108 protein-coding genes, 4 pseudogenes and 1 riboswitch (2 of these 113 cut by a window edge) are annotated in these 112,259 nt (G+C 70.4%); of the genes and pseudogenes, 58 read left to right on the top strand and 54 right to left on the bottom strand.

What is annotated here, in order from left to right; translation table 11 throughout:
* The 3 genes and pseudogenes from ssuE to ACW4TU_RS42625 form a co-directional block, all read right to left on the bottom strand.
* Positions 1-479: the 5' portion of an NADPH-dependent FMN reductase gene (ssuE, locus tag ACW4TU_RS42635; RefSeq protein WP_457422506.1), read on the bottom strand. Its footprint begins 76 nt before the window's first position; the window shows 479 of its 555 coding nt (coding positions 1-479); its start codon is at positions 477-479; its stop codon lies off the left edge, out of view.
* Between the two features lie 162 nt (positions 480-641).
* A pseudogene (locus tag ACW4TU_RS42630) lies at positions 642-809 on the bottom strand (dimethylsulfone monooxygenase SfnG); the annotation flags it as partial.
* A gap of 116 nt (positions 810-925) precedes the next feature.
* Positions 926-1,003, bottom strand: a complete 78-nt coding sequence (locus ACW4TU_RS42625; protein WP_368861482.1) for a putative leader peptide — start codon at positions 1,001-1,003, stop codon at positions 926-928.
* 143 nt (positions 1,004-1,146) lie between these two features.
* Between ACW4TU_RS42625 and ACW4TU_RS42620 the strand changes: the two genes are divergently transcribed.
* From ACW4TU_RS42620 to ACW4TU_RS42605, 4 genes are all read left to right on the top strand, one after another.
* Entirely contained in the window at positions 1,147-2,109 is a 963-nt protein-coding gene (locus tag ACW4TU_RS42620) for a LysR family transcriptional regulator (protein ID WP_457422504.1), read from the top strand.
* A gap of 79 nt (positions 2,110-2,188) precedes the next feature.
* Complete coding sequence (locus ACW4TU_RS42615) at positions 2,189-2,629, top strand: SPW repeat protein (RefSeq protein WP_457422502.1); 441 nt, start codon at positions 2,189-2,191, stop codon at positions 2,627-2,629.
* Positions 2,630-2,742: 113 nt separating this feature from the next.
* Complete coding sequence (locus ACW4TU_RS42610; RefSeq protein ID WP_457422500.1) at positions 2,743-3,027, top strand: GlsB/YeaQ/YmgE family stress response membrane protein; 285 nt, start codon at positions 2,743-2,745, stop codon at positions 3,025-3,027.
* Between the two features lie 186 nt (positions 3,028-3,213).
* The gene (locus tag ACW4TU_RS42605; protein WP_457422498.1) at positions 3,214-4,095 is read left to right on the top strand and encodes a GNAT family N-acetyltransferase; all 882 of its coding nucleotides are present in this window, start codon (positions 3,214-3,216) and stop codon (positions 4,093-4,095) included.
* A gap of 34 nt (positions 4,096-4,129) precedes the next feature.
* Here ACW4TU_RS42605 and ACW4TU_RS42600 read toward each other — a convergent pair whose 3' ends face one another.
* Complete coding sequence (locus tag ACW4TU_RS42600; RefSeq protein ID WP_457422496.1) at positions 4,130-4,906, bottom strand: GNAT family N-acetyltransferase; 777 nt, start codon at positions 4,904-4,906, stop codon at positions 4,130-4,132.
* Between the two features lie 132 nt (positions 4,907-5,038).
* Positions 5,039-5,932, bottom strand: coding sequence for a GNAT family N-acetyltransferase (locus tag ACW4TU_RS42595; RefSeq protein WP_457422494.1), 894 nt, complete (start codon positions 5,930-5,932; stop codon positions 5,039-5,041).
* 190 nt (positions 5,933-6,122) lie between these two features.
* Here ACW4TU_RS42595 and ACW4TU_RS42590 point away from each other — a divergent pair, with 190 nt between their 5' ends.
* Together ACW4TU_RS42590 and ACW4TU_RS42585 are read left to right on the top strand one after the other, a co-directional pair.
* Positions 6,123-7,739 carry an alpha/beta hydrolase gene (locus ACW4TU_RS42590; protein ID WP_457422492.1) on the top strand — a complete coding sequence of 539 codons (1,617 nt, stop codon included), beginning with the start codon at positions 6,123-6,125 and terminating at the stop codon, positions 7,737-7,739.
* Between the two features lie 110 nt (positions 7,740-7,849).
* A complete protein-coding gene (locus tag ACW4TU_RS42585) occupies positions 7,850-8,947 on the top strand; it encodes a baeRF3 domain-containing protein (RefSeq protein ID WP_457422490.1) in 1,098 nt (365 codons plus the stop codon).
* Positions 8,948-8,993: 46 nt separating this feature from the next.
* Here the strand turns inward: ACW4TU_RS42585 and ACW4TU_RS42580 are convergent, their stop codons facing one another.
* A complete protein-coding gene (locus tag ACW4TU_RS42580; RefSeq protein ID WP_457422488.1) occupies positions 8,994-9,434 on the bottom strand; it encodes an SsgA family sporulation/cell division regulator in 441 nt (146 codons plus the stop codon).
* A gap of 485 nt (positions 9,435-9,919) precedes the next feature.
* Here ACW4TU_RS42580 and ACW4TU_RS42575 point away from each other — a divergent pair, with 485 nt between their 5' ends.
* Positions 9,920-11,359, top strand: a complete 1,440-nt coding sequence (locus tag ACW4TU_RS42575; protein WP_457422486.1) for a PP2C family protein-serine/threonine phosphatase — start codon at positions 9,920-9,922, stop codon at positions 11,357-11,359.
* A gap of 53 nt (positions 11,360-11,412) precedes the next feature.
* Here ACW4TU_RS42575 and ACW4TU_RS42570 read toward each other — a convergent pair whose 3' ends face one another.
* Entirely contained in the window at positions 11,413-12,909 is a 1,497-nt protein-coding gene (locus tag ACW4TU_RS42570) for a DNA-binding protein NsdB (RefSeq protein WP_457422484.1), read from the bottom strand.
* Positions 12,910-13,142: 233 nt separating this feature from the next.
* Here ACW4TU_RS42570 and ACW4TU_RS42565 point away from each other — a divergent pair, with 233 nt between their 5' ends.
* Together ACW4TU_RS42565 and ACW4TU_RS42560 are read left to right on the top strand one after the other, a co-directional pair.
* Positions 13,143-14,288: an aminoglycoside phosphotransferase family protein gene (locus ACW4TU_RS42565; RefSeq protein ID WP_457422482.1), complete on the top strand. Its 1,146-nt coding sequence runs from the start codon at positions 13,143-13,145 to the stop codon at positions 14,286-14,288.
* A gap of 223 nt (positions 14,289-14,511) precedes the next feature.
* Entirely contained in the window at positions 14,512-16,494 is a 1,983-nt protein-coding gene (locus tag ACW4TU_RS42560) for an N-acetylmuramoyl-L-alanine amidase (protein WP_457422480.1), read from the top strand.
* A gap of 30 nt (positions 16,495-16,524) precedes the next feature.
* Here ACW4TU_RS42560 and ACW4TU_RS42555 read toward each other — a convergent pair whose 3' ends face one another.
* From ACW4TU_RS42555 to ACW4TU_RS42525, 7 genes are all read right to left on the bottom strand, one after another.
* Positions 16,525-17,025, bottom strand: a complete 501-nt coding sequence (locus ACW4TU_RS42555) for a hypothetical protein (protein ID WP_457422478.1) — start codon at positions 17,023-17,025, stop codon at positions 16,525-16,527.
* A 65-nt stretch (positions 17,026-17,090) separates the two neighbouring features.
* A complete protein-coding gene (locus tag ACW4TU_RS42550) occupies positions 17,091-17,702 on the bottom strand; it encodes a CGNR zinc finger domain-containing protein (RefSeq protein ID WP_457422476.1) in 612 nt (203 codons plus the stop codon).
* A 121-nt stretch (positions 17,703-17,823) separates the two neighbouring features.
* Positions 17,824-18,066, bottom strand: coding sequence for a DUF397 domain-containing protein (locus tag ACW4TU_RS42545; protein WP_055523791.1), 243 nt, complete (start codon positions 18,064-18,066; stop codon positions 17,824-17,826).
* 83 nt (positions 18,067-18,149) lie between these two features.
* Positions 18,150-19,316, bottom strand: coding sequence for a thiolase domain-containing protein (locus ACW4TU_RS42540; protein WP_457422474.1), 1,167 nt, complete (start codon positions 19,314-19,316; stop codon positions 18,150-18,152).
* Positions 19,306-20,364 (bottom strand): thiolase domain-containing protein, encoded by a 1,059-nt coding sequence (locus ACW4TU_RS42535; RefSeq protein ID WP_457422472.1) that lies wholly within the window; start codon positions 20,362-20,364, stop codon positions 19,306-19,308. Before ACW4TU_RS42535 ends, ACW4TU_RS42540 begins: the two co-directional genes overlap by 11 nt.
* Entirely contained in the window at positions 20,361-21,308 is a 948-nt protein-coding gene (locus tag ACW4TU_RS42530; RefSeq protein ID WP_457422470.1) for a Zn-ribbon domain-containing OB-fold protein, read from the bottom strand. Before ACW4TU_RS42530 ends, ACW4TU_RS42535 begins: the two co-directional genes overlap by 4 nt.
* A 244-nt stretch (positions 21,309-21,552) precedes the next feature.
* Positions 21,553-22,353 (bottom strand): crotonase/enoyl-CoA hydratase family protein, encoded by an 801-nt coding sequence (locus ACW4TU_RS42525; RefSeq protein ID WP_457422468.1) that lies wholly within the window; start codon positions 22,351-22,353, stop codon positions 21,553-21,555.
* A 194-nt stretch (positions 22,354-22,547) separates the two neighbouring features.
* Here ACW4TU_RS42525 and ACW4TU_RS42520 point away from each other — a divergent pair, with 194 nt between their 5' ends.
* From ACW4TU_RS42520 to ACW4TU_RS42505, 4 genes are all read left to right on the top strand, one after another.
* Positions 22,548-24,167 (top strand): acyl-CoA synthetase, encoded by a 1,620-nt coding sequence (locus ACW4TU_RS42520; protein WP_457422466.1) that lies wholly within the window; start codon positions 22,548-22,550, stop codon positions 24,165-24,167.
* Positions 24,168-24,340: 173 nt separating this feature from the next.
* Positions 24,341-26,365 carry an alkaline phosphatase family protein gene (locus ACW4TU_RS42515; protein WP_457422464.1) on the top strand — a complete coding sequence of 675 codons (2,025 nt, stop codon included), beginning with the start codon at positions 24,341-24,343 and terminating at the stop codon, positions 26,363-26,365.
* 28 nt (positions 26,366-26,393) lie between these two features.
* Positions 26,394-26,555, top strand: a complete 162-nt coding sequence (locus tag ACW4TU_RS42510; protein WP_457422462.1) for an acyl-CoA synthetase family protein — start codon at positions 26,394-26,396, stop codon at positions 26,553-26,555.
* Positions 26,556-26,661: 106 nt separating this feature from the next.
* Positions 26,662-27,234, top strand: coding sequence for a cysteine hydrolase family protein (locus ACW4TU_RS42505; protein ID WP_457422460.1), 573 nt, complete (start codon positions 26,662-26,664; stop codon positions 27,232-27,234).
* 3 nt (positions 27,235-27,237) lie between these two features.
* Here the strand turns inward: ACW4TU_RS42505 and ACW4TU_RS42500 are convergent, their stop codons facing one another.
* Entirely contained in the window at positions 27,238-28,737 is a 1,500-nt protein-coding gene (locus tag ACW4TU_RS42500) for an acyl-CoA synthetase (RefSeq protein ID WP_457422458.1), read from the bottom strand.
* 112 nt (positions 28,738-28,849) lie between these two features.
* Between ACW4TU_RS42500 and ACW4TU_RS42495 the strand changes: the two genes are divergently transcribed.
* Positions 28,850-31,276 carry a penicillin acylase family protein gene (locus ACW4TU_RS42495; RefSeq protein ID WP_457422456.1) on the top strand — a complete coding sequence of 809 codons (2,427 nt, stop codon included), beginning with the start codon at positions 28,850-28,852 and terminating at the stop codon, positions 31,274-31,276.
* 78 nt (positions 31,277-31,354) lie between these two features.
* Here the strand turns inward: ACW4TU_RS42495 and ACW4TU_RS42490 are convergent, their stop codons facing one another.
* On the bottom strand, positions 31,355-32,851 hold the full coding sequence (locus ACW4TU_RS42490; protein ID WP_457430590.1) for an acyl-CoA synthetase: 1,497 nt from the start codon (positions 32,849-32,851) through the stop codon (positions 31,355-31,357).
* Between the two features lie 62 nt (positions 32,852-32,913).
* Positions 32,914-34,056: an NAD(P)H-dependent flavin oxidoreductase gene (locus tag ACW4TU_RS42485; RefSeq protein WP_457422454.1), complete on the bottom strand. Its 1,143-nt coding sequence runs from the start codon at positions 34,054-34,056 to the stop codon at positions 32,914-32,916.
* A 182-nt stretch (positions 34,057-34,238) separates the two neighbouring features.
* Between ACW4TU_RS42485 and ACW4TU_RS42480 the strand changes: the two genes are divergently transcribed.
* Positions 34,239-36,017, top strand: a complete 1,779-nt coding sequence (locus ACW4TU_RS42480; protein ID WP_457422452.1) for a serine hydrolase domain-containing protein — start codon at positions 34,239-34,241, stop codon at positions 36,015-36,017.
* 27 nt (positions 36,018-36,044) lie between these two features.
* Here the strand turns inward: ACW4TU_RS42480 and ACW4TU_RS42475 are convergent, their stop codons facing one another.
* The gene (locus ACW4TU_RS42475) at positions 36,045-36,899 is read right to left on the bottom strand and encodes a helix-turn-helix transcriptional regulator (protein WP_457422450.1); all 855 of its coding nucleotides are present in this window, start codon (positions 36,897-36,899) and stop codon (positions 36,045-36,047) included.
* A gap of 87 nt (positions 36,900-36,986) precedes the next feature.
* On the opposite strand from ACW4TU_RS42475, the gene ACW4TU_RS42470 reads away from it, so the two are divergent.
* Positions 36,987-37,796 (top strand): SDR family NAD(P)-dependent oxidoreductase, encoded by an 810-nt coding sequence (locus tag ACW4TU_RS42470; protein ID WP_457422448.1) that lies wholly within the window; start codon positions 36,987-36,989, stop codon positions 37,794-37,796.
* 15 nt (positions 37,797-37,811) lie between these two features.
* Here the strand turns inward: ACW4TU_RS42470 and ACW4TU_RS42465 are convergent, their stop codons facing one another.
* From ACW4TU_RS42465 to ACW4TU_RS42455, 3 genes are all read right to left on the bottom strand, one after another.
* A complete protein-coding gene (locus tag ACW4TU_RS42465) occupies positions 37,812-39,407 on the bottom strand; it encodes a phytoene desaturase family protein (RefSeq protein ID WP_457422446.1) in 1,596 nt (531 codons plus the stop codon).
* A gap of 65 nt (positions 39,408-39,472) precedes the next feature.
* On the bottom strand, positions 39,473-41,707 hold the full coding sequence (locus ACW4TU_RS42460) for a serine/threonine-protein kinase (protein ID WP_457422444.1): 2,235 nt from the start codon (positions 41,705-41,707) through the stop codon (positions 39,473-39,475).
* A 57-nt stretch (positions 41,708-41,764) separates the two neighbouring features.
* Positions 41,765-42,547 (bottom strand): oxygenase MpaB family protein, encoded by a 783-nt coding sequence (locus ACW4TU_RS42455; protein ID WP_457430588.1) that lies wholly within the window; start codon positions 42,545-42,547, stop codon positions 41,765-41,767.
* A gap of 291 nt (positions 42,548-42,838) precedes the next feature.
* On the opposite strand from ACW4TU_RS42455, the gene ACW4TU_RS42450 reads away from it, so the two are divergent.
* The 4 genes from ACW4TU_RS42450 (at position 42,839) to ACW4TU_RS42435 (ending at position 48,993) form a co-directional block, all read left to right on the top strand.
* Positions 42,839-43,051 carry a hypothetical protein gene (locus ACW4TU_RS42450; protein ID WP_457422442.1) on the top strand — a complete coding sequence of 71 codons (213 nt, stop codon included), beginning with the start codon at positions 42,839-42,841 and terminating at the stop codon, positions 43,049-43,051.
* 298 nt (positions 43,052-43,349) lie between these two features.
* A complete protein-coding gene (locus tag ACW4TU_RS42445) occupies positions 43,350-45,800 on the top strand; it encodes an MMPL family transporter (protein WP_457422440.1) in 2,451 nt (816 codons plus the stop codon).
* Positions 45,801-46,941: 1,141 nt separating this feature from the next.
* The gene (locus tag ACW4TU_RS42440) at positions 46,942-48,264 is read left to right on the top strand and encodes a sensor histidine kinase (RefSeq protein WP_457422438.1); all 1,323 of its coding nucleotides are present in this window, start codon (positions 46,942-46,944) and stop codon (positions 48,262-48,264) included.
* 72 nt (positions 48,265-48,336) lie between these two features.
* Complete coding sequence (locus ACW4TU_RS42435; protein ID WP_457422436.1) at positions 48,337-48,993, top strand: response regulator; 657 nt, start codon at positions 48,337-48,339, stop codon at positions 48,991-48,993.
* Between the two features lie 26 nt (positions 48,994-49,019).
* On the opposite strand, the gene ACW4TU_RS42430 is transcribed toward ACW4TU_RS42435, so the two are convergent.
* Both ACW4TU_RS42430 and ACW4TU_RS42425 read right to left on the bottom strand, forming a co-directional pair.
* On the bottom strand, positions 49,020-49,643 hold the full coding sequence (locus ACW4TU_RS42430) for a DedA family protein (RefSeq protein WP_457422434.1): 624 nt from the start codon (positions 49,641-49,643) through the stop codon (positions 49,020-49,022).
* Complete coding sequence (locus ACW4TU_RS42425; RefSeq protein ID WP_457422432.1) at positions 49,640-50,371, bottom strand: class I SAM-dependent methyltransferase; 732 nt, start codon at positions 50,369-50,371, stop codon at positions 49,640-49,642. The genes ACW4TU_RS42430 and ACW4TU_RS42425 overlap by 4 nt, the downstream gene beginning before the upstream one ends.
* A gap of 132 nt (positions 50,372-50,503) precedes the next feature.
* Here ACW4TU_RS42425 and ACW4TU_RS42420 point away from each other — a divergent pair, with 132 nt between their 5' ends.
* From ACW4TU_RS42420 to ACW4TU_RS42405, 4 genes are all read left to right on the top strand, one after another.
* Entirely contained in the window at positions 50,504-51,649 is a 1,146-nt protein-coding gene (locus ACW4TU_RS42420) for a sensor histidine kinase (RefSeq protein ID WP_457422430.1), read from the top strand.
* Positions 51,646-52,296 carry a response regulator gene (locus ACW4TU_RS42415; protein WP_457422428.1) on the top strand — a complete coding sequence of 217 codons (651 nt, stop codon included), beginning with the start codon at positions 51,646-51,648 and terminating at the stop codon, positions 52,294-52,296. Before ACW4TU_RS42420 ends, ACW4TU_RS42415 begins: the two co-directional genes overlap by 4 nt.
* A 593-nt stretch (positions 52,297-52,889) precedes the next feature.
* Entirely contained in the window at positions 52,890-55,238 is a 2,349-nt protein-coding gene (locus tag ACW4TU_RS42410) for an alpha-L-fucosidase (RefSeq protein ID WP_457422426.1), read from the top strand.
* 307 nt (positions 55,239-55,545) lie between these two features.
* The gene (locus tag ACW4TU_RS42405; RefSeq protein ID WP_457422424.1) at positions 55,546-55,713 is read left to right on the top strand and encodes an MDR/zinc-dependent alcohol dehydrogenase-like family protein; all 168 of its coding nucleotides are present in this window, start codon (positions 55,546-55,548) and stop codon (positions 55,711-55,713) included.
* A gap of 355 nt (positions 55,714-56,068) precedes the next feature.
* Here ACW4TU_RS42405 and ACW4TU_RS42400 read toward each other — a convergent pair whose 3' ends face one another.
* Complete coding sequence (locus ACW4TU_RS42400) at positions 56,069-56,548, bottom strand: MarR family winged helix-turn-helix transcriptional regulator (RefSeq protein ID WP_457430586.1); 480 nt, start codon at positions 56,546-56,548, stop codon at positions 56,069-56,071.
* Positions 56,549-56,709: 161 nt separating this feature from the next.
* On the opposite strand from ACW4TU_RS42400, the gene ACW4TU_RS42395 reads away from it, so the two are divergent.
* The gene (locus ACW4TU_RS42395) at positions 56,710-57,669 is read left to right on the top strand and encodes an alpha/beta hydrolase (protein ID WP_457422422.1); all 960 of its coding nucleotides are present in this window, start codon (positions 56,710-56,712) and stop codon (positions 57,667-57,669) included.
* A gap of 147 nt (positions 57,670-57,816) precedes the next feature.
* Here ACW4TU_RS42395 and ACW4TU_RS42390 read toward each other — a convergent pair whose 3' ends face one another.
* Entirely contained in the window at positions 57,817-58,506 is a 690-nt protein-coding gene (locus ACW4TU_RS42390) for an MmyB family transcriptional regulator (protein ID WP_457422420.1), read from the bottom strand.
* Between the two features lie 19 nt (positions 58,507-58,525).
* Between ACW4TU_RS42390 and ACW4TU_RS42385 the strand changes: the two genes are divergently transcribed.
* From ACW4TU_RS42385 to ACW4TU_RS42365, 5 genes are all read left to right on the top strand, one after another.
* A complete protein-coding gene (locus ACW4TU_RS42385) occupies positions 58,526-58,882 on the top strand; it encodes an SDR family NAD(P)-dependent oxidoreductase (RefSeq protein ID WP_457422418.1) in 357 nt (118 codons plus the stop codon).
* A gap of 190 nt (positions 58,883-59,072) precedes the next feature.
* Complete coding sequence (locus tag ACW4TU_RS45685; protein ID WP_473965362.1) at positions 59,073-59,291, top strand: glutamate-cysteine ligase family protein; 219 nt, start codon at positions 59,073-59,075, stop codon at positions 59,289-59,291.
* Positions 59,288-59,584, top strand: a complete 297-nt coding sequence (locus ACW4TU_RS42375) for a glutamate-cysteine ligase family protein (RefSeq protein WP_457422414.1) — start codon at positions 59,288-59,290, stop codon at positions 59,582-59,584. Before ACW4TU_RS45685 ends, ACW4TU_RS42375 begins: the two co-directional genes overlap by 4 nt.
* A 723-nt stretch (positions 59,585-60,307) precedes the next feature.
* A complete protein-coding gene (locus tag ACW4TU_RS42370) occupies positions 60,308-60,460 on the top strand; it encodes a hypothetical protein (RefSeq protein WP_457422412.1) in 153 nt (50 codons plus the stop codon).
* 166 nt (positions 60,461-60,626) lie between these two features.
* Positions 60,627-61,247, top strand: coding sequence for a TetR family transcriptional regulator (locus tag ACW4TU_RS42365; protein ID WP_457422410.1), 621 nt, complete (start codon positions 60,627-60,629; stop codon positions 61,245-61,247).
* 48 nt (positions 61,248-61,295) lie between these two features.
* On the opposite strand, the gene ACW4TU_RS42360 is transcribed toward ACW4TU_RS42365, so the two are convergent.
* Complete coding sequence (locus ACW4TU_RS42360) at positions 61,296-61,439, bottom strand: hypothetical protein (RefSeq protein WP_457422408.1); 144 nt, start codon at positions 61,437-61,439, stop codon at positions 61,296-61,298.
* Between the two features lie 80 nt (positions 61,440-61,519).
* Positions 61,520-61,939 (bottom strand): SbtR family transcriptional regulator, encoded by a 420-nt coding sequence (locus ACW4TU_RS42355; RefSeq protein WP_457422406.1) that lies wholly within the window; start codon positions 61,937-61,939, stop codon positions 61,520-61,522.
* A gap of 129 nt (positions 61,940-62,068) precedes the next feature.
* Here ACW4TU_RS42355 and ACW4TU_RS42350 point away from each other — a divergent pair, with 129 nt between their 5' ends.
* Positions 62,069-63,052, top strand: a complete 984-nt coding sequence (locus ACW4TU_RS42350) for an aldo/keto reductase (protein ID WP_457422404.1) — start codon at positions 62,069-62,071, stop codon at positions 63,050-63,052.
* Between the two features lie 69 nt (positions 63,053-63,121).
* On the opposite strand, the pseudogene ACW4TU_RS42345 reads toward ACW4TU_RS42350, so the two are convergent.
* Positions 63,122-63,424, bottom strand: a pseudogene (locus tag ACW4TU_RS42345) (helix-turn-helix domain-containing protein); the annotation flags it as partial.
* A 271-nt stretch (positions 63,425-63,695) separates the two neighbouring features.
* Here ACW4TU_RS42345 and ACW4TU_RS42340 point away from each other — a divergent pair.
* Positions 63,696-63,971: a hypothetical protein gene (locus ACW4TU_RS42340; RefSeq protein WP_457422402.1), complete on the top strand. Its 276-nt coding sequence runs from the start codon at positions 63,696-63,698 to the stop codon at positions 63,969-63,971.
* A gap of 151 nt (positions 63,972-64,122) precedes the next feature.
* On the opposite strand, the gene ACW4TU_RS42335 is transcribed toward ACW4TU_RS42340, so the two are convergent.
* The 3 genes from ACW4TU_RS42335 to ACW4TU_RS42325 form a co-directional block, all read right to left on the bottom strand.
* The gene (locus ACW4TU_RS42335; protein ID WP_457422400.1) at positions 64,123-65,301 is read right to left on the bottom strand and encodes an acyl-CoA dehydrogenase family protein; all 1,179 of its coding nucleotides are present in this window, start codon (positions 65,299-65,301) and stop codon (positions 64,123-64,125) included.
* 153 nt (positions 65,302-65,454) lie between these two features.
* Complete coding sequence (locus ACW4TU_RS42330) at positions 65,455-66,231, bottom strand: CbtA family protein (RefSeq protein ID WP_457422398.1); 777 nt, start codon at positions 66,229-66,231, stop codon at positions 65,455-65,457.
* Positions 66,232-66,256: 25 nt separating this feature from the next.
* On the bottom strand, positions 66,257-66,478 hold the full coding sequence (locus ACW4TU_RS42325; RefSeq protein ID WP_164312959.1) for a CbtB domain-containing protein: 222 nt from the start codon (positions 66,476-66,478) through the stop codon (positions 66,257-66,259).
* A gap of 37 nt (positions 66,479-66,515) precedes the next feature.
* Positions 66,516-66,647, bottom strand: a riboswitch (cobalamin riboswitch).
* A 131-nt stretch (positions 66,648-66,778) separates the two neighbouring features.
* On the opposite strand from ACW4TU_RS42325, the gene ACW4TU_RS42320 reads away from it, so the two are divergent.
* On the top strand, positions 66,779-67,387 hold the full coding sequence (locus ACW4TU_RS42320; RefSeq protein ID WP_457422396.1) for a histidine phosphatase family protein: 609 nt from the start codon (positions 66,779-66,781) through the stop codon (positions 67,385-67,387).
* A 45-nt stretch (positions 67,388-67,432) separates the two neighbouring features.
* On the opposite strand, the gene ACW4TU_RS42315 is transcribed toward ACW4TU_RS42320, so the two are convergent.
* The 7 genes and pseudogenes from ACW4TU_RS42315 to ACW4TU_RS42285 form a co-directional block, all read right to left on the bottom strand.
* Positions 67,433-67,834 (bottom strand): four-helix bundle copper-binding protein, encoded by a 402-nt coding sequence (locus ACW4TU_RS42315; protein WP_457422394.1) that lies wholly within the window; start codon positions 67,832-67,834, stop codon positions 67,433-67,435.
* A 43-nt stretch (positions 67,835-67,877) separates the two neighbouring features.
* Positions 67,878-68,978 (bottom strand): 1,2-phenylacetyl-CoA epoxidase subunit PaaE, encoded by a 1,101-nt coding sequence (gene paaE / locus ACW4TU_RS42310; protein WP_457422392.1) that lies wholly within the window; start codon positions 68,976-68,978, stop codon positions 67,878-67,880.
* Positions 68,978-69,490, bottom strand: coding sequence for a 1,2-phenylacetyl-CoA epoxidase subunit PaaD (gene paaD, locus ACW4TU_RS42305; protein ID WP_457422390.1), 513 nt, complete (start codon positions 69,488-69,490; stop codon positions 68,978-68,980). The genes paaE and paaD overlap by 1 nt, the downstream gene beginning before the upstream one ends.
* The gene (gene paaC, locus ACW4TU_RS42300) at positions 69,484-70,338 is read right to left on the bottom strand and encodes a 1,2-phenylacetyl-CoA epoxidase subunit PaaC (RefSeq protein WP_457422388.1); all 855 of its coding nucleotides are present in this window, start codon (positions 70,336-70,338) and stop codon (positions 69,484-69,486) included. Before paaC ends, paaD begins: the two co-directional genes overlap by 7 nt.
* Before the next feature lie 31 nt (positions 70,339-70,369).
* Positions 70,370-70,666: a 1,2-phenylacetyl-CoA epoxidase subunit PaaB gene (paaB, locus tag ACW4TU_RS42295; protein ID WP_164312965.1), complete on the bottom strand. Its 297-nt coding sequence runs from the start codon at positions 70,664-70,666 to the stop codon at positions 70,370-70,372.
* Entirely contained in the window at positions 70,663-71,667 is a 1,005-nt protein-coding gene (gene paaA, locus ACW4TU_RS42290; RefSeq protein WP_457422386.1) for a 1,2-phenylacetyl-CoA epoxidase subunit PaaA, read from the bottom strand. The genes paaB and paaA overlap by 4 nt, the downstream gene beginning before the upstream one ends.
* Positions 71,668-71,749: 82 nt before the next feature.
* A pseudogene (locus ACW4TU_RS42285) lies at positions 71,750-72,091 on the bottom strand (SDR family oxidoreductase); the annotation flags it as partial.
* Positions 72,092-72,155: 64 nt separating this feature from the next.
* Here ACW4TU_RS42285 and ACW4TU_RS42280 point away from each other — a divergent pair.
* Positions 72,156-72,317, top strand: coding sequence for a hypothetical protein (locus ACW4TU_RS42280; RefSeq protein ID WP_457422384.1), 162 nt, complete (start codon positions 72,156-72,158; stop codon positions 72,315-72,317).
* Positions 72,318-72,352: 35 nt separating this feature from the next.
* Here the strand turns inward: ACW4TU_RS42280 and ACW4TU_RS42275 are convergent, their stop codons facing one another.
* Complete coding sequence (locus ACW4TU_RS42275) at positions 72,353-74,065, bottom strand: IlvD/Edd family dehydratase (RefSeq protein ID WP_457422382.1); 1,713 nt, start codon at positions 74,063-74,065, stop codon at positions 72,353-72,355.
* 49 nt (positions 74,066-74,114) lie between these two features.
* Between ACW4TU_RS42275 and ACW4TU_RS42270 the strand changes: the two genes are divergently transcribed.
* The 3 genes from ACW4TU_RS42270 to ACW4TU_RS42260 all read left to right on the top strand — a co-directional run bounded on the left by ACW4TU_RS42270 (position 74,115) and on the right by ACW4TU_RS42260 (position 76,931).
* On the top strand, positions 74,115-74,945 hold the full coding sequence (locus tag ACW4TU_RS42270; RefSeq protein WP_457422380.1) for an IclR family transcriptional regulator: 831 nt from the start codon (positions 74,115-74,117) through the stop codon (positions 74,943-74,945).
* A gap of 94 nt (positions 74,946-75,039) precedes the next feature.
* Positions 75,040-75,900: a fumarylacetoacetate hydrolase family protein gene (locus ACW4TU_RS42265; RefSeq protein WP_457422378.1), complete on the top strand. Its 861-nt coding sequence runs from the start codon at positions 75,040-75,042 to the stop codon at positions 75,898-75,900.
* A 14-nt stretch (positions 75,901-75,914) separates the two neighbouring features.
* Positions 75,915-76,931, top strand: a complete 1,017-nt coding sequence (locus ACW4TU_RS42260; RefSeq protein WP_457430585.1) for a zinc-dependent alcohol dehydrogenase — start codon at positions 75,915-75,917, stop codon at positions 76,929-76,931.
* Positions 76,932-77,192: 261 nt separating this feature from the next.
* Here ACW4TU_RS42260 and ACW4TU_RS42255 read toward each other — a convergent pair whose 3' ends face one another.
* Complete coding sequence (locus ACW4TU_RS42255; RefSeq protein WP_457422376.1) at positions 77,193-80,000, bottom strand: family 78 glycoside hydrolase catalytic domain; 2,808 nt, start codon at positions 79,998-80,000, stop codon at positions 77,193-77,195.
* A 113-nt stretch (positions 80,001-80,113) separates the two neighbouring features.
* Complete coding sequence (locus ACW4TU_RS42250; protein ID WP_457422374.1) at positions 80,114-81,154, bottom strand: LacI family DNA-binding transcriptional regulator; 1,041 nt, start codon at positions 81,152-81,154, stop codon at positions 80,114-80,116.
* 312 nt (positions 81,155-81,466) lie between these two features.
* Between ACW4TU_RS42250 and ACW4TU_RS42245 the strand changes: the two genes are divergently transcribed.
* From ACW4TU_RS42245 to ACW4TU_RS42215, 7 genes are all read left to right on the top strand, one after another.
* Positions 81,467-82,792, top strand: coding sequence for an ABC transporter substrate-binding protein (locus ACW4TU_RS42245; protein WP_457422372.1), 1,326 nt, complete (start codon positions 81,467-81,469; stop codon positions 82,790-82,792).
* A 67-nt stretch (positions 82,793-82,859) separates the two neighbouring features.
* Entirely contained in the window at positions 82,860-83,792 is a 933-nt protein-coding gene (locus ACW4TU_RS42240) for a carbohydrate ABC transporter permease (protein ID WP_457422370.1), read from the top strand.
* On the top strand, positions 83,789-84,616 hold the full coding sequence (locus ACW4TU_RS42235; RefSeq protein ID WP_457422368.1) for a carbohydrate ABC transporter permease: 828 nt from the start codon (positions 83,789-83,791) through the stop codon (positions 84,614-84,616). Before ACW4TU_RS42240 ends, ACW4TU_RS42235 begins: the two co-directional genes overlap by 4 nt.
* A gap of 61 nt (positions 84,617-84,677) precedes the next feature.
* Positions 84,678-86,108: an RICIN domain-containing protein gene (locus tag ACW4TU_RS42230; RefSeq protein ID WP_457422366.1), complete on the top strand. Its 1,431-nt coding sequence runs from the start codon at positions 84,678-84,680 to the stop codon at positions 86,106-86,108.
* A 207-nt stretch (positions 86,109-86,315) separates the two neighbouring features.
* Complete coding sequence (locus ACW4TU_RS42225; protein ID WP_457422364.1) at positions 86,316-87,152, top strand: IS1634 family transposase; 837 nt, start codon at positions 86,316-86,318, stop codon at positions 87,150-87,152.
* A gap of 32 nt (positions 87,153-87,184) precedes the next feature.
* The gene (locus ACW4TU_RS42220) at positions 87,185-87,910 is read left to right on the top strand and encodes a hypothetical protein (protein ID WP_457422362.1); all 726 of its coding nucleotides are present in this window, start codon (positions 87,185-87,187) and stop codon (positions 87,908-87,910) included.
* A 244-nt stretch (positions 87,911-88,154) separates the two neighbouring features.
* Positions 88,155-88,970, top strand: coding sequence for a hypothetical protein (locus ACW4TU_RS42215; RefSeq protein WP_457422360.1), 816 nt, complete (start codon positions 88,155-88,157; stop codon positions 88,968-88,970).
* A gap of 185 nt (positions 88,971-89,155) precedes the next feature.
* Here the strand turns inward: ACW4TU_RS42215 and ACW4TU_RS42210 are convergent, their stop codons facing one another.
* Positions 89,156-89,668, bottom strand: coding sequence for an alpha-L-rhamnosidase C-terminal domain-containing protein (locus tag ACW4TU_RS42210; protein ID WP_457422358.1), 513 nt, complete (start codon positions 89,666-89,668; stop codon positions 89,156-89,158).
* Positions 89,669-89,999: 331 nt separating this feature from the next.
* Between ACW4TU_RS42210 and ACW4TU_RS42205 the strand changes: the two genes are divergently transcribed.
* Both ACW4TU_RS42205 and ACW4TU_RS42200 read left to right on the top strand, forming a co-directional pair.
* Positions 90,000-91,037 (top strand): LacI family DNA-binding transcriptional regulator, encoded by a 1,038-nt coding sequence (locus tag ACW4TU_RS42205; RefSeq protein WP_457422356.1) that lies wholly within the window; start codon positions 90,000-90,002, stop codon positions 91,035-91,037.
* 181 nt (positions 91,038-91,218) lie between these two features.
* The gene (locus ACW4TU_RS42200) at positions 91,219-92,358 is read left to right on the top strand and encodes an ABC transporter substrate-binding protein (RefSeq protein WP_457422354.1); all 1,140 of its coding nucleotides are present in this window, start codon (positions 91,219-91,221) and stop codon (positions 92,356-92,358) included.
* 128 nt (positions 92,359-92,486) lie between these two features.
* On the opposite strand, the gene ACW4TU_RS42195 is transcribed toward ACW4TU_RS42200, so the two are convergent.
* The 3 genes from ACW4TU_RS42195 to ACW4TU_RS42185 form a co-directional block, all read right to left on the bottom strand.
* Positions 92,487-93,605: a sensor histidine kinase gene (locus ACW4TU_RS42195; RefSeq protein ID WP_457422351.1), complete on the bottom strand. Its 1,119-nt coding sequence runs from the start codon at positions 93,603-93,605 to the stop codon at positions 92,487-92,489.
* Entirely contained in the window at positions 93,602-94,291 is a 690-nt protein-coding gene (locus ACW4TU_RS42190; protein ID WP_457422349.1) for a response regulator transcription factor, read from the bottom strand. The genes ACW4TU_RS42195 and ACW4TU_RS42190 overlap by 4 nt, the downstream gene beginning before the upstream one ends.
* A 184-nt stretch (positions 94,292-94,475) precedes the next feature.
* Positions 94,476-95,828, bottom strand: a complete 1,353-nt coding sequence (locus tag ACW4TU_RS42185) for a hypothetical protein (RefSeq protein WP_457422347.1) — start codon at positions 95,826-95,828, stop codon at positions 94,476-94,478.
* Positions 95,829-95,941: 113 nt separating this feature from the next.
* Between ACW4TU_RS42185 and ACW4TU_RS42180 the strand changes: the two genes are divergently transcribed.
* Both ACW4TU_RS42180 and ACW4TU_RS42175 read left to right on the top strand, forming a co-directional pair.
* Positions 95,942-97,174, top strand: coding sequence for a molybdopterin-dependent oxidoreductase (locus ACW4TU_RS42180; protein WP_457422345.1), 1,233 nt, complete (start codon positions 95,942-95,944; stop codon positions 97,172-97,174).
* Positions 97,174-97,680, top strand: a complete 507-nt coding sequence (locus ACW4TU_RS42175) for a hypothetical protein (RefSeq protein ID WP_457422343.1) — start codon at positions 97,174-97,176, stop codon at positions 97,678-97,680. The genes ACW4TU_RS42180 and ACW4TU_RS42175 overlap by 1 nt, the downstream gene beginning before the upstream one ends.
* Positions 97,681-97,871: 191 nt before the next feature.
* On the opposite strand, the pseudogene ACW4TU_RS42170 reads toward ACW4TU_RS42175, so the two are convergent.
* From ACW4TU_RS42170 to ACW4TU_RS42150, 5 genes and pseudogenes are all read right to left on the bottom strand, one after another.
* Positions 97,872-98,147: pseudogene (locus ACW4TU_RS42170) on the bottom strand (class I SAM-dependent methyltransferase); the annotation flags it as partial.
* 209 nt (positions 98,148-98,356) lie between these two features.
* Positions 98,357-98,974 (bottom strand): TIGR04282 family arsenosugar biosynthesis glycosyltransferase, encoded by a 618-nt coding sequence (locus ACW4TU_RS42165; RefSeq protein WP_457422341.1) that lies wholly within the window; start codon positions 98,972-98,974, stop codon positions 98,357-98,359.
* A complete protein-coding gene (locus ACW4TU_RS42160) occupies positions 98,971-99,765 on the bottom strand; it encodes a glycosyltransferase family 2 protein (protein WP_457430583.1) in 795 nt (264 codons plus the stop codon). The genes ACW4TU_RS42165 and ACW4TU_RS42160 overlap by 4 nt, the downstream gene beginning before the upstream one ends.
* 97 nt (positions 99,766-99,862) lie before the next feature.
* Positions 99,863-100,858, bottom strand: coding sequence for an NAD-dependent epimerase/dehydratase family protein (locus ACW4TU_RS42155; protein ID WP_457422339.1), 996 nt, complete (start codon positions 100,856-100,858; stop codon positions 99,863-99,865).
* 132 nt (positions 100,859-100,990) lie between these two features.
* On the bottom strand, positions 100,991-101,818 hold the full coding sequence (locus ACW4TU_RS42150; protein ID WP_457422337.1) for an SDR family oxidoreductase: 828 nt from the start codon (positions 101,816-101,818) through the stop codon (positions 100,991-100,993).
* A 240-nt stretch (positions 101,819-102,058) separates the two neighbouring features.
* On the opposite strand from ACW4TU_RS42150, the gene ACW4TU_RS42145 reads away from it, so the two are divergent.
* The 3 genes from ACW4TU_RS42145 to ACW4TU_RS42135 all read left to right on the top strand — a co-directional run bounded on the left by ACW4TU_RS42145 (position 102,059) and on the right by ACW4TU_RS42135 (position 103,700).
* A complete protein-coding gene (locus ACW4TU_RS42145; RefSeq protein WP_457422335.1) occupies positions 102,059-102,454 on the top strand; it encodes a luciferase domain-containing protein in 396 nt (131 codons plus the stop codon).
* A gap of 27 nt (positions 102,455-102,481) precedes the next feature.
* A complete protein-coding gene (locus ACW4TU_RS42140; RefSeq protein WP_457422333.1) occupies positions 102,482-102,697 on the top strand; it encodes a three-helix bundle dimerization domain-containing protein in 216 nt (71 codons plus the stop codon).
* A gap of 394 nt (positions 102,698-103,091) precedes the next feature.
* On the top strand, positions 103,092-103,700 hold the full coding sequence (locus ACW4TU_RS42135; protein WP_457422331.1) for a DJ-1/PfpI family protein: 609 nt from the start codon (positions 103,092-103,094) through the stop codon (positions 103,698-103,700).
* A 167-nt stretch (positions 103,701-103,867) separates the two neighbouring features.
* On the opposite strand, the gene ACW4TU_RS42130 is transcribed toward ACW4TU_RS42135, so the two are convergent.
* On the bottom strand, positions 103,868-104,284 hold the full coding sequence (locus tag ACW4TU_RS42130; RefSeq protein WP_457422329.1) for a hypothetical protein: 417 nt from the start codon (positions 104,282-104,284) through the stop codon (positions 103,868-103,870).
* A 447-nt stretch (positions 104,285-104,731) separates the two neighbouring features.
* Positions 104,732-105,358 carry a class I SAM-dependent methyltransferase gene (locus tag ACW4TU_RS42125; protein ID WP_457422327.1) on the bottom strand — a complete coding sequence of 209 codons (627 nt, stop codon included), beginning with the start codon at positions 105,356-105,358 and terminating at the stop codon, positions 104,732-104,734.
* A 209-nt stretch (positions 105,359-105,567) separates the two neighbouring features.
* Here ACW4TU_RS42125 and ACW4TU_RS42120 point away from each other — a divergent pair, with 209 nt between their 5' ends.
* From ACW4TU_RS42120 to ACW4TU_RS42105, 4 genes are all read left to right on the top strand, one after another.
* Positions 105,568-105,783, top strand: coding sequence for a hypothetical protein (locus tag ACW4TU_RS42120; protein WP_457422325.1), 216 nt, complete (start codon positions 105,568-105,570; stop codon positions 105,781-105,783).
* A gap of 434 nt (positions 105,784-106,217) precedes the next feature.
* On the top strand, positions 106,218-107,276 hold the full coding sequence (locus tag ACW4TU_RS42115; RefSeq protein WP_457422323.1) for a hypothetical protein: 1,059 nt from the start codon (positions 106,218-106,220) through the stop codon (positions 107,274-107,276).
* A 51-nt stretch (positions 107,277-107,327) separates the two neighbouring features.
* A complete protein-coding gene (locus ACW4TU_RS42110) occupies positions 107,328-107,714 on the top strand; it encodes a peptidase inhibitor family I36 protein (protein WP_457422321.1) in 387 nt (128 codons plus the stop codon).
* Positions 107,715-107,799: 85 nt separating this feature from the next.
* Positions 107,800-108,183 carry a peptidase inhibitor family I36 protein gene (locus ACW4TU_RS42105; RefSeq protein ID WP_457422319.1) on the top strand — a complete coding sequence of 128 codons (384 nt, stop codon included), beginning with the start codon at positions 107,800-107,802 and terminating at the stop codon, positions 108,181-108,183.
* A 244-nt stretch (positions 108,184-108,427) separates the two neighbouring features.
* Here ACW4TU_RS42105 and ACW4TU_RS42100 read toward each other — a convergent pair whose 3' ends face one another.
* Complete coding sequence (locus ACW4TU_RS42100; RefSeq protein ID WP_457422317.1) at positions 108,428-108,931, bottom strand: hypothetical protein; 504 nt, start codon at positions 108,929-108,931, stop codon at positions 108,428-108,430.
* 874 nt (positions 108,932-109,805) lie between these two features.
* Here ACW4TU_RS42100 and dhaK point away from each other — a divergent pair.
* The 3 genes from dhaK to ACW4TU_RS42085 all read left to right on the top strand — a co-directional run bounded on the left by dhaK (position 109,806) and on the right by ACW4TU_RS42085 (position 111,923).
* A complete protein-coding gene (gene dhaK, locus ACW4TU_RS42095) occupies positions 109,806-110,798 on the top strand; it encodes a dihydroxyacetone kinase subunit DhaK (RefSeq protein ID WP_457422315.1) in 993 nt (330 codons plus the stop codon).
* A gap of 95 nt (positions 110,799-110,893) precedes the next feature.
* Positions 110,894-111,493 carry a dihydroxyacetone kinase subunit DhaL gene (gene dhaL / locus ACW4TU_RS42090; RefSeq protein ID WP_457422313.1) on the top strand — a complete coding sequence of 200 codons (600 nt, stop codon included), beginning with the start codon at positions 110,894-110,896 and terminating at the stop codon, positions 111,491-111,493.
* A complete protein-coding gene (locus ACW4TU_RS42085) occupies positions 111,486-111,923 on the top strand; it encodes a PTS-dependent dihydroxyacetone kinase phosphotransferase subunit DhaM (protein ID WP_457422311.1) in 438 nt (145 codons plus the stop codon). Before dhaL ends, ACW4TU_RS42085 begins: the two co-directional genes overlap by 8 nt.
* Positions 111,924-111,997: 74 nt before the next feature.
* Here ACW4TU_RS42085 and ACW4TU_RS42080 read toward each other — a convergent pair whose 3' ends face one another.
* Positions 111,998-112,259: the final stretch of a glycoside hydrolase family 75 protein gene (locus tag ACW4TU_RS42080; RefSeq protein ID WP_457422309.1), read on the bottom strand. Its footprint extends 464 nt past the window's final position; 262 of the gene's 726 nt are visible here — the last part of the coding sequence; its start codon lies beyond the right edge, outside the window; the stop codon is at positions 111,998-112,000.

Here is a 112,259-nt window from a genome sequence, read left to right as displayed (position 1 = left end):
GCGGTGCCCGGGGCGACCGCGATGGAGCCGTCCTCGTGTGCGGTGATGTCCTTGTCGAGGGTGAACCAGCCCTGGACGATGTGGGCGGCGCCCATGGAGTTGAGGACCGGCCGCAGGGCGTAGTCGATGGCCAGGACGTGGGCGGTGGTGCCACCGGTGGCCAGCGGCAGCACGGTCTTGCCGGTGAGGGCGTACTGCGGGAGCAGATCGAGGAGCGCCTTGAGGACACCGGAGTAGGACGCCTTGTAGACCGGGGTGGCGACGACGACGCCGTCGGCGCGTGCGAACAGCTCGGTGGCCTCGACGATCGCCGGGTGCCGGAAGTCGGCCCCGAGCAGGGCCTCGGCGGGGATGGTGCGTACGTCGAGCGGGATCACCTCGTGTCCCTGGGCGACCAGCCTGGCGTCCAGGTGGCGCAGGAGCTTTCCGGTGCGGGAGGAGACGGAGGGGCTGCCGGAGACGGACAGGACGGTGGCCATGGGTCCTCTTTCGGGAGGCTTGCCGGGATCCGGGGCGCCTGTGCGTGGCAGGCGTCCCGGTCGAGCGGGCGGTCAGGGCTGTCGGGCGGCGGGCGGCGGGCGAGACGGTGCTCAGAGTGAGTCTCTGCCGCGGCGGCGGTGTGAACGGGACGGGCGTCAGGCGTGGCGGACCTGGCTGAGCGCGTACTCGAAGCCGTTGTTCTCGGCGAGGACGGCGAGTTCGCGGTTGTAGTCGTAGCCCCAGTCGGTGCGCTGCTCGATCCGGCTGGTGACGAGTCCGCCACTGACGTTGGGGACCCAGTAGGCGAATTTCACGGGCTCTGCTGACATACGGAACTCCTGTTGCGGAATACGTTTTCGGGCACGCCAATTCCGGCCGGAGTGACATCCGGCAAAATCTCAGGCGGTTGCGGAAACGGAACGGGCGCGGCGGATCGGGACGGGGATCAGGCCGCGAGGCAACAGGAGGCACTGGAGACGCGCGCGAGGTCGACGTGCCGTCGCCGCGTGAGGTCCAGTCGCATCTTCATGTCATCGATCGTGACAGTCGCCGAAGAAGGCAGTCAAGGAAAACCCGACCGGTCTCGTATCCCGGACCACCTGATTTCACGAAGGCGTGACAGGGAAACCCTTGAACCGGTCGCTCGGACGCCCGCATTCTGCTGCGGTGCGTATTGAACAGCTGGAATACATCGCGGCGGTCACCCGGCTCGGTTCGCTGCGCCGCGCGGCCGACGAACTCCGCCTGTCGCAGCCCGCGTTGAGCGAGACCGTGCGCAATCTGGAGCGGGAACTCGGGGTCGACCTGCTGGAGCGGAAACGGTCCGGCGCGACGATGAGCGCGGAGGGCCGGGAACTGCTGCCGCACATCATCGACGTCCTCGACGCGGTGGACCGGCTGCGGGGCGCCGCGGGCGAACAGCACCGCATCAGCCGCATGGTGCGCGTCGGCACGGTGAACGCGGCGACCGTGCCGCTGCTCATCCCCGCCGTACGGGAGTTCCGCGCGACGCACGAGCTGACGCAGGTGGAGGTGGTGGACGTACAGCAGGCGGAGATCCACCGAGGGCTCACAGAGGGCGGTTTCGACCTCGGGCTGGTTAACCAGCTGGAGGGCGACGACGTACCCGCCGGCTTCGAGAGCACCGAACTGCTGCGCGGACGGCCCGTGGTGTGCGTACGTCCGGACAGTCCCCTCGCGGGCCGGCCGGCGGTGTCGGTGGCCGACCTGCTCGCCGGGCCGCTGATCGCGATGCGCTCCGGTTACGTCATGCACCGCTATCTGCACCGGCTGCTGGAGGGGCTCGGCGCGGCCTTCGCGTACTCCACGGACGGTGCCGAGATGGGCAAGCTGATGGTCGCGGAGGGGCTCGGGGCGACGGTGCTGCCCGACTTCAGCGTGATCGGCGACCCGCTGGAACGGCGCGGCATCCTCACCTACCGGCCGATCGCGGAGGACGACACCACCCAGGTGCTGCTGACCCTCCAGCGCCGCCGCGCCGAGTCCGTACCCCTGGCCGCGCGGGATCTGCACGAGGTGTTCGTGCACCGGGCCAGGGAGCTGGGCGGGACACTCACTGTGCGGGGTGGGTCACCCAGCATCACCGGACTGCACATAAGGGATAAATAAGAGCACAATGTGCGTACGCGGCGTTCACCGCACACCGCATCTCAAGCGGTCAGGCCTGCACAGTCGAAGGAGACGAGTCATGGCCAATGTCTCGCACACCAGAGGTGACATCCACAGTCACCCTGATGTAACCGAAATGCGGGCACGCTACGCCCGTATGCTCGGCGGTCGCGATGTGGCGCTCGTGGACGGACCGGTGTTCCTCGTCGGTCTGTACTGCGCGGCATCCCCCTGGATCCTCCACTACACGACAAGCCAGCCCCCGCTCGTGACCCACAACCTGATCATGGGCATCGCGATCGGCCTGCTGGCCCTCGGGTTCACCAACACTCCGGAACGCATGTACGGCCTCAGCGGGGCCCTGTGCGCCATGGGCATCTGGATGATCGTCTCGCCGTGGATCGTCGGCGACAGTCCTGATGCGGGTGTCGTGCTGAACAACGTCATCATCGGCGTCCTGGCCCTGTTCCTGGGGCTGTTGAGCGCGGGCGCCACAGCGAGAAGTGCCCCCAGGGCATAGGTGGAAGCGGCCCGGCCCCTCTATGGACCGGGCCGCTCGCCGTTCAGCGGACTGTCCCGGGCCGCAGTGGGCAAATACAGAGAGGTAGCCAACACCGGCGAAGTGGGGCGGAAATGACGATCTCGAGCATCATCGGCGCCATCATCATCGGCACCGTCATCGGCATCCTGGGCCGGCTCGTCATCCCGGGGCGCCAGCGCATCGGAATCCTCTGGACGATCGTCGTCGGCATCGTGGCCGCGCTCGTCGGATCGGCGATCGCCGCCGGGTTGGACGTGGCCGACACGGACGGCATCGACTGGGTCGAGTGGCTCATCCAGATCGGGCTGGCAGCCGTCGGTGTGGCCGCACTGGACCGGGCGAAGGCGCCGCGACGCGCACGCAGCAGGCGGCGGTGACAGAGCGCGTGTGAGCATCGGAGGCCGGAGCCGCCCTGCGGGGCCAGGCACCCCGGCCACCGAATTCCCGTTGCGGGCGGTGGCCCGCCGAAGTTAGCTTCGGCGGGCCACCGCCCGCACGCATGTCCCGGCGCGGTGCGGCCGTCGTACTGCTCTGTACGGCCCGCTCAGCGTCACGGAGACCTCTTGCCCCCGCGCATCACCGCACTCACCGATCCCGAACCCGGCGCGTCGAGCCGACGGCTCGTCTGGCTGGCCGCCGACTCGGGCGGTGCACCGCTCGGTTCCGCCTTCCTGCGTCTGTTCACCAGGGAGGGCCAGGAGCATCTCGCCGAGCTGGAGATCTCGGTACATCGCGCCGAACGCCGGCAGGGGGTCGGCACCCGGCTCCTGGAAGCCGCCGTCGCCGCGGCCCGGAGTGACGGACGACGTTCGGTCGTGGCGCAGGCCGAGGAGGGCTCCCCCGGCGACCGTTTCCTTGCGGACCGGGGTTTTCGCCGGGTGCTGGCACTGACGTACGCCCGGCTGGTGCTCGCCGACGCGGACCTCGCGGAGGTCACCCGGCTCGCCGAACTCCCGCACCCCGGCTACCGGTTGACGGACTGGGAAGGCGCAGTCCCACCCGAACTGGCGCGGAGCTACGCCGACTCGCGCCGCGCCATGGACGACATGCCGATGGAGGACACCGACTACGGCACGGTCGTATGGGACGTCGACCGTGTCCTGGCGGCGGCCGAGGCGGTCGCGGGGCGCGGGGACCTGATGCACACCGTGGCCGTGCTGAACACGGCGGACGGTTCGGTCGTCGGCTTCTCCGAGCTGGTGGTGCCGGGCGACGGGCAGGGGGACGGACAGCACTACGGAACGGCGGTACTGCCCGAGCACCGCGGACGCGGCCTCGGCCGCTGGATGAAGGCCGAGTCGATCCGCCGGGCCCGCCGCCACCACCCCGGACTCACCGGACTGCTCACCGACACCGCGGCCGGCAACGCGCCGATGCTCGGCATCAACGACGAGCTGGGGTACGTACCCACGCACAGGGCGGTGGAGTACCAGCTCGGACTGTGAGACCGGCGCGGCCCGGCGACCCGGCCGCCACGGGTCAGGACTCGTACACGTACGGCGTCGTGGTGGTGAGCGGTTCGAAGCCGAGGCGTTCCAGGACGGGCCTGCTCTGGTGGGAGGCGTCGACCTGGAGGTAGCGGTAGCCGCGCTTCACGGCGTCGCGGGCGCGGTGGGCGACCAGGGCCCGGTAGATGCCCTTGCCGCGCCAGGCCTCGACGGTGCCGCCGCCCCACAGCCCGGCGAACCGGGTACCGGGTACGAGTTCCATACGGGCCGCGCTCACCGGCTCGTCGCCGGCCAGCGCCACGACGGCCGTGACCGTGTCCGGGTCGTCGGTGAGCCGGGCGAGCAGCTGGTGGCGCATCCGGGAGCTGTCGGTGCCGAACGCCTTCTCGTGCACGTCCGCCACGAGTTCGACACCGGCCCGGTCGGTCACCGGGACGAGGCGGATTCCCTCGGGCGGCTCGGTATCGAAGGTCAGGCGGGCGACCTCGCCGATCATCAGCGTCTCCTCGGGTTCGGGCGTGAACCCCGCCGTCCGCAGCCGTTGCCCCAGGTCGATGGGGAGGTCGTGGCCGTAGAGCTTCCACTCGAACGTCCGCCCGAGGTCGCCGTAGTAGCGGATCTGTTCGGCGATCGCCTCGTCGACCCGCTCGGCGTCGAGGTCGGACCAGACGACCCCGTTCCACCCCTGGGCGTCGGCGACCTGGCGCACCACCCCGCCCACCCGTTCGATCCGAGCGCCTGGCCCGTCGGGCTGCGCCCCTTCACGCATGTCCCGGTCGTAAAGGGCGAGCACTCCTACATGATCCATGCCGTTACTCCAGCATCCCCATGCGGCAAGCGCAACGGTATTGGCGCTCACAATACGTCACCCTTTGATCTATTCGCACATGTGAATTACTGTTCGGCGCCGCCACGGTGCCGTCCAGCCGGGCGTTCGCCGCTACCCGAGTTCGAGCGTGGTCACCCCGAAGATCCGCTCCCGCGCGAACTCCCGCACCGGGCCCGTGTACATGCGTGCCGTCTCGAAGGACGACGTGAAACCCGCCTCCGCCACCATCGCGACGGCAGCCGCGTTCGGCTCGGGGACGTCGATCGCGACCTCCGTCCCACCCGTGCCTGCCGTCAGCGCGACGAACAGCGCCCGGGCGTCGTCGGCGGTGTCGGCGAACAGCGGGCCGATACGGTGCGCGTCCCGGCCGGGGCGGACGACTCCGTAGCCGGTGACGGCACGGCTCGCGAGGCCACCCCCGGGGCCACTCTCGCGCACGAAAGCCCGATGGCCGGGGGCCGTCAGCCAGTACTCCAGGAAACGGGGCCGGTCGGCGGGGCCGCAGAGGGCGTCGTACGCCGTGATCGCCGCCAGATCTTCCTGCCGTACGGGACGCACCCGTGCCGGGGTGTCGGCAGCGAGGGCGGTTCCGGTGAACCGGACGGTGCGACAGTCGGGTTCGAAGCCCGAGCGACGGTAGTTGTGCTGCTGGGCGACCACTCCCTCGAGGCCGACGGTACGGGTGCCGGCGTGGGCCAGCGCGGTCTTCCAGGTGGTGATCCCGTAGCCGCGTCCGCGCAGATCGGGACGGACGAGATAGAAACCCAGAAAGGCGTACGCGTCCCCGTGGTTGACGACCGAGATCGCGGAGACCGGCTCCCCGCCGACCCTGCCGATGAAGAAGCCCTCGGGGTCCTGGGCGAAGAACCCCGCGGTGTCCGACAGCCCCGGGTTCCAGCCCTCGTCGGCCGCCCATCCGGTGACCACGAGCCAGTCCCCGGGCGTGGCCCGGGTGACGACGAGGTCTTCGGGAGCCGGGGAGAGGGGGCCGGCGGAGGAGGTCATGGAGGGGCTCCGTTCCGTTCAGTGGGGGGATGCGGCCCCATCCGACCATGGATCCGGAAGGGGCCGCGACCACCCGACGCCCCAGCCCGCACACGGGTCCGACCGCCGGGAGGCGAGGCCCGGTGGGCCCGCTTATCGTGTTCGAGGGCGCCGTCCCGGACCGCAGCCGGGCCCGCCCCTGGAGGCATTCATGCGGTCCGCGTACCGACGCCGGGCGCTCGCCTCGGCCGTGACCCTCGCCCTGCTGGGGACAGGTGCGCCGACGGTGGCCGCGGCGGACGACGAGCCCAGCCTGTCCCGGTTCTACCACCAGAAGATCAAGTGGTCGGCCTGCGCCGACGAGATGGCGATGGACGACGTGCCGACGGACGACCTCCAGTGCGGCAAGGTCACCGTCCCGCTCGACTACGCCAGACCCGGCGGCGGCACACTCGACCTGGCGATGGCCCGCTACCGGGCGACCGGGAGGTCCCGGGGTTCCGTGCTGCTGAACTTCGGCGGGCCCGGTGGCGCGGGAGTAAGTCAACTCGCCTACGACGGCGAGGACTTCATGGGCCTGACGAACGGCTACGACGTCGTCACCTTCGACCCGCGCGGCGTCGGCAGGTCCTCCCCCGTCAGCTGCGGCGAGGGCACGGACGCGGACGCCGAAGTGACCGGCGGCGAGGCCGCGGACGATCCGGGTGCCGTCCTCGAACAACTGCGCAGGGCGGCCCAGGCCTGTGTGCGGCACTCCGGGCCCGTCCTGCGGCACATCGGCACCGTCGACGCCTCCCGCGACCTCGACGTGATGCGCCAGGCCCTCGGCGACAAGAAGCTCAACTACCTCGGATTCTCGTACGGGACCCGGCTCGGCGCTGTCTACGCGGCCCAATTCCCCAAGAAGGTGGGCCGGTTCGTCCTCGACGGCGTCGACACCCTCACCGAGTCGCTCGCCGAGCAGGGGCTCGCGGGCGCGGCCGGGCAGCAGACCGCGCTGGAGGGCTTCATCGACTGGTGCGTGACCGACCTCGCCTGCCCGTTCGGGCAGGACGCGCGCATCGCCCGTCGGCAGGTCGTCGACCTGGTCGAGTCGCTCGACAGGGACCCGGTGCCGACCGGCTTCGGTGACCGCTTCTCCGGCCGGGACCTCGTGGGCGCCATCGGCCAGGGGCTCTACAGCAAGCGGATGTGGTCGCCCCTGGAGCGGGCCCTCGCCTCCTTGGTCGAGGACGGGGACGCGCGAGGGGTCATGGGGTTCGGCGGCGGAGGCGCCGCCGTCCCCGCCCTGCCGAGACAGAGCCCCGTGCGGCAGAGCGCCGTACGGCAGAGCCCCTCCCCGGACTCCGACGGCGGGCTCGTCGACGAGGTGGAGGTGCCCATCGACAACCTCCCCGCCGCGCTGATGGCGGTCAACTGCGCGGACGACCCCGACCGGCCCGGCGCGGCCCGCATCACCAAGGATTTCGCCGCCCTGCGCGCCGCGTACGAGAAGGCCTCCCCGGTGTTCGGCCGCTACCGTCTCACCGAGGTCCTGACGTGTTACGGCCGCCCCAGGGGCACCGACTTCATCCGCACGCGGGTACGAGACGTCGACACGCCGAAGATGCTCCTGGTGGGCACGCGCGGCGACCCGGCCACGCCGTACCGCTGGACCACGGAGACGGCCGAGCGGCTGGGCTCGTCGGCCGTCGTCCTCGACAACAAGGGCGAGGGGCACACCGGCTACGCCTCCTCGAAGTGCGTGCACCGGACGGTCGACGCTTTCCTGCTGTACGGCTCCCTCCCGGCCGACGGCAGCTCCTGCGGCGCGGACGACACCGACTGAGGGCCGCGTCCGGTGCCGGGCTTAACCTCCTGCGCTCCTCCGCACCCCGCTGTCCGCTTCCCCCGATTACTCCGAATGCCTGACGCCCGAATCCGGCCTATCGTGCACATATGGAGCAAGCCCTCAGTCCTGCCACGCTCACCGAACTGCGGCGCCCGCGTCCCTACCCCGCGGTCTCCGTACTGACGCCGACCCACCGCCGCGAACCCGACAACGCACAGGATCCGGTCCGGCTGCGCAACGCCGTGGCCGAGGCCAAGAAGCGGCTGGAGGCCGATCCGGCCGTCACCCGCGAGCGGCGCGTCGACGTCGCCGGCCAGCTCGACCGGGCCCTCGCCGAGGTGGACCTCGCCCACGCCGCGGACGGTCTGGTGATCTTCGCGGCGCCCGGGGAGCACCAGGTGTGGTCCCTGGACCGGCCGGTGCCCGAGCGTGTGATGCTCTCCGACACCTTCCTGACCCGGAACCTGGTCTCCGCACAGGCCGCCGAACAGGCGTTCTGGGTGCTGGCGGTCGCCGCCGACCGTGTCTCCCTGTGGAACGGCCGCACGGACCGCGTCGTCGAGGAGAACACCGGCGGCTTTCCGCTGAGCCGGAGCCTGGAGGACCCGGACGCCGAGCGTCAGGAGCGCGTCGGTGATCTGCCGAGCACCTTCCGGGACGAGCACACGCGCCGGTTCCTGCGGGATGCGGACCTCGCGCTGGGCGGCGTACTGCGCTCGCACCCGCGCCCGCTGTACGTGACCGGTGAAGCGGCGGCCCTGGCCGCTCTCGCCGAGGTCGGCACCGCCGCCAGGGACGCGACGCACGTCCCGCACGGCGGCCTCGGGCACGCCCGTGCCGAGACGGTGTGGCAGGCCGTCCGCCCCCTGGTCACGGACCGGCAGCGGGTACAGGCCGACGCGGTCCACAAGGACCTCGAAACCGCGCGTGGCCGACGGGAGTTCGCCGCCGGCGTGGACGAGGTGCGGCAGAGCGCCGCCGAGGGACGCATCCGGCTGCTCGTCGTCGAGGAGAACTACCGCGTGACGGTGCGGGACGACGGCGGCGACCATCTCGTGCCCGCCGGGAGCGGTGACCTCGACGCCCGCGAGGACATCGTGGACGAGATCGTGGAGCGGTGCCTGAGCACCGGGGCGGAGGTCCGCTTCGTACCGGACGGGACGCTGGCCGAGGCGACGGGGATCGCCGGCGTGCTGCGCTACTGACCGCCGCGCCACCGCCCCCCACACGCCCGGTTTCCACGCAGTACCCTCACTGCTCCCTGCCCTCGCTCCCCGCCGAAGGGGCGCCGAGGAGGTCGGCCAGGCCGCGGTCGACGGCGTCACCGAGGTCTTCCCTCCCGGCCGCCACGACGGCGAACGTACGGAGCAGGAACCGGCGCAGGGCCGGTGTCCCGAACTGGAGCAGGGCCAGGCCGTGCGGGGAGTGGAGTTCCAGGACCGTGTGTGCGGGGCCGCACGGCCAGATGTGGACGTCACCGCCCCCGGCGGGCCGCCGTACCCCTTCCTCCAGCAGGCTCCGGGCGAAGGTCCAGCTCACCCCCTCGCCGTCCAGGGCGACCTCGGCCGGGAAGTCGATGTGCACGGCCAGCGGATCCGTCGAGGCGTAGCGGAGCGTGGCGTGCACGGGGAGCTCCTGCTCCTCCGAGGCGATCAGGCGTGCACGCGCAGGCTGTTCGAGGGTGACATCCATGGCAGTCTCCGCTCCGGTTCGGGCCGACGATGGTGATGCCGACGCGTTGTGCCGACGTGGTGTTACGACCCCGAAATGGCCTCTCCGATTACGCGGAATCCGTAGCTTTTAATGTGAGCTGCATCACTAAGGCGCGCGGTTTTCCGTAAGGATCACGGGCCGCTGGGCGATTCGGGGGCAACCTGACGATGCGCCCCGGCAACACATCCCCACGCATCGCACAAATGGCCGTCGAACGCGCGCGTGAATGAGTTGCCACTCATCTCCATCGCTCCACCAAGTCGCGTACCCCGTCTACGACTTGACACACCGGACGCGTACCGTTCTCGCATCAGGAAATCCGCCCAAGAAGACTGTGGCATATGCCAGAAGCATCACCGTCTCGTGTGTTGCCAAATCCCTTACAGGGCGTCGCAGGCTGTGCAACAGTCGTAACCGGTCCTTCCGTAAGCCTTGGTCGAACCGTCCCTTCATCGGAGTGCGTCATGCCGCCCCATCTCTCCGCGGACCGCCCAGCCGCCCAGCCGCCCGCGCGCGGCTCGGTCGAGGCGCTCATCACGCAGACCCGACAGCTCAAGGGTGACGTGGACGCCGTACGACGGGACGCACCTGCCGACGGTTCGGACCCCGAGGGACGCTGGCAGCGCGCCCTGTACGAACTGGCGCTGCATCAGCTCAGTGACCTCGACGAACACCTGGCCCAGTTGCGGGACGGCCCGCAGCGCCTCCCCGAGGCTCCCGTCGCGGAGGCGGTCTCCGCCGCCCGAGCCGCGCCGAGCGCTCCCCGGCGCGGCTCGCTCCTCAGCCGGGTCGGCAGCGCGGAGTGGAATCTCCTTACCGACGAGGCCAGTTGGTCCGGCGAGCTGTTCCAGATCCTCGGCCGGGACCCTGCCGCGGACCCGCTCACCCTCGACGAGCTGCCCTCCCTGGTCCTCGACGAGGACCGGCCCAGGCTCACCAGGATGGTCACGGACTGCCTCATCGACGCCAAGCCCATCGACGGCGAGTTCCGCATCCTGCGTCCCGACGGCGGCGTACGCACCGTGCACATGATGGGTGAGCCCGTGCTCGACGCCGACGGCAGCACCGCCTCCATGTGGGCCGTGCTGCGGGACGTCAGTGAACTGCGCCGCAGCCAGCGGACGGTGAGCGAGACCCATGACTCGTTGCAGCGTCACCGGCACCACGCGCAGTCCGAGCGCCGGCTCGCGGTCGAGCTGCAGGAGGCTGTGCTGCCGCCGTGGCGCGGCTCCCTGCGGCTCCCGCGCCAGGGACCGCAGGCTCTGGATCTGGCCGCCCACTACCTCCCCTCCTCGACGAGCGCGCTGATCGGCGGCGACTGGTACGACGCGCTCGAACTGGCCGACGGCGACACGCTGTTGAGCGTCGGCGACCTCACCGGCCACGGGGTGACCGTGACCTCGGGCATGGCGATGCTGCTGGGCGCGCTGCGCGGCATGGCCGTCGCGGGCACCCAGCCGGGTCAACTCATGACCTGGCTCAACCAGTTGCTCGACGCGTCCGTCCAGCCGGCCCTGGGCAGCGCGGTCTGCTGCCGCTACCGGCCCGAGTCCCGCACCCTCACCTGGGCCCAGGCAGGACACCCCGCCCCGTTGCTGTTCCGCGACGGGACGGGACGCGTGCTGAACCCACCGGACGGCGTCCTGCTCGGCGCGACCTCGGGCGCCGTCTACGGACAGGCCGAGGAGACCCTCGAACCCGGCGACGTACTCCTCCTGCACACCGACGGACTGGTGCCCGGACGCCGGGAAGGCACCGCCGCCGCACAACGCCTGCTCGAACTGGCCCCGCGCTTCGGCGAGGCGCGGACCGCGCAGGAGTGTGTACGGGCGGTGGTGGAGGAGTTCGGCGAGGCCGAGCGCGAGGACGACGCCTGCGTACTGATCGCCAGGGTGGCCCCGTAACAGCCAGGGCCAAGGCCCCGTGACAGAGTCAGGACCAGGCCCCGCAGGGCGGCCTATACCCGTGTGTTGTTGCCGCTTCCGCCCCTCACCTGCTTCGGCAGCGACAGTTTGATCTCCTCGCGGAGTTCGTTGATCTTCGGAAAGCTGGAGTACTCGGCGGTGAGCCGGTACATCTCGCGCAGCCGGTCCCAGGTGCGGTGGGACGAGTTCGAGCCCATCGACACCAGGGCCAACCGCGCGTATCCGGCGGCCTGTTCGGGGTCGTCCGCGATGAAGCACGCGGAGGCCATGGACAGGAAGTCGAAGATCTTCGACCGCTGACGGCCGTCGACCCGCAGCTCCAGGGCCTTCTCCGCGTAGTACTGGGCCTGCACGGCCGCTGCCGGTTCGTGCTCGGCCAGGGTGCGGTAGGCCAGCGCCTGCATGCCGTACAGGTCCTCCGCCTTGAACATCTGCATCCAGCTCGGCGGCGGTACATCGCCCTTGTCGGAGACGAAGAGGTCCTCCGCCTGCCCGAGGGTTCGGCGCATGGCCTGACCGCGCCCCATCGACGCCTGTGCCCAGGCCTCGACGGTGTACAGCATGGCCTGGGTGCGGGGCAGGGTCTCCTCGCCCGAGCCGGAGTTGGCGAGCTTCATGAGGTCGAGCGCGTCGTCGGGCCGGCCCAGGTGCACCATCTGGCGAGCCGCCCGGGAGAGCGCCTCCCCGGCACGCGGCCGGTCGCCGCCCTCCCGGGCCGCGTGGGCGGCGATGACGAAGTACTTCTGGGCCGTGGGTTCCAGGCCGACGTCGTGCGACATCCAGCCGGCGAGGACGGCGAGGTTGGCGGCGACGCCCCACAGGCGCCGCTGAAGGGGTTCGGGATGTCGGTAGGCGAGCATGCCGCCCACCTCGTTGAGCTGACCCACCACTGCCTTGCGCTGGAGCCCGCCGCCGCGGGCGGCGTCCCAGGCCCTGAACACCTCGACGGCGCGTTCCAGTTCCTCGATCTCCTGCCACCCGATGGGCGCGGCCTCGTACCGGTCGAAACCGGCGGGGTCGGCGTGCAGGGGATCGTCGAGGTCGGGTGCGTCGGCGGAGAGAGTCGGGTCGGTGTGCAGCCAGTCGTACATGGCACTGCTGAGTGCGGAGCCTGCGGTGAGCGCGACGCCCGCACCCACCAAGCCGCGTCGGTTGAGCATGAGGTCCATTCCCGTGAATTCGGTGAGGACCGCGGCAGTCCGTTCGGGCGCCCACGGCACACCGTCGGGAGCTTCAGCACTCCCGGCGCCCGGCCGTTTCCCCACACGCCCGTGCCGGACCAGACCTAAGTCCTCTATGGTCACGACACGGCCGAGACGCTCGGTGAACAGGGCAGCCAGTACGCGTGGCACCGGATCTCGCGGGATCTCTCCCGTGTCGATCCACCGACGCACCCGCGAGGTGTCGGTCGCCAGCTGGGGGTGGCCCATGGCCGCCGCCTGCCGGTTGACCAGCCGCGCGAGTTCGCCCTTGGACCAGCCGGCCAGGCCGAACAGGTCCGTCAGACGAGTGTTGGGTTGTCCGCTCACGTCAAGCCCCCAGGTTCTCGGCTGAGTTGACAGTAACCGTCTGTCAGTTGCTGAGCGACTATTCGCCAGGGTTCGCCAGGGTTCGCCAGATGGTGTGCCACTGGTCGACGGGTGTCAGGTAGGAACGCGCCACCCCGACCCGGTCACCGAGGAACACTCCCCAGGGTGCACCTGGGAGGCCGGGCCGGGTAGCGCATGACCGTCGCCGGCACACGAAGGGATCTGTTTCTCCCATGTACGCAGCATCGTCCTCCGTGTCCGCCCCTCCACGGCTCCTGCACCCCCGCCCGGGTGGCAGCGGCCCCTATCTCGACCCCGCGCGTCCAGGGGCCCCCGTGCTCGGTGCCGGTGCCGGCCGGGCACGACGGCTCCCGGGGATCGGCACCCAGCCGCTCAGCGGCAGACTCGACCTGTCCGGACCCCAGGGCGCCCAACTGCGCACGGCCATCGCCTCGGTGCACCGGATCTGCCCGGAGTTCGCCCCGGTACAGGTGCTGCGCCGCAGCGGACGCTCCGTGCTCCTGGTCGGGACGACAGGGCGCAGCACGGCCGTCGCGAAGTGTTTACTGGACCAGTCGCCCGCGTGGGCCGAGCGCATCCGGCACGAAATAGCCGCGTACCGTTCGTTCGTGCGGCACCGTCCTCCGGTGCGGGTGCCCCGGCTGATCGCGGCGGACCCGGACAACTGCACGCTGGTCATCGAGCGGATGCCGGGCCGGGCCGCGGCCCTGCAGAGGCACCCGGCCGAGGCGCCGCCGCGAGCGGACATCAGGGCGGCCCTCAGCGCGATCTGCCGGCTCAACGCCTGGCGTCCGCCGGCCGGCACGTTCGACGCCCCGCTGGACTACGCGGCACGTATCGCCCGGTACCACGAGCTGGGGCTGCTCACCGACCGGGACATGGGCGACCTCCAGAAGCTGGTGCACGGCATCGCGCACTCGGCGGGCCGCCAGGGAATGGGCCAGTTCTGCCACGGCGACGCACTCCTGTCCAACATCCTCCTCTCACCGGCCGGTCCAGTGCTGGTGGACTGGGAGCACGCGGGCTGGTACCTGCCGGGGTACGACCTGGCGACGCTGTGGGCCGTGCTCGGTGACGCGCCGGTGGCCCGGCGACAGATCAGCCAGCTCGCACAGGCGGCGGGACCGATGGCACGGGACGCCTTCCTGGTGAACCTGATGCTGGTACTGACGCGCGAGATCCGTACGTACGAACTGGCTGTGCAGCGTTCGATGCACGAGCCGACCCCGGCGGCAGCGGGACCGGCTCAGCCGGGTGCCGTGCCGTCGGGCGAGGAACAGCGGCTGCTGCTGAGGCGGCTGCACGACGACTGCCAGCTGGCCCGACGGGCCGTGCGCGCGGCGGTCGGCACTCGCTGACGGGGGACGTGGGCCCGCGATGCGCCTGAACAGCGGCGCAGCGCGGGCCTTCGCCATGCCTGGGCACAGGTCGCCACGAAAGTTGCCGCACCGCTATTGACATGGGAAGTCTCCGTTCTCCGGGCATGATTGACGGACCGTCGGGCAGCCGAGCCACTAATGTGCTCGACGGCTCCGCACGTCCGCCGCTCCCCCCACGTTCCGCCCGACCACGGAGGCCGCATTGCGAGGACACGCCACCGCCACCGCCCGCCCCACCGATCCCGGACACAGACGCCTGCGCAGAACCGCCGGTGCGCTCGCCTCGGCGACCCTGCTGCTGCCGCTGCTCGGCGCGGCCCCTGCCGACAGCGGCGCCTCGGCCACCCGCCTGCAGCGCGCCTTCGCCTCGGCGTCGGACGAGTATCACGTGCCGCAGAGTCTCCTGCTCGCCGTCTCCTACCTCCAGTCCCGCTGGGACACACACGCCGGGGCGCCCAGCGTCACCGGTGGCTACGGCCCGATGCACCTCACGGACGCCCGTACCGCCCTCGCCGACGCCCCGCACCACAGCGAGGGCGCGGAGGACGCGCGCGGCGACAGCGCCCGGCCGGCCCTGCACCCCACCACCGAGGTGCCGACACAGGCCGAACTCCCCTCCCGTCTGCGGACGTTGACGAAAGCGGCCGAGCTGACCGGCCTGCCCGCGCAGCAGCTCCGCACCGACCCCGCCGCGAACGTGGCCGGCGGCGCGGCGCTGTTGGCCGCCGCCCAGCGGGACCTGGCCGAGCCGCTGAGCGCCGACCCGGCGGACTGGTACGGAGCGGTGGCCCGTTTCTCCGGCGCCGACGACACCGTGACGGCGGCGGCGTACGCCGCTGACGTGTACGACGTGCTGCGCACCGGCGAGGAGCGCACGACCGACGAGGGGCAACTGGTCGCCCTCGCCGCACGCCCCGAACTGGCTCCCGACACGGCCCAGTTGAAGCGGACCGGGCTGCGGAAGGGGTCCGCGGCGGGCACCGAGTGCCCGGTGACGGTGTCCTGCGAGTGGATTCCGGCGCCGTACGAGGAGTTCGGCGAGGGCGACTACGGCAACCACGACCTGGGCAACCGGCCGGCCGCCCAGAGCATCCGGTACATCGTCGTCCATGACACCGAGGGCGCCTGGGAAGGCGTACTGAACATGGTCCAGGACCCGACCTATGTGTCCTGGAACTACACGCTGCGCTCCACGGACGGGCACATCGCGCAGCATGTGAAGGCGAAGGACGTGGCCTGGCACGCGGGCAACTGGTACATCAACGCCAAGTCGATCGGGCTGGAGCACGAGGGGTTCCTGGCGAACCCGGACGCCTGGTACACGGAGGCTATGTACCGGACGTCGGCCCGCCTGGTGAAGTACCTGGCCGCCAAGTACGGCATTCCGCTGGACCGGCAGCACATCCTCGGCCACGACAACGTACCCGGTCCGACCACCTCGACGGTTTCCGGTATGCACACCGACCCGGGCCCCTACTGGGACTGGCAGCACTACTTCACGCTGCTGGGCCGCCCCTTCGCGCGCACGGCCCAGGTGCGGGGCGACAGCTCAGTGGTGACGATCCGGCCGGACTACGCGTCGAACCGGCCGACGTACACGGGCTGTGTCACGTCGGGTCAGGCGTGCGCGGCGCACGGGTCGAGCGAGGTGCGGCTGTACTCGCAGCCGGACACCGCGTCGGCGCTCGTCAAGGACATCGGGACGCATCCCTCGGGCGACGGCACCTCGTCGATCGGCGTCAACGACATCGGGTCGCGGGCGTCCACCGGCCAGCAGTACGCCGTCGCCGAGCGCCGGGGCGACTGGACGGCGATCTGGTACCTGGGCCAGAAGGCCTGGTTCCAGAACCCGGCCACCAACCCGACAGCGGTGAGTGCCGTCGGCGCGGTCGTGACACCGAAGGACGGTCTGACGGAGATCCCGGTGTACGGGAGGGCGTACCCGGAGGCCTCGGCCTATCCGGCGGGCGTGCCCGCCCAGGCGGTCTCGCCACTGCCGTACAAGCTGCCCGCGGGCCAGAAGTACGTGGCCGGGGAGAAGGTGCCGGGCGAGTACTACTACGCCGTCACGTTCGACACGGCCTCGCACCGGGTCGTGGTCGGCAAGGATCAGTACTACGAGATCCAGTTCGGCCACCGGGTGGCGTTCGTCCGGGCGGCGGACGTACGGCTCACGCTGTCCTGAGCCATCGCCGACAGCGGTGGGGGCGTCATTTCAGGTCGTCGTCTGGAAGAGCTCCGCGGGCAGCGGCTTCAGCAGGGCGTACAGGTCGTCGGTGATCGGACGGTCCCAGGCGGCGATGGTCACCAGGACGTTGTCGCTGCGGTCGAACTGCACGCAGGCGATCCGGCTCTCGGAGAGCTTGAGGCGGCGCACGATCAGGAGGTTGTCGCCCTGCATCACCGGCATGTCCTCGGTGCCGACGACGGTGACCTCCTCCTCGTTCTCCAGGGCCACCAACAGCTGGGCCACCTCGAACGGGACCTCGTCCTCGGCGACGTCGCGCGCCGGAGAGCCTTCGGGCAGGTTGCCGATGACCATCGCGGGGCCTCGGCCGCCGAACAGGTCGTAGCGCAGGAACACGCCCTGGCAGCTGCCATCGGGGGCGGGCAGCAGGCCCGCGCCGAGATTGCCGGGCCAGTCGCCCGGATCCATGGCCAGAACATCGAAGTCGGGGCCGGCGGGAGTGGCGCTGCGGCGGCGGAGGAACGACATAGGGCCATGGTACGGGCTCGGCCGAACCGCCGGTCCCGCGGGCGCCGCACAAGTACGCCGTACCGCTAACCCGCCTGCTTGTGCCGCTGGTGGTGGCGGGCGACGCGGGCCCGGTTGCCGCAGGCCGGTCTGCACCACTCCTGACGCGGATGTTCCTTGAGGAAGTAGCGCACACAGCGCGGCCCGTGGCAGGCCCGCAGCCGTTCCCGGTCCGCACCGGCGAGAAAGGCGACGACGGCCCGCGCGAGCACGGCCACGACCTCCCCCTCACCTCGTACGCCCTGGTGACGTACGACGGGTTCGGCGTCGTCGGCCCAGTCGAGCACGGGGACGGTGGGCGTACGGGCGGCAGCGTCGTTGAGCCGGCGCAGCGCCTCGGCCAGGGGCAGCAGCCGTGCCGCGTCCACCGGGCTCGGTTCCCCGGGCCGCACCGCGCGGGCGAAGAGGGTCCGCACGGCGGCACGCAGCTCTCGTACGGCGGTCAGCTCGGCCTCGTCGGCGACGAAGCCGTCCGTGCCGGGCAGGGTGTCGCGGTGGGCGCGTACCCAGGTGGTGAGGCCGGCGGTGTCGGTGAGGTCGTCGGCGATGCCGCCCTCCCCGTCGTGGCGGACGGTGAGAGCGAGGTCGAGGGCGAGCCGCGCGTCGCCGGTGATGTCGCTGGTGATCAGGTCCCGCATGAGGCTAATGCTAAGTGCCGGGGCATCCATTAGCACCGCAGGGGCAGCCCTGTCGTTCGCGGGGCAGCCCCTGTCGCGGCTTCGTCTCAAGGTCAACGCGGTCTCGGGTCGGAACGCGGTCTCAGGTCAGGTCGAACTCCCCTTCCCGTGCCCCCGACACGAACGCGCCCCATTCCGCGGGCGTGAAAATCAGGGAAGGGCTGTGCGGGCGGCCACTGTTGCGCATCGCGATGAACCCCTCGACAAAGGCGATCTGGACATCCCCCCGCCCACTGCTGCTGGACTGCCAGTCGGCGTTGCTGAGGTCCAGCTCCGGCTTGTCCCAGCCCGCGAGCGGGTGCTCCTGGATCGTGCTCTCGGCCACGTCCGTGCTCCTCCCGGTTACGTCGTCCGCCGTCAGCCTAGCCATCGGTTCCTGCTGCCGACAGGCCACGTGAGGGGGACGCTTCAGGAGGTGGGCGGTTCGCTGCCGACGAGCCACATGGAAAAGAACTGGGAGCCGCCTCCGTAAGCGTGCCCGAGAACCCTGCGGGCCCCGTCCACCTGGTGTTCTCCGGCCAGCCCGCGCACCTGAAGGGCTGCTTCCGCGAAGCGGATCATGCCCGAGGCGCCGATCGGATTGCTCGACAGAACGCCGCCCGACATGTTGACGGGCAGGTCGCCGTCGAGTTCGGTGACCCCGGCCTCGGTGAGTTTCCAGCCCTCGCCCTCGGCGGCGAAGCCGAGGTTCTCCAGCCACATGGGTTCGTACCAGGAGAAGGGGACGTACATCTCCACGGCGTCGATGTCCCGGCGCGGGTCGGCGATCCCGGCCTGCCGGTACACGTCGGCAGCGCAGTCCTGGCCCGCCTTCGGTGACACGGCGTCCTTGCCCGCGAAGAGCGTGGGTTCGCTGCGCATCGCGCCGCCGTGCAGCCAGGCGGGCGGGCGCGGTGAGCGGGCGGCTCCGGCGCGGTCGGTGAGGACCATCGCGACGGCGCCGTCGGAGGAGGGGCAGGTCTCGGAGTAGCGGATCGGGTCCCACAGCATGGGCGAGGCCTGGACCTTCTCCAGCGTGATGTCGTGCTCGTGCAGATGCGCGTACGGATTCTTGAGCGCGTTGCGCCGGTCCTTGTACGCGACCAGCGAGCCGACGGTGTCGGGGGCGCCGCTGCGTCGCATGTACGCGCGGACGTGCGGGGCGAAGAAGCCGCCGGCGCCGGCCAGCAGCGGCTGCTGGAAGGGGATCGGCAGGGACAGTCCCCACATGGCGTTCGACTCGGACTGTTTCTCGTAGGCCAGGGTGAGGACGGTGGCGTGGACGCGGGACCTGACGAGGTTGGTGGCGACGAGGGCCGTGGACCCGCCGACCGAGCCTGCCGTGTGGACGCGCAGCATCGGTTTGCCGACCGCGCCGAGTGCGTCGGCGAGATACAGCTCGGGCATCATGACGCCCTCGAAGAAGTCGGGCGCCTTGCCGATGACGACGGCGTCAATGTCGGCCCACGTCAACTCGGCGTCCTCGAGGGCCCGTTGGGCCGCCTCCCGCACCAAACCGGCCATGGATACGTCCCGACGGGCGGCGACATGCCTGGTCTGGCCGATTCCGACGACCGCCACTGGCTCACTGGGCATGACGGGGCTCCCCTTCGAGTACGGCGACCAGGTTCTGTTGGAGACAGGGCCCGGAGGTGGCGTGGGCGAGGGCCCGGTCGGACTCGCCCCGGTGGATACGAGCGGCGGCCTCGCCGATACGGACGAGGCCGGCGGCCATGATCGGGTTGGCGGCGAGGGCACCGCCGGACGGGTTCACGCGGACGTGGTCACCCAGCCGAAGGGCCTTCCTGAGGACCACCTCCTGGGAGGTGAACGGTGCGTGCAACTCGGCGGTGTCGACGGGCCGTTCGAAGGCGCCGGCCTTCTCTGCGGCGAGCCGCGTCGACGGTGAGTCGGTCAGCTCGCGGACGCCGAGCGAGTGTGCCTCGATGCGGTGGTCGATGCCCCGGATCCAGGCGGGCCGCTCGCACAGTTCCCGGGCGCGGTCACCGGCCGCGAGGATCACGGCGGCGGCCCCGTCGCCGATCGGCGGACAGTCTCCGGTACGCAGCGGATGCACGACGTACTCCCCGTGTGGCACCGAACCCCGCAGCTGGGCATGGGAGTTGGTCTGGGCGTCCGCCCGGCTGCGGGCGGCGACGGCGGCGAGCGCCGGCTCGTCGGTGTCACCCGCGTCGATGAGTGCCTGCGCCTGGAGTGCGGCGAGCGCCACGGAGTCCGGCCACAGGGGAGCCACGTAGTACGGATCGAGCTGCCGGGTCAGGACGTCACGCACCGGGCCCGGCGAGGATTTTCCGTACGCGTACACGAGTGCCGTGTCGACGTCACCCGTCAGCAGTTTGGTCCACGCCTCGTACAGCGCCCACGCCCCGTCCATCTCCACGTGCGACTCGGAGATCGGCGGCCAGGCGCCCACGCCGTCGAGCGCCAGGGTGAAGGAGAAGGCGCGGCCGGCCAGGTAGTCGGACGAGCCGGAGCAGGTGAAGCCGATGTCGCTGGTCTTCAGCCCGGTCCGGTCGAGCACCTCGTGCAGCACGGGCATGAGCATCTCGACTTCGGAGACCTCGTCACTGGTGCGCCGGTGATCGGTCTGTGCGAAGGCGACGACGGCGATATCGCGTGTCACAGGGACTCCTTGAACGTCTCGTAGTCCGCGTCGGGTTCGCCGGTGGGCCGGTAGTGGTCGGGGTAGCGGCCCCCTTCCGTCCACACCGGCTCCACCCGCAGCCCCATGCGGACCTGGTCGTAGGGGATCCCCCCGATCCGGCCGTGCAGGGCGAGGTCGGCGCCGTCGAGGGCGATGTGCGCGTAGACGTAGGGCACTTCGATGTCGAGGTTGCGCGCCTTGATGTTGACGATGCAGAAGGTGGTGACCGTGCCCCCGGGGCCCACCTCGACCTGCTCGGCCGTGGCGACACCGCAGGTGGGACACGCGCCCCTGGGCGGGACGTACACCTTCCGGCAGGACGGGCAGCGCTCGCCGACGATCCGCCGGTCGGCGAGGGCGTTGATGTAGGCGGTCTGGGCCCGGCCGGGCGAGTAGGTGTAGTCGAGACGGGCCTGGGCGACGATGCCGGTCACCATGGATTCGAACTGGCCGTCGTGGTCGGCGACTTCATCGCCGCTCGCGCCGTCGTACGGTTCGAAGCAGGCGATGTCCGTGATCGCGCCGGAGCGTTCCGCCGCCCAACGGACGCGGACCCGCATCCCGGTGTGCACGGCGTCGGGGCCGGGTGCGTCGAGCGCGTGCAGCAGGGCCGTGTCGGCGCCGTCGAGCCGGACCAGGACCCAGGCGAAGGGCGTGTCCAGGGGCTGGCCACGACGCGGGACGTGGTTCCAGGCCCAGGTGGTGACGGTGCCGGTGGGGGCGACCTGCACGAGGTCGCGTATCTCGTCGGCGGTCACCGGGTCGTACTCGACGGGCGGTACGAGGATGCGACCGTCGGCGGCGCGGACACCGAGGACGACCTGTTCGCGCAGGCCGGTCAGGAAGGCGCTCTGGACGGGGCCCAGGGAACGGGTGAAGGGGAATTCGACGACCAGGGGGGCTTTGAGGACTTCGGTGGTCATCCTGGATTACTCCTTCGCGGGGTCAGGGCCTGTCCGGCGGATCAGGCCGCAGGGAATCAACGGTGCGTTATCGACACAGGTGAGCGGGTCTTGGCGCGTCTGGCTGCAAGGCGGAGGAGGGAGTCGACGCGGAGCGATGGGGGTCCCCCCGATCGAGCGAAGTCGAGAGTGGGGGAGAGTGACGACAACGCCGCAGACGGGCGTGCCAAGACCCGCGTCTGCGGCATGATCTGCCGGACAGGCCCTAGGCCCGCCGGTAGACGGGTGGGCGCTTCTCGGCGAAGGCACGGGTGCCTTCCTTGGCGTCGGCGGTGTCGAAGACGGGCCAGCCGCGCTTGAGTTCGGCGGCGAGACCCTCGGTCTCGGTCAACTCGGCGGTCTCGTAGACCGAGGCCTTGACGGCCTCCACGGCGAGCGGGCCGCAGGCGTTGACGCGTTCGGCGATCTCCAGGGCCTTGTCCAGGGCGGTCCCGTCGGGCACGACGTGTCCGATCAGGCCGATGGCGGCGGCCTCCTGGGCGCTGTACGGGCGCCCGGTGAGCAGCATCTCCAGGGCGTGGGTGCGCGGGATCTGCCGTTGGAGGCGGACCGTGGAGCCGCCGATCGGGAAGAGGCCGCGTTTGACCTCGAAGAGTCCGAAGGTCGCCGACTCGCCCGCGACCCGGATGTCGGTGCCCTGGATGATCTCGGTCCCGCCGGCGACGCAGTACCCCTCGATCGCGGCGATCACCGGTTTGCGGGGTCGGTGGTGGCGCAGCATCGCCTTCCAGTGCAGATCCGGGTCGGCCTTGAGCCGGTGGCGGTACTCCTCCCCCTCCAGACCACTCCCGGCCAGGGCCTTCAGGTCCATCCCGGCGCAGAAGGCGCCCCCCGCCCCGGTGAGCACGATCGAGCGGACGGCGTCGTCCTCGTCCGCCTCGACCCAGCCGTCGTACAGACCGACGAGCATCGGCAGCGAGAGCGCGTTCTTGGCTTCCGGCCGGTTGAGTGTGAGCACCAGTGTGGCGTTCTCACGCCGAACGGTCAGGTGTTCCGTGCCACCCATCGCCCATCTCCCCTCTGAAAGAACGAGAACAGGTGAAAGAACGAGAACAGGTTGCAGGAGCGGAGGAAGCACTTCAAGGGTTTTCTGACAGGTAGTCAGATTTCTTCGGCGCCGCCCCTTCACAGTTGCCGCGCCCTTTGCTCTGATGACGGCGAGCCGACAACCGCCAGGGATGCCCAGGGTCAGGAGGAGCGGTGGAGTACAACCTTGCCGACCTGTTCGAGTCGGTCGTGGACGTGGTGCCGGATCGTGCGGCACTCGTGTACCTCGACCATCCCGGTACGGGCGCGGAACGCCGCCTGACCTACGCGGAGCTGGACGCCGCCGCCAACCGGGTCGCCCATCATCTGATCGACAGCGGGATACGCCCCGGCGAGCATCTGGGCCTGCATCTCTACAACGGGGTCGAGTACCTCCAGACGGTGCTGGGGTGCCTGAAGGCGCGGATCGTGCCGGTCAACGTCAACTACCGCTATGTGGAAGAGGAGTTGGTGTACCTCTACCGGGACGCAGCCCTCGCCGCCCTGGTCTTCGACGCGGAGTTCACGGAGCGGGTGGCGGCGGCACAGCCCAAGGCCGCAGCCTTGCGGCACCTGATCCGCGTGGGCGAACCGGCAGCGGACTCACCCGAGTTGGGGGCTGTGCCCTTCACCGAGGCGGAGGCCGCCGGGTCCCCGGAGCGGGGCTTCCCGGCCCGCTCGGGCGACGACCAGTTCATCATCTACACCGGCGGCACCACCGGCATGCCCAAGGGCGTGATGTGGCGCCAGGAGGACCTGTTCTTCGCGGGACTGGGCGGTGGCGCCCCCACCGGCGAGCCGGTCAAGTCCCCGCAGGAGCTGGCCGAGCGGGTCGCGGCCGGCGGCGAGGGGATCACCTTCTTCCCCACTCCCCCGCTGATGCACGGCACCTCGACCCTCACCGCCTTCATCGGCTTCAACTTCGGCCAACGGGTGGTGATCCACCGTAAGTTCACCGCCGAGGACGTGCTGCGCACGATCGAGAAGGAGAAGGTCACCAGCGTGTCCCTGGTGGGCGACGCGATGCTGCGTCCACTGATCGACGCCCTCAACGGGCCCATGAAGGGCACGGACTGCTCAGCCCTGTTCAGCGTCTCGTCGTCCGGCGCGATCATGTCGGAGACGGTGCGCGCCGAGTTCCAGGCCCTGGTCCCGAAAGTCATGCTGCTCAACAACTTCGGGTCGTCGGAGTCCGGCTTCAACGGCACGGCGACCCCGGACTCGGGCCCCGGGCGCGGTTTCCGGATCCGCGTCAACTCCCGCACCCAGGTGGTGGATCCGGCCACCCACGAGCCGGTGCCGGCGGGCGAGGTGGGCCGGATCGCCCAGTGCGGCCACGTACCGCTCGGCTACTTCAACGACCCGCGGAAGACGGCGGACACCTTCTTCGAGCGGGAAGGCGAGCGGTGGGTGCTGCTCGGTGACATGGCGACGGTCGACGAGGAGGGCGTCGTCACCGTCCTCGGCCGGGGCTCGCAGTGCATCAACACCGGCGGCGAGAAGGTGTATCCGGAGGAGGTCGAGCAGGCGCTCAAGTCCCATCCTGACGTGTACGACGCGCTCGTGGCCGGCGTCCCGGACCCGAGGTGGGGAAACCATGTGGCGGCGGTGGTGCAGTTGCGGAAGGGGGCGCCACGGCCCTCGCTGGCGGACGTCCAGTCCTACTGCCGTACGCATCTGGCCGGTTACAAGATCCCTCGGCAGCTGGTGATCACCGAGACGATACAGCGGTCACCCAGCGGCAAGGCGGACTACCGGTGGGCCCAGGAGGTGGCGGTCGGGGCGGACCGGTAGGCGGGAGGCCGTGACCCGCCGGTGGGTCGGCCGGGGACGACGGGCGTACTCTGTGCGCGCGGTTGACCCGGTTTGAACGGAGGGTGACGCAGGGCCGTACGCGAGGTTGGCGGCCCTGCCCTGCGGGCCCGGGCCGCCGTGCCATCAGCAGCTTCGCACGGAAGGACCCACGGGTGTCGCACCACACGCCCCCTCGTCAACTGCCGGATACGGACGCGGACGCGCCGGACGGGCCCACAGCCGAGGAGGCCTCGACCGCTCCCGCGGTGAACGACACCGAGCCCGGCGCCCCGGCGGACGTGGATTCGGCCGGCACGACGGACGAAGCGACCGGGCCGGCGACGACCGCGGAGGCGGACGAGCCGGGCGCCCACTCCGCGGTGGAGGAGTCGGCCGACGGCGCGGAGGACGGGAAGGCGCCCGACCAGGCCGCCGTCCCCCGCACGGCTTCCGCCGGCGACGCATCCGCCGACGCGGCGGCCTCCGATTCCACGTCCACCGACGAACCCGACCCGAGCAGCGCCGCCGCCTCCTCTTCCGCCCGCTCCGGCTGGTTCGGCTGGCGCCGTCGTTTCCCCCGCGCCGCACGTGCCGTGCGGGTGGGCACGAGTGTCCTGGCCGGTGCGCTGGTGCTCGGCGTGCTCCTCATACCCAACCGCCTGGACCGGATCACCCTCGAGTCGTTCCTCCGCCTGCCTGTCGAGGCGATCTTCCTCGCGGCTGTGCTGCTCGTACTGCCGTCGAGGGCACGGCGGATCACGGCCGTCGTCCTGGGGGCGTTCCTCGGGCTGTCCACCGTCCTGAAGTGTCTCGACATGGGCTTCTACCAGACCCTGGCCCGCCCGTTCGACCTGGTCTTCGACTGGGTTCTGCTGAACGACGCGGCGGACTTCCTGAAGGACTCGCTCGGTCGCTCGGGTGAGGTGCTCGCGGTGATCGGCGTGATCGTCCTGCTGATCGCCGTTCTCGTGGTGAGCGCGCTGGCGGTGGTGCGGCTGGCCGACCTGATGGCCCGGCACCGCCCCGTGGCCGTGCGCGGCACGCTGGCCCTCGGCACCGCGTGGATCGTCTGCTTCACCATGGGCGTGCAGTCAGGCGGTGTGACGATCGCCACCAAGGGCTACAGCCAGTACCTGACCAACCGTGTGCAGTACGTCCGCGACGGCCTCGGGGACGCCGAGGTCTTCGACAAGCAGCTCAGGGTCGACGCCTTCGCCCACACCCCGTCCGACCAGCTGCTGACCGGACTGCGCGGCAAGGACGTGCTGTTCACCTTCGTCGAGAGCTACGGCCGGGTGGCGATAGACGATCCGGCGATGGCACCGGAGATCGACGCGACACTCAAGGAGGGCGACGCCAGGCTCAAGTCGGCCGGCTTCGCGGCGCGCAGCGGCTGGCTCACCTCACCCGTGACGGGCGCCGGCAGCTGGCTCGCCCACACGACGTTCCTGTCCGGCCTGTGGATCAAGAACCAGCAGCGGTACCGGACCGTGACCACCAGTGACCGCGCCACCCTCACCAGCTACTTCCAGAAAACCGGAGCCTGGCGCACGGTCGGCATCGTCCCCGGGGTCCGGAAGTCCTGGCCCGAGGGGACGTACTTCGGCCTCGACCACATCTACGACTCCACGCACCTCGGCTACCAGGGTCCGTACTTCAGCTGGACACCGGTGCCGGACCAGTTCAGCCTGGAGGCCTTCCAGAAGCTGGAACACGGAAAGAAGGACCGCGACCCGATCATGGCGGAGATCATCCTGGCCTCCAGCCACAACCCCTGGTCCCCCATCGCCCACATGATCGACTGGAAGGACCTCGGGGACGGTTCGGTCTTCTACAAGATCAAGAAGGAGGGCACGAACCCCACGGAGGTCTGGAAGAGCGCCAAGCGCGTGCGGACCGAGTACCGCAAGGCCGTCCAGTACTCCCTGGACAGCCTGACCCAGTGGGTCCAGCGCTACGGCGACGACAACACCGTCCTCGTCTTCCTCGGCGACCACCAGCCCGTCCCGACGGTCACCGGGGGCAGCACCAGCAGGGACGTGCCGGTCACGATCGTCGCCCGCGACCCGAAGGTGCTGGACCGCGTCGCCGACTGGGGCTGGACGGACGGACTCAAGCCCGCGGCCAACGCCCCGGAGTGGACCATGGACAAGTTCCGGGACCGCTTCATGACGGCGTACGGGCCGGAGAAGAAGTAGCGCCGTCCGCACCGGACCAGGGAACGGCTTGACGACCACCGGAAACTCCTCCGGCCACTTCTCGTGGACCAGGTGCACGGCGTCCACGGTCACCATTCGGGCGCCCGGGATGCGTGGGATCGTCGAGCCCCGGGCGCTGGAGCGGTCGGTGGGGAGGATCGGGCGGGTGGTGGACCTGAGGTCGCGCTGAGACCTGGCCTGGCACGGAAACTGCCAGGTCAGGCGCCGTTGTCAGTGGTCGGTTCTAGTGTGGGTGGCGAGATCGGTATCCGCGCCGAGGAGACGAAGAGGTTCCCATGACGACCCTGCCCGACCGCCCGAACAGCGCGCTGCTCGTCATCGACGTACAGAACGGCGTGGTGGACAGCTCCCACAACCGCGACGAGGTGATCGCGAACATCAACACCCTCGTCGACAAGGCTCGCGCGGAGGACGTTCCCGTGGTCTGGGTGCAGCACTCCAGCGACGAGCTGAAGACGGGCAGCGAAAGCTGGGAGTACGTGCCGGAGCTGGTCCGCCGCGACACCGAGCCCCTCGTCCACAAGAAGTACGGCGACTCCTTCGAGGCCACCGAACTGGAGGACGTCCTCGCCGAGCGCGGGGTCGGCCGGCTGGTCGTCACGGGCGCCCAGACCGACGCGTGCATCCGCTCGACCCTGCACGGCGGCATCGTTCGCGGATACGACGTGACGCTCGTCGGCGACGCCCACACAACGGAGGACCTCACGCAGTACGGCGCTCCGACGCCGGCCGAGGTGATCGCGCACACCAACCTCTACTGGCAGTTCCAGACCGCCCCCGGGCGCGCTGCCGGGACGATCAGTACCTCGGAGGCGACCTTCACCGCCGCCGCCGGCGACGAGGACTGACGGTCAGGAACCCGCGAAACGGTCCCGCAGCTCCCGCTTGAGGATCTTGCCGCTCGCGTTGCGCGGCAGCTCGTCCACGAACAGGACCCTCTTCGGCGCCTTGAAGTGGGCGAGCTTCTCGCGGGCGTGGGCGATGAGTTCGGCCTCCGTCACCTCACCGCGCGGGACGACGACCGCCGTGACCGCCTCGATCCAGCGCTCGTCGGGAAGGCCGACGACGGCCGCCTCGGCGACCGCCTCGTGGGTGTACAGGGCGTCCTCGACCTGCCGTGAGGCGATCAGTACGCCACCGGAGTTGATGACGTCCTTCACCCGGTCGACGACGGTGTAGAAACCGTCGGCGTCCCGGACGACCAGGTCACCGGAGTGGAACCAGCCGTCGCGGAAGGCGGCGGTCGTCTCCTCGGGCTTGTCCCAGTAGCCCTCGCACAGCTGCGGGGACCGGTAGACGACCTCGCCGGCCGTGCCGTCGGCCACCTCCTCGCCGTCCTCGTCGACCACCCGCGCGTCCACGAACAGCACCGGGCGCCCGCAGGAGTCCAGCCGGCCCTTGTGCTCGTAGGGCCCGAGAACCATGGAGAGAGGGCCGATCTCGCTCTGGCCGAAGCAGTTGTAGAAGGCGAGTTTCGGGAGTCGTTCGCGCAGCCGCTCCAGGACGGGGACCGGCATGATCGACGCCCCGTAGTACGCCTTGCGCAGTCCGCTCAGATCGCGGGTCGCGAAGTCGGGGCGGTTCGCGAGGCCGATCCACACGGTCGGCGGCGCGAACAGGCTGTCCGCCCGGCCGGCCTCGACGAGGTCGAGGATCACGTCGCCGTCCGGTGCGTCGAGGATGACGTTCGGGGCGCCGACCGCGAGATACGGCAGCAGGAACACATGCATCTGCGCCGAGTGGTAGAGGGGCAGCGAGTGCACGGGCCGGTCACCGGGGCTCAGGTCGAGGGCGGCGATCGCGCTCAGGTACTCGTGCACCAGGGAGCGGTGGGTCATCATCGCGCCCTTGGGCAGCGCGGTGGTCCCGGACGTGTACAGCAGCTGCACCAGGTCCTCGGTGCGCGACTCGGGACCGTCGTAGGGCGCGGTGTCGGCCAGCCGGGCGAGCAGTGAGCCGTCGGCGTCGCGCAGCGCCAGGGTCCGTACGCCGTCGGGTAGGCGGGCGGCGAGGTCCGGGTCGGCCAGGACGAGGGTGCTGCCTGACTGGTCCACGATGTAGGTGAGGTCGTCGCCGGTCAGGTTCTGGTTGACGGGGACGTGCACGAGTCCGGCACGGGCGCAGGCGAGGAAGGCGATCAGATAGGCGTCCGAGTTGTGGCCGTAGGCGCCGACCCGGTCGCCGGGGGCCAGGCCCTCGGCACGCAGAACACCCGCCGCACGGGAGACGGCCTCGTCGAGTTCCTGGTACGTCCAGACCCGCTCGCGGTACTCGACCGCCGTCCGCGCCGGAACGCGCTGGGCGCTGCGCCGCAGCACCCCGTCAACCGTGCTCCCGTATTGCTGCGTCATAGCTCATGATCCTCGTTCCGGCACCGAACAAGGTCAAGCACCGGAGGGGGCCGGGGAACATACCCGTTGGTACGCTCAACCGCTTCTTCCCTCAATGACGTTGGGAGACACGATGCGCACCCGCTTGAGACGGCTCGTCGTCACGGCCGCCGCATTACTCACCGCCACGACAGCACTGCCCGCCGCCACGGCGCAGAGCAGGCAACCGCAGGCATCACAGGCATCACAGCAACATCCCTCCCACGGTGGTCTGTCCGCCGTGATCCGCTACACCGAGTACGGCATCCCGCACATCGTCGCGAAGGACTACGCGAACCTCGGCTTCGGCAGCGGCTGGGCACAGGCCGCCGACCAGGTGTGTGTGCTCGCCGACGGTTTCGTGACCCTGCGGGGCGACCGCTCACGCTGGTTCGGGCCCGCCGCCGAGACCGACTTCTCGCTCTCCGACGCCTCCGACAACCTCTCCAGCGACCTGTACTTCCGTGGAGTGCGCGACACCGGCACGGTCGAGCGACTGATCGCCCAGCCGGCGCCACAGGGCCCGAGCAGGGCCGTCAAGGACCTGATGAACGGCTGGGCGGCGGGCTACAACGCCTGGCTGAAGCAGCACCGGGTCAAGGACCCGGCCTGCGCGGGCGCCGCCTGGGTCCGGCCCGTGACGGGTGTCGACGTGGCCACCCGCGCCTACGCCCTCGCGGTGCTCGGCGGACAGGGCGGCCTCGTGGACGCGATCACCGCCGCGCAGCCGCCGGCCGCGTCCACCACGGCCGCGAAGTCGGCGCTCCCGAACGCCTCGGCCGCCGCCAAGGGTGCGCGCGAGTTGTTCGACCTCTCCGACATGGGCTCCAACGCCGTGGCGTTCAACGGCAGTACGACCGCGGGCGGCCGCGGCCTGCTGCTCGGCAACCCGCACTACCCGTGGCAGGGCGGACGCCGGTTCTGGCAGTCCCAGCAGACGATCCCGGGTGAACTGAACGTCGCGGGCGGTTCGTTGCTCGGCTCACCGACGATCTCGATCGGGTACAACGCGAACGTGGCGTGGAGCCACACCGTCGCCACCGGGGTGCCGCTCAGCCTGCACCAGCTGAAGCTGGACCCCGCCGACCCGACGACCTACCTGGTCGACGGCAAGCCGGAGCGGATGACACGCCGGTCGGTGACCGTCCCGGTGAAGGACGGCACGCCGGTGACCCGCACGCAATGGTGGACCCGGTACGGCCCCGTCGTCCTCTCCCCCGGCGGCGATCTCCCGTTGCCCTGGACCACGACAACCGCGTTCGCGCTGGGCGACCCGAACGCGGCGAACATGCGCTTCTACGACACCTCGCTCGGCTTCAGCAAGGCACGCGGTACCGCCGACGTCCTCAACTCCCTCGACAGGCACCAGGGCATACCCTGGGTGAACACCGTCGCCGCCGACTCCTCGGGGCACTCCCTGTTCGCCCAGTCGCAGGTACTCCCCCGGATCACCGACGAGTTGGCCGCGGCCTGCTCGACGCCGCTCGGCAAGGTCCTCTATCCGGCGGCGGGGGTCGCGGTCCTCGACGGCTCACGCGCCGAATGCGCCATCGGCGACGACCCGGACGCCGTGGTGCCCGGGATCTTCGGGCCCGCACGGATGCCGACACTGAAGGACACGCCGTACGTCGAGAACTCCAACGACAGTGCGTGGCTGACGAACCTCGACAAGCCGATCACCGGGTACGAGCGGATCTTCGGTCCGGTGCGCACAGCCGCCTCACCGCGTACCCGGGGTGCTGTCGCCGATGTGGCGGCGCTGGCCGCGAAGGGCAACCTGACGGTCGCGGATCTCCAGGAGCAGCAGTTCGCGAACCGTTCGACGTCGGGCGCGCTGGCCGCCGGCGACGCGGCCCGCGCGTGCGCGGCCCTGCCGGGCGGTACGGCAACAGGCTCCGCCGGTACGGCAGTCGACGTCAGTCAGGCGTGCGGTGTGCTGGCGTCCTGGGACCGCACCATGAACAGCGACAGCCGGGGTGCACTGCTCTTCGACCGGTTCTGGCGGAAGCTGCTGGGCGCCGTGCCGTCCGCGCAGCGCTGGAAGGTGCCGTTCTCGGCGGCGGACCCGGTCGGCACCCCCAACACGCTCAACACGGACGCGCCGGGCTTCGCCAAGGCCCTCGCCGACGCGGTGACGGAGCTGCGCGCGGCGGGCATCCCGCTGGACGCCCGGCTCGGGGACCACCAGTACGTCGTACGGAAGGGTCAGCGCCTGCCGGTCGGCGGCGGCACGGAGTCCCTGGGCGTGTGGAACAAGATCGAGCCCGTGTGGGACACCGTGAACGGCGGCTACCGGGACAACGCGTTCGGGTCCAGCCACATCCAGGCCGTGGGCTGGGACGGCAGCCGCTGCCCGGTGGCCCGCACGCTGCTGACGTACTCCCAGTCGTCGAATCCGAACTCGCCGCACTTCGCGGACCAGACGCGGCTGTTCTCGGCCGAGAAGTGGGTCAGGGCGAGGTTCTGCGAGAAGGACATCCTGTCGTCGCCCGGGCTGCGGGTGATCCGGGTGCACGGCTGACGGAGCTGTGCACAGTCGGCCCGGGGTGGTCCCGTCCCCTTGTCGGGGCGGGACCACATCCACGGTTCACACCGCACCTCACACGGCCCGCGTGCGGCCCTCCCAGTACGGGTCGCGCAACCGCCGCTTGTACAGCTTGCCGTTGGGGTCGCGCGGCATCCGCTCGATGAAGTCGACGCTCTTGGGCCGCTTGTACCCGGCGAGTTGGCGTGCGCAGTGGCCGAGGATCTCGGTGGCGAGGTCGGGCCCCGGCACATGTCCGGGCGCCGCTTCCACGACCGCCTTGACCTCCTCGCCCCAGTCGTCGTGGGGGATGCCGAAGGCGGCGGCGTCGGCGACGGAGGGGTGGGCGAGCAGGGCGGACTCGATCTCGGCGGGGTAGATGTTGACCCCGCCCGAGATGATCATGTCGATCTTCCGGTCCCGCAGGAAGAGGTAGCCGTCCTCGTCCAGGACGCCCAGGTCGCCCACGGTGAAGAAGTCGCCGATGCGGTTCTTCCGTGTCTTGCTCTCGTCCTTGTGGTAGGCGAAGCCGCCGGTGCTCATCTTCATGTAGACGGTGCCGAGTTCGCCGGGCGGCAGCCGGTTGCCGTCGTCGTCGAAGATCGCGAGTTCGCTGATCGGCCAGGCCTTGCCGACCGTGCCGGGCTTCTTCAGCCAGTCCTCTGCGGTCGCGAACGCCCCGCCGCCCTCGCTGGCCGCGTAGTACTCCTCCACACAGTCGCCCCACCAGTCGATCATGGCCCGTTTCACATGGTCGGGGCACGGCGCGGCCCCATGGATGGCGTGCCGCATGGACGACACGTCGTACGCCCGCCGCACCCGCTCCGGCAGCGCCAACAGCCGGTGGAACTGGGTCGGCACCATGTGGGTGTGCGTGCACTTGTGGTCGTCGATGACGCGGAGCATCTCCTCCGGCATCCACTTGTCCATCAGCACCAGTCGGTGCCCGATGTGCAGGGACGCGCCCGCGAACTGCAGCACGGCGGTGTGGTAGAGCGGCGAGCAGACGAGGTGGACGTTCCCGCCGAACGGCTTGACGCCGAAGATGCCGAGGAACCCGCCGAGGTACGCCTCCTCGGGCGGCTTGCCCTGCAACGGGCGCCGGATGCCGCGCGGGCGGCCCGTGGTGCCCGAGGTGTAGTTCATGACCCAGCCGAGAGTGCGCTCGTCGGGCGGCGACTCGGGCTGTCCGTCGAGGAGTTCGGTGTACGACCGGAATCCGTCGACCTCGCCGACCGCGTACCGCCGCTCCGCCGGGAGCTGGGCCTCGTCGGCGGCGGCGCGTGCCGCGTCGGCGAACCGCTCGTGCGCGATGAGCACCTTGGCGCCGGAGTCGGAGACGATCCAGGCGATCTCGGGCCCGACGAGGTGGTGGTTGACGGGGACGAGGTAGAACCCGGCCTGGGAGGCGGCCAGATACGTCACGAGGAACTCGACACCGTTGGGCAGGACCACGGCGAAGGCGTCACCGCGTTCGAGTCCGGCGGCGCGCAGCCCGTGGACCAGCTGGTTGGTGGCGGCGTGCAGTCGTCCGGCGGTCCACTGCTCACCGTCGGGCGCGATGAGGACCATACGCTCGGGGTCGGCGGTGGCCTGCGCCCAGAATCCGTTGGGGGTCTCGCTCACTGTCCCGCTCACGACCGGTCGTCCCTTCCGTCGGCGTTCCTTCCGTCTGCGTTCCGTCCCGCGATCCGGTTGACTCGGTTCACAGCCTCTTCGAAGCCGCTGGTCAGGTCGTCGAAGACGGCCTGGACACTTCGCTCGCTGTTCATCCGGCCGACGATCTGACCGACCGGTGTACCGAGAAGCGGGTCGACCTCGTACTTCTGGATGCGCGAAACCGCCTCGGCGACGAGCAGACCCTGCAGCGGCATGGGGAGGGTGCCGGGTCCGTCGGTGGAGTCCCAGGCGTCGGTCCATTCGGTGCGCAGCTGGCGTGCGGGTTTGCCGGTCAGGGCGCGGGATCGGACGGTGTCGCCGGAGCCGGCCGCGAGCAGCTTCCGCGTGAGCGCGGCCGAGTGCATGTCGGCCTCGGTGACGGTCAGCCACAGGGAGCCCAGCCAGACCCCCTGGGCGCCGAGGGCCAGCGCGGCGGCCACCTGCCGGCCGCTGCCGATACCGCCGGCGGCGAGCACCGGCAACGGGTCGACGGCGTCGACGACTTCGGGAGTCAGCACCATGGAGGCGATCTCGCCGGTGTGGCCGCCCGCCTCGTAGCCCTGTGCGACGACGATGTCGATACCGCCCTCGGCGTGCTTGCGCGCGTGCCGGGCGCTGCCCGCGAGGGCGGCGACAAGCACATCCTGATCATGCGCGCGGGCCACGACATCGGCGGGCGGCGAACCCAGCGCGTTCGCCAGGAGTTTGATCGGGTAGTCGAAGGCCACGTCGAGCTGACTACGGGCGACCTGCTCCATCCACCCCGTGATGCGCCACCCGGACTCCTCGCCCTCGGCCAGCTCGGGCACGCCGTACTTGGCCAGGGTGTCCCGGACGAACTGGCGGTGCCCCTCGGGGATCATCGCCTCGACCTCGGCCTCGGTCACCCCCTCGACCTTCCGGGCCGGCATGACGACGTCCAGGCCGTACGGCCGGCCGTCGACATGCGCCTCGATCCAGTCCAGGTCGCGTTTGAGGTCGTCCGGTGCCGTGTAGCGGACCGCTCCGAGCACCCCGAAACCCCCGGCCCGGCTGATGGCCGCGGCGACGGCGGGGAACGGCGTGAAGCCGAAGACGGCGTGCTCGATTCCCAGTTTCTTGCTCAGCTCCGTCTGCATGGCCGCAGGATGCCGCAGTCCTCCGGACGAGGGAAGACCTTTTCTGATACACCGTCAGATTCTTGGCCGTGAACCCGTGTGGCCGACAACGTGGTTGACACCCATCTCGGGTGACACGAAGGTTTCACTCCGCAGGGCGGTCCCGAAAGTATTTTCAGGCAGTGCGGGTGGGAGGCTCCTCGATGACGCAGGACGCGACGAGCGGCGGACTGACGCGACGGCAGCTGGGCAGACGCACGCTGGCGTTGGGCGGCGCCCTGACCTTCGCCTCCTTCCCCGCAGGACCGGCCGAGGCCACCCCCAGGACAACGGGCCACCGCCCGATCCTGCACCCCGGCTCACCCGAACGGGCCGGGCTCCTCCCCCAGCACCTGGACCAACTGGTCACGGATGCCGCGGCGTTCCTCGGCCCCTCCCCCAACCACCCCTGGTACGCGGGCGCGGTGCTGCTGGCCGGGCGTGGCTCCACCGTGGCACTGCACCGGCCGATCGGCATGGCGGTGCGCTATGCGGCGTACGACGAGAAGACGGACACCGGCGTCGAGTTCCCGGCCTCGGAGCAGATCCCGATGGCCGAGGACACGGTGTTCGACCTCGCGTCGGTCTCCAAGCTGTTCACGTCGATCCTGGCCGTGCAGCAACTGGAGCGGGGTGCGCTGGAGCTGGAGGGAAAGGTCGCCGCGTATCTGCCGGAGTTCGCGCGGGCCGGCAAGCAGGACGTGACGATCCGTCAACTCCTGACCCACACCTCAGGATTCCGCGCCTGGATCCCGCTCTACAACGCCCCGACCCACGAGCAGAAGCTCGAACTCGTCTGGAACCAGGCTCCCCTGAACCCGCCGGGCACCAAGTACCTCTACTCGGACCTCAATCTGATCTCGCTCCAGCTGGTCCTGGAGAAGATCACCGGTCGCCCGCTGGACACCCAGCTCCACGACGAGATCACCGCTCCGCTCGGTATGCGCCGCACGCGCTACAACCCGCCCGCCTCCTGGAAACCGACGATCGCCGCCACCGAGGACTCCCGCAAACCCTGGTCCGGGCTCGAACGGGGCCTGGTGTGGGGCGAGGTGCACGACGAGAACGCCTACAGTCTCGGCGGAGTGGCCGGCCACGCAGGCGTCTTCTCGTCGGCCTGGGACCTCGCCGTTCTCGGCCGTACGCTGCTCAACGGCGGCACTTACGGCAGGGCGCGCATCCTGTCGCCCGCGTCGGTCGACCTGATGTTCACCGACTTCAACACGGCCTTCCCCGGGGACGAGCACGGTCTCGGCTTCGAGCTCTACCAGCACTGGTACATGGGCGCGATGGCCACGCCCCGCACCGCAGGGCACACCGGCTTCACCGGCACCTCGATCGTCCTCGACCCGACAACCGACTCCTTCCTCGTCGTGCTCGGCAACTCCGTGCACCCGGTGCGCAATTGGCGCTCCGGCTCCGCACCCCGGGTCGCCGCCGCGAACAACCTGGCCCGCGCGGTGCCGGTCCGCCCACGCCACGGACGTACAGCCTGGTTCTCCGGCATGGCGAGCGCGACGACGGCGACACTCACCCTCCCGCCCCTCACCATCACTGCCGACGCCCGCCTGCGGTGCGCCCTGTGGTGGGACACCGAGCCGCAGTCGGACGCCCTGTTCCTGGAGGCGTGGGCCGACGGCGGCGTGACCTGGCAGCCGGTCCCGTTCACGACCGCCCCCGCCGACGGCACCCCGCAGGAACATCCGACGGGTGCGGTCACCGGCTGGACGGGGCGCGTCTGGCACCGCCTCTCGGCGGCCCTTCCCGCCGCTCCGGCTCTCGTTCTGCGCTGGCGGTACACGACCGACCGGCTGTACGTCGGCCGTGGAGCGTACGTGGACGGGCTGGCCGTACGCGGCGCCGACGGCACCGTGTTCGACGAGACGCGCCCGGCGGACACGGCGCGCATCGAGGCGGTGGGCTGGACGGTATCCGCTGACTGACCCCCGTTGCACCAGAGTTGGCCGGCCTCAGCCGGACACATCCATGCGCTGCGTGCCGACGACCGCCAGCAGCCGCAGTGCCTCCTCCGACGACGAACCTGGGGTGGCGGTGTAGATGACGACGCGTTGGTCCCGGTCGGTGATGTCGAGGACGTCGCAGTTGACGGTGACCGGGCCGACGAGGGGGTGCTGGAAGGTCTTTTGGAGCGTCGGGAGGGCGGTCACGTCGTGCTCGGCCCACAGACGGGCGAACTCCGTGCTTCCGGTGAGGAGTTCGTCGACCAACGCGGTCACTTCGGGGTCGTCGGGATAGCGGGCGGCAGCGGCGCGCAGGTGGTGGGCCGAGGTCCGCGCGAACTCGTCGGCGTCCGACACGCCGTACAGTGCCCGTCCGTCCGCACGGAACGGTCCCAGGAATACGCGCCGGACGAGGTTCCGGTCACGGTGCGACAGCGCGGAGAAGTCCTCCATGAGGGCGGCGGCCAGGTCGTTCCAGGCGATGACCTCGTTCGTCGCCGAGAGCACGATCGCCGCAGCCTGCGGCAGCCGGTGCAGCAGGTCGACGATGCTCTGCCGGACCGTCCGCTCGGGTCCCGGCGGCGGGCCGGGCGGGGCCCCGGCGAGGTGGTGCAGGTGGTCGCGTTCGGCGTCCGAGAGTCGCAGGGCGCGGGCGAGTCCGCCCAGCACCTCGCGGGACGGGCGGGGGCCCCGGGCCTGCTCCAGGCGCGTGTAGTACTCGATCGAGATGTACGCCAGCTGCGCCACCTCTTCGCGGCGCAGCCCCGGCGTGCGGCGGCGCGGCCCGGCCGGCAGCCCCACGTCGGAGGGGGTGATGCGCTCGCGCCTGCCGCGCAGGAAGTCCGCCAGTTCTCGTCGGTTCACGTGCCCAGTGTGCGCGGGAGACAAGGCGCCCATCCAGGTACCGCTGGTGCCTGGATAGGCCGTACGGCCGCCAGCAGGCTCGTAGCCATGGAGAACACACGCAACACAGAAGAGAACACGCGGCAGACGATCGCCTCTCTCGGTCTGCTCGCCGACAAGGTCGCCTTCATCACCGGTGCCGGCCGTGGCATCGGCGCCGCCGCGGCGCGGCTGTTCGCCCGGGAGGGTGCCCGGGTGCTCCTCGCGGCCCGCACGGAGTCGCAGCTCAAGGCCGTGACCGAGGAGATCCGGGCGGTCGGCGGCACGGCCGAGTACGTCATCTGCGATCTGGCCGACGCGGCGAGTGTCCGGGCCGCCGTCGACCGGGCCGTAGAGCTGTACGGCCGCCTCGACGTCGCCTTCAACAACGGTGCCGTGAACCAGCGGCCGGGCCCGATGGAGCAAATGCCGGAGGCCGACTTCGACGCGATCTACACGGTCAACCTGAAGGGTCCGTGGCTGGCGATGTCCGCCGAGGTCGCCGCGATCCGCGCCACCGCCGGCCGCGGGGCCATCGTGAACACGTCCAGCGTGGGCAGCCTGATGGGCAACCCCTGGCTGCCCGCGTACGGCGCGGCCAAGCGGGCGGTGAACAGCCTCACCGCGTCGGCGGCGGTGACGTACGGCCCGGAGGACATCCGCGTCAACGCGATCGCGCCCGGCACGACGCTCACCGAGATGATGCTCGCCTGGGACGCGGAGTCCCCCGGCACCCTTGAGCAGTTCAGCGCGCAGACCCCGCTCGGCCGGGCCGCCGCCCCGGAGGAGGTCGCCGAGGCCGCCGCCTGGCTGCTCAGCGACCGCGCGTCGTACGTCACCGGCACGGTCCTGAGGGTCGACGGCGGCATGCGCGCCTGACAGGTACTGGCGGGGTCAGCCTTTGTCGGCCTCCAGCACGGCCATGGCGGCGTTGTGCCCCGGCACCCCGCTCACCCCGCCCCCGCGCACCGCGCCCGCCCCGCAGAGCAGGACGTTCGCGTGCCCGGTCTCCACGCCCCAGCGCCCGCTGTCCTCCTGGGCGTACGGCCAGGTGAGGTCGCGGTGGAAGATGTTGCCGCCGGGCAGTCGCAGGTCGCGTTCCAGGTCGAGCGGGGTCTTCGCCTCGATGCAGGGGCGGCCGTCGGCGTCGGTGGCCAGGCAGTCCGCGAGGGGGTCGGCGAGGTGGGCGTCGAGCTGGGCGAGGGTGGACTTCAGGAGCTCGTCCCGGACGGCGTCGTTGTCGCTCGCGAACAGCCGTGCGGGCGTGTGCAGGCCGAAGAGGGTCAGCGTCTGGTAGCCCTGCTCGACGAGGTCCGGGCCGAGGATCGTCGGGTCGGTGAGCGAGTGGCAGTAGATCTCGGACGGCGGCGCGGCGGGCAGTTCACCGGCCGTCGCCTGGGCATGAGCGGCGGCCAGCTGCTCGTACCCCTCGGCGATGTGGAAGGTCCCGGCGAACGCCTCGCGCGGGTCGACGGACGTGTCCTTGAGCCTCGGCAGCCGGGTGAGCAGCATGTTCACCTTGAGCTGGGCACCCTCGGCGGGGCTCGGCGGGGCCTCCCCCGTCAGTGCGGCCAGTTCCTGCGGCGAGGCGTTCACCAGGACGTGCCGGGCGCCCACCGTGCCCTCTCCGTCGGCTGTCCGGTAGGTCACCTCGGCGGCGTGGCCGTCCGTGTCCACCCGTACGACCTCGTGGCCGGTGGCGAGCACGGCGCCCGCGTTCCGGGCGGCGCCGGCCAGCGCGTCCGTGAGGGCGCCCATGCCGCCCACGGGCACGTCCCAGGCGCCGGTGCCGCCGCCGATGACGTGGTAGAGGAAGCAGCGGTTCTGCCGCAGGGAGGGGTCGTGGGCGTCGGCGAAGGTGCCGATCAGCGCGTCGGTGAGGACGACGCCGCGTACGAGGTCATCGGCGAAGTTCGCCTCGACGGCGGTGCCGATCGGCTCCTCGAAGAGGGTGCGCCAGGCGTCCTCGTCGTCGACACGGCGGCGGAGTTCGTCGCGGGTGGGCAGGGGCCCGGTGAGGGTGGGGAACACCCGTTCGGCGACGCGGCCGGTCATGGCGTAGAAACGTCGCCAGGACTCGTACTCGCGTTCCCCTCCGGTGAGGCGAGCGAAGGCCTCGCGGGTGCGGCGCTCACCGCCGCCGACGAGCAGCCCGGTGGGCCGGCCGTCCCGTTCCACGGGGGTGTACGAGGAGACGGTGCGCCCGCGTACCCGGAAGTCCAGGTCGAGATCGCGCACGATCTTGCGCGGCAACAGGCTGACCAGGTAGGAGTAGCGCGACAGCCGGGCGTCGACCCCGGCGAACGGGCGGGTCGACACGGCGGCGCCGCCGGTGCCGGCCAGCCGTTCCAGGACCAGCACGGACTTCCCGGCGCGGGCCAGGTAGGCGGCGGCGACGAGGCCGTTGTGGCCACCGCCGACGATCACCGCGTCGTATCGGTCGTGCCGGTGGGGCCGGCCGGATCGGTCGGGGCGCTCGTGTGCGGGCATGGTTCTTCGTAACACGTGATGATCCACCCGGGCCAGAGCTGTTCGGCCGAGGAGCCCAGGGACACTCAGCGGCCGGATGCCCGCTGCTGCCGCAGCACCGCCACCCGCCGGTACAGCTCGACGGCTTCGGCGCCCCGGCCGAGCTGCTCCAGACAGTGGGCCTCGTCGTTGCGGCTGGCGAGGGTGTCGGGGTGGTCGGCGCCGAGTACCTGCTCGCGGGCGGCGGCGACCCGCCGGTACTCGGCCAGGGCGTCGGGCCAGCGGCCGAGCCAGCCCAGGCCGACGGCCACCTCGCGGCGGCTGACCAGCGTGTCCGGGTGGTCGGCGCCCAGTATCCGTTCGCGGATCGCGCACACGTCGCGCGACTCGGCGAGTGCCTCCTCCCAGCGGTCGAGGCGGCCCAGGTTGACGCCGAGACCGTGCCGGGCGCGCAGGGTCTCGGGATGTGCGAGGCCGTTGACACGGGTGCGGTCCTCGATCAGCTCGCGGTACAGCTTGAGGGCCTCCGCGCTGCGGCCGAGCCGCCCGAGGCTGATGCCGACCTCGTAGCGGGCGGCGAGCGTGTCGGGGTGGTCGGGACCGAGCGCCTCGGCGCGCGCCGCGGCGACCTCCCGATACGTCTGGAGGGCCTCGGGCCAGCGCCCCAACTGGCCGAGCGCGTAAGCGACTTCGTACTGCGTGACCAGCGTGTCGGGATGGGCGGCACCGAGCACCCGGGCACGCGCCGTCGCCACCTCGCAGGCCATGCGGTACGAGTCCTCCAGGCGTCCCAGACGGCTCAGGTTGAAGGCGAGGTTGTGACGGCAGCGCAGGGTGTCCGGATGGTCGGGGCCCATCGTGCGCTCCCGGGCGGCCAGGACGGTCGTGTAGGCCTGGTGCGCGTCGAAGTGACGGCCCAACTGCCCCAGGACGTATGCCATTTCCTGCCGGGCGGCCAGCGTGTCCGGGTGGTCGGCGCCGAGCACCCGCTCCCGTTCCCCGGCCACATGGGTGTACTCGCGCAGGGCGTCGGCGGCACGGCCGGTGCGGCTGAGGGTGAAGCCGATCTCGTAGCGGCTGGCGAGGGTCTCCGGGTGGGCCGGTCCGAGGATGTGCTCGCGTTCGGCGGCGACCGCGCGGTGCACCTCGCCCGCCTCCGCCCAGCGACCGAGGCGCCCCAGGCTCAGGCCCGCGTTGTGCCGCCCGGCCAGCGCGTCGAGCGCCTGCGACGAGGGCGCGGGCGGCAGTTGCGGCAGGGGTTCCTCGGGGCGGCCGGTAACCGGGCGGGCGATCCAGTCGCCGGTGAGGCCGGCCGACGGGTCCGGGGGCGCGGTGCCGATCCCGGCGCCGGTCGCCTTGTGGCCGGTGGTCATGCCCCGGGTCCAGGAAGGCAGCCGGGGTTCGCGGGCGGCGGGCTCGGGGGACCGGAACCGGGGCTGCGGGGAGACGACGGTCGGCACGTACAACGGGGTGGCCCGGCCCGCGCTGATCCGGCGGGCCAACTCCCGCGCGTCGCTCGGGCGTTCATCCGGAAGCTTGGCAAGGAGAGCGAGGATGACCCGTTCCAGGAACTCGGGGATCTCGGACCGGTGGCTGCGCGGCGGCTCGGGCGGGGTGTCACGGTGTCCGATGAGCACCGCCCAGGCGTCGTCCAGGTCGAACGGCGGTACCCCGGTGGACAGTTCGTAGAGAACGCAGCCGAAGGAGTACAGGTCGCTGCGCTGGTCGACCTCGCCGCCGCCGATCTGCTCCGGCGACATGTAGTGCGGGGTGCCCATCGCGATTCCGGTGCCGGTCAGCCGGGAGGTGAAGCCGATGTCGTGGCCGAGGCGCGCTATGCCGAAGTCGCAGATCTTCACCGTACCGTCGGTCAGCCGCATGATGTTCGCGGGCTTCAGGTCACGGTGGACGATGCCCTGTTGGTGGGTGTAGGCGAGGGCGGCGGCGACCTGGTCGGCGATGTCGACGACGTCCGGGACGGGCAGCGGATGATGCTTGTTGTCCTCCAGGAGCTGGCTCAGATTGCGCCCGTCCAGCAACTCCATGACGAGATAGAGCACCCCGTCGGACTCACCGAAGTCGTGCACGACGGTCACGCCGCGGTGCTGCAACGCGGCGGCCACCCGCGCCTCCCGCCGGAACCGCTCCCGCAGGACCCGCGTGAAGGATTGGTCGTGGTGCGGCCCGAGCGGCTTCAGACACTTCACGGCGACCTGCCGCCCCAGCGACTCGTCGCGGGCACGCCACACTTCCCCCATGCCGCCGCGCCCGATCTGATCGATCAGCCGGTACCGGCCCTGGATCAGTCTGGTGTCCGCCATCTCGTGCTGCCGCCCCCGGTCCTGTTCGCCCTCCCCCGGCCCGTCCAGTATGGCGAGCTATCCTCCGAGTTTGTACGGCGCGGGCCGCGAGCCGGGGCCGAGCCGCGACATGGCCCGCAGGACGTGTTTGGGCGGAAGTTGCCAGCGAAGACGTGCGGGAATACGGCGCAGCAGGGTGCCGGTGGCACGCAACTGCCGGGTGACGACGGCCGGTTCGGCTGCGGCTCTGCCGTACAACTCGTGGGCGTACGGCGGCAGGGAGGCGTACGCCAGCCGCGATACGCGCCGCCACAGCACCTCACGCGCCGGGACGAGCAGCGGATGCGTCGGCGGCCGGCGAAGGAAGTCGTCCACTTCGCGCGCGTCGGCTCCGACGGCCAGTTCGGGCCGGACCTTGTCGAAGTAGGCGCGCATCTCGGCCTGGTTGGCCGGTACGCCGTCGGGGTCGAGGCCCACCAGGCGGGCACTGACCAGGTGTTCACGGATGTACCGGTCGGCGTGGACGTCGGTGATCGGGTATCCGGAGCGGCGCATGATGTGCAGATAGGAGTCGATCTCGGCGCAGTGCACCCACAGCAGCAGTCCGGGTTCGTCGACGCCGTAGCGCTCTCCTGTGTCCGGGTCGACGGCGGACATCATGCGGTGGATCTTCCGGACCCTGGCGCCCGCCTTCTCGGCCGCGTCCTTGGTTCCGTAGGTCGTGGTGCCGACGAAGTTCGCGATGCTCATCAGCCGACCCCAGGCTTCCTTCCGGAATTCCGAGTTCTGGATGACCCCGCGCACCGCGCGCGGATGCAGCGCCTGGAAGTACAGGGCGCGGATGCCGGCGACCCACATCATGGGATCGCTGTGCAACTGCCATGTCACGGACCGGGGGCCGAACAGTCCCGGGTCGCCTGCGCGTATGCCGTCCACTCGACGCCTCCCTTGTCGGGCAGCATGTAAAGGCACGCCCTCCACCACGACGTCACCCCGGATCCTTCCCCGGCACCTCCGGGCCATTCCCGCAACGGGCCGTGATGCTACCGGCCCCGGGTTCGGCCGCCCTTCCCGGGTTCGGGTGCGGTGACCTCGGCGGGGGCGTTGCGGAGCATCGCCCGGTAGAGGGCGTCGTGTGCGGGAAACTGGGTGATGAACCTGCACAAGGAACTGGCCGACGCCGACACCGGCATCCAGGCCGCCCACATCGCCATCGACTCCTCGATCGGCGTCTCCGTCATCCCGGGCGTCGAGGCGGCCCAGCCCGAACAGATCGCCCCGCTGTACTGGGAGCTGCACACCACCAGGCGCGACGAGGCCGAAGCCGTATTCCGCCTCGACGGCGTGGAATTCCCCCGCGGTTGACACCGCATCTGCGGTTGTCCCCACCTGTTACCAGGACTGTTGGCCAGGACAGGACCGCTCAGGTCCGGGCGAGGACGGCAACGGAAGGCCGTCGCGGGGGCACCGTCTCTCTTCGACTGGAGCATCGCCGGCCGCCGGGCTGCGAGGAGGACAGGGCGTAGTACCGCAGTACCAACGGGCTCCGCCTGATTCGGTTCCGCGGTACCGGATGGTCGCCCGGTACCGCTCCTAGGTTGAGATCGCGGGTCAGTCAGGACCGGCTCACCCAAAGATCTCTTCTCCTGGTGGGAGTAATTCCGTGGCCACCTTCCTCTATCGGCTCGGCCGGCTGTCGTTCAGGCGACGACGCATCGTCGTGATGCTGTGGGTCGCCGTCCTGGCCGCCATCGGCATCGGCGCCATGAGTGCGCCCGGCACATCCTCCGGGGCCCTGAGCGTTCCGGGCACGCAGTCGCAGCGGGCGATCGACCTGCTGCGGAAGGAGTTCCCGCAGGCCTCCGCCGACGGCGCCACCGCGCGTGTGGTGTTCGAGGCGCCCAGCGGGCAGAAGCTCACCTCCGCCGCCAACAGGGCGGAGGTCGAGTCCCTGGTGGCGAAACTGGAGAAGTCGCCGCAGGTGTCGGGCGTCACCGATCCCTTCGCCAGCGGTCTGGTCAGCGGGTCCGGCACCATCGCCTACGCCCAGGTGTCCTACAAGGTCCCCCAGACCGACGTCAGCGACGCGGCCCACGCCGTGCAGAGCGACGTCGTCGAGCGGGGCGAGAAGGCCGGCCTGAAAGTGAGCCTGGGCGGCAACGCCGTCAAGGCCAAGGCCGCGAGCAAGGCGGCCGAGCTGATCGGCGTCGGGGTCGCCGCCATTGTTCTGGCGATCACCTTCGGCTCGATGATCGCGGCCGGGCTGCCCCTGCTCACCGCGATCCTCGGGGTGGCCGCGGCCGTCCTGTCGGTCACGCTCGCCACACACTTCTTCGACCTGGCCTCGTCCTCCACGACCCTGGCACTGATGCTGGGGCTGGCCGTCGCCATCGACTACGCGCTGTTCATCGTCTCCCGCTACCGCAACGAGATCCGCGACGGCCACGATCCCGAGGAAGCGTGCGGACGTGCCGTGGGCACCGCCGGGTCCGCGGTCGTCTTCGCCGGTCTGACCGTGATCGTCGCGTTGAGTGGCCTGAGCGTCATCGGCATCGCCGTGCTCACCGCCATGGGCCTGGCCTCCGCCTTCGCCGTAGCCGTCGCCGTGGTCATCGCGCTGACCCTGCTGCCCGCCCTGCTCGGCTTCGCCGGTATGCGGATCATGAAGGGCAGGATGCTGACCCGCCGTATGAAGGCGCTGGAGCGCGGCGAGGGCGAGTCGATGGGCGTGCGCTGGGCGAAGTTCGTCACCCGCAACCCGGTCAAGGTGCTCGCGGTCTCGGTGGCCGCCCTGGCCGTGCTGGCCATCCCCGCGATGTCCCTGCGGATGGCCCTGAACGACGACTCCGGAAAGCCTCCCGGCAGCACCCAGCGCATCGCCTACGACACCCTCAGCAAGGGCTTCGGGCCGGGCTTCAACGGACCGCTCACCGTGGTCGTCGACGCCCGGGACAGCGACAGTCCCAAGACAGCCGCCCAGGACGCGTACACCATGCTGAGCAAGCTGGACGATGTCGCCGCTGTCCGTCCGGCCTCCTTCAACCAGGCCGGCGACGTGGCCCTGCTGGGCGTCGTCCCCAGGAGCGCCGCCACCAGTGAGGCCACCAAGGACCTCGTGGGCGAGATGCGCGACCACGGCGCCGCCCTGCACCGGGACACCGGCGCCGAGCTGATGGTCACCGGCCTGACCGCCGTCAACATCGACGTCAGCACCAAGCTCTCCGCCGCTCTCATCCCCTATCTGGCCATCGTCGTCGGCCTGGCCCTGGTCCTGCTCCTGCTGGTCTTCCGGTCGATCGTGATCCCGCTCAAGGCCGCCCTGGGCTTCCTGCTCAGCGTGGTCTCGACCCTCGGTGTCCTGGTCGCGGTCTTCCAGTGGGGCTGGCTGAAGGACCTCTTCGGCGTCGACCAGACCGGACCCATCGTCAGCCTGCTGCCCATCGTGCTGATCGGCGTGGTGTTCGGACTCGCCATGGACTACGAGGTCTTCCTCGTCTCCCGCATGCGGGAGGAGTACGTCCACGGTGCCGAACCCGCAGAGGCCGTCGTGCAGGGTTTCCGGCACAGCGGCCGGGTGGTCACCGCCGCCGCCATCATCATGGTCTCCGTCTTCTCCGGATTCCTCCTCGACGACGAGGCGCTGATCAAGTCCATCGGCCTGGGGCTCGCCGCCGCCGTGTTCTTCGACGCCTTCGTCGTCCGGATGACCATCGTCCCCGCGGTGATGGCCCTGCTCGGCCACCGCTCCTGGACCCTGCCGAAGTGGCTCGACCGGATCCTCCCGAACGTGGACGTCGAGGGCGAGAAACTGCGCCACGCGCTCGAAACCGAACAGACGGACTCCGCGCCCGCGTCCGTACCCGTGCTCGCCGGTGTCGCCGCGGGAGCCCACACGGGCTCGGACGACCACAGCGCCCCCCGCGCCTTCACCGACGGCCGCATCTCCGTCGGGCCGGACACGCCGGCACCTGCCCAGCAGGGTCCCGGGAAGGCACGCGGACTGTCCAGGCTCAAGCAGCGCCTCGCACGGGGCGGCGACGCCACCACCCCTACCGACCCGCCGGAGGCACCGGCACGCAGGAAGCTGCTGAAGAACCCGATCCGCAGGAGCTGACGCACCGAGCCGCAGCACCGGCCTCCGCACGGCTCCTGACCTGGCGGCCGACTCTCACCGGCCGGCACCCCTGCCCCGTCCCCCGGCCCGATCCCCCCGGGCCGGCGGACGGCCCGACATCGCGAAGGGCCTCCCCCGTGACCGCACCGAGCCGCCCCCGCTCCCGAATCACGCACGGACGAAGGCCTGTTCCTTCAGGCCCTGACGAGCGATCCCGAGCAGCGGGTGATCGCGTCGGTCATCTCCCGGCTCGCCTCGTGGCGGCGGGCCGACCGGGCCCGTCCCCGGGCCCGGCGGTGGGGGGTCCCGGTCCTCCGCCTCGCGGTCGGCAGCGACGCCTGGCCCCCACGCGCGCCCCGGCCGGACGGGCAGCGGCCGGGGCCTGGTCGGTATGGTCCATCGCCCCGACCACCGTCACGTCGTACGCCTGCCGCGTCCTCGCCAAGATCGGCGCCCGCAGTCGCGCCCAGGCCGTTGCCTTCGCCTACGAGTCGGGCCCGACCGCGCCGCACACCACTCGCCCGGCGCAGCCGTGAGGAGGACGAACTCTGGTACCCCGGTACTAGTCGGCGCCGCGGGATTCCCTCCCGCGGTGCCATGGCATCGGTCGATCCCGCTTCTAGGTTGAAGCCCGGAACTGGTCAGGCCCGTCCAGGCAATGACGTCCTTTCCCGGCGGGAGCAACTTCGTGGCCAATGGTCCGCACCGACTCGAGCCGGTCGGCGTTTCACCCACCACCACCGGTCGTCCACTCGTGGATCCTCCTCCTGGCATCCACGTTCGTGGGCTCGGTGCCGCCGCCCCGGCCGGCCGGCGTCAGCATCCTGGGACTCGCCGTGGCAGCGGACTCCGACTCGCCTCCGACGTGTCCGAGGGCCGGAAACCGCGTCACGCCCTCGAAGCCCGTCAGGCCGCCCGCCCCACGGCGGCCTTCTCCCGCGGTTCGGCCCCGGCTTCGCCGGTGTGGGCAGGGGCGAGGGCGCTGACCAGGTCAGAACGGCCGCCGCCCCCGAACCGTTGTCAGCCGTACGATCGCGAAAGAGCGGTCGGCCCCGGTCGGCGCTCGCCCCCAGTCGCCGCCCGTCCGTCCACTCCCCCGGGACCGGCGGGCGGCTCGCCTGCACCGCGAAGGGCCCAGATCTTGACCCCCACGACCCCACAGGACTCCCGGTCCGGTCGACCCTTCCCCGGTCGGCCCGAACTGCCCGAGGCACTGACGGCCGATGCCGAGCAGCGGGTGATCGTGTCCATCATCACCCGGCTGTCTTCCTGGGCCTGGGCGGACCGGACCCACCCCTGGGTCCGGCGGTGGGGTGTCCCGCTGGTCTGCGCCGCCCTGGGCCTGCCGTCCGTCCTCGCCTCCGCCGGTGGAGGCGGAGGCGGAGGCGGAGGCGGAATCGCCGAGGAGCTGGCCCTCACCGTCGCCATGGCCGTTCCCCTGCTGTGGCGGGAGCGCAGGCCCATGCTGGTCTTCGCGCTCACCACTGCCACCGCTGTGCTGGCCCACGCAGGGGCACTCCAGGGTGCCAACGCCGGCGCCGACGTCGCACGCATCGTGGCCCTGTTCAACGTGGGCCGCTTCGCCGCCCCCGGCCAACTGCTCATCGCCCTGGCCATCTCCCTGACGCAGCTGGTCGTCTGGGCCGCCGGGCTGTGGGGCGACGGTCAGCCGGACTACTCCGCACGCCCGGAACCCCTCATCCTGCTGGGGATGGTGACGGTGACGGCCATCGCCGGCCTCGGCCTCGCCCACCGCCTGGTGAACGTCGTCATCGCCGCCCTGCAGAAGGAGAAGGACCAGCAGGCCCGCCTCGCCGTCGCCCAGGAACGCGCCCGCGTCTCGAAGGAGATGCACGACATCCTCGGCAACACCCTCGCCGTCATCGTCGGCCTCGCCGACGGCGCCGCCGGCCTGACCGAGACCAAGCCCCAGCGCGGTGCCGAGACCCTGCGGATCATCGCCGACAGCGGCCGGGGCGCCCTCGCAGAACTGCGCCGGCTCCTCGCCGTCATCGGCGACGACAACGACCGGCCGCACGATGCCCCGCTCGCCCCGCAACCCGGCCTCGCCGACCTCGACCCGCTGATCGAACGCGTCCGCGCCGCCGGCCCCACCGTCACCCTCGGCACCGACGGCGACCTCACCGCGCTGGCCCCCGGCCTCCAGCTCGCCGTCTACCGCATCGTCCAGGAAGCTCTCACCAACACCCTCAAGTACGCCGCCGCCGAAACCTCCAGCAGCGTCCGGGTAACCGTCGGGCACGGCACGGTCCACGTCGACGTCGAGGACACCGGCCCCCTCCGCGCACCCCTCTCCCGGAGACGGGGCACCGGAAACGGCCGCGGCCTGATCGGCATACGCGAACGTGCGGCCATCTACCAGGGCCAGGTCACCGCCGGACCCAACCGTGCAGGCGGCTGGAGCGTCCACGCCAGCCTCCTGACCACCCCGCCCTCCCCCTAGCCCTCGGCTCCTCCCCTCCCCATGAACAGGGAGATACCCCCATCCACGACCGGAACGGAGAAACCCCGCCACATGACCACCGTGCTCATCGTCGACGACCAGGCCCTGCAACGCCTCGGCTTCAGCATGCTCCTGGAACAGCACCCCGACCTCACCCTCATCGGTGAGGCCACCCACGGTGCCGAAGCCGTCCGCAAGGCCGCCGAGCTGAAGCCCGATGTCGTCCTCATGGACGTCCGCATGCCCGGCATGGACGGCATCGAGGCCACCAGACGCATCATCAAGTCCGGCGGCCGCTCCCGCGTCCTGGTCCTGACCACCTTCGACCTCGACGAGTACGCCTACGACGCCCTGCGCGCCGGCGCGTCCGGGTTCCTGCTCAAAGACGCCATGCCCGACGAACTCGTCGCCGGCATCCGCGCGGTGGCCGCCGGCGACGCCGTCATCTCACCCGGTCTGACCCGCAAGCTCATCGACGCGTTCGGCAGCCGTCTGCCGGGCCACACGCCCGAACAGCAACGGCAGCTGGCCCGCCTCACCAACCGCGAACGCGAGGTACTCACCGCCATCGCGACCGGCTGGAGCAACACCGAGATCGGTGAACGCCTCTCCCTCGCCGAGTCCACCGTCAAGTCACACGTGAGCAGCATCCTCACCAAGATCGGGGTCCGGGACCGGGTCCAGGCCGTGATCTTCGCCTACGACGCCGGCCTCGTCAGGCCTGCCTGAGCATGGCCGGAGGACTTCGTGGCGGGCTAGGACGCCGGTTCCTGGGCCGGCGGAGACGGGCGGCGCCCTCTTCGCCACAGGAGCGAGCCCCCGATCGCCGTCAGAGCGACCAGGGCGAGGGCGGGGCCGCCCAGCGTGAGGACGCGCTGGAGAGAGGTCGCGGCGGCGTATCCGACGCCCGCTTCCGCCGTGGCCCACACACAGGCGGCGACGACACTGTACGGAGCGATGCGCCGGTAGGGCAGGCGGGTGGCACCCGCGGAGTGCGGGGCGAGGGTGCGCACCACCGGCACGAAGCGGGCCACGAAGACCGCCCGGCCGCCGTGGCGCGTCATCAGCGTCTCGGCCCGGCCCCACGCGGCATCCGGAACTCGACGGCCCATGGAGCCGCCGCGGAGCCGGTCACCGAGGTACCTGCCGGTGCGGTGGGCGAGGAAGTCACCCGCCACCACGGCTCCGGCCGCGGCCGCGATGACGAGAGGAAGGCTGACCTGGCCGCTGCGGGCCAGCGCGCCGGCGGTCAGGAGCAGGGTCAGCGTCGGGACGAAAGCGCCGACGAGAAGGACCGACTCGGCCAGGACCGCGGCGGCCACCACCGTGTACGCCGCAACCGGCGAGAGGTGGCCGAGGATGTCGGAGAGCGCGTTCACCGACTCGCCCTGTCCAACCGCGGCACGAGCTGGTCCGTTTTCGCGGGGACGAGAGGGCGTCGCAGATGCCAGACGTAGGCGGGGGGAAGGTTGGCCCACACCGTCCAGCGGCCCGTGGCGTAGGTGCGCTGGTAGGTGGCCATGATCTCGTCCACGGCGGCGTGGCGGCGGGCTTCGGCCCGCGATGCCGTCAGGGCGCGGGCCCTGCGGGTGCCGAGGTAGGCGAAGTAGGTCAGCGTTCCGCCGGGGTGGAGGAGCTCCAGGTAGCGGGCCATGATGCGCTCGACCTGCGCGGGCGTGAAGTTGGTCAGGGGCAGCCCGGAGACGATGACGTCGTACCGCTGGTCGGTGTCGAGCTGCTCGACGTAGGTCTGATAGATGTTCACCTGCGCGGACGTGGCTGTCAGGTGCGGGTGCGTGGCGACGAGGGTGCGCAGTCGCGCGGCGAAACGCGGGTTGGCCTCGACGATGTCCAGGCGGCTGCCCCGGGACAGCCGCGGTATCAGGGCCCGGGTGACCGGGCCGGTGCCGGCGCCGGCTTCCAGGACTGCCAGCGGGTGGGGCGCCTGAGCCCGTACGGGGTCGGTGAGCACACGGGCCAGGGCCTTGCCGCTGGGGGCTATGGCACCCGTGGTGCGCAGATCACGGGCCGCTTCGATCAGGAACATGCAGCCTTCGGTGTTGCGCTGCGTAAGGAAACGGTCGTGGGAGGTGGTCCGGTGGTTCATGGAATCGACGCTAGATTCCCGCGCCAGCCATGGGATCCGTCGTACGGCGACGACTTCCCCCTACGAAAGTAGGGGGTGGATACCATCGATCGTCGGACGGAACAGCGCACCGGTCTGCCTAGGATGGCGCAGGTGAGCAGCAGAGAAAGCCGCAGATGGGCGGCCTGCGCGCGTGGGGCTCTCGTGGCCCTGTGCGTACTGGCCGCCGTGCTGAACGACGCGGCGGTCCAAGGGCGCTACCTGGCCCCTCTCATGGCCACAGCGCTGGTGTGCGGAGCAGCCCTGCTCGTGCCCCGGCTGCGATGGCCCGCCGCGCCGTTGCTGGTCACCGTGGCCACGGCGTGGTGGGGATCGTTGCTGCTGCCCATGCTCGCAGTCGTCCTGTACGACCTGGCCGTGGACCGCCGGGCGCGGACGGCGGTGGGCTGTGCTGTCGCCGCGCTGGGCGCCAACCTGTTCAGTTACCGGGCCACCTCCCTCTGGACGGGCCAGTCGTACGCGGCCACCGTGCTCCTGCCCGTCCTGGCCGTGCTCGTCGGGCTGTGGCTGGGCAGCCGGCGCCGCCTGCTCCTGGCGCTGGCGGCCGACGTCGAGCACCTGAGTGTCGAGGCACAGCTGCGCGAGGAGACGGCCCGCATCACGGAACGGTCCCGTATCGCCGCCGAGATGCACGACGTCCTGGCTCACCGTCTGAGCCTGATCGCCCTGCACACCGGTGTCCTGGCCAGCAGGAGCGACACACTGCCCGCACCCGTCGCCGAACGCCTCGGCCTGCTGCGCACGACGTCCGTCGAGGCCCTCACCGATCTGCGCGACGTTCTCGGTGTGCTGCGCGACCCCGACGCGACGCCGGCCGGCGTCGCCCTCACGCCGATGATGAGGGAAGTAGGGGAACTGGCCGACGAGGCCCGCGCCGCCGGCCAGCACATCGAGCTGACCACCGACGGCCTTCCCGACCAGGCGCCCACCACCCACCGTCTGGCCGTGTACCGCATCGTCCAGGAAGCACTGACCAATGCCCGCAAGCACGCCGACGGCGCTGCGGTGACCGTACGCATCGACTACGGGCCGCCCACCACACTCGTCGAGGTCACCAACCCTCCTGGCACTCCCCGCACGGACACGGTCGGCAGCGGGTACGGGCTCATCGGCCTGCGTGAACGCGTCACCGCCCTCGGCGGGCACCTGGACTCCGGACCGGCGGGCGCGGGCGCCTGGCGGCTGGCCGCACGCATCCCCCACCCCGCCGGCATCGAACAGAACGGCACCCGCACATGATCCGCACCATGATCGTCGACGACGACGCCCTGGTCCGCCTCGGCCTGGCCGACCTGCTCGACGGCGACCCCGGCATCGAGGTCGTCGCCCAGGCCCCCGACGGCCTGAAGGCCATCGAACAGGCCACCGCCCACCGCATCGACGTCGCCCTCGTCGACGTACGCATGCCCCGCATGGACGGCATCACCGCCACCGCCCGTCTGCGAGCCCTTCCCCACCCGCCCAACGTGATCATCCTGACCACCTTCGACCTCGACGAGTACGTCTACGACGCCCTCGCCGCAGGAGCCGACGGATTCCTGCTCAAGGACACCGACCCCGCCGAAATACTGCGCGCCGTCCACCTGGTGGCCGCCGGCTCGGCCATGCTCCACCCCACCGCGGCCCGCCGCCTCATCGACCGTTACCACGCGGCCAACCAGCCCGAAACAACCGCCGCCAAAGCCCGGCTGGACCGGCTCACCCCCCGTGAACGCGACGTGCTCACCCTCCTCGCCCACGGCGACACCAACGCCGACATCGCCACTCGCCTCGCGATGCGCGAGAGCACCGTCAAGGCCCACGTCAGCCGTGTCCTGACCGCGCTGGAAGTCACCAACCGCGTCCAGGCCGCCCTGCTGGCCCGCGACGCGGGACTCACAACCTGACGAGCGGCGGCCGGGACCACGGAAGACGAGGTCCGACACCGCGCCGAAACCGTCGATTCGCCGCTGGGCGCTCGCCCCGGGACAGGAGCCGGGCCAGGGTGAGTTGGGAGACTGTGGCACCCTTGGCCGCCGCGAGCTCGGCGAGCCGGTCGACGGCTTCGACGTTCTTCCCGAATTGCCCGGCTGCCGGCGCGGGTCGACGTTGCGCATGGCGCGCCCACCGAGGTCTTCACACTGGTCACCGGGTCACAGTGCGCGGAGAGGCGGCCGAGCGGGGGCGTACCCGTGGGGGTCGTGCCCGGGTCACCGGCGCCGTTCGCGGCGTCCGGCGTCACCTCGCCGGTGTTCAGGTCGATGAAGACCGAGGTGACGTCCTGGAACGGCCGGCCCGAGGTCGGACCTGGAGGCATCACCCGTCCGTCAGGGCGCACGGTGATGCGGTTGCAATCCACAGAAACCGGCCGAACAGGACGCACAGCCACGCCAACCGACTTGTCATCCTATGAATTTCTCCAACTCCCCTCTCTGCGTACACCGTTGACAGCGTCGCGACTCCCATCGATCATCAGACATCCGATGAATTGGAGCCGCTCATGGGTACGTATCCGAGACGCCAGGTCCTGGGCGCCGCGGCCGGAGTCGCCGCAGCAGCAACCCTTCCCCTCACGTCAGCCGCCGCGCACGCCGCCGAACCACTCACCGAGCACGCCGGTCCGTGGGCTCCCGTCCCCGACCCCGTCCCGGTCCCACTCGACTCCCTCTACGACAACGACGGGGTCGACACGGCCTCCGCGCGCGGCGGTGACTTCGACGGCTCGGGCTACACGTTCCCGGGCGAGGAACTGCCCACGGGCCGTGTCGAGGTCGACGGCACACCCTTCGTCTTCCCGACCTCGAATGCCGGCGCGAAGAACAACGTCGTCGCACTCGGGCAGCGCGTCGAACTGCCCGAAGGCCGCTACCTCTCGGCCGCCTTCCTCACCTCGGGCAGCTATGGCAACGCCTCCGGCAAAGCCACGGTCCACTACACGGACGGCTCGACCACGACCGCCACCCTCGGCGGATCCGACTGGTACGCCGCGGGCGGATCCCTGTCGGTGCCGTACCGCTATGCACCGGACGGCACCAAGGACGAACACCGTGTGGGGATCGGCACGTCCGAGCTGTGGCTCGACCCACAGCGGGACGCCGTGGCGATCACGCTCCCGGTGACCAACCCGGCGCAGGCGAACAAGGCGTCGCTCCACGTGTTCGCGCTGTCCCTCCAACCTGCCGCTCAGGGACGCGCGCTGGTCCTGCGCGGGGCCCGGTCCACGGACTCGCTCCTGGAATCGTCCGGCGCCCAGAGCGTCGAGGCCACCGTCGTCAACGCGGGAACCGTCGCCGTCCTGGCCGGAGACGGCGTGTCGGTGCACGTCGACGTCCCGGGAGCGCGCACCGTCGAGGCCGCTCGTGTCCGCCGCCTGGACCCCGGCGAGCAGGCCCGCATCCGCGTGGGTATCCGCAACCGTGCGGGCACCGCCCCCGGCACGGCTCGGGACGGCTCGGTGACCGTCACCGGACGCGGAGCCCAAGTCGCCTCGCAGAAAAGCCGGTTGACCCTCGGTGTCGCCGACTACCAGCCCACTGCCTCTTCTCTCTCCGGCCACCAGGCGCCGTACTGGTTCCAGGGCGCCAAGTTCGGCATCTTCATCCACTGGGGCGTCTACTCGGTGCCCGCCTGGTCGCCGGTCGGCAAGCAGTACGCCGAGTGGTACTGGAACCACATGCAGGATCCCCAGAACGCCGTCTTCGCGTACCACCGCGAGAAGTACGGCGAGGATTTCGCCTACGACGACTTCATTCCGCTGTTCACGGCGGAGAAATTCGATCCGCGCGCCTGGGTGGAACTGTTCCGGGACGCGGGCGCCGAATACCACGTGCTGACCTCCAAGCACCACGAAGGCTTCGCCCTGTGGGACACGAAAGTCTCCGATCGCAGCTCCGTGAAGATGGGCCCGAAACGCGACCTCGTCAAGGAACTCTTCGACGCGTCCCGCCGCTACACACCCGAACTCCACCGCGGGCTCTACTTCTCCATGCCCGAGTGGTTCAACCCGGACAATCCCTGGATGGGCCACGCCCCGCGCAATCCGTACACCCAGAAGCCGGTGCCGTACACGGGCTACACCGCAGGCAAGGACTTCGTGAGGGACTACCAGGCCCCACAGATGCTGGAGCTGATCCAGGGCTACGACCCGGAGCTCATCTGGTGCGACATCGGCGGTGCCAACGACAGCCTCCATGTCCTGGCCGAGTACTTCAACCACGCGAAGAACCGCGCCCGGCCCATCGAGGTCACCGTCAACGACCGTTCGGGCATCGGCTTCCACGACTTCACGACGCCCGAGTACACGACGTACGACAACACGGTCGTCGCCAAGTGGGAATCCAGCCGCGGCCTGGACCCGTTCAGCTACGGCTACAACCAGGCGACCCCGGACGACGCCTACATGACGACCGAAGCGGTGGTGCACAGCCTCGTCGACATCGTCTCCAAGAACGGCAACTTCCTCCTCGACATCGGCCCGCGTGCCGACGGCACCATCCCCGAGATCATGCAGACCCGGCTGCGTGAGACAGGCCGCTGGCTGCGCACCAACGGAGAGGCGATCTACGACACCACGTACTGGTCCCGGATGGCCGAACTGGGCGAGGACCTGCGGTTCACCGTCCGCCCGGACGACGCCTTCTACATCCACTCCCTGGCCAAGCCGGGCGCCAAACTCACCGTCCAGGCGCCGATCCCGATCCGCAACGGCGACAAAGTGACGATGCTCGGCCACGGCCGCCCCCTGACATGGACGCTCAGCAACGGGGCGCTGGTGATCGACGTCCCCGAAGCCGCACGCAAGGCGGGGCAGCACGCGTGGGTCTTCAAAGTGCACTGGCGTGCTCAGTGACAGTAGGCGGTGGATTCGGACCGGCCGACGATCCTCACCGGTCGTCGCGGTAGCCCATCGGGTCGGTCGGTCCCACACCGAGCGCGGGACCGACCGACCTTCACGTGCCGGCCGGCCGGATGTCGGCTGGAAGACACGTCCTACTCCGCACCCGCGGGATTCACGGCGCCCGACTCCACCGGGACGGTGACATCCCTCGGGGGTCTGCGGGGATGAGACTCGCGAAGGCGAGGATGAGGGCACCGGCGCCGACGCCCAGGGCGATACAGCCAGGGCCAGGACAGCACGCAGGCCGTTCGCCGTCGGGATGTGCACGCCATGGAAGTCGCTGCGCGAAGGTGTCGATCTTGTCGAGGCGGCCGAACGGCTGCGGCTCGTCGTGGACCGAGTCCTGCCGTGCCCCAGCGCGCTGGAACCTCAGAACGCACTCGCAACCGGTCGGCACCTCGGCAAGATCGTCCTCAAGGTCGGCTGAAGGCTCTGGCCGCAACGCGACACGCGCCGTGCGAAGAGGGAACCAGCCCCACCTCTCCCCACGGCGCGTGTCTCGTCAGGCCCTGCTCAATTCGGCTGCGGCAGCAGCACGTACCTTCAGACGGCTGTCCGTTCGGCGAATGCCCGCAGAACGTTCGCCGCGTCGTCGAGCCATCTTGGTCGCTTCGCCGGCCAGTACCGGGAGCTCTACGGGGACTCCCCGTCACAGACCATGCGCCATTCCGGCGAGCCTCGCCCCCCTCGCACGGGGGTCTGCCCGGCGGGACCCCCAGGAGCCGGGCGTCCCGCCGGAGGTACTCCGCCCGCGCTGCGCCCGTGCTCCGGCGAGCGCGACCTCAGTCGGCTGCGACGTTCGACGTCAGCAGGCGGAGCAGCCGCTTGGCCAGGGCGTCCTGTTCCGGCGTGAGGCCCATGGCGGCGCCGATGGCGAGGGGCACCGTGCCCGCCCGTTCCCGCAGTCGCGCCCCCGCCTCGCTCAGCCGGATCGACACGGACCGCTCGTCGTCCGCCCGCCGCTCACGGTGCAGCAACCCGCTCGCCTCCAGGCGCTTCAGCAACGGCGACAACGTGCTGGACTCCAGCTGGAGAGCGGCGCCCAGCTCGCGCACCGAGATCTCGTCCTGCTCCCACAGCACGAGCATGACCAGGTACTGCGGATACGTCAGCCCCAGCTCGTCCAGCAGCGGCCGGTAGCGCGCCGTCACCGCACGGGAGGCGGCGTACAGGGCGAAACACAGCTGGTCGTCCAGGAGCAGTGACCCCTCGGCCGGTTCGGCGGCTGGACCCACAGTGCGACTCCCGGTTTCCGTGCTCATCATGGACGTACACCACCCTATCGTTCGAGTCCTCTCGATTCTATCGCTCCCACATCAGTTGCGCACGACTTAATCGCGCGCTACTGTCCATGGTGTGTCGCTCCTCCGGTCCGGAATCCCCGCCGGAGCCCGCCCGCGGCACCCGACCCGAGGAGAGAGCCATGACCGGCACCCGTCCCGTTCTGGAACCAGCCGCCCAGTCCTTCGCCGAGGCCACAGCGAACCCGCCCTACCTGTTCGACCTCGGCCCGGTCGACGGTCGTACGACCGTCGACGAGGTGCAGTCCGGCGAGATCGTCAAGCCGGACGTCGACGAAGAATGGGTCACGGTGCCCGGCGGCCCCACGGGCAGCGTCCGCGCCCGCATCGTCAGGCCGGCCGGCGTCGAAGGCACCCTGCCGGTGATCGTGTACATCCACGGCGCGGGCTGGGTCTTTGGCAACGCTCACACCCACGACCGCCTGGTGCGCGAACTGGCCGTCGGCGCCGGCGCGGCCGTCGTCTTCCCCGAGTACGACCTCTCGCCCGAGGCCCGCTACCCCGTGGCCATCGAGCAGAGCTACGCCGTCGCCCGCTGGATCGTCACCGACGGAGCCGGGCACGGGCTGGACGCCTCCCACATCGCCGTGGCCGGCGACTCGGTCGGCGGCAACATGAGCGCGGCCCTGACGCTCATGGCCAAGGAGCGCGGCGACGTGTCCTTCGTCCAGCAGGTGCTCTTCTACCCGGTGACGGACGCCGCCTTCGACACCGGCTCCTACCAGCAGTTCGCCGAGGGCTACTTCCTGCGCCGGGACGCCATGCAGTGGTTCTGGGACCAGTACACGACCGACGAGAAGCAGCGCGACGAGATCACCGCCTCCCCACTGCGGGCCACCACCGAGCAGCTCACCGGCCTGCCCCCGGCGCTCGTCATCACCGCCGAGGCCGACGTCCTGCGCGACGAGGGCGAGGCCTACGCCAACAAGCTGCGCGAGGCCGGCGTCCCCGTCACCGCCGTCCGTTACCAGGGCGTCATCCACGACTTCGTGATGCTCAACGCCCTACGTGAGACCCATGCCGCCGAAGCGGCGATCAACCAGGCGATCAGCACGCTGCGCACGGCACTGGCCACTGCCTGACGCCGCGTCCGAGGTCTCCCGGCTCATGAGCCCGGGAGACCCGTGTCGTCGAGTGCGCGGATGACCGGAAGGGCGAGCCCCCGTGTTCATCCGCTCTCTGGAGACGGGTTTTGCAGGTGGGCAGACTGAAACGTGCCGTCCATGGTCTCAGCGGTTCGGCCGCGGGTCGGGCTTGGGCGCCGGATGGGCAGCCTGCTCGCTGTCGATGGTGGCCGCCCAGCCGGCGAGGAGTCCGAGCGCGTCCTCGGAGGGCGAGCCGGGTTCGGGGCTGTAGGAGAGGAGGGTCAGGCCGGTGTCGGCCTCGATGGACATCAACTCGTAGGCCAGGGAGAGGCCACCGACGACGGGGTGGTGGAACTCCTTGACGCCGTTGCGGTGCACGTGCACGTTGTGTGCCGCCCAGCGGGTGCGGAAGAACTCGCTGCGGGTGGACAGCTCGCCGACCAGGTCGGTCAGTGCCCTGTCATAGGGATTGCGGCCGGCTTCCCAGCGCAGGACGGCGACGGTGTCGTTGGCGACGTCCTCCCAGTTGGCGAAGAACTCCTGGGCTTTCGGGTCGAGGAAGACGAACCGGGCGTTGCTGACGGGCAGGGGTCGGTCCTGGAGCACTGGTGAGAACAAAGCCCGGCCCAGGCGGTTGGCGGCCAGGGTGTCGGAGCGTGCGGTCCACACGAGGGCCGGAATGGCCAGGGCGTCCAGGACGCGCTGGACGGCGGGACGTACCTGAGCTCTGGCGGCCCGCCGGGGGCGGACGGTGGCGTTCGCGGCGCGGACCAGGTCGTTGGGTGCGTTCGGCGTCGGTGAGCCTGAGCGCTCGGGCGAGGTTGTCCAGGACACTGTGGGAGACCCCGCGGCCGTGGCCTGGACGCAGACCCTCGCGGTGAATGTCGCCGGGGCCGTGGTCGCAGCCCAGACGGTCCTTCCCCACCTGCGGGACGGCCAGGGCAGTCTGCTCTTCACCGGCGGTGGCCTCGCCCTCCAGCCGTCACCCGCATACGCCACCCTGTCGGTCGGCAAAGCCGCACTGCGCGCCTACGTCCAGATCCTCCACGACGACCAGCGTGACTCGGGCGTGCACGCCTCCACGGTCACCGTCCGCGGCTTCATCGGCGGCGAGGACCCCCGCTTCGCCCCCGACGTCCTGGCCGCGGCCTACCTCGACCTGCACCACCAGCCGAAGGACCAGTGGCAGGCAGAGCTCGTCTACGCCTGACCGACCGCTCCTGTGAGGGTTGAAGCGGTTCATGCCGTCACGCCGCTTCAACCCCGTACGCCCGGGATACCCACCTGATCCGCGTCGGCCAACCGATACCCGTCGACCGGCTGGACGCGCCCTCGCGCCGGTCGAAACGGCGGACGCCTTCCCCGGGGGCAGCAGGCTCACTCGTGAGCCGGGCGGCCAGGTGGAACCGAGCTCCCCGTCGGCCCTCTCCCTCACCGAGTGCGTCGAGGCGATGGCCGCCGACCTCGCCGTCCTGCGCGAGCCCGTCGAGCGGGCCGGCCTGACACTCGTCGGACTGGGCCTCGACCCGTACCGCGAACCGCCTCGCGTACTCGACCACCCCCGTTACCAGGCCATGGAGAGCTTCTTCGACCGCGGTGCTCCTGGGGCCGCGCCATGATGCGACGCACCGCGTCCGTGCAGATCAACCTGGACAGCGGCGACGACTCCCACAGCGTCCGCGGCTTTCGCTCCCACCGGGAACTCGCCCACCGGATCGGCCCCGTCCTCGTCGCCGCTGTCGCCAACTCCCCGCTGCAGAACGGCCCTCCCACCGGATGGCTGTCCACCCGGCAGGCCGTCTGGTCCCGGATGGACGTCGGCCGCACGCACCAACCCCGCTACCACCCGGACCTCCGTGTCGCCTGGACGCACTCACGCGCTCGACGTCAAGGTGATGTGCATCCCGGGTAACGACGTGGTCCGCCTTACCAACGTGGAGTCTTCCTTGACACAGGCTGCGGTAACCCGCGCTCGTGTGGGCTCGCGTGACGCAGAGCGACCACCTGCGCAGCCCATCGGTGGAGGCACTCCGCGAAGCGCAGCGAAGTACCAAGGCCTTGGTCGCCGCCATCGGGCAGGTGCAGACCCCCAGCAACCGTAAAGGCACCAGACTCCGCTTCCTTCAGCGCATCAACCAATGACCGATGACCTCGCCCATGCGCTCGATGAGGGGCCGAGTGTCGGCGTACATGTGAACGTGGCCCTGGAAAGATTTCCGTGAAGCCGGGATGTGCCCCCGTGCGCCTGTAACACTCCGTCACGGATAGGGGCAGTGTCGGCGAGCGCCCTGACAGCGGTCCGACTCAGTGATCCTCGACGATCAAGCAGGCCCGCTCGTAGAGTCCGTCGAACCTGATTGCCTCGACGTCCGGATGGATGTCCGGTACAGCTCGATGGAGCTCATCTTCTCCGGGTTCACGGCGCCGTAGGCGTCCTTGAGGGCCTGGTTCGGACCGGGCACTTCACAGCCAGGCGGCCCAGCCCCTCCTCGCTCACCCGATTCGCACGTACAAGCGGGGACGACGGCGTCGACCTGGGGAATTACGCGACCGCTCACTGTCGCGGTCGAGGGGCCCCGACGGCTCGTACTTCCAGCACGAGCACTACGAGAACGAGGAGGCCGTCTGGAAGCACATGGAGCTCACCGCCGACGGCCAGAAGGACTGGGCCGAGGCCGCCGAGATGATCCAGCTCACGATGGTCGGCAACCTCACCCAGAAGTTCCGCGACACGTTCCTCGGCGGCAAGGGCACCGACTTCAAGCCCTTCCGCAGCCTCAGCCGCTGATACCCGGGCCGCCGGCCCATCGCCACGTACCCGCCGCAGAACCGGTCCGAACAGGCCGTCGGCGCCGGGTTCGTGGCCGTTCTGCGTTCCGGATCGCCCGCCCCCGGAGAGAAGGTCTGACTGCATGGCCGACAAACCGAACTGTTTGGTCGCCTATCGTGTCCCTATGCCTCGCCCCGCCGTCTCCCCTAAGACCTCGAACTCCTCCAGCGCCGATACCCGGCAGCGGATCCTCGCCGCGGCGAAGGATGAGTTTGCCCGGTACGGCATCGCCGGCGCCCGAGTGGACCGCCTCGCCAAGCAGGCGCGGACCAGCAAGGAACGGGTCTACGCCTACTTCAGCAGCAAAGAGGCCCTCTACCACCACATCGCCGAGAACCAAACGGCCGCGCTCATCGAGGCCACCCGCATGGACCCGGCGGACCTGCCCGGCTACGCCGGCATCCTCTTCGATCACTTCACAGCCCACCCGGACCACTATCGGCTCATCACCTGGGGCCGCCTCGAACTCGCCGACGGCGAAGCCGACAGCGAGACGGTTGACCCCATGCTGACCACCATCACCGGCAAGGTCGAACAGCTCCGCGACGCGCAGCGCGCCGGCCTGATCGATCCCGCCTGGGACCCGGTCGACGTGCTCGCCCTGATCAACCAGATCGCCACCACCTGGGCAGGTCAGCCGGAGATCGGCGCCGCCGCGGCCACGCTGGCCGCGGACACCTCCGTCGGCGCACGCCGCGCGGCCCTGGTCACCGCCGTCGAGCGCCTGTTCCCCCGCCCACGCTGAGCCTCAGACCGCCGAACTCCGAAGAATCTGGATCGTGCCCCAGCACCACTACAGCAGCCCCGCGAGCCAGGCGCCACCACCGAGGGTGAGTGCGGAGCAGGTGGCCGCTCCCATGAAGACGATCAGCGGCAGCGTGCCGTCCCCGGCTTTCCCGTGCTTCCCCGACGATGCGCAGCGTGCGCGCTTGAGCATGCGCCTCCCCAATTAGGAGCGACCGAGGATAGGGCCCGCGGGTTGCGCGAGCCCAGGGGTCTCATTTCGATGGAATTGCCCTACTGGTCATCGCCTGTCACGTCGGAGGTTGCCCTCTCCGGCATCCCGCGCGGGTGCACCCCGTCGATGACGAGTGTCAGCAGGCGGTCAGCTTCGGCTGCGCCATCATGGTCGTGTTCGGTGGCCAACGCGATGGCTCCGACGAGTTTGAGCAGCTGGGTGATGGTGACGTCGGGGCGTACGGCCTGAGCCTGGTGAGCGCGCGCGAGTAGTTCGCTGCCGGCGTTCACGATCATCGTGTGGCAGGTGTCCCCAGAGCCGGATCTCCGGCACCGGGCATAAGGGATGCCCCCAGACCCCTGTTGGTCACGGCGTGGGCGCCGACGGCCTGGAGCCAGGTGACGAGCGCGGCGCCCGGATCGGGCGCATCGGGATCCGGGCAGGCGAACTCGGCCTTGGCGGCGCTCACGATGCGTCACGGACTGACTCTGCGCGGGTTGAGGGGCTCAGGCTTCCACGCTACCCGACCAAACCGTTTGGTTTGACGCCGGGCGGTGGTCGACGTAAGCTTCAAACCGAACTGTTTGGTTTCACATCAGGAGATCCTCATGCAGCACAGGACACTCGGCACACAGGGCCTGACCGTCTCGGCGATCGGCTACGGCTCGATGGGCCTGACCATGGCCTACGGCCCCGGAGACGAGGAGGCGGGTATCGCCGCCATCCGCCGGGCCCACGACCTGGGCGTCACCTTCTTCGACACCGCCGAGCTCTACGGCTTGGGCACCGGCTCCAACGAGATCCTGGTCGGCAAGGCGGTCAAGGACTTCCGCGACGAGGTGGTCCTGGCCACCAAGTTCGGCTTCGACCTGTCCGACCTGTCCCAGGGGTTCGGCCTCAACAGCCGCCCCGACAACATCCGCAAGGTCGCCGACAACAGCCTGCGCTACCTGGGCGTCGACCGGATCGACGTCTTCTACCAGCACCGCGTCGACCCGGACGTGCCGATCGAGGACGTCGCGGGGACGGTGAAGGAGCTGATCGACGGGGGCAAGGTGAAGTACTTCGGCCTGAGCGAGGCGGGCCCGGAGACCATCCGCAAGGCGCACGCCGTCCAGCCGGTCTCGGTCCTGCAGACCGAGTACTCGCTGTTCGAGCGCGAGGTCGAGCAGCTCTTCCCGCTCCTCCAGGAGCTCGGCATCGGCTTCGTCCCCTACTCGCCCCTCGGCCGCGGCTTCATCACCGGTACGGCGAAGCCCGCGGGCCAGTACGACGCCACCGACATGCGCAACACCGACCCGCGCTGGCAGCCCGGCAACTTCGAGAAGAACGTCGAAGCCGTGGACCGACTCGACAAGCTGGCCACCGCCAAGGGCATCACCGTCTCCCAGCTGGCCCTGGCCTGGCTGCTCGCCCAGGGCGAGCACATCGTCCCGATCCCGGGCACCCGGAGCGCGGCCCGCATGGAGGAGAACGCCCACGCGGCCGACGTCACCCTCACCGAGGCCGATCTCGCCGCGATCCACGAAATCCTCCCGACCGGCGGATTCGGCGCCCGCTACGCCGAAGAGCATGCCCCCAACTGGGTCTGACCCCAACGCAACCTGACCTACGAATCGACCGCTGGTCCCGCCGCATGAACATCCGGAGCCCGGCCGCCGTCACAGGTGGGCCGTGGCGTCGCGGGCCGCGAAGGCGGCCGGGGTGAGACCCGTGCGGTCGCGGAAGAACCGGCCGACGTTCGCGGGATCGGTGAAGCCAAGGTGGTCGGCCACGGACCGGGCCTCCCATCGGGCACTTCCCAGCAGGCGCCGGGCTTCGAGCAGGCGCCGCTCGTCGATGAGCTCACGCACTCCCTTGCCGGTGGTGTCCCGGGCGGCGCGGCTGAGGGTGCGCGCCGAGCAGCCGAGCAACTCGGCATAGTCCGCGGCCCGGTGCAGTTCGCGGAAGTGCAGCTCCAGGGCTCACGCGTGTCTACCGTTGGCCATCTGCAGGTGCTCGGAGCGCCCCGTTCGCAGTACCAACGCTGCTGCTCCCATCAGCCACTGCCTTGATGCCCGCCAGAAGTCGGCATTCGGCAGTAACCCAGAACACCAGACCTGGCCTGCGAAGACGCCTGAGTAGCTGTTGTCTTTCCGGACGTGATCGGTGGGTTTCTGCTGGTCGGGCATGAACTCCGTGGTGCCGAGGAAGAGTCGGGCGTCGGGTTGATCGGGGATGACACGGAGGTGGCCGGTGGCGTCGGTGATGGGTTTGCCGGAGGCCCGCGAGACGGCTTCGCGGGTGCAGGTCGAAGAGCTCCGCGCGGCGGCGGACCGGGTGCCGGCCGAACTGGCGGAGGCAGAAGCCGGAGACGAGACAGAGGTCTCTACGAGAGCGCAACTCGGCAGGTTCTGTGACCAGAACCTGCCGCTCGGCACCTTTGTGGCCTCCATCATCGCCGAGGAGACAAACGCACACCACTTCAGCACGATGGACAGTCCACCGAAAGCAGCAGGTCAGATTCGGTAGGCGCGCACGGAGAGACTCGGCGCCGATCAGACCGAGCCACCATCAGCAGTGCCAACTCCCCCTCTTTTGCAGCAACGAAAAATCCTCGTCACAAGAATCCGGTGCCAACTATCCCCGGTATGTGACAACTGGCGTCGGTGGTCACAAAGCCCTAACGCCGCACCCTGGGCATCCCCAGCCCGATCCACGAGATGATCTCCCGTTGGATCTCGTTGTTGCCGCCGCCGAAGGTGAAGATCACCGCTGAGCGGTAGCCGCGTTCCAGTTCACCGTGGAGGATCTCGCCGGCCGAGCCCTCCTTCAGCGCGCCCGGGGCGGCGACGATCTCCAGGAGCCAGGCGTAGGCCTCGCGGCGGGCCTCGGAGCCGTACACCTTGACCGCGGAGGCGTCCTGGGGGGTGAGGGTGCCTTCCTGGACGGCGTTCACCATCTGCCAGTTGAGAAGTTTCATCGCGTCGAGCCTGGTGTGGATCTGGGCCAGGCGACGGCGCACCCACGGAAGGTCGACGACGCGGCGGCCGTCGGCGAGCTTGGTCTCCATCGCCCAGCGCTGGACGTCGTGCAGGGAGCGGATGGCCATCGTGCCGTGGGCGGCGAGGGTGACGCGCTCGTGGTTGAGCTGGTTGGTGATCAGCCGCCAGCCCTGGTTCTCCTCGCCGACGCGGTGGGCGACGGGGACGCGGACGTTCTCGTAGTAGCTGGCGGTGGTGTCGTGCGAGGCGAGGGTGCGGATGAGGGTGCAGGAGTAGCCGGGGTCGGTGGTCGGCATGAGGAGCATGGTGATGCCCTTGTGCGGCGGGGCGTCCGGGTCCGTGCGCACGGCCAGCCACACCCAGTCCGCCGTGTCACCGTTCGTCGTCCAGATCTTCTGCCCGTTGACCACGTACTCGTCGCCGTCGCGTACCGCCCGCGTCTTCAGGGCAGCCAGGTCGGTGCCCGCCTCCGGCTCGCTGTAGCCGATCGCGAAGTCGATCTCACCGGCGAGGATCTTCGGCAGGAAGTACGCCTTCTGCTCCTCGCTGCCGTACCGCATGATCGTCGGGCCGACGGTGTTGAGCGCCATCAGCGGCAGCGGAACACCCGCCTGGGCTGCCTCGTCGAAGAAGATGAACTGTTCCATCGGGGACAGCCCGCGCCCCCCGTACTCCTGCGGCCAGCCGACGCCGAGCCAGCGGTCTGCGCCGAGGCGGCGGATGGTCTCGCGGTAGAAACGCTTCTGGGCAACATGGTCACTGAAGCGCGAGTAGGCCCGCTCCGGCACCAACTCGGCGAAGTAGGCTCGCAGTTCGGTGCGCAGCTCTTGCTGCTCGGGCGTGTATTCGAGATGCACGGCGCCTCCTGCTGGCTCCCCAAGGCCGGACCTGTCGGCGCACACGGTAGAACGTGTTCCAGAAATTGGGAATGGCGGTGCGTGTACCGGTGCACACACGCCCGAGGGGGTCCCGGCTGTCCGGGACCCCCTCGGGGCAGTGCGGCGAACCGCTCAGTGCGCCACGGGTGTCACCCGCGGCTCGGTGTCACTCGCACCGACGGCCGCTGCCGCCCTCGGAACCAGCAGCCGTTCCGCCAGCAGTCCGAAGACCAGGCCGAACGTGGTCCACATGGTCGCCTGGATGGCGAGCGTGGCCACCCGGTACTTCCACAGCAGGCTCGCGGAGAAGCCCTGCGGAACCTCGTTGGTGAACGACGGCAGGAACGCGTACGCGAGTCCGACGGCCAGGACGAAGAAGGCGACCGCGGCGAGGGTCGCGTTCCAGTTGCCCAGGCGCGGGGCGAGGCGCTTGCCCAGGATCACCGCGCCGACGGCCAGCAGCACGCTCAGCGCGACCATCAGGAAGAACAGCGCGGTGCGCTGGTCGAGAGTGTCGGGGTCGCCGACGGCGGGCGGGTTGGCCGGGTACTTGAGGAACGGCACGACGTACACGGCGAGCAGTCCGGCCCCCGCGAGGAGCAGCGCGGTCGCGCGCGGCCCGAAGCGGCCGATCCGGCCGAGCGCGAAGCAGTACGCGAGGGCCGCGATACCGCCGAACGCGACGCCGTACACGAGGACACCGGTCCCCAGACCGACGGTGGACTGCAACGCGCGGGAGACGAGAGCCTGTTCGGCGTGCCCGTGGGCCTCGTGCATCTCCTCGAACGCGATGGCGTCGTCGACGAGCGGCTCGGCGAAGAGATACGCGACGACCCAGACGAGCACACCCGCGACGAGGCCCGCGAGCATGCCGCGGACCAGGAGGTTTCGAACAGTGGTGGAGTTCATGAGCTCGTACGTTTCCCCGCCTTCGTCAGTGGCAGGGGAAGCCGAGCAGGTGACGGGCGTCGTGCACCCATTCGTGCACGCCCTCGCCGGAGACCACGGAGGTGGCGCCCTGTTCGGCGCCGACGAAGTAGAGCAGCACCAGCATCAGTACGCCGAAGAAGACCGCCCAGGGGGCGATCGCGCCGATCGGCAGCTTCTCGGGTACGGCGGTGGGAACGGCGGTCGGCTGGACTGCGGACTGGGCCATGACAGGACCTCCTGGGGGAACTCGCGTCCCGTATCGGTGGTGCAGAGGACGACAGTCACGGGTCTGACTTGCCCCCGGACCGCACCAGGCGGGTGCGTACGGGGCTTACAGTGGCGCGACCGTGCCGGATTCCCACCGGCTTCCGTCGAACCGTCGTCAATATCGACGAGAACGTACCGCGAAGCGGGGGTCCGGCCAAGAGCGCATGGGAGGGCGTACGGCGCGCCGGTGCGCCGTACGCCGCCTCAAGTGCCGTACATGACAACGATATTGGGGCGGAATGAGAGCGGGAGCGACCGGATGACAAGCCGAGTGATGTTGATCTCACCGGCGATCAGCGCGGCCCTGCGGGAGGCGCGTTTCGACGACGACTGTCCTCTGGACGCGGCGGGCCTGCGGCTCGCGCGGGCGGCGGCGGGGGCGCTGCCGCCGGTCTCCCGGGTCTGGGTCTCCCCCACCGCACGGTGCCGTGAGACGGCTCGGGCGCTGGGCCTCGACGCCGGTCCGGTGCCGGGCCCGGCCGGCCTGGACGTGGGGCGCTGGCGCGGGGCGACCCTGACCGAGGTGACGGAGAAGGAACCGGAGGCGCTCGCCCAGTGGCTGACGGATCCTCAGTCGGCCCCGCACGGAGGTGAGTCGGTCCGCGCGGTCTGTGACCGGGTCGCCCGTTGGCTGGACGACACGGCGGCGCAGGTCACGGGCCGGTCCGTCGCGGTCGTCGAGCCGGAGGTCGTACGCGCGGCGGCGGTACGGGCGCTGGGGGCGCCCGAGTCGGCGTTCTGGCGGATCGATGTTCCGCCGTTGACGGCAACGGAGTTGAGCGGCCGGGCGGGACGCTGGAACGTACGGGTGGGCAGGCAGCTCGGAGCGCCGCACGAGGAGTCGGCCGGGGCGCCGCACAACGACTAGGGAGCGGCACGGACGCGAACCCACCGGTTCACGGAACGCCGTGTCCTACCCGCCGTCGCGCCCGGAGCCCGGCGCCTGGAGCGTCCATGCGAAGTCCGTGCACGCCTGTGCGCACTCGCGGCATGCCTTCGCCGCGTCCTCGCCACCGGGGTATTCGTCGAAGACCTGGGCGGTTTCCAGGCAGACCGTGCTGCACCACTCCAGTTGGACGCGGAGGGCGGCCTCGTCCAGGTCCACCTGTTGGGAAAGCAGCCGGCACGTCGTGTCGCACACCTCCGCGCACAGAATGCCCTTGCGGCGCGCGAGGGCCTCGGCGGCGGGTCCGTCCGGGTCCGCGAGACTCGCACGGAGTGCGCACGCCCGCGCGCACTCGGTGCACGCCTGGGCACAGACGAAACGGTCCTCCAAGAACCGGAAGAGTTCCTGTTGCGTAGTTGTAGGGGTCACGCCGATCGAGTTGCCGAAGCGGCGCCCGCCAAACCCTTTGTCGTCAGCTGTCGTAGTCGACCGTCAGCGTCTCCGAGACCGGGAACGACTGGCAGGTCAGGACGTAGCCCGCGGTGACCTCCGCGGGTTCGAGGGCGTAGTTGCGGCGCATGTCCACCTCTCCCGAGGTGACCAGCGCCCGGCAGGTGCCGCAGACGCCGCCCTTGCAGGCGAACGGCAGGTCCGGTCGGGTCCGCGCGGCCCCGTCCAGGACGGTCGCCTCCCGGGACAGCGCGGTGGTGGTGGAGCGGCCGTCGAGGGTGATGGTGACCCGGCTCACCGGGCCCTCGGCCACCGCGTCCGTGTGCTGGACCTGGCGGACCGGCTGGTCGTCGGCGTAGAAGAGTTCCTGGTGGACCCGGTCCGCGGGCACGCCCAGCTCCACCAGCAACCGCTGGGCGTCGCGGACCATGCCGTGCGGTCCGCACAGCCACCAGTGGTCGGTGCCCGGCACGTCGACGAGGCCCGCGAGCAGTGCGGCGAGCCGTTCGGCGTCCAGCCGCCCCGACAGCAGCTCGGCCTCGCGCGGCTCACGCGACAGTACGTGCGCCAGCTGGAAGCGCGTACGGTACAGGTCCTTCAGGTCCGCCAGCTCGTCGGCGAACATCACGGTGTCCGTACGCCGGTTGCCGTACAGGAGGGTGACCTGTGAGTGGTCGTCGGCGGCCAGGACCGACTCGGCGATCGACATCATCGGGGTGATGCCGGAGCCCGCGGCGATCAGGACGTGGCGGCCGGACGCGGCCAGGTCGGGGGTGAAGGCGCCGGCCGGGGTCATCACGTCGAGCACGTCACCCGGGCGCACCTCGTCGACCAGCCAGGACGAGAACAGGCCGCCGGGCACCACCCGTACGCCGATGCGGGGTTGTTCGCCGGCCGGGGCGCAGATCGAGTACGACCGCCGCTCCTCGCGCCCCTCGAACTCCCGGCGCAGGGTGAGCGACTGCCCCGGCGTGAAGGCGTACTCGGCGGCCAGGTCCGGCGGCACCTCGAAGCCGACGGCGACGGCGTCCGAGCACAGCCGTCGTACGTCGGCGATCTTCAGGGCGTGGAAGACCGGGCGGCGGCGCACGGGGGCCGTGGGCAGGGTGGTGGGCGCGGCCATCAGATCTCCTTGACGTACTCGAACGGCTCGCGGCAGGCGTGGCAGCGCCACAGTGCCTTGCAGGACGTGGCGGCGAAACGGGAGGTCTCCTCGGTGTCCGCCGAGCCGCAGCGGGGGCAGGCCACCGTGCGCCGGACGGGCAGCAGCGAGAGGGCGACCGGGCCTCGTGGTGCGGCGCCGGGCGGGGCGATGCCGTGCTCGGTGAGCTTGCGGCGACCGGATTCGGTGATCCAGTCGCTGGTCCACGGCGGGTTCAGCACCGTACGGATCTCCACGCGCGTGTACCCCGCCGCCCGCAGCCGGGCGGCGACGGCGGCCCGCATCTCGGCCATGGCCGGGCAGCCCGAGTAGGTCGGGGTCAGGCTCGCCACCACCGTCCCGTCCCCGGTCACCTCCACACCGCGCAGGACGCCGAGGTCGGCCAGCGTCAGCATGGGCAGCTCGGGGTCCGGCACGTGCTCGGCGATGCTCCGGGCCCGCTGGACGTCCTCGATCCGGGGCGCGGTCACCATGTCGCCTCCGGGTGGGCGCGGGCCACGCTCTGCAACTCGGCGAGCAGCGGGGCGAGATGCTCGGTGTGCTGTCCGGCGCGCCCGGCGCCGTGCGCCGCCGGAATCCGCGGCATGGGCAGCCCGGCGGCTTCGGTGACCTGCCGCAGCACCCCGACGACTTCGCCCTCGACGTTGTACGCCGTGAGCAACTCACCGACATACGAGGCGACTTGGACCAGGGCCGCACGCATCCGACGGTGCGACTCGTCGGTGCCGTCGCCGAGCCGGACCGCCCATTCGGCCGCGTACTGCCGGTGGTACGTCAGCTCCTTGACGCCCTTCGCGGCGATCGCGGCGAGCACCGGATCGCGGTGGGCGGCGAGCCGTTCGAAGTGCGCGAGCCGCCAGCTGGACAGCACCAGCAGCCGCACGATCGAGAACGCGAAGTCCCCGATGGGCAGTTCGGCCAGGGTCACGTTGCGGAAGTCACCGGCGTCCCGGAAGTAGGCGTACGCGTCCTCGTCGCGCCCGGTGCCGTCGACCTGGCCCGCGCGCGCGTACAGCAGACGGGCCTGGCCGAGCAGGTCGAGGCCGATGTTGGCGAGCGCGACCTCCTCCTCCAGCTCGGGGGCGCGGGTGCACCACTGGGCCAGCCGCTGGGCCGACACCAGCGCGTCGTCGGCGAGTTCGACGCAGGCCACGGCCAGCTCACCGGCGTCGACGCCGTCGGGCACGGTGGTGTCGACGCCGTACAGCGGGTCCTCGAACCCCGTGCCGAAGGCCCAGCGGGCGTCACTGCCGTCGTCGTGCCCCTCGGCGAGGGAGAGATAGACGTGCTCGTCGTCGTGGTCGCTGTCACTGGCGCTCATGTCCGCTGCTCCTCTCCCAGGGGTGGACGCGCTAGATGTGGGGGACATCGTCGGGGATGTCGTAGAAGGTCGGATGCCGGTAGACCTTGTCGGCGCTCGGTGCGAAGAAGGGGTCCTTCTCGTCGCGTGAGGAGGCGGCGATGTGCTCGGAGCGCACCACCCAGATGCTCACGCCCTCGTTGCGCCGCGTGTACAGGTCGCGTGCGTGGGTGAGCGCCATCCGGTCGTCGGCGGCGTGCAGCGAGCCCACGTGGACGTGGTTCAGGCCGCGTTTGCCGCGCACGAACACCTCGTACAGCGGCCACTCGTTGGACAGGTCGTTGCTCATGCCACTGACTCCTTCGCTTTCGCGGTCCGTGCGCGCCGCTTGGCGGCGTGCGCCATGGCTGCCTCGCGCACCCAGGCGCCGTCCTCGTGGGCTGTCCGGCGCCGTGCGACCCGTTCGGCGTTGCAGGGTCCGCCGCCCTTGATCACGCGCATCAGCTCGTCCCAGTCGGGGGTGCCGAAGTCGTGGTGGCCGCGCTCCTCGTTCCAGCGCAGCTCCGGGTCCGGCAGGGTCACGCCGAGCTTGTCGGCCTGCGGGACGGTCATGTCGACGAAGCGCCCGCGCAGTTCGTCGTTGGTGTGCCGCTTGATCTTCCAGGCCATGGACTGCGCGGAGTTGGGCGAGGCGTCGTCGGGCGGGCCGAACATCATCAGGGAGGGCCACCACCAGCGGTCGACGGCGTCCTGGACCATGGCGCGCTGTTCCTCCGTGCCGCGCATCATCGTCATCAGCAGCTCGTACCCCTGCCGCTGGTGAAAGGACTCCTCCTTGCAGATGCGCACCATCGCGCGCGCGTACGGCCCGTACGAACTCCGGCACAGGGGCACCTGGTTGCAGATCGCCGCGCCGTCCACGAACCAGCCGATCACGCCGACGTCCGCGAAGCTCGGCGTCGGGTAGTTGAAGATCGACGAGTACTTCTGGCGGCCCTCGATGAGCCGCTCGGTGAGGTCCGCGCGGTCGGCGCCGAGCGTCTCGGCGGCGGAGTACAGATACAGCCCGTGACCGGCCTCGTCCTGGACCTTGGCGAAGAGGATGGCCTTGCGGCGCAGCGAGGGCGCGCGCGTGATCCACTCGCCCTCCGGCTGCATGCCGATGATCTCCGAGTGCGCGTGCTGGGCGATCTGCCGGATCAGCGTCTTGCGGTAGCCCTCGGGCATCCAGTCGCGCGGCTCGATCCGCCGGTCCCGCGCGATCGTCGCCTCGAAGTGCTCGGCAAGCGGCCCCTCGGAGGCCTGCCCGGCGCCGCCCGTGTCCGAGGCGGCGGAGTGTGTCGTCGTCATCGATACCCGCTCCCCAACCGACCATTCGTTCGGTACCAGTGTGACGACTTTTCCGCGCCCGCACAAGCCGTTGCCGGGAGCGTCAGTAGGTGGCGCGTCCGCCGCTGATGTCGTAGACCGCACCGGTGGAGAAGCTGACCCGGTCGGAGGCCGGGAAGGCGACCGGTTCGGCCACCGCCTCCGGGCGGCCGGTCCGGCCCATCGGGATGAGCACGTTGAGGCGCTCCAGTACCTCGGAGGCCGAGTTCTCGTTCATGGGCGTGGCGATGACGGCGGGTGCGACGACGTCGACCAGGGCGCCGCTGGTGGCCAGTTCCCTGCCGGCCGACTCGGCCAGGGCGATCACCGCGGCCCTGGACGCCGAGTAGACGGACAGCTGGGCGTTACCGCCCCTTCCGGCGTTGCTCGCCAGATTCACCACCCGGCCCGAGCCGCCTTCCCCCTACCGGTACGAAGATCCGCATGGTGTTCACGGTGGGGTCGTCCCGGTGAGCGGCTTGCCGGGTCCGACGATGCCGGCCGGGTTCACCAGGATGTCCACGGGGGTCGATCTCGGCGCCGTCGGGGGCGAGGTCGAGCGGCGTCACCTGCACTCCGCCGACCCGGAGCCGTTCGGCCGTGGCCGCGCCGAGCCCACCCGCCCCCGGTGACCAGGGCCGACCTGACGGTTGCACCGACCCTCTTGTCAGTGCGACTCACGGCTCACCTCCGAGCCGCTGGAGCCGATGAGGAAGTCCAGGTCGGCGCCCGTGTCGGCCTGCAGGACGTGGTCGACGTACAGGCGCTCCCAGCCGCGCCGGGGGTTGGCGTAGCCGCTGACGGTGGCCTCGTCGGGGGTCCTGCGGGCGAGTTCGTCGGCGGGTACGTCGACGTCGAGGCGCCGGGCCGCCACGTCCAGGTCGATGACGTCGCCGGTGCGGACGAGGGCGAGGGGGCCGCCGGCCGCCGCCTCGGGGGCCACGTGCAGGACGACGGTGCCGTAGGCGGTACCGCTCATCCGGCCGTCGCAGACCCGGACCATGTCACGGACGCCCTGTTCCAGCAGCTTCTTCGGCAGCGGCATGTTGGACACCTCGGGCATGCCGGGGTAGCCCCTGGGGCCGCAGCCACGCAGGACGAGCACGGAGTCGGCGTCCACGTCGAGGTCCGGGTCGTCGATGCGGGCGTGGAAGTCCTCGATCGAGTCGAAGACGACCGCCCGGCCCCGGTGCCGCAGCAGGTGCGGGGAGGCCGCCGCCGGCTTGACGAGCGCTCCGTCGGGGGCCAGGTTGCCGCGCAGGACGGCGATTCCGCCCTCGGCGACCAGCGGCTTCGCGCGCGTGCGGATGACCTCCGCGTCCCAGACGGTCGCGTCGTCGAGGTGGTTCACCAGCGGTTCTCCGGTGACCGTGAGCGCGTCGGGATCGAGCAGGTCACGCACCTCGCGCAGTACGGCGGACAGGCCTCCGGCGCGGTGGAAGTCCTCCATGAGGAAGCGGCCGGCCGGCTGGAGATCCACCAGGACCGGGACGCGGGAGCCGATCCGGTCGAAGTCGTCGAGCGTCAGGGGGATGCCCAGGCGTCCGGCGATCGCCAGCAGGTGCACGACGGCGTTGGTCGATCCGCCGATGGCGGCCAGGGCGACGATCGCGTTGTGGAAGGAGGCCTTGGTAAGGAAGGTGCCAGGGCGGCGGTCGGCGGCGACCATGTCCACCGCCAGCCTGCCGGTGCCGTGAGCGGCTTCCAGCAGCCGGCTGTCGGGCGCCGGGATTCCGGCCACCCCCGGCACGATCGTGCCCAGGGCCTCGGCCACCAGGGCCATCGTCGAAGCGGTGCCCATGGTGTTGCAGTGCCCGCGGCTGCGGATCATCGACGACTCGGAGCGGGTGAACTGTTCCTCGGAGAGGGTGCCTGCCCGTACCTCCTCCGACAGCCGCCACACGTCGGTGCCACAGCCCAGCGGCGTGCCCCGGAAGGTCCCGTTCAGCATCGGCCCGCCGGGCACGACGACCGCGGGCAGGTCCACCGACGCGGCGGCCATGAGCAGCGAGGGGATCGTCTTGTCGCAGCCGCCCAGCAGCACGACACCGTCGATCGGATTGGCCCGCAGCATCTCCTCCGTGGCCATCGCCGCCATGTTCCGCCAGAGCATGGCGGTGGGCCGCACCTGTGTCTCGCCCAGCGACACCACCGGCAGGTCGAGGGGGATGCCCCCGGCCTCGTACACCCCGTTGCGGACCGAGGCCGCCACCTCGTTCAGATGCGCGTTGCAGGGAGTCAGGTCAGAGGCGGTGTTCGCGATGGCGATCTGCGGTCGGCCGGTGAAGGCGTCGTCCGGTGTGCCCCGGCGCATCCAGGCCCGGTGGATGTAGGCGTTGCGCCCCTGCCCCTCGTACCACTGTGCGCTGCGAAGCTTCACCGTCGACTCTTTCCAATAATCGGTATGGTGGTCTACCCTTCGGAACCTCATGGAGCATAGACAGATGACCGAGGGCGCGTCAGCCCCCGTGAGTGAGGAAGTCGCCGGAGGCGACGGTGACGCCGCGCGTCTCGTGGGATCCGACCGGGTGCTCGCCGTCCTCAAGGAGCTGGCCCGGTATCCCGACGGCGTGGGCCTGGAGGAGCTGACCCGCGTGATGGGCAGCCCCAAGCCGACCGTGCACCGGGCCCTGGGGGCCCTGCGCCGGGCCGGGCTGGCCGACCAGGGCGCCCGTGGTCGTTACGTTCTCGGCGACGAGTTCCTGCGGATGGCCTTCGCCCACCACGAGGACCGCCCCGAGCATGTCCGGGTACGTCCCGTGCTGGAGGCGCTGGCCGATCGGTTCGGCGAGACGGCGCACTACGCGGTCCTCGACGGCCGTGAGGTCGTCTACCGCGCCAAGGTCGACCCGCCCAGCGGCGCCGTCCGGCTGACGTCGACCGTCGGCGGCCGGAACCCCGCCCACGCCACCGGCGTCGGAAAGACGTTGCTCGCCCACCAGTTGGACACCGTGGCGGCGGTCGCGGCGTGGATCGGTGACGCCCCCCTGGAACGCCGCACGCCCCGGACCCTGTGCACGGCCGCCGACCTGTACCGCGAGCTGCGGGCCACCCTCGACCGGGGGTACGCCGTGGACGACCAGGAGAACGAGTCCGGCGTCAACTGCCTCTCCCTGCCCGTCTACGCGACCTCGCCGACGACTCCCTCCGGCGCCGTGAGCATCAGCGCGCTCACCTACCGCACTCCGCTGCACATCCTGGTCGACGCGGTCGGTGAGATCCGGGAGTTGCTCGGTCCCCTGGGCCGGACCCGTCAATGACCCACCGCTGAGCCGTCGGCAGAACCTCGGCCGGCCCGCTCCCCCGCTCTCCCTCTCCCTCAACCGCCCCGCCGTTCGAACTGGAGACTGACCCGTGTTCCTCATGCGCATCGGTGCCGCAGGCGCCGAAAAGCCTGTCGTCCGCGTCGACGACGAGACGTACGTCGACCTCTCCGACACCGTCACGGACTTCGACGAGGCGTTCTTCGGGTCGGGCGGTCTCGACCGTGTCCGGCCCGTCGTGGCCGAGCGGACGGCCGCCGGTCAGGTGTCCCGCTTCGCCGGGGAGCGGATCGGCGCGCCGATCGCCCGCCCGCACCAGATCCTGTGCATCGGGCTCAACTACCGTGACCACGCGGCCGAGAGCGGGATGGCCGTGCCGGACGAGCCGATCCTGTTCACCAAGTCGCCCAACACCCTCGTCGGCCCGAACGACGACGTACGCATCCCGCGCGGTGCCACCAAGCCCGACTGGGCGGTGGAGCTCGGTATCGTGATCGGCCGCCGCACCAGCTATCTCGACTCGGTCGAGGAGGCACACGACGCCATCGCCGGGTACGTGGTCGTCAACGACGTGAGCGAGCGCGGCTTCCAGTTGGAGCGGGGCGGGCAGTGGTCGAAGGGCAAGTCCGCCGAGACGTTCAACCCGGCGGGCCCCTGGCTGGCCACCACCGACGAGATCGACGACGTCCTCGCGCTCGACATGTGGCTCGACGTCAACGGTGTCCGCCGTCAGACCGGCAGCACCAAGACCATGGTCTTCGACCCGTACTTCATCGTGCACCACCTCAGCCAGTTCCTCGTCCTGGAACCCGGCGACCTGATCAACACCGGCACCCCGCCCGGCGTCGGCATGGGCTTCACCCCGCCGGTGTGGCTCCGGCCCGGTGACGTGATGGAGCTGGGCATCACCCGCCTCGGCAGCCAGCGCCAGCACGTGCTCGGCCCACGGTGACCGCCCGCCGCCTCATGCGCGCGTTCGTCCTGACGGCCCCCGGGAAGTACGAGGTCCAGGAGGTCCCCGCCCCGGTGGCGGCTCCCGGCGAGGTCGTCGTCGACGTGGAGCGGGTCGGCGTGTGCGGCACCGACATGGAGTTCCACACCGGCGCGATGGCCTACCTCCACCAGGGCCACTCCGCCTACCCGATGCGTCTCGGCCACGAGTGGTCGGGGCGCGTGGCGGGGGTCGGTGACGGCGTCGACCCCGGGTGGATCGGCCGCCGGGTGATGGGCGACACCATGCTCGGCTGTGGCTCCTGCCGTCGTTGCCGACGGGGCCATCAGCATGTGTGCGAGAGGCGGCAGGAGGTCGGTATCCGCGGGGAGCGGGCCGGCGCCCTCGCCGAGCAACTCGCGGTACCCGCCTCCTCGTTGCACGTTCTGCCCGACTCCGTCGACGCGGTACTGGGTGCACTGGTCGAGCCCGGGGGAAACGCCCTGCGCGCCGCCCGGGCTGCCGAACCGCGTCCCGGGGACCGGGTGTTGGTCCTCGGGCCGGGAACGATCGGTCTGCTGGTCGCGATGTTCGCGCGTGCCGCCGGTGCGGAGGTCCACCTGATGGGCGCGACGGACGGCTCGCTCGCCTTCGCCCGCGAGCTGGGCTTCGAGCACGCCTGGCGGGAGGACTCCGTCCCGGATCTGCCGTACGACGCTGTCGTCGACGCCTCCAACGCGGCCCATCTCCCGGATCTGGCACTGCAGTTGGTCGAACCGGCGGGCCATGTCGTCTACATCGGCCTGGCCGGAGTGCCGAGCCGCGTCGACACCCGCACCCTCGTCCTCAAGGACGTCACCGCGGTCGGAGTCCTGTCCGCCTCCCCCGGTCTCGACGCCACCATCCGGGCGTACGCCGAGGGTTCGGTGGATCCGCGACCACTGGTCGCCGCGACGGTCGGCCTGGACGAGGTCGGAGCCATCCTGGCGGGGGAACGCCCGCCGGGCGCGGGTCCCGGGCCGAAGTTCCATGTCGACCCGCGTCTGGGCTGAGGCGGGAGGACACCGGCGCTTTCGCCATCGAGCGCACCCGCGGAACCTCTTCCGGAGCGGCGCCACGGTGATGTACCACGTCACCAGGACCGGCACCTCGGTGACAGGCACGAGGCTGACCGCACCCTCGGCCTTCGTCCACAGCCCTCACGGGGTGTCCGCGTCACGGTACTGCCCGGCTTGGCGGCCAGGGTGAACGACCTGTGGAGGGCCACCCATTGGTTCGGGGCGGTCCGGGCAGGGCGGGGGCTGTCGCGGAGGTCAGTCCTGTACGTCGCCGCCCAGCAGCGCCTCCAGGTCGGCGGTGGCGCCGGCGCCGCCGTCCTCGAAGAGGACCTTGTTGGCCAGCGTGGGCAACTCACGTGCCGCCACGTCCAGATACGGTTCCAGTCGCCGGGCCAGCCGGGCGGGGTCCGTGCCCAGGCCGTGCCGGACCAGGACACCGACCGTGCGCTCCCACAGACCGGGGTCGTCCATCAGGTCCCGTACGGTCGACACCGCGGTCGAGGCCGGGGCGAGGCAGGGATCCTCGGTCGTCCAGAAGTGGTTGCCGTGTGTCGCGGTCAGGGTCGGCCAGCCCTCGCCGGGCAGGTGGACGGTGGCCCGGGTCCCCACCGGGACGGTCACCTCCAGATGGAAGCGCCCGTTGTCGCGCCGCCAGCTCACCGACGCCTCCCCGTAGGGAGTGATGTGCCGGGCGGAGGCATGGGTCAGTGTCCGGTCCGGCAGCGGACGTACGGTGAACTCCCGGTATCCGGGGGCCGCGGGGGCGAGTCCGGCGACCGTGCGGTGCATCCAGTCGGCGACCGCTCCGAGCGCGTAGTGGTTGAACGACGTCATCTGGCCGGGGTTGACGGTGCCGTCGGGCAGCATGCTGTCCCAGCGTTCCCAGACGGTGGTGGCGCCCATCGTCACCGGATACAGCCAGGAGGGGCAGCCCTTCTCCAGCAGCAGGCGGTGCGCGAGGTCGGGGCGGCCGGCGGTGGTGAGGGCGTCGGTCATCAGCGGGGTGCCGACGAATCCGGTGGCGATCCGGAAGCCGCCCGTGCGGACCAGGTCGGCGAGCCTGCATCCGGCGTTCTCGCGCTGCCCGGGGAGGGACAGCAGCTCCCACTGAAGTGCCATGGCGTACGCGGTCGGTGAGTCGCCCACGATCCGGCCGGCCGGCGTGACGAACGCGCGGGCGAACGCCTCCCGCGTCCGGGCGGCGAGCGCGCGGTACTCCCCCGCCTCCTCCGGCCGGCCCAGCACCTCGGCGGTACGGGCGACGACGTCCGCGCAGCGGACCAGGCACGCGGTGGCGACGACGTCCGCGGGCGTGCGGGCGGCGAACGGGTCGTCCGGCGGTGCGGCCGGGTCGAGCCAGTCACCGAACTGGAAGCCGCCCGCCCACACCCCGTCGGTGGTCAGCGAGGCGGCCTTGTCGACCCAGGCGCGCGCACTGGCGAACTGCCGCCGCAGGACGCCGAGGTCGCCGTACCGCTCGTGCAGCACCCAGGGCACCACCGCTGCCGCGTCGCCCCAGGCCGCCGCGGTCGGCGTCTCGATGTCCAGGACGTCGGGGATCACCCAGGGCACCGCGCCGTCGGAGTGCTGGTCGGCGGCGAGGTCGGCGAGCCAGGAGGAGAGGAAGCCGGCGGAGTCGAAGAGGAAGGCGGCGGTGGGTGAGAAGACCTGGGTGTCTCCGGTCCAGCCGAGGCGTTCGTCGCGCTGCGGGCAGTCGGTCGGTACGTCGAGGAAGTTGCCGCGTGTGCCCCGGACGACGTTCTCGTGGAACTGTTCGAGATCCGGGTCGGAGCAGGAGAACCAGCCGGTGCGGCGCAGGTCGGTCCCCACGACCATGGCGTGCAGGTCCTCGGCCGTCAGGTCCGGCACGCCGCTGATCTCGGCGTAGCGGAACCCGTGGAAGGTGAGCGAGGGTTCGAGGACGGTCTCCTGGGCTTCCGCCAGGAGGTAGGTGTCGGTGGCGTCGGCCGTGCGCAGGGGCCTGGTGCACAGCTCCTCGTCCTCCAGGATCTCGGCGTGCCGGACGGTGACCTCCCGGCCGTCCGTGGCACCGCGTACCCGCAACCGGACCCAGCCGACGACGTTCTGCCCGAAGTCGGCGAGCGTACGGCCGGACGGCGACTGCCAGACCTTCAGCGCCGGCAGCACCTCGGTGACCCGTACGGGAGGTCCCTCCGGGGCGACGAGTCGCGCCAGGTCCGCGTCCTCGTCGGGCAGTACCTCCACCGGGCCGGTCGCTTCGCCGGGCGTGAACCGCAGATCGGTGCGCTGGCCCTTGTAGAGGTCGTCGGCGAGGATGCCGGTGTCCCGGGCCCGCCACTCCCCGTCGGTGCCGAACGTCTCCACCGACCCGTCGGCGTAGCGGACTTCCAGCTGGGCGAGCAGGGCGAGGCGGTCGCCGTACAGGGCGCGGGCGCCCCACCAGCCTAGATGTCCCCGGTACCAGCCGTTGCCGAGCAGGACGGAGAGGGTGTTCTCGCCCTCCGCCAGGAGCGTGGTGACGTCGTGGGTCTGGTAGCGCAGCCGGTGACGGTAGCTGGTCCAGCCGGGTGCGAGGACCTCGTCACCGATCCGGTTGCCGTTGAGGGAGGCGGTGTAGACGCCGTGGGCGGTGGCGTACAGCCGCGCGCTCACCATGCCGGGGCGCAGGACGACCGTCCGGAGGAGTTCCGGGGCGGGCGCGTCCAGGGCGCCGTGGTCGCGGGGGGTGATGAACCGGGCGCTCCAGTCCTGCGGACGCAGCAGTCCCGTCTCCACGGTGGTGGGCGCGCTCCAGTCGCTGAGGTCTTCCTGGGAGGCCACCCGTATCCGGACGGTCGCCCGGGTACGGGATGGCAGGGGCTCGAACGGCCAGGGCACCAGGACCTGCTGGGCCGACTCGACCCGTACGACGGTGGCGCCGTCCAGCTCCACCTCGTACGCCGTCTGCCGCCACCTGGGGTCGTTCGTGCGCACCTGCCAGGAGAGGCGTGGTGTGGAGGTCCCCACACCGAACGGATCGTCCCGGTGTTCGAAGCGGATCGTTACAACGGTGGTGTTGGGCTCCGGATGTTCCAGGATCATGCCGTCCCCTCCCTCAAGTGTGGAACGTTCCACGTTTGAAACGACTCAACCATGAGCCGGGGAGATCGGGACGTCAAGAGGGAGCGGGAAAGAAATCCGTGCGTTCGCTCTGCTCAGTGGCGCACGGACGCGGTGCTGCCGCGCACCACGAGGTGCGGTGTCGAGGCCATGACGACGGCGCGGTCACGGCGGTTCTCGATCCGCTCCACCAGGAGCCGGGCCGCCGTCTCGCCCATCATGGCGCCCGCCTGGTCCACGCTGGTCAGGTTCACCGGAGCGAGGGCGGCCACGGAGGTGTTGTTGTATCCGGTGAGCGAGAGATCCTCGGGGATGCGCAGGCCGAGTTCGGCGGCGGCCCGGAAGACGCCGGTCGCGGCGACATCGGCGCCGGCGAAGATCGCGGTGGGCGGGCGCGTGGAGGTGAGCAGTTCCATGGCGCCGCGGTAGCCGCCCTCGTCCGAGTACCCCGAGTTCACGACCCGGGCCAGATCGGTCAGACCGTGCCGGGCCATCGCCTCGCCGTAGGCGGCCCGGACATGGTGTTCCGGCCGCTGCTGCCACTGGGTGCCGCGCACCGTCGGGTGCGACAGGTGGGCGATGTCCCGGTGCCCCAGCCCGACCAGGTGGTCCACCACGAGATCGACGCCCAGCCCGTCCTGGTTGACCACGCAGTCGTACGCCGGTGAGGGGTCGTGGTGGCCGAGCACCACCGTCGGCACGTCGGCGGCGATGCGCACCACCTCCGCGCGGGGAACGGCGGGGGCGATCAGGATCAGGCCGTCCATCTGCCGGTCCACCATGGCGTGGATGAGCTTCGTCTGGTCGTCCATCTCGGCGGAGCCGCTGGAGCCGATGAACACCGCGTACTCGCTGTCCCGCAGCAGCGCGTCGACCCCTTCCAGGAGGTCGGCGTAGAAGGCGTTGCGGATGCTCGCGAGCAGAATGCCGATCGTGTAGGTACGGCCCCGCATGCCACGCGCGGCGGCATGCGGACGGTAGCCCAGCTCGGTCATCGCGGCCCGTACCCGCTCGCGCATCGCGGGGCTCACCCCGTAGGCGTTGGTCAGCACCTTCGACACGGCGGAGGTCGACACGCCCGCGCTGCGCGCGACGTCGGCGATCGTCGCTCTCTTAGCGCCGCCCGTTGATCTCATGGGGGTCCCCACCTCCGTCGTCCCGTGCCGCTCCGCCCCACGTCGGCGTTTCCGGAACGTTACTCGCAGATGGCTTGACGGCTCCGGGTGGTGCGCCTCAATCTTTGGGGCATTCCCTTTGTGGCACGTTACACGAAAGGCCTGACGCGACAGGCCCAGCCGACAGCCACATCGCAGCACACCGCACCCGGGGCCGATGAACGGCCGCGACGGAAGACCGGCCGATCCGGCAGCGAGCCGCACCGCTCCCGCCACCCGCCCGACCAAATCCACACTGAAACGATTCACCCACGCTCGAACGAAGGAACATCCATGAGGTCAAGCACTCTCGCCAAGAGAAGGGCCGTGGTGGCCGCGGCCGCCGTTCTGCCGCTCGTGCTGAGCGCCTGCAGCGCCGGCTCTCTCGGCTCGTCCAGCGAGGACGGGGCCGCGACATCGATCAAGCTGCTTGTCGACAACGCGCCCGACAACCTCCAGTCCGCCCAGCAGCTGGCCAAGGCCTTCGAGGCGAAGAACCCGAAGATCAAGGTGAGCGTGGAGACGCGTCCCGGCGGGACAGAGGGCGACAACCTCATCAAGACGCGGCTGCAGACGGACAGCATGGACGACCTGTTCGTCTACAACGTGGGTTCCCTGTTCCAGCAGATCGACCCGACGAAGACGCTCACACCGATCACGAAGGACGCGTACGTCAAGAATCTCGACGAGTCCTTCGTCCCGCAGGTCACGGTCGGCGGCCAGACCTACGGCGTCCCGTTGGGCTCGGCTCTGGGCGGCGGTGTCCTCTACAACAAGAAGGTCTACGACAGGCTCGGCCTGACGGTGCCCAGGACCTGGGCGGACTTCATCGCCAACAGCGAGAAGATCAAGGCCGCCGGCGTCACCCCGGTCATCCAGACCTACCAGGACACCTGGACCTCCCAGCTCCTGGTCCTGGGCGACTTCCACAACGTGGCGGCGGCACAACCGGGCTTCGTCAAGGACTACACCGCGAACAAGGCGAAGTTCGCCTCCGATGCGAACGCGGTGAAGGGCTTCCAGCACCTGCAGCAGATCCACGACCTGAAGCTGCAGAACTCCGACTACGCGTCGGCCACGCTGGTCAAGGGCCTGCAGATGCTGGCCACCGGCAAGGGCGCCCAGTACCCGATGCTCTCCACCGTCATCAGCGGCATCAGGACGAGCAACCCGGATCAGCTCAACGACATCGGCTTCTTCGCGCTGCCGGGTGACGCCGCCGCCGCCAACGGCCTGACGGCGTGGTTCCCGAACGCCCTCTACGTCCCGAAGACGACCACGGGCGACAAGCTCGCCGCGGTGAAAAAACTCCTCGCGTTCGCCGCGAGCCCGGCCGGCTGCACGGCCCAGGCCAAGGCGTCGACGCCTACGGGGCCGTACCTGGTCAAGGGCTGCACCCTGCCGACGGACGTGCCGACGATCACCAAGGACGTCGCCGCCTACTTCACCAACGGCGCCCAGAGCCCGGCACTGGAGTTCCTGTCCCCGGTGAAGGGCCCGAGCCTCGACCAGATCAGCGTCCAGGTCGGTTCCGGCATCACCGACGCGAAGACGGGTGCGACCCAGTACGACAAGGACACGAAGAAGCAGGCTCAGCAGCTCGGTCTGCCGGGCTGGTAGGCACGCACGTCAGTGCCTCCCCGCCTTCGCAGAGCGGTGCGGGGAGGCACCCGAGAGAGGTCGAACGATGACCACAGTTGCACCGACCCCGCCGAAGACGACCGAGCGGACACCAACGCCGGTCCGGGCGCGCCGGTCCCCCGGAACACACAGTTCCTATCCCACCTGGTTCTACCTGCCCGCGGCGGCCGTCTACGGGGCGCTGTTCCTGGTCCCCACCCTCGCGTCGTTCTACTTCAGCCTGACCAGGTGGACGATCTTCAAGTCGACCTTCATCGGCCTGGACAACTACACCGAGTTCTTCCAGGAGCCCGCCCTCGTCAAGGGCTTCGTCAACACGTTCCTCTACGCGGTCGTCACCTCGGGCCTCAAGGTCGTCCTCGGCCTCTTCCTCGGGATCCTGCTGACCAGCCAGATCCGCGCCCGGGGCTATCTGCGCTCGGCGGTGTTCTTCCCCGTACTGGTCAGCACCGTGGGCGTCGGCATCACCTTCACCGCCTTCATGGACCCCTCCACCGGCGCCATCAACAAGGCGCTCGCCACGATCGGCATCGACGGTCCGGGATGGCTGACCGAGCCGTCGCTCGCGCTGTTCTCGGTGGCCCTCGTCGACGTGTGGAAGGGCGTCGGCCTGGCGACCGTCATCTACATCGCCGGCATCGTGTCCATCCCGCAGGACTACTACGAGGCGGCGAAACTCGACGGCGCGAACGCCTGGCAGCTGCTGCGCAACGTCGTTCTGCCGCTGAGCCGGCCCGCGACCTCCACCGTCGTCATCCTGTCGCTCATCGGCGGCCTGCGCTCCTTCGACCTCATCTGGGCGATGACACGCGGCGGACCGGGCTTCAGCTCCGACGTGGTCGCCTCCGTCATCTACAAGCAGTACCAGGCGGGCTTCTACGGCCTGTCGACAGCCGGCAACGTCATCCTCTTCCTGGTCGTGACGGCGGTCGTCGTCCCGCTGTCCCGCTTCCTGGCCCGCAAGGAGGTACAGCGATGAGGAGCTTCACCCGTACCTGGCTGGGCGTCCTGTCGGTCACCGTCAGCATCGTCGTCTTCGTCGTCCCGTTCGCGTTCATCGTGCTCACAGCCGTCAAGGATCCGCAGCAGGCCGCCCAGCTCGACTTCTCCTGGCCACGCCACTTCCAGCTGGTCGACAACCTCGTCGCGGTGGTGCAGGCGCGGGACTACATCCTCGTCATCGCGTTCGTCAACAGCGTGATCCTGACCGTCGCCAGTGTGACGGCGATGGTCGTCCTCGGCGCGATGGTCGCCTTCGTTCTGCAGCGCCGGGTCACCCGGTGGACGGGTCTGATCAACTTCCTGGTCCTGTCCGGGCTGATCATCCCGCCGGCGGTCGTGCCGACGATCTGGGTCCTGCAGAAGGCCGGCCTGTTCGGCACGCTCGCCGGGCTGATCCTGGTGGAGATCGCCTTCGGACTCTCCTTCTCGATCCTGCTGTTCCGCGCCTTCATCGCCACCATCCCGCGCGAACTCGACGAGGCCGCGATCATCGACGGCGCCTCCCCACTGCAGCTCTTCTTCCGGGTGATCCTGCCGATGCTGCGCTCGGTCGTCGTGACCGTGATCGTCGTCCAGTCGGTGGCCGTCTTCAACGACTTCACCAACCCGCTGTACTTCCTGCCGGGCGAGCAGAACGCCACCGTCCAGCTGACCCTGTTCAACTTCCAGAGCCAGTACAGCACCAGCTACAACCTGCTCTTCATGGACATCCTGCTCATCACGATCCCGCCGCTGATCATGTTCCTGTTCTTCAACCGGCAGATCGTGGCGGGCATGACCGCAGGGGCCGTCAAGGGCTGAGTCCTGCCCGTACCAACACCAACAAGGAAACCAACACCTCACCGATACAAAGGAGTTTCGTGTGACCAGCCCCCATGCCGAAGGCATCCTCCTGCGGATGCACAGACGGCGTCGTCGTCCCGTCCTCGCCGCTCTGCTGGCCGCCGTCCTGGCCGTTCTCGGTCTGGTCGCGACCGGCCGGGCACAGGCGCTCAGCGGTGACGTCCGTATGCACGACCCGTCCGTCATCAAGGTCGGCAGCTGCTACTACGGTTTCTCGACGGGGTTCGAGAACGACTCGCTCAATCCCAGCGGGTCCATCACCGAGCGCAGGACATGTGACGCCACGGCGGCGACCGGCTGGACGAAGATCGGCAACGTCTGGGAGTCGACGCCGTCCTGGATCACCGCCAAGCTCGGTGCGACGCCGCCGAACATCTGGGCCCCCGACATCAAGTACTTCAACGGCAAGTACCACCTGTACTACGCCGGTTCACGCTGGGGCACCTCGTACGCGGTGATGGGTCTCGCCACCGCCACCAGCATCGAGGGTCCCTGGACCGACCAGGGCATGGTCACCGACGTCAACTACCCCATCGACCCCAACGTCGACTGGGGACCGGACGGCCGACTCTACGTCTCCTGGGGCTCCTGGACCGGATCCGGCACCTATATGCACGTCCTGGACCAGGCCACGGGCAAGCTGTCCACGAGCGACAACAACCTCTGGCACATCTCCGTCGACATCGAGAACCCGACGATCATCCTCAACGGCGGCTACTACTACCTCTTCGGTTCGAAGGGCCTCTGCTGCAGCGGGACCAACAGCACCTACTACACGGTGGTCGGACGGTCCACCAGCATCACCGGCCCCTACCTCGACCAGAACGGTACGAACATGGCGTCCGGCGGCGGAACACCGGTGCTCGCGGGCGCGTACCCCAAGGTGGCGGCCGGGGGCGCGGACGCCTTTGACGACGGCGCGTCGAAGTTCCTCGCCTACCACTACTACGACGGCGACAACAACGGCCGGGAGTCCCTGGACATCCGCCAGGTCACCTTCGCCGGTGGCTGGCCCGTCCTCGCCGCCCCGCTGGGCTCCGCCAACAACCGCCTGCTGAACCGCAACAGCGCCAAGTGCGCGGACGTCTGGTTCGCGAGCACCGCCGACGGGGCAGCCGTCAACTCCGGGAACTGCAACGGCGGAACCAACCAACAGTGGGTGCCGACCCCTTCCGGTGCGAACTACCGCCTGGTCAACGCCAACAGCGGCAAGTGCCTCGAAATCCCCGGTGGCTCCACTGCCGACGGTACGACGGCCGACCAGTGGACCTGTGACGGCGGCACGCACCAGCTCTGGCGCAGGACGTCGGTGATCGGCGCCTACGTCACCTTCACCAACGTCAACAGCGGGCTGTGCCTTCAGGTCACCGGAGGGTCGACCACCAACGGGGCCGCCCTGAACCAGTCGAGCTGCGACACCGGCACGAACCAGCAGTGGCTCGTGGTCTGATGCCGCGTACGCGTCTGCGGCGCCGACCGGCACCGCAGACGCGTCCCCCCTGCTAGTCCCGTATTTCGCGGGTCGCTGATTCGTATGGTGTGACCGGTCCGGGGGTGTCCCGGGCCGGGTGGCGGCGTTAGGCGGGGTGTGCCGATGACTTCCCGGTCCCCGCGGCCGCGGTCTCAGCGTCAGCGCCTTGAAGTGGCGGTGACGTCCGTGGTGGAGAAGCGTCTGGGCGCTCTGCCTGTCGCTGCCGAGTTTCTGCGTCGGCCGGATGTCGCCGGGATCATCGACGAGGTATGTCCTGGTGGCGCGAGTGCGCTGGTGACGCACGGGCAGGTGATCGAGGCGTTGGTGGCCAACCGGCTGACTTCGCCCGCGCCGCTGGTACGGGTGGAGGACTGGGCCAGGTGCTGGGCGGTGGAAGAGGTCTTCGGGATCGAGCCCGGTCTGCTCAACGATGATCGTCTGGCCCGGGCACTGGATGCGATCGCTCCGCACCTGGAGCACATCGCGGGCACGGTCGGGGCACGGGCGATCGGTGTGTTCGGGATCGATGTGGCCCGGATGCACTGGGACATGACCAGCATGTCCGTGCGCGAGGCCTTCCCGGTTGAGGGTCAGGACGAGGACTTCCCCGTCATCGGCTACGGGCATCCCAAGGACCGGCGCTTCGATCTGAAGCAGGTCCAGGCCGGGCTCGCGGTGTCGGCCGACGACGGCATCCCGCTCCATGCCCGGGTCTTCGGCGGTGGTGCGGCCGAGGTCAGCCAGGTCGTCGGCGCGATGAAGGACCTGCGGGCCATGGCCGGCGAGCGCGACTTCCTGATGGTCGCCGACTCCAAGCTGGTGTCCTACTCCAACGTCTGCGCACTGCCGGCTTTCGGGGTTCAGTTCATCGCCCCGGCCCCGGCCGCGCAGGTCAAGGACGAGGTCTATGCCGCCCTCGATCTCGCGCAGGCCACCGTCGTGGACTGGACGCCGGACCGGGACGCGGGCAAGCCCACCGAGCGGCGCGGGGCCTACCGCGTGCTGGAGGACACCACACCCTGACCGGGCCCCGCAAGAGCGATCCGGCGTTCACCGTGCGCCGGATCCTGGTCCACTCCACCGCGAACGCCGCCGGCCAGCAAGCCGCCCGGGACAAACGCCAGACCAAGGCCGCAGAGGACCTCAACAAGCTCACCACCGCGGCCGGCGGACGCCACTACACGACCCGGGAGAAGATCGTCGCCCGGATCGGTGTCATCGCCGCCAAGCGCCGTGTCACCTCTTGTCTGCGCTGGACCGTCACCGATAACGAGGACGGCACCCCGGTCCTGGCCTGGCACTTCGACACTGGCGTGCTGAAGGCCGAAGACGCTGTCGACGGCTGGTACGCACTGCTGACGTCCGTCCCCGCCGACCAGGCAGACGCCGGACAGACCCTGATCCACTACAAGGGTCAGGGCGCGGTCGAGCGCAGATACCACGGCTTCAAGGGCCCGCTCGCGGTCGCGCCGGTCTTCGTGCAGCACAACCGGCGCGTCGCCGCCCTGATCCAGGTCATCTGCCTGGCCCTGCTGGTCTTCTGCCTGATCGAGCGGCAGGCCAGACGGTCGCTCGGCCCCGAGCAGACCATGAGCGGCCTCTACCCCGACAACCGCCGCGTCCGCCCCACCGGGCGCATGATCTTCTACCACCTCAGCGAACTCACCCTGCGGATCAGCAACGTCACCGACCCGCCCACCGTCCAGATCACCCGCGGCGTCCAACTCCACCTCCTCGACACCGATATCGGACAAACCCGCTGGCCACAGACCTGTGACTGAGCCCTTCCATCGGCCAGTCGAGCGCTGGTCGGCCAAGGTACCGACTGGCTCCTGCGCAGGCTCCGCCAAGCGACGCCCCTGCTTGTAGCATCCTGACTTGCTGTGCTGAATGCAGACGCACACCAGGGGCTGCGTGTACACCTGACAGAGTGGGTGGGGACCGACTCAGGGCGGGGCCAGTGAGCGCATGGCAAAGGCGGTCAACGGTACGGCCGGTTTGTCCGGCCTCCGAGGGGAGGGCCACATGACGGTTCTCCGACACTCCGTATCCGTCCTCGCCCTGGAACCCGACCGGCTCCAGGAGCTCACCAAGCTGATCTTCGATTTCGCCGAATCCACCCGGGCCCAGGGAGAAGAGATCGTCCTGGAAGACGGGCGGCCGGTCGCGGACGTGCGACTGGTCAAGGGGCGGCATTTGCGGCCCGGCGCGCGGTACGAGCTCTCGGAGGCCGGTGCCATGGATCAGGTGGCTGTGCTCGTACGTGAGTGGCAGCGCCGCAGCGCGATCGCCGTGGAACAGCTACTGGTCTCGGACGATGTGGATATGACGGTGCGGATGGCTCTGCGACTGCGCACCCCCGACCGACCGCAGCTGCTGGAGGTCGAAGGACGGGTGCGGGGTCCCGAGGGATCGGGGGCGCTGCGCCGGGGGTCGGGAAAGGCGCGGCTCGACCTGGCCGCATGGTGGGCGGCGACCGACCTCGCGCCCGGGGCCCCGCCGACGGCGCGCGCCCCGGCGACGGCACGGCTGAAGCACCGGCTGGGCAAGGCGCATCTGTATCTGCGGCCGCGGCGGGCGGACGACGGACGGTGGCAGGTGGACGTCGCAGTCACCGTGCGTGGGCGGTGGCTGTTGCGGCCGGTCGCCGCTATCGCCCTGATGGTGGCGGGGCGCCCGGTGCGGCGAGGCTTCCGGTCCGAGGTGGAGCAGGCGGCCGACGCATGGAACCGGTCGATCGGCGAACTGCTGGCGCTCACCCCGGACGACCTCCGGGCCGAGCTGACGAGGCAGGCCACCGAGCGGCCCCCGGAGGAGCCGATGGGCGCTCCGGCCCCCTGAGCCCCCATGGGACAGCTTCCTGGTTCCCTGCTGCCTGCATGGCCAACTCGAACGCCAACTGGCCAATTGAAGCGCTGAGTCACAAGACCTGAAACGGTGACCCGCGAAGTCCGGGGCTAGTCAGCACAGGCCCATCAACGCAGCCGGGCGCTCACTCGGTACCGGCCGGACGCCAACCGGCAGACCTACACCCCGTCGGTGCAGCCGATGAAGCACACGCCCTCCGCGCACGCCAGTGGTACACGGCCTTCGCGGACCGAATCGGCCGACACCACCGGAAGCCGCAGGGTCGCCTCGCTGTTCGCGGGCACCACCACGTCGTACCCGAGGGCCCTGCCGCCGTCCGTCACCTGCCACTCGCTCCGGATATCCCCGTACGGCGACTCGTACGTTTCCGTGATGGACAAGGCGATCAGCAGGGTGTGCCAGATGGCCTGCGTGGCGTCGGGGTCGCGGAGCAGTTCGGAGAAGTTGGCGAGGCCCACCAAGGAGAAGTGGGGATCCACGTCCCAGTCGGTGAAGGCGTAGTAGACACCACGGACGCTCGGCACCAGGACGACGAAGGCGAACAGCACCACCGCGGGCAACGCGAACCACCAGGGCGGGGTGGTTCGCGCCCGCCCCCGGACGCGCGGAACCGGTTCCGTGTCCGGAAGCCGGGCATGGTCCGGAAGCTGTTCGCGCGGGGCCGTGGTCACCGGCACACCTCCCTTCCCGAATCCTTCTTGAATCGATTCAATGCGATAGCCCGGTAGATGCCGTGGTCAGCGGGGCGCATGGAGAGCGGCCGTCGCCGCCGACCGCGGGACGGCGAGGTCCGACGCCGGGTCGATGGTGCCGTGAGCCCGATGGGTAACGTTGCCCATCGGATGTGGCCAGACCCTAGAGAGCGTCTCGCGTGACGTCAAGATGCCGCGCACGCTGCACGATTTTTACGACGGCGGCCCCGCGCGGCCGCCACGAGGCGTCCGCCGGGCCACAGCCCCGTCCGTAGACTCGGCGGCAGCCGTCCCAGGGAAAAGGAATCGAATGGAGCCGCCAGCACGACGCCGTCGCGTCACGATCGTCGACGTCGCACGCCACGCCCAGGTGTCCACCACCGCGGTGTCCAAGGTGCTGCGCAACGCGTACGGCGCCAGCCCCGAGATGCGCGCGAAGGTGCGCCGCGCGATCGACGAACTCGGCTACCGGCCGCACGCGGGAGCCAGAGGCCTCCGAGGGCAGACGTACACCATCGGCGTGATGCTCCCCGACATCCGAAATCCCTTTTTCCCCGACGTCCTGGACGGCATCACCGGTTGGCTGGGGGACACGGAGTACCAGGTGCTCCTGGGCCCCGGCTGCAACGGCGAGAGGGAGGAAGCGCGGGTCACCGAGGCGATGCTGGACCGCGGCATGGACGGTCTCGTCCTGGTCGCGCCCGTCTCGCCCCGCACCCACCTCGAACACGTCGCGTCCTCCGTGCCGACCGTCGTCGTCGGCCGGCACGGGTCATCGCCGCTGTACGACACGGTGGTCGACGACGATGTCGAGGGCGCGTCCCTGGCCGTCGGTCATCTCGCCGGCCTCGGGCATCGCCGCATCGCCCACATCGAGCATCACGAGACCGACCCGACACGCCTCGTGGAGATGCCCAACGCCCGCCGCGCCGACGGATACCGGCAGGCCATGCGGGCGCTCGGGCTCGCGGAGTGCATCGACGTGGTATCCACCAGCTACACCCAGGAAGGCGGCTACCAGGGCGCGCGGGAACTGCTGGCCCGCCCCCGGGTTCCCACGGCCATATTCGCCGGCGCGGACATCGTGGCCATGGGTGTCCTGGAGGCGGTCGACGAAGCGGGCCTCGCTGTTCCCGGCGACATCTCGGTGGCCGGCTACGACAACACCACCTTCGCCGCGCTCGGCCCGATCTCGCTGACCAGCGTCGACCAGGCGGGCCACGAGATCGGCGGGAACGCCGCCCGGCTGCTCCTGGAACGGCTCGCCGACCGGCACAAACCCACGGACCAGGTCCGTCTGTCCCCCACCCTGGTGGCGCGCCGGACCACGGACAGACCACCCGAGTAGGGCGCCGGCACGAGCCGCGCGGGCCATTCAACCGTTCGATTGAATGTGGCATTCCACCTGTGGAAAACGTTGCCCATCCATGGACGGCGGCGCAGGATGGAGGCCGCCCGACATCCCTGACCATCACTCGGGTGCCGGGTTGCCTCACCACGCCACCCCCCATCAGAGAGGCTCAATCAGCGTGTCCAGCTTCCTCAGCAGACGACGTGTCCTCGCCACCGGAGCGGGCGCCGCCCTCGGTGTCGGCGCGGTCGCCGCGAACGCCGCCCCGGCCGCGGCCTCCACCGCCACCTCCCGCGGCACCACCCGGGGCGAGGAGACCAGGACCCTCGACGAGCTCTACCGGACCGCTCTCGCCGAGGGCGGCAAGCTCGTCGTCTACGCCGGCGGCGACACCCCCACCCAGCAGGACGGCACCAAGGCGGCCTTCAAGGCCCGCTTCCCGGACCTCGACCTGACGCTGATCGTCGACTACAGCAAGTACCACGACGTGCGTGTCGACAACCAGTTCGCCACCGACACCCTCGTACCGGACGTCGTGCAGTTCCAGACCCTGCAGGACTTCGACCGCTGGAAGGGGCAGGGCCGGCTGCTGCACTACAAGCCCGCCGGCTTCTCGAAGGTCTACGACAGGTTCAAGGACCCGCAGGGCGCGTGGGTGGCCACCGGAGCGATCGCCTTCAGCTTCCTGTACGACACGGCGGCGGTCGGTTCGAAGACGCCGCTCACCCCGCTCGACCTGGTCGACCCGAAATGGAAGGGCCGGATCGCCTCCGCCTTCCCGCACGACGACGACGCGGTGCTCTACCTCTTCACGCTGTACGCGCGGAAGTACGGCTGGGACTGGGTGGCGAGGTTCGCCGCCCAGGACGTGCGGTTCGCACGCGGCAGCAACTCCCCGGGCGAGGCCGTCTTCGGCGGGCAGAAGGTCATCGGTGTCGGCACCGCGGGGTCCGCGGTCAGTACTTCTCCCGTGACGTTCGCCATCGGCGCCGGACATCCGTTCATGGCCTGGGGTCAGCGCATGGCCGTCCTCAAGCAGGCGAAGAACTCCACGGCCGCCAAGCTGTTCCTCAACTGGCAGTTGTCCAAGGAGATGCAGAACGGCTCCTTCAACGGCTGGTCCGTCCGTACCGACGTCACTCCCCCGGCGGGTCTCAAGCCGATCTGGGAGTACCCCGACGCCCATGTGGACGGCTTCCCCCGTTTCATGTCCGACCGCGCAGAGGTGGAGCGCTGGAAGCAGACCTTCGCCCTGTACTTCGGCGAGGTCAAGGGCGACCCGACACCCGGCTGGCTCGGGCTGCACCCCGGGGCGTAGAGGTAGGCGGGCGGGAGCGTCGGCCGATGCCGCGACAGCGGCCACGGGTGGACCGGCGCCCCGCTCTCTCGGGGCATCGGCGCCCGCCGTTCCCCTTCGCCCAGGGGGAAGCTGGGCGCTCTTCGCGATCAGACCTCGGCCAGGGGAAGAGTCACTTCGAAGCGACAGCCGCCGGGCACATTGCGTACGGCGGCCTGTCCGCGGTGCGCCTCGACGATGCCGCGGACGATGGCGAGACCCAGGCCGGCCCCGGCCGGAGGGGTGCGGGCATGCGTGCCGCGCCACCCGGTGTCGAAGACACGCGGCAGGTCTTCGTCCGGGATGCCACCGCAGCCGTCGGTGACGGACACGACGACACCGTCGGGGGAACGCTCGGCGGCGACCGCGACCGTACCGTCGGAGGGTGTCCGGCGGATCGCGTTGACCAGCAGATTGCTCAGCACCCGGCTCATCTCCTTGCCGTCGACCTCGACCGGCACCGGTTCGATGCGGTCGCCGATCAGCCACACACCGTGCTCTCGGGCGAGAGCGTCCGCTCCCGCGAGGGCGTCGCCGACAAGGTCGTACATGGAGATGCGCGAAGGAGTCAGGGCGAGTGCCCCGGCGTGGATGCGGGAGAGCTCGAAGAGGTCCCCCACCATGTCGTTGAGACGTTCGACCTCCGTGCGTATCTGGCGGAGGTAGCGGTCGGGTTCGGCGGCGACGCCGTCCTCCAGGGCCTCGGACATGGCGCGCAGTCCGGCGAGTGGGGTGCGCAGGTCGTGCGAGATCCACGCGACCAGTTCGCGTCTCGATGTCTCCAGGGCGCGTTCACGGTCGCGGGACGTGGCGAGCTTCGCACTGGTGCTGGCCAACTCCCGGCTCAGTGCGGCGAGTTCGGCGTTTGCCGAGCCGTCGGGAGCCGCGAAGTGGCCGCCGTCACCGAAGGAACGGGCGGCCGCGGTGAGCGCCCTGCTGCCGGCGACGACCCAACGGCCGAGCAGCAGGGCGACGGCCAGGGAGACGACCGCCGCCATCGCGACGACCATGGTGACGACGGTCAGATCGTGCGAGGACAGGAACATCGCCCTCGCCACTGCCATCGTGCCCGCGAGCATGGCCGTCACGGCCACGGCCGCGACCACGGCGAGGGACGTGGTCAGCGAGCGGCGCCGGATCAGCCACAGCACACCGGCACCGAGCAGCCCGGCCGCGACGGCGCCGAGAAAGGCGAACAGGGCGATCAGCAGGAAGTCGCGCGTGGTCACACTGCCTCCTCGAACGGTGTGGCGTCGAAGCGGTAGCCCACTCCCCATACCGTCTGGATGAGCCGCGGCCTGGCCGGGTCGTCCTCCACCTTGCCCCGCAGCCGGCGTACATGGACGGTGACGGTGGACAGGTCGCCGAAGTCCCAGCCCCACACCTCACGCATCAGTTCTTCGCGGCTGTAGGCGCGGCCGTGGTTGCGCAGGAGGAAGGCGAGGAGATCGAACTCGCGGAGCGTGAGACCGAGTTCGGCGCCGTTCTTGGTGGCGCGTCGGGCGGCCGGGTCGACGGTGATGCCTGCCCCGTGCACGGGGTGGGTCACCGCGGCGGGCCGCGACCGGCGCAGTACCGACTCGACCCGCAGCACCAGCTCACGAGGGCTGAAGGGCTTCGTGACGTAGTCGTCGGCGCCCACTTCGAGGCCCAGGATCCGGTCGCCCTCGTCGCCGCGGGCGGTGAGCATGATGACCGGCACGGGTCCACGGGCCCGGATCCGGCGGCACACCTCCAAGCCGTCCATGCCGGGCAGCATCAGGTCGAGCACCACCAGGTCAGGCCGGTGCACGGCGGCCCGCACGAGTGCGGAGGGCCCGTCACCGGCTCGTTCCACCTCGTACCCGGCTCGGTCGAGATAGCCGGAGACGACCTCGGCGACCGTTGGGTCGTCGTCCACGACGAGGACGCGCATCGCGCCTCCCCGCCCACGGGGAGCAAGCTCGGAACCTGCGGATTCATGCGGCTGCTGCATGAACCCCAGCTTCCCACCAGCCTCACTTCGGTGCGGCACGGCCAACCCGGCCGTCCGCGTTTCGTAAGAACCTGGCGCCCCTGTCCGTCCGTGGCGGCTCGAAGCGGAGCCCTGTCGTCGGTCGTCACCACCCCGTCAGCAGCAGGTGGTTGAGGAGCAGGGCGAGAGCGGCCTGTGCGGTGAGCCAGGCGCGGGGCCGGGTCAGGAACGCGCAGGCCGGGAGCAGCCACAGGGCGAACGGCAGCCAGATGCGCTCTGTCTCCGCCTTGCTCATGCCCGAGAGGTCGGCGGTGAGCAGGGCGAGCAGCGCGGCGAACACGAGCAGGGCGAGCCGGGATTCCGGGGCGTCGGCGATCGTGCGCAGGCGACCACGGAAGCCCTCGCGGACCGGAGCCGCGCCGGCCCGCCGCAGGCCCGCGACCGTCGCCGGACCCACCAGCAGGACCGTGCACGTGAGGTTCGCCCACACCCAGTAGCCGTACGGGCGGACACCGCCGGCTCCCTGGTAGTAGCGGGTGACGAGCAGGTGGTACGCCTCCCACCAGCTGAAACCCGCGAGCGTGAACGCGGCCGGGACGACCACGCATCCGGCGAGGACGTACGGCAGTGGGCGCAGCCGTCGGGAGCCGAGCAGCACGACGCCGCCGGCGATCACCGCGAACAGTGTCAGCCCGTAGGAGAGATACGCGGTGAGCCCGAAGAGGAGCCCGGCGGCCAGGCCCGACGACCGTGGCCGGTGTCCGGTGACCGCGAGGGCGAGGAAGGCGACGGCCCAGGCTGCGACCGCCGCGAAGTACCCGTCCGCCGAGGTGCCCATCCACACGGCCGCCGGGGCCAGGACCAGGAAGGGCGCGGCCCGGCGGGCGAGCGCCTCCCCGCACAGCAGGCGCACGGTGACGAGGACCGCCGCTGCCGCTGTCGCCCCGACGGTGATGCACCAGACGCCCGCCCAGGCCCCGCCGCCCAGCCCGATCCGGTCGAGGAGGACGAACGTGAGGGTGGCCCCAGGGGGATGCCCGGCGACGTGCGCGGGCCAGGCGTCGGGTGAGCGGATCAGGATGTGGTGGGTGAAGTCCCGCAGGGCGGCGGGGATGTCGTGGAAGCGGTTGACGGGGTCGATGACCTGGAGGTACTCGTACCTGGTCGTCAGCCGCCGGGCGATGCCGCGCTGCCATCCGTCGACCAGGGCGAGCGAGAACGTCCACGCCGTGGCAGTACCGCAAGCGGTGACAAGCAGCGCGCGCCAGGGCAGCCGGGCGGCGAGGAGCGGCCCGTACCCGACGACGGTGACGGCGACGACGATCGCGGCGGGGGTGCCGGGACCGACGTGCGGCTCCCAGTGGCCGTACAAGGGCGGCCAACTGACATGAAGGGTGCCGTGACGGTGCTCGATGGCGGTGCCGAGCACAGCGGCCGTCGTGACGAGCAGCGCTGCGGCCAGGGCCGCGGACAGGTCGCGGAGATGATCGCGGTTCACACCGGCACGCTAGGCCGGTGAGGGCCGGACAGGGCTCCGGCGAGCCAGGACGTCAGCGTTTCGTCATGAGTCGCGGGCCCTGTACCCCGCCCGTCCCGGCCTACGGTCGGACCATGCCCGACCAACTCCTCCCCACCTCCCCCGGTTTCTGGCGCAGTCCGTTGCGCGGCCCCTGGTTCACGTCCGTGCTCGGCATCGTGCTGCTCGGCGGGATCACGGTGCTCTTCGTGACGGGCCTGGTGTCGTACGCCGCCTACAACCCGGGGCTGTCACCGGTGAACGACAAGACCCCGGACAAGGGCCTGCTGGGCTTCTACCTCTTCGCCTGGCCGACCGACCCGCCCTGGCTCTACCGGCTCACCCAGGGCGTCCACGTCACCCTCGGCATCGCGCTGATCCCCGTACTGCTGGCGAAGCTGTGGTCGGTCCTGCCGCGGCTGTTCACCCTGCCGCCCGTGCGGTCGCTCGCGCACGCGCTGGAGCGGATCTCGCTGCTTCTGCTGGTCGGGGGCGCGCTGTTCGAGTTCACCACAGGCGTGCTGAACGTCCAGCTCGACTACCTCTTCCCGGGCTCCTTCTATCCGCTGCACTTCTACGGGGCCTGGGTGTTCTTCGCGTCGTTCGTGACGCACGCGGTGCTGCGGGTTCCGGCGGCGCTGCGCAATCTGCGCCACCTGCGCGACGAGGAGAGCGAACTCGTCTCCCCGACCCCGGCCCCGCCCACCTTCTCCCGTCGCGGCGCCCTCGGTCTCGTCGGCGGCGGCTCCCTGCTCCTGTTCGCTACGACGGCGGGCCGGAGCTTCGACGGACCGCTGCGGGAAACGGCTCTGCTCGCGCCGCACGGCGGACCCGAGCCGGGTTCGGGCCCGGGCGGCTTCCAGATCAACAAGACGGCCGCGTCGCGTGGGATCAGCACGACGGAGACGAGTGACGAGGCGTGGCGGCTGGTTGTCGAGGGGCCCGGCCGGACGGTCCGGCTCAGCCGGGCGGAGCTGCTGCAACTCCCTCTGCACAGCGCCACGTTGCCCATCGCCTGCGTGGAGGGCTGGTCGACCTCCGACCAGTCGTGGCGGGGCGTACGCCTACGGGATCTGGCGGCGCTCGTCGGCTACGAGAGCGACGCGCCGCCCGACGTACTCGTGGAGTCGCTCCAACGGCACGGGTCGTTCCGCCGGGCCGCCCTGCGCGACAACCAAGTACGCGACCCGCGTGCCCTGCTGGCCCTCTTCGTCAACGGCGCGCCCCTGACCCCGGACCACGGCTACCCGGCGCGGATCATCGTGCCCGCGGCGCCCGGGGTGCTCAACACCAAGTGGGTGGCACGGATGACGTTCGGAGACCTGTGATGCGACGACCTGTGCTGCGACGGCTTCCGGAACGCCTGCACGTGGGGAGCCCATACGTGGGGAGCCCCTTCCAACTCCTGCTTCTCGCCTGCTCGTTCGCACTGGCCGGGTACGCGGGCGTGCGGCTGTTCGCGGACGACTGGTTCTCGGTCGCGTTGTGGTTCGTGGGCGCGGCACTGACGCACGACCTGGTGCTGGTGCCCCTGTACGCAGGCGCGGACCGGATCGTCACACGGGCGCTGGGTGTGCTCGGCCGCCGGGAGTGGACTGTGTTCGTACGCGTCCCGGCGGCGTTCTCCGGCCTACTGCTGCTGATCTGGTTTCCGCTGGTCAGCGGACAGGTGGCGGACCACTACCGGTCTGCCACCACCCTGTCCGGCGACGTGTTCCTGGCCCGCTGGCTGCTGATCACGGCGGCGCTGTTCGGCGGCTCGGCGGTGGCCCTCGTGCTGCGGTCGGCGCGGTTGCGCAGGGCGACGAAGGAGCGGCCACCGGTCGTCCACTGATGCGCCGGGCGCCAGTCGGCGTCCGTCGCGAGCCGGAGCAGAGCCGGGGTACCGAGGCGGGCCCAGGGGAAGGGCGGGCCGGCGGACGCGTGAGCGTCGGCGGCGAGGCGGACGACGTGGACGGTGACGCGTTCGTCGACCTCGCCGTCGGGGACGGTCTCGGTGATCAGGAGACCGCCGTGACGGAGGAGTTGGGACATCCTTCGCAGCAGGGCGCCCGGGTCGCCGCCGATACCGATGTTGCCGTCGATGAGAAGGACGGTGTCCCAGCGCCCTTCGGCGGGGAGCGGTTCGAAGACGGAGCGTTGCAGCGCCTGGCCGCCGAGCCGCACAGTGCGGGCTACGGCGGCTTCGCTGACGTCGACGCCGAGCGCGGGCAGGCCCCGGGACGCGAGTTCGGCGACGAGCCGCCCGGGCCCGCACCCCACATCGAGCACGGCCCCTTCACAGCGCTCCAGAACGTCCATGTCCGCCGCGTCGGCCCTGGCGCACCAGCGTTCCACTTCCAGCGGCAGCAGCCAGCCGTCGGCGCGACGGAGGAAGAGTGGCCCGCCACCGGTGGCCAGTGCCTCGGAGTACGGGTCGGCAGCCCAGGGGCGCGGAACACCGAGGGACGCGACGGACGCGGGACGGTCCGAGCCGATCGTCCTCGGCGACGTGATCTCGTGTGCGGTGCTCATCGACCGGCGACCGCTCCCAGGCGCCCCAGCTCAGCGGCGAACCGGCTCCCCGGGGCCGATGCGGCGACCGCCGCCGCGTCGCCGGCGGTGTCCACGTCCCGGAGGCACGGCAGCATGCGCACCCGCAGGCCCGCCCCGACGAGCCGCTCGTGCTGCACGGCACCCGTCGTGGGCGTCGACATCGGCACACCGCGCAGCAGTTCGGGGTCGGGGCGGGCGAGACCCAACGCCCAGAAACCGCCGTCCTCGGCCGGGCCGACATACGCGTCGCAGTTGCCGAAGTCCACGGTGAGCAGCTCGGACGTCACCTGGGGGGTGTCCATGCCGATGAGCAGCGCGGGTCCGTCACAGCCGGCGAAGGCGGCGGCCAGCCGCTCGTCCAGACCCCCCGCGCACTGCGGGACGACGTCGAAGCCGGGCGGCAGCCAGGGTCCTGGGGCGCCGTCGAGCACCAGCACACGCCGCCTGGCGGGGGTCGCCGCCACGGTCCGCAGGGTGTCCACGAGCGCCGCCTCGGCGAGCGCCGCCGCTTCCCGGGGCGTGAACGGCGGGGTGAGCCGGGTCTTGACCCGGCCCGGCCGCGGTTCCTTGGCGATGACGAGAAGTGTGGTCACTGAGCGGTTCCTCCAGGGAGTACGGAGAGCGAGCCGGCGCCGGTACCGTCCCGGGGCACCGGCGGTTCGGACAGGACCCGGCCCATGTCCCGTACCGCCTGCCAGGTGCCACGCCAGGTGCCGGTGACCTTGGAGGCACCGGTACGCGGCAGGTACGGCACGTCGTGCTCGACGACGCGCCAGCCGGAGTCGGCGGCGCGGACAACCATCTGCAGCGGGTAGCCGCTGCGGCGGTCCGTGAGTCCGAGGTCGAGCAGCTGTTCGCGGCGGCCGGCGCGGAGCGGGCCGAGGTCGTGCAGACGCAGCCCGGTGCGACGACGCAGCATCCGTGCCAGCACGAGGTTGCCCATCCGGGCGTGCGCGGGCCAGGCGCCTCGGCCCTGCGGGCGGCGCCGCCCCAGCACGAGGTCGGCCTCGCCCTGGCGTACCTCGCGCACGAAGGGCTCGAGCTGGGCCGGGTCGAGTGACGCGTCGCAGTCGCAGAAGCACACGATCTCCGCGGTGGCCGCCGTCAGCCCGGCGTGGCAGGCGGCGCCGAAGCCGCGGCGGGTCTCGTGCACGACGGTCGCGCCGAGGGCGCGGGCCAACTCCGGCGAGCCGTCCGTGGATCCGTTGTCCACCACCAGCGCGCGCCAGGTGGGCGGGATGCGGGCGAGCACCCAGGGCAGAGCCTCGGCCTCGTTCAGGCAGGGGAGCACCACGTCGACGGTCGCCGCAACCGTCGCCGCCTCCGCTTCTGATGCTGAAGCTGAAGCTGACTCTGATGCTGATGCTGATTCAGGAGGGGTCATCACGACTTTCACCCTACGAAGACAAAAGGGAGATAGCAGACTCGCGCTCCTTACGAAACGCGGACGTCGATTGGGGGGCACGCGAGCGAGCCGAGGGCTACTCCCCACGCAACTTTGCCCTCGCGAATTCCCGCATGCCGTCACCGAACCCGACCTCGGCCTTCCAGCCCAGCTCGGCCCGCAGCCGGGACGAGTCCGCCGTGATGTGGCGTACGTCCCCCAGGCGGTACTCCCCGGTCACCACGGGCTCGGGCCCGCCGTACGCGGAGGCCAGCGCCTGCGCCATCTCCCCCACCGTGTGGGGCTCTCCGCTGCCGGTGTTGTACGCGACCAGCGCCCCGGCCCGGGCCTCGGCCTCCAGCGCCGCCACGTTGGCTGCGGCCACGTCACGCACATGTACGAAGTCCCGCCGCTGCCCGCCGTCCTCGAACACGCGTGGAGCCTCGCCCCGGGCGAGCGCGGACCGGAAGAAGGACGCGACCCCGGCGTACGGGGTGTCTCGCGGCATGCCCGGCCCGTACACGTTGTGGTAGCGCAGCGAAACCGCCGAGCCACCCGTCGACCGGGCCCACGCCGCCGCCAGATGCTCCTGGGTCAGTTTGGTCGTCGCGTACACATTGCGGGGGTCGACCGGAGCGTCCTCGCCGACCGTTCCCGGTGTCAGGCCTTCCCCGCACCGTGGGCACCGTGGTTCGAACCGTCCCGCGTCCAGATCGGCCACGGTCCGGGGGCCGGGTCGTACCGCACCGTGTCGCTCGCAGGTGTACGAGCCCTCGCCGTACACGACCATCGACCCGGCCAGCACAAGGTGGCGCACCCCCGCGTCGGCCATGGCGGAGAGCAGTACGGCCGTACCGAGGCCGTTGTGCGACACGTACTCGGCCGCGTCACCGAAGTCCTTCCCGAGTCCCACCATCGCGGCCTGATGGCAGACGGCGTCCACACCCGGCAGTGCGGCGGCGACCGACTCGGCGTCGCGCACGTCCGGGCCGTCACACAGGTCGAAGACGACCGCCTCGTGCCCCCGCGCGGTCAGCGCCTCGACGACATGACTCCCGATGAACCCGGCTCCGCCGGTGACCAGTACTCGCATGACCGGAACGCTAGGAGCAGGGACGCACCGCAGGGCAGCCCCACGCCCATGCCGTCACAGCTCCGTAAGACCTGAGCGGAGGCGACAGCCCCTCCTACCGCGCCCCGGGGCACCCCGGTCCGGACGCTCGCCTCACGCCCGCTTCGTCGCCCTGCCGACCGCTCTGACCCTGCGGTCGAACCTCCGGTTCAGCAGCGGCAGCAGCACACCGCCGAACCGCGCCAGCGCTCGCGTGCCCGTGTCCGGGCAGATCACGAAGCGCCGCCGGTCGATGCCGGCGACGATCGCCGCCGCGACCTGGTCCGCGGCGAGGGGTTTGATCGTTCCACCGACCGCCCGGGTCTCCGCCGGCTTCCACCGGTTCTCCTCGGCGAGCTGTGGGGTGTCCACGTCCGGCGGGAAGACCACGCCGACATGGACCCCGCGCGGTGCGAGTTCCGCCCGTAGCGACTCCATGAGTCCGCGTACGGCGAACTTGGCCGGCCCGTACGCGCTGTAGCCGAAGATCCCGATCAGACCGGCGGCCGAGGACACCGCGACCACGCTGCCCCGCCCGCGCTCCACCATGCCGGGCACCACGGCCCGCAGGGCGTACAGCGTGCCGAAGTAGTCCACCTCGATCATCTCCCGGAAGACCTCGTCCGCCAGCTCCAGGAAGTGCCCCGGCCGCGCGAGCCCCGCCGACGTGACGAGGATGTCGCAGGGCTGCCCCCGCTCCTCCTCCAGCTCCGTGATCGCCCGGGTCAGGGCCGCCTGGTCAGCCACGTCCGCCGTTCTCGCGGCGGCCGACAGCTCCTTCGCCGCCGCCTCCAGACGCTCTCGCCCCCGCGCGATCAGCGATATCCGGGCGCCCCGCTCCGCGAGCAGCCGGGCCGTGGCCAGCCCGATGCCACTCGACCCGCCGGTCACGATCACATGGGCCGAACCGATGTGCGGAGGACGCGCTCTTCGCAGGGACATGACATGGAGGGTAGTGGCCGCTCACCGCACCCTCGACGGGCGCGCATGACCTTCGCTGTCTCAAGGTCGATACTTCTGTGCGCAGTGCACAGAGTGGGGCTTGCCGCGCCGGGTCTCAGCAATCCCCAGCACCTCGACCGGTTGGCCATCCGTACGTCATTCGGACATTCGGACACTGCGACTTGGTTACGGATCTCCCGCGTTCTGGTGGCTGTGCGGTGAGCTGGTCATGATGGGCGCATGACGTTGGCCGCGCGGGCGTTCACACAACTGGCGACTTGGCCCGATCTCGCCGAGGTGGAGCCGAGCTGCGGCATCGGTCGCGCACTCGCCTCAGCCCATGGCGAGATTGCGCACTTCCATTCCGACATGGACGTTGACCTGTACCTCACGGCCAGGGCCATCCGGCGGTTCGAGGAGCACCTCACGGGCGCCTCCGCCGTCCGGCTCGTGCCGGGCTCGCACTGGGTGACGCTCCACCTGGATGTCTCCGGGGACATCGACCTGCTCATGACCTTGGTCAGCCTTGCCTTGCAAGCTCACCAGGCATGGCCGGTTCCGGGCGACGGCCCACGCGCACGGTGCAATGATCAACACAGCGGGACACTTCCGCACGAGAATCTCAGCGGAAGCTGAGCAGCGCCCTTCCAGACAGGTGGCACCGTGGCGGACAAGGCACGCGAAGAAGACGCCATTCACGGAATCGTGGAGCGCCTGAAGAACGCCTTCAGCGCGACCTACAGCCCGGCCGAGGTCGAAGCGGCCGTAGCCAAAGCTCACGCCTCGTTCACTGACCGGCCTGTACGCGAGTTCGTCCCCGTGCTGGTCGAACGCCAGGCGCGGAGCGTCCTCAACAACCATCCAGCTGCCGACGCATAGCCAGGAACGAGGGCGCCCTCCGACTTCAGGCTCCTTGCGCACCCGCCGGCCAGCCGCGAGCGAGCGCCGGCAGCCACACCAGCCGTGCTGGAACCCGGCCCGGCCAACGTTCGGCTGGCCAGCCGTCAGGCGCTGTCGCCGGACCGGTGGTAGCGGCCCGGCTCGCCGGGGCACGAGTCGTACAAGGCCCGGCCTCCCGGGCCGAACGGCCCCAGCTCGGTCTGCAGGAGACGCCTGTGTCGATCTCATCTGGCGTCCAGCCGGTGATGTCGAGAATCCCGTCCAGCGGTCCGCCGGCGCTGCCGGATGAGCCACCGCTTACCGATTGGCCTGAGACCTGGGCACGGCGGCCCTGAGAGACTGCATCGCCGTGTTGTGTTTGTGAGGAGATGCCATGCAGGTAGCCGTGGTCACCTTTGACGGATTCAACGAGCTCGACAGCTTCATCGCCTCCGCGCTGATCAACCGGTGCCGTAAGAACGGCCTGGAGGCGTTCGTCACGACGCCGACGCCGGTGGTCATCTCGATGAACGGCGTCGAGGTGAGCGGGCAGCGCCCGATGGAGTTCGTGACCGAGGCCGACGTCGTACTTATCGGCAGCGGGGTCAAGGCACGAGAGGTGGTGGCCGACGACAAGCTGATCTCCAGGCTGCCGCTGGACCCCTCGCGACAGCTGATCGGCGCGCAGTGCTCCGGCGCGCTGGTGCTCGCCCGGCTCGGTCTGCTGGACGGCATGCCTGCTTGCACAGACATGACGAGCCGGCCCTTCGTGGAAGCCTCGGGCGTCACCGTGCTGGAGGCTCCGTTCCACGCCGAGGGGAACATCGCCACGGCGGGCGGCTGCCTGGCCTCGCAGTACCTCGCCACGTGGGTGATCACCCGGACACTCGGAGAGGACGCGGCGCGCGGTGTCCTCGACTACGTGGCTCCGGTCGGCGAGAACCAGGAGACCGTCGAGCGCGCCCTGCACGCCGTGCAGGCCGGGGCAGCCGCCCTGCGCTGACGCCCGGCCGATCCCCCGGACTGCCGTTGCACCACCGGGCATTACGGTCATCGAGCCCATGCGGTTGCAGGTTCCCGGGTCATGCGGATGGTCGTGGCGGCTCCTGGGCCGCGTTGGGGGCGGGCTGCGGGGCGTGGTCCCGTCCAGACACCGCTGCCGATTGTTGTTCACGGGGCTCGGTAGGTCAGCACAGTGCGTGCTGCGGCGGCTTTGTCGTTCTCGTCGGTGAGAGCGAACAGACTCATCAGTCCGCTGGCGGCGGCGATATGGCCCACCTGGTCGATGAGGGCGCCGTAGTACTGGGTGAGGGCGTCCCGCAGCGGGGCGTCGGTATCGTCCACGGCCTGCCTGCCGGCCTTCAGGCCCGCCAGGACGAACGGCAGCGAGGGCGCCGGGATCCAGGGCGGGGTGAGGATCTGCCGGGAAAGGACATCGAGGTTGCTCGACCGGTGCGAGGTGAGCGTTGCCCGACACAGGCCGGCGTATGCGGCGGTGAGCCATGCCGCGGCCTCGTGCGGCCGCGAGCCGATGATCCGGAGGCAGCGTGGAAGGCGAATGCTGCTGCGGCTCGTGCGTCGGCCCATACACCCGGCCGTGCCGGCGGACTTCGTGCCGGCCCGGGTGCGTGCGGGAGATCCGGGGCGTGATCGCCGTATTGACGCCTGCGGTCAGCCGCCGTCTGCTGGGCCACGGCCCGCGCCAGGTGGTGGAAGTCGGTGCCGGACTCGATGATGTTGCCGCCGAAGGTGAGCCGGCCCCGATGACCGCGCACGCAACGCAAAGAGTTGCTGCGGTCTTGACCTCACGCCGACGAACGGGCGAGCTCGGACGGTGTTCCATCCCACGGTGTAGACGATCAAGGCGTGGGATCACACGGGCACGTGCCCGGGGGGGCGCACCATCGTGCGCCGGCGTGATCGGCGATCGCCGACCGGTCGACGGCGTCACGGAGCGTGCCTCACTCGAGGGTGCCTCACTCGCTGACATCATGGTTCTCCGCATGAGACGGACGGCGCGGACAGGGCGCGGACTCACGTGGTGGGGCGGGAGTGCACGCTGACGGAATAGCCGCAGCCCTGGTAGTAGGGATCGCCGCTCCAGGTGGCATAGCGCTGCCGCAGGGTCAGTCCGGCCTGGGTGCACCAGTGGTCGAACTCCGTAAGGGTCACCGGCGGTTCCGGCAGGGGCAGGTGTGCCGCGTCCAGGCCCATGCCTGTGACCAGCAGACCGCCGGGACGCAGTACGGCGGCCAGCTGCCGGACGACGGCTGGTTCGGTGCCGGGGGCCAGCAGGGGGATGACGTTTCCGGCGGCGAGCGCCAGGTCGAAGCCCGGATTCAGGCCGAGTGTGTCCAGACGGGCCAGGTCACCGAGGAGCCACTCTTGTGTGGGGGCGTCGCGGCGGGCGACGGCTAGCATCGATGGGTCGATGTCCACGCCGGTGCAGTGGTGGCCCAGGGCGGCGAGCCGGATCGCGATCCGGCCGGTGCCGCAGCCGGCGTCGAGTATCCGGGTGGCGGGCTTCAGCAGCGCGGCGCAGAAGGCGGCCTCGCCATGGATGTCGTGGCCGGACTCGGCGAGCCGCGCGAAACGCTGAGCGTATTCCTCTCCGGCCTGTCCGCCGGTCAGTTCCGTCCAACGGTCGCCTTGCCCGGTCATGTTCAGCATGCCTTCCGGTCAGCCTCGCCCAGCAGGGGCGCGGACGGTGCCATCGCACTTCTACGCTCGTAGGTGTGGACCTCGCGGCCTGCTACGAAGGTACACAGAGCGAGGCTCGAACAGCAGCCGGCCGTACGCCACCTCAGCACCCGTACCTGACCATCCGCCTGCCGTGGCCGTCGTGCACCCAGTGGTGTGAAGAGACCCGGGTGTTCGCGTACTCCCTGCGGTGGGACGGGTTCAGCGCTCTGGTCTCCGTCGACACGGCCACGCACTACAAGGCGGCGACAGCCAGCGATCGGCTTGACCAGTCCCGTGAGGATGCCCAGGGCAAGAGACGCGGGCAGGCCGTACGACCGTCAGAGCGGGTGTCGGACGGCCGGGCCACGCGCAGCATGGACGCCACCACCGGGGTCAGCGTGTGAAGCACGGTCGCACCCAGCCGGGTGGTGGTCATCAGCCCTGCGTTGCGCAGCGCCGTCGCGTGCCGGCCGGCCGAGGACGCGGAGACACCCGCGACCCGGGCGATCCCCCCGGTGGGGCCGGCCGCCGCGGTGTACAAGGCGACGGCCCGGGGCCGCCCCCAACAGGTCGGCCAGGGGCCCGAAAGGGACGTCCAGGCTTCCCCGACGGGGGCGGCACTCGTGGAACACCGGACAGCCCGGACCGGGGATCCGACGGCCCGCCGGCGCAGCAGCAGGCCCATATCCTGTCGGACTGCCGTCCGGACTGCCGCCCACCGGCTGCGGTGGTGTGCGGAAGTACGCCGGCCCATCCCCGCCGGTGCCGCAGGCAGACGTCCGGGTCCGTCCGTCACGCTCGATGGATCCGGACGCTTCGCTGTACGAAGCGGACCCAGGTGTACATCTTCTTCGGCGTCCACACTTCGAACGACATCAAAATGATTGCGGGCATGGACCCGATTCGCAGATGCTTTCTCCACCGCCGACACTTCGCTGCTCACGGAGGAACTGTGCGACTTTTGCGAAAATGGCCATCCCTTCGGTCTGCGGGCGTTCTTCTGATCCTGGCAACGGTGACCTGTTCATGCGGACAGACGCTTTCCGCAAAGGGAGACAGAGAATCCGAGCGCTCCGCGCGGAGTCTCACGACGGCGGAACGGGAGACGCTGGACCGCGCCGAGTTGTATCTGACGGGGGCCTGCATGAAAGCGCATGGTTTCTGGTACGACACAGCAGTTTCCTCTCGCACCGATCGTGAAACCGCGAAAGACGAGGATCAGGCACGCCGAAGGTTTCCCTACGGTATCGACGACGTCGACTGGGCCCTCGAGTACGGGTTCGGGGATACGGACCACGGCGAGTCCCCGCCCTCCCGTTACAACCGAAACCTTCGCTACTTCCAGAGCCTCTCCGCGAGTCGCCAGCGGTTGTACCAGTCAGCGCTCGGTGGATCCGGCACCCACACGGTGGCCGTGCGCCTCACCAACGGCTACACGCTGAAGACCAATACAGACGGCTGCATGTCCGAGGCGCAGGGGAAGCTCTACGGAGATTTCTTCGCCTGGTACAGGTCCGACACCATTGTTGGCAATTTGAATTCCGAGAGAGATCCGAAGGTATTCAGGGACCCGGCGTACAAGAAAAAACTCTCCCTGTGGTCTCGCTGTATGTCCGAAAAGGGGCATCGGGTCGAAAGTCCCCAGCAGTTGCGCGAACAGTACGTCAATGATTCCAAGAAACTCGGCGCGACACTCAAGAAGTCCACGCAACGGAAGCTCGCCGTAACCGAAGCCATCTGCGTGCGTTCCAGTCGGCTCGCCCGGACGGGGCAGCAACTCGCCGATGACTATGGCGCCAAAGAGCGGGCATTCCGTAAACCGGAGATCGAAATGCAGCGCAGGTTGAGCGTCGACGCACTGGCACGCGCCCAAAGCCTTCTCACCGACGGCGGGTAGTCCAAGAAGCCGTCACGTTTCCCAAGGGTTCACACTCCAAGGAGATCATGTATGCGTAAGAAACTGCCCCTGCTCGCCGGCGTCGCTTTCGCGGCGACTGTTGGCCTCACCGCTCCCCAGACGGCTTCGGCGGCCCCCAAGGCGGCTCCGGTCTGCCCCGTCAGCTACTTCTGCGTGACGACGGACGACAACTTCAACGGGCTGCAGATCAACTGGTACGGCGACGACGGGTACTGGGAGAGCAACATCAACAACCAGGACTCCTCCTGGGCGAACCGAGGCACCACGGGACCCGGAATCCCCGCCTCGGTGCAGGTGTACGACGGCTTCTGGCAGCTGGGCGCGAGGACCATCTGCGTCAATCCGGGCTCGTACGTCTTCCACAACGACGACGCCAACGACCGTGGCAGCTCGCACGAATGGACCAGGGGCTGCTGACATCGGCCGACGCACCAGCAGAAAAGGCGCTGCCACCGACGGCGTCGGTCCGACCGGGGCAACTGGACGAAAGGTCTCACCTGAGATGAACAAGACGAGGACGGCACGGCTGGTGGCCTTGGTGCTCGTGGCGGCCGGCTTTGCGGCGGCCCCCGGGGTCGCCTATGCCGGAGATCCCAACAACTGCCGAAGCGGCTACTTCTGCGTGACCACCGACCGGGACTACAACGGACAGTGGATCAGCTGGTACGGCGACGACGGGTACTGGGAGAGCAACATCAACAACCAGGACTCCTCCTGGATCAACCGCGGCATCACGGGCCCGGGAATTCCTGCCCATGTGCAGGTGTACGACGGATTCTGGCAGTTGGGCGCCGAGACGATCTGTGTCAGCCCGAACCAGTCCTACTCCTACAGCTCGGCGGACAACGACCGCGGCAGCTCGCACGAATGGACCAGCGGCTGCTGATCCTGGCACCAGGCTCACCACCGAACATCCCGCCGGCATCTCGGTGGTCCGCTGTGTTCTCCCGCAGCGGACCACCCAAGGTGCCGGCACCTCACTGTGACCGGCTGGTTGAACCGAGGAACCCGTCCCAGGCTCTCGGCTGCCTTCGCGTCGCCTCTTCCGTCCTGAAATCACTCGGTCCCGAGCAGGCGCATCCCTAAAGGCGTCGAGGCATGCAGAACGTACTTGCCGTCCCGGTGACTGCTCACGAACCCTCCTTCGCGCAGAACCCCAACTGGTAACTGACGCTTGCAGGACTGATCCCGACCGCTTCGGCGACATCTGACGAGGTTCCGTCATGCATGTGGGCGAATTCGGCGAGCACAGCGGCTCTGGTTCGGCCGAGCAGCAGTGCGACTCCATCGTCGGTTGCCCGGACACCGTCCAACGGAGTCCTCGGCACTGGACAGACGAGCACCGGGGGAAGCGCGGGGTCGGCGATGGCCGTGGGCCGACGCCAGCAGAAGAAGGAAGGAACCAGAAGGAGCCCTCGCCCGTCGAGATGCGGCTCGCGGTCGACGGGATACGCCACCTCCAGCACCGGCGAGTCCCAGCGGGCCGGCGGACAGAAACCGTTCAGCAACGCTTGGACACCGCCGCCGAGCATGGCACGGACGCGCAACTCGACGTCGCGGCGCACGACATCCCGGATGCGGGGCCAGTGCGGCCGCAACAGCTCACCGAAGCACGCATCCAGGGCGCGCGTCACTGGAGGAGTTCACTGCCTCCCCGTGTGACCAGCCCCGCAGCCCGAGGGGGCAGCTCCTGCGTCGCGCACTTCTGGAACAGCGACCGCGCTGGGAGCCACCGGAGTGTCCTCGAAGCGAGACACTCCGGCCAGAACCCGCCACCACCGGAAGTAGCGGACAAGCGGTCCGGGTCCGCCCGGGAGGCAGGCTTCCCGTGCACCGGTCAGACGGCGTTGACGGCGTCGAGGAAGCGTGCGGCGAGCTCGGCGTCGCCGGTGACCGTCACGTCGCTGTCGCGCCAGGACGACCGCTGCGTGCCCCAGTCGGGGAGGGGCAGCGCGGGGGCGGTGACTGGGGAGGCCGGGCCGCCCCTGGGGAGAATCTGGCGAGCACCGGCGGTGCTGGAGAGCGCTTGGTCAGAATCCGAGTCCCTCCTTTCCGATCCGATCCGACATTCGCGCAGGTCACAAGCGCGTGTCTGCCATACCACCAACACCCGCAGAACCTTCTGGCGGGCTCCCTACCCTGTGTCTACCTTCCACGACACCACCCGCCCTTGCCGACCGCGAGCCACAAGCCGACCTGGCGCCCCAGCGGTGCCTCAGGGAAACCAATGACCATGCGACCCTCACACTCCCGTTAGCGTTCGCACACGTGCCCCCCGCTCACTCAGCGTTGATACTTTTCGAGAGAGACGGCTCCCAAAGCCACCTAACTACACGTAAGCCATTTCTGACGAGCCGTCATCAAAGTCGGCATTGAGTCACCATCGATACCACCAGAGCCCGCTTCCGACCACCATGAACCGCCAAGATCAATAACTGAACGACCCTAGCTCTGACCTGCAAGAACATAGGCCAGAGGCTCGTCTGTCAATCTCACCAGGAGGTACCCATGAAGATGCTCATCAACGTTCCGGAGACCGTGGTCGCGGACGCGCTGCGGGGCATGGCAGCCGCCCATCCCGAGCTGACCGTCGACGTGGAGAACCGGGTGATCGTACGGCGGGACGCGCCCGTAGCCGGGAAGGTGGCCCTCGTCTCCGGTGGCGGGTCGGGGCACGAGCCACTGCACGGCGGGTTCGTGGGGCCCGGGATGCTGTCGGCGGCCTGTCCGGGTGAGGTGTTCACGTCTCCCGTGCCCGATCAGATGGTGCGGGCCGCGGCCGCCGTGGACAGCGGGGCGGGCGTCCTGTTCGTGGTGAAGAACTACACCGGCGACGTCCTCAACTTCGACATGGCGGCCGAACTCGCCGAGGACGAGGGCATCCAGGTCGCGAAGGTCCTCGTCAACGACGACGTCGCCGTCACCGACAGCCTCTACACGGCCGGGCGGCGCGGTACGGGCGGCACCCTGTTCGTGGAGAAGATCGCCGGTGCGGCGGCTGACGAGGGGCGCCCCCTGGAACAGGTGCGCTCCATCGCCCAGCAGGTCAACGACAGTTCCCGCAGCTTCGGCGTCGCACTCGGCGCCTGCACCACCCCGGCGAAGGGCAGCCCCACCTTCGAACTGCCGCCGGGCGAGCTGGAGTTGGGCGTCGGCATCCACGGCGAACCGGGCCGGGAGCGGCGGCGGATGATGACCTCGGGCGAGATCGCCGACTTCGCGGTGGAGGCCGTGCTGGAGGATCTCGACCCGCGCAATCCCGTGCTGGTCCTGGTCAACGGGATGGGTGCGACGCCGCTGCTGGAGTTGTACGGGTTCAACGCCGAGGTGCAGCGGGTGTTGAGCGGTCGCGGGATCGCCGTGGCCCGCACACTCGTCGGCAACTACGTCACCTCGCTCGACATGGCCGGCGCCTCGGTGACCCTGTGCGAGATCGACGAGGAACTGCTGCGACTGTGGGACGCGCCGGTGCGTACGGCGGGTCTGCGCTGGGGCATGTGATCCCCGCCGGACGCGCGGGGCAGTCATCGCCCGGGGCGGCGGACCGCTCTCCGGGAGAGACAGCGACCAACGTACCTACCACGCAAGGAGATCCAGTGCTCGACGCCGACTTCTTTTGCCGCTGGATGACGGCGATGTCCGTGTCCGTAGGCCGCGAGGCGGAGCGGCTCACCGCCCTGGACTCGCCGATCGGCGACGCCGACCACGGCAGCAACCTACGACGCGGCTTCGACGCCGTGGCCGATGTCGTGGCGGAGAAGGTGCCGGACACTCCCGGCGCCGTTCTCGTTCTCGCCGGAAGCCGGCTCATCTCGACGGTCGGCGGAGCCTCGGGCCCCCTGTACGGCACGTTGCTGCGCCGGACGGGCAAGGCGCTCGGCGAGGCGGCCGAGGTGAGCGCGGAGCAGTTCGCGGACGCGCTGCGCGTCGGGGTCGACGCGGTGATGGCGCTCGGCGGGGCGACGCCCGGCGACAAGACGATGATCGACGCTCTCGTGCCCGCCGTTGACGCCCTCACCGAGTCGTTCGCCGCCGCACGCACCGCCGCCGAACAGGGCGCCCTCGCGACCACTCCCCTGCAGGCCCGGAAGGGCAGAGCGAGTTATCTCGGCGAGCGCAGCATCGGTCACCAGGACCCGGGGGCCACCTCGGCGGCCCTGCTGATCGCGACGCTCGCGGAGACCGCCGGTGAGTGACGGGACCGGCCTGGACGGCGAGAAGGGCGAGCGACTGGTCGGGGTGGTGCTGGTGTCGCACAGCGCGGCGGTGGCCGCCTCGGTGGCGGAGCTGGCCCGGGCACTCGTCGGCGGCGGGGCCAACGTTCCCGTCGCGGCGGCAGGCGGCACCAAGTCCGGCGGGCTGGGCACGAGCTCCGAACTGATCACCGCGGCGGCCCGTTCCGTGGACCGGGGTGCCGGGGTCGCCGTCCTGGCGGACCTGGGCAGCGCGGTCCTCACGGTGAAGGCCCTCCTGGCGGAGGGCGACGAACTCCCGGACGGCACCCGGCTGGTGGACGCCCCGTTCGTCGAGGGTGCGGTCGCCGCGGTCGTCACGGCGTCGACGGGAGCCGGCCTCGCGGCGGTCGAGGCGGCGGCCTCGGAGGCGTACACGTACCGGAAGGTGTGAGCGAGCGCGGGGGAGGAAGCAGCGGGGAACGGTTCTCGGACCGGCCCGCCACCCCCTCCCCCGCACAGGCCGGCTCAGTCGCCGGCCACGGTCTCGTCGCTCGCGGTGCCCTCGGCGGTCGGGCCGACGAACTGCTTCGCCAGCCGCTCCCCCGCCTCCACCGCCGCCGCGTGGTTCTCGATCGGCGACACCCTGGAGTTCTTGAAGACGATGTACGTGACGCCGGAGGCCGTTCCGCCGCCGTGCGGGTCAGGGTTGATGCCCAGCGCCGCGGCGGTCGCGTAGGACGCCTCACCGATGATGTCCTGCGGGCCGGTGTCGCCGACGACCGCGTAC

The sequence above is a fragment of the Streptomyces kryoterrae genome, assembly GCF_054072135.1.
This window is presented reverse-complemented; position numbering and strand designations above follow the sequence as displayed.

What these genes read in the sequence shown, in the direction of transcription:
- ACW4TU_RS42625 (WP_368861482.1), bottom strand. Translation starts at nt 1,003, where the DNA reads ATGCGACTGGACCTCACGCGGCGACGGCACGTCGACCTCGCGCGCGTC.
- ACW4TU_RS42615 (WP_457422502.1), top strand. Translation starts at nt 2,189, where the DNA reads ATGGCCAATGTCTCGCACACCAGAGGTGACATCCACAGTCACCCTGAT.
- ACW4TU_RS42610 (WP_457422500.1), top strand. Translation starts at nt 2,743, where the DNA reads ATGACGATCTCGAGCATCATCGGCGCCATCATCATCGGCACCGTCATC.
- ACW4TU_RS42600 (WP_457422496.1), bottom strand. Translation starts at nt 4,906, where the DNA reads ATGGATCATGTAGGAGTGCTCGCCCTTTACGACCGGGACATGCGTGAA.
- ACW4TU_RS42595 (WP_457422494.1), bottom strand. Translation starts at nt 5,932, where the DNA reads ATGACCTCCTCCGCCGGCCCCCTCTCCCCGGCTCCCGAAGACCTCGTC.
- ACW4TU_RS42590 (WP_457422492.1), top strand. Translation starts at nt 6,123, where the DNA reads ATGCGGTCCGCGTACCGACGCCGGGCGCTCGCCTCGGCCGTGACCCTC.
- ACW4TU_RS42585 (WP_457422490.1), top strand. Translation starts at nt 7,850, where the DNA reads ATGGAGCAAGCCCTCAGTCCTGCCACGCTCACCGAACTGCGGCGCCCG.
- ACW4TU_RS42580 (WP_457422488.1), bottom strand. Translation starts at nt 9,434, where the DNA reads ATGGATGTCACCCTCGAACAGCCTGCGCGTGCACGCCTGATCGCCTCG.
- ACW4TU_RS42575 (WP_457422486.1), top strand. Translation starts at nt 9,920, where the DNA reads ATGCCGCCCCATCTCTCCGCGGACCGCCCAGCCGCCCAGCCGCCCGCG.
- ACW4TU_RS42565 (WP_457422482.1), top strand. Translation starts at nt 13,143, where the DNA reads ATGTACGCAGCATCGTCCTCCGTGTCCGCCCCTCCACGGCTCCTGCAC.
- ACW4TU_RS42555 (WP_457422478.1), bottom strand. Translation starts at nt 17,025, where the DNA reads ATGTCGTTCCTCCGCCGCCGCAGCGCCACTCCCGCCGGCCCCGACTTC.
- ACW4TU_RS42550 (WP_457422476.1), bottom strand. Translation starts at nt 17,702, where the DNA reads ATGCGGGACCTGATCACCAGCGACATCACCGGCGACGCGCGGCTCGCC.
- ACW4TU_RS42540 (WP_457422474.1), bottom strand. Translation starts at nt 19,316, where the DNA reads ATGCCCAGTGAGCCAGTGGCGGTCGTCGGAATCGGCCAGACCAGGCAT.
- ACW4TU_RS42530 (WP_457422470.1), bottom strand. Translation starts at nt 21,308, where the DNA reads ATGACCACCGAAGTCCTCAAAGCCCCCCTGGTCGTCGAATTCCCCTTC.
- ACW4TU_RS42525 (WP_457422468.1), bottom strand. Translation starts at nt 22,353, where the DNA reads ATGGGTGGCACGGAACACCTGACCGTTCGGCGTGAGAACGCCACACTG.
- ACW4TU_RS42505 (WP_457422460.1), top strand. Translation starts at nt 26,662, where the DNA reads ATGACGACCCTGCCCGACCGCCCGAACAGCGCGCTGCTCGTCATCGAC.
- ACW4TU_RS42500 (WP_457422458.1), bottom strand. Translation starts at nt 28,737, where the DNA reads ATGACGCAGCAATACGGGAGCACGGTTGACGGGGTGCTGCGGCGCAGC.
- ACW4TU_RS42495 (WP_457422456.1), top strand. Translation starts at nt 28,850, where the DNA reads ATGCGCACCCGCTTGAGACGGCTCGTCGTCACGGCCGCCGCATTACTC.
- ACW4TU_RS42490 (WP_457430590.1), bottom strand. Translation starts at nt 32,851, where the DNA reads ATGGTCCTCATCGCGCCCGACGGTGAGCAGTGGACCGCCGGACGACTG.
- ACW4TU_RS42485 (WP_457422454.1), bottom strand. Translation starts at nt 34,056, where the DNA reads ATGCAGACGGAGCTGAGCAAGAAACTGGGAATCGAGCACGCCGTCTTC.
- ACW4TU_RS42480 (WP_457422452.1), top strand. Translation starts at nt 34,239, where the DNA reads ATGACGCAGGACGCGACGAGCGGCGGACTGACGCGACGGCAGCTGGGC.
- ACW4TU_RS42470 (WP_457422448.1), top strand. Translation starts at nt 36,987, where the DNA reads ATGGAGAACACACGCAACACAGAAGAGAACACGCGGCAGACGATCGCC.
- ACW4TU_RS42465 (WP_457422446.1), bottom strand. Translation starts at nt 39,407, where the DNA reads ATGCCCGCACACGAGCGCCCCGACCGATCCGGCCGGCCCCACCGGCAC.
- ACW4TU_RS42460 (WP_457422444.1), bottom strand. Translation starts at nt 41,707, where the DNA reads ATGGCGGACACCAGACTGATCCAGGGCCGGTACCGGCTGATCGATCAG.
- ACW4TU_RS42455 (WP_457430588.1), bottom strand. Translation starts at nt 42,547, where the DNA reads ATGATGTGGGTCGCCGGCATCCGCGCCCTGTACTTCCAGGCGCTGCAT.
- ACW4TU_RS42450 (WP_457422442.1), top strand. Translation starts at nt 42,839, where the DNA reads ATGAACCTGCACAAGGAACTGGCCGACGCCGACACCGGCATCCAGGCC.
- ACW4TU_RS42435 (WP_457422436.1), top strand. Translation starts at nt 48,337, where the DNA reads ATGACCACCGTGCTCATCGTCGACGACCAGGCCCTGCAACGCCTCGGC.
- ACW4TU_RS42425 (WP_457422432.1), bottom strand. Translation starts at nt 50,371, where the DNA reads ATGAACCACCGGACCACCTCCCACGACCGTTTCCTTACGCAGCGCAAC.
- ACW4TU_RS42415 (WP_457422428.1), top strand. Translation starts at nt 51,646, where the DNA reads ATGATCCGCACCATGATCGTCGACGACGACGCCCTGGTCCGCCTCGGC.
- ACW4TU_RS42410 (WP_457422426.1), top strand. Translation starts at nt 52,890, where the DNA reads ATGGGTACGTATCCGAGACGCCAGGTCCTGGGCGCCGCGGCCGGAGTC.
- ACW4TU_RS42405 (WP_457422424.1), top strand. Translation starts at nt 55,546, where the DNA reads ATGTGCACGCCATGGAAGTCGCTGCGCGAAGGTGTCGATCTTGTCGAG.
- ACW4TU_RS42400 (WP_457430586.1), bottom strand. Translation starts at nt 56,548, where the DNA reads ATGAGCACGGAAACCGGGAGTCGCACTGTGGGTCCAGCCGCCGAACCG.
- ACW4TU_RS42395 (WP_457422422.1), top strand. Translation starts at nt 56,710, where the DNA reads ATGACCGGCACCCGTCCCGTTCTGGAACCAGCCGCCCAGTCCTTCGCC.
- ACW4TU_RS42375 (WP_457422414.1), top strand. Translation starts at nt 59,288, where the DNA reads ATGATGCGACGCACCGCGTCCGTGCAGATCAACCTGGACAGCGGCGAC.
- ACW4TU_RS42370 (WP_457422412.1), top strand. Translation starts at nt 60,308, where the DNA reads ATGGAGCTCACCGCCGACGGCCAGAAGGACTGGGCCGAGGCCGCCGAG.
- ACW4TU_RS42365 (WP_457422410.1), top strand. Translation starts at nt 60,627, where the DNA reads ATGCCTCGCCCCGCCGTCTCCCCTAAGACCTCGAACTCCTCCAGCGCC.
- ACW4TU_RS42360 (WP_457422408.1), bottom strand. Translation starts at nt 61,439, where the DNA reads ATGCTCAAGCGCGCACGCTGCGCATCGTCGGGGAAGCACGGGAAAGCC.
- ACW4TU_RS42350 (WP_457422404.1), top strand. Translation starts at nt 62,069, where the DNA reads ATGCAGCACAGGACACTCGGCACACAGGGCCTGACCGTCTCGGCGATC.
- ACW4TU_RS42330 (WP_457422398.1), bottom strand. Translation starts at nt 66,231, where the DNA reads ATGAACTCCACCACTGTTCGAAACCTCCTGGTCCGCGGCATGCTCGCG.
- ACW4TU_RS42325 (WP_164312959.1), bottom strand. Translation starts at nt 66,478, where the DNA reads ATGGCCCAGTCCGCAGTCCAGCCGACCGCCGTTCCCACCGCCGTACCC.
- ACW4TU_RS42320 (WP_457422396.1), top strand. Translation starts at nt 66,779, where the DNA reads ATGACAAGCCGAGTGATGTTGATCTCACCGGCGATCAGCGCGGCCCTG.
- paaE (WP_457422392.1), bottom strand. Translation starts at nt 68,978, where the DNA reads ATGGCCGCGCCCACCACCCTGCCCACGGCCCCCGTGCGCCGCCGCCCG.
- paaD (WP_457422390.1), bottom strand. Translation starts at nt 69,490, where the DNA reads ATGGTGACCGCGCCCCGGATCGAGGACGTCCAGCGGGCCCGGAGCATC.
- paaC (WP_457422388.1), bottom strand. Translation starts at nt 70,338, where the DNA reads ATGAGCGCCAGTGACAGCGACCACGACGACGAGCACGTCTATCTCTCC.
- paaB (WP_164312965.1), bottom strand. Translation starts at nt 70,666, where the DNA reads ATGAGCAACGACCTGTCCAACGAGTGGCCGCTGTACGAGGTGTTCGTG.
- paaA (WP_457422386.1), bottom strand. Translation starts at nt 71,667, where the DNA reads ATGACGACGACACACTCCGCCGCCTCGGACACGGGCGGCGCCGGGCAG.
- ACW4TU_RS42270 (WP_457422380.1), top strand. Translation starts at nt 74,115, where the DNA reads ATGGAGCATAGACAGATGACCGAGGGCGCGTCAGCCCCCGTGAGTGAG.
- ACW4TU_RS42260 (WP_457430585.1), top strand. Translation starts at nt 75,915, where the DNA reads ATGCGCGCGTTCGTCCTGACGGCCCCCGGGAAGTACGAGGTCCAGGAG.
- ACW4TU_RS42255 (WP_457422376.1), bottom strand. Translation starts at nt 80,000, where the DNA reads ATGATCCTGGAACATCCGGAGCCCAACACCACCGTTGTAACGATCCGC.
- ACW4TU_RS42250 (WP_457422374.1), bottom strand. Translation starts at nt 81,154, where the DNA reads ATGAGATCAACGGGCGGCGCTAAGAGAGCGACGATCGCCGACGTCGCG.
- ACW4TU_RS42245 (WP_457422372.1), top strand. Translation starts at nt 81,467, where the DNA reads ATGAGGTCAAGCACTCTCGCCAAGAGAAGGGCCGTGGTGGCCGCGGCC.
- ACW4TU_RS42240 (WP_457422370.1), top strand. Translation starts at nt 82,860, where the DNA reads ATGACCACAGTTGCACCGACCCCGCCGAAGACGACCGAGCGGACACCA.
- ACW4TU_RS42235 (WP_457422368.1), top strand. Translation starts at nt 83,789, where the DNA reads ATGAGGAGCTTCACCCGTACCTGGCTGGGCGTCCTGTCGGTCACCGTC.
- ACW4TU_RS42215 (WP_457422360.1), top strand. Translation starts at nt 88,155, where the DNA reads ATGACGGTTCTCCGACACTCCGTATCCGTCCTCGCCCTGGAACCCGAC.
- ACW4TU_RS42205 (WP_457422356.1), top strand. Translation starts at nt 90,000, where the DNA reads ATGGAGCCGCCAGCACGACGCCGTCGCGTCACGATCGTCGACGTCGCA.
- ACW4TU_RS42190 (WP_457422349.1), bottom strand. Translation starts at nt 94,291, where the DNA reads ATGCGCGTCCTCGTCGTGGACGACGACCCAACGGTCGCCGAGGTCGTC.
- ACW4TU_RS42180 (WP_457422345.1), top strand. Translation starts at nt 95,942, where the DNA reads ATGCCCGACCAACTCCTCCCCACCTCCCCCGGTTTCTGGCGCAGTCCG.
- ACW4TU_RS42175 (WP_457422343.1), top strand. Translation starts at nt 97,174, where the DNA reads ATGCGACGACCTGTGCTGCGACGGCTTCCGGAACGCCTGCACGTGGGG.
- ACW4TU_RS42160 (WP_457430583.1), bottom strand. Translation starts at nt 99,765, where the DNA reads ATGACCCCTCCTGAATCAGCATCAGCATCAGAGTCAGCTTCAGCTTCA.
- ACW4TU_RS42155 (WP_457422339.1), bottom strand. Translation starts at nt 100,858, where the DNA reads ATGCGAGTACTGGTCACCGGCGGAGCCGGGTTCATCGGGAGTCATGTC.
- ACW4TU_RS42150 (WP_457422337.1), bottom strand. Translation starts at nt 101,818, where the DNA reads ATGTCCCTGCGAAGAGCGCGTCCTCCGCACATCGGTTCGGCCCATGTG.
- ACW4TU_RS42145 (WP_457422335.1), top strand. Translation starts at nt 102,059, where the DNA reads ATGACGTTGGCCGCGCGGGCGTTCACACAACTGGCGACTTGGCCCGAT.
- ACW4TU_RS42135 (WP_457422331.1), top strand. Translation starts at nt 103,092, where the DNA reads ATGCAGGTAGCCGTGGTCACCTTTGACGGATTCAACGAGCTCGACAGC.
- ACW4TU_RS42130 (WP_457422329.1), bottom strand. Translation starts at nt 104,284, where the DNA reads ATGGGCCGACGCACGAGCCGCAGCAGCATTCGCCTTCCACGCTGCCTC.
- ACW4TU_RS42125 (WP_457422327.1), bottom strand. Translation starts at nt 105,358, where the DNA reads ATGACCGGGCAAGGCGACCGTTGGACGGAACTGACCGGCGGACAGGCC.
- ACW4TU_RS42110 (WP_457422321.1), top strand. Translation starts at nt 107,328, where the DNA reads ATGCGTAAGAAACTGCCCCTGCTCGCCGGCGTCGCTTTCGCGGCGACT.
- ACW4TU_RS42105 (WP_457422319.1), top strand. Translation starts at nt 107,800, where the DNA reads ATGAACAAGACGAGGACGGCACGGCTGGTGGCCTTGGTGCTCGTGGCG.
- dhaK (WP_457422315.1), top strand. Translation starts at nt 109,806, where the DNA reads ATGAAGATGCTCATCAACGTTCCGGAGACCGTGGTCGCGGACGCGCTG.